Genomic DNA, 84,724 nt, shown 5'->3' on the forward strand with positions numbered 1-84,724 from the left:
TTAAAGGATTCTTTTGTAATAAAAATACTTTGCAGTATTTCTGAAATTTCTTTTTCATCCATTTGTTTAGAAAATTCTCTTTCTAAATCATAACAAACCTTATGACTAATCCCGAAAGTAAATAGTTCCAAATTGGAATTTTCGACTTTAAAATTATTGATTGCTTTTGCCAATAATGAAATTTCATCAATATCAAGTAAATTTTCTAAATAAAAAGCTTTTTTATGTATTCTATTTTCAATAAAATCCTTCTGATTATTAATAATATATCCTACATTTTGGTTAGCAGTACGTAACGCCCTATAAAATAACCCTTTATGTTTAAAATGAAATTCAATTTGCGTTTTTAAATTATCTTTATGAACAGCTTTTTTTGTAGTTCTTATTAATCCAGATGGGCTTAAAAAATAAAATGCTAGAACAATTATTAAAATTACTATTAGTGGTGAAGCTAAACTTATCCAAGTTTTCAACTCTTTGAATGTTGGTAAATTAATATTAAATATGTAACTAACTATCGGTATTTCATAAAATAATTGTAATATACATAATACTATTAATACGTTAAAAATATTAATAGGTAAGAACTTAATTAAATAAAATTTATAGTATTCTACATTTCCATTTATAAAGTATGTAGTTTCTTCATTTGTGTAATTCTTTACCTCTTTAGAGGGGAAACCTTGAATAAATTTATTAAGTATATTTAATAAAAAAAGTTCTATTTTTATAGTTTTAATGAGATTTTTTAATTGTCTATTATTTAAGTAGTTCAATTGTTTTCGATTTAAAAATTCTTTTAATTTATTTTGTACCTTTAGCATAACAAAACTAATTTTTTTCAAAATAAGCAACATTATACCAACTGTTGCTAAATACATAATAATTCCATTTACAAGTATCATATTCTATCTCACTCGCTTCTTAAAGTGTTTAAATTAATTAGTAAAACCTATTTATTACATATATTATACTTTATTTTTAATGTTGCTCTAAATTTTTTTTAGACCTAAACTTTATTCAAAAAGAACTTAAGAATAAATGTTTACTTTCCGTGACTTTTTTTAAAAAACCAACCTCAAAAAACCCCTATAAACGTTGATATATCAAGACAGCATGAACGCATACATTCATCATAAGCGTTCATGCTTTTACCCTCTTTCATATGTATTCGCAAAGAGGTTTTGTGTGAATGTACAAAGACATGCTTTTCGCCTGATTTCGTGGATTTTCGGGGGGTGTGACTTTTTTATGATTGCACAATTTGAACAATCAAAGCTTTCATTATGTTTCATCGCTTCTAGTATGTATTCATATAAAGTAATATTTAATTACTAAATATACCAATAATACAAAAGGAAAAAGCCCAGGCTCAAAATTATTGAATACCTGGGTTTATCACAAAATTATTTACTTTTGGACTTACTTATATTTCTTACATAATCCATTATGAGAAATACAACCATAGTAATAATACCGTACATTATCGTCTCTTTACTATCAAAATAGTAGTCCTCTTTATTATAAATAAACTTAGAAATGTTTATAATTATCGCACCGACTATAAAATAAATTAGAAAGTTCCTGATTAATTTCATATTTTATTTTTCCTTATTCACAATTAGAACTTCCTGGGAATAGTTTGTTCATTTTAGTAGAACAGCTTACTGAGATAACACTAAGATTTATTACTAAACCTGGAAGTGTTGCACCTGCAACTTTTTTAGGAAACTCTTTTAAAATTAATTTTGCAGCTTGTTTGAAATTAGATGCTCTAATTGCATCAACAATAATCGTTAATGATGTAGCAATACCAAAATAACTCGATAAACCTTCTTTAATACATTCATTTTCTGCTGCTCTAAATTCCATTGTTTCTCTTTTACCATGCCATTCACAAGCTACTGCAAATAGTGTAATTTGTGGTTCAGAAATTATATTAACGTCTTCAGAAGAAATTAGTAGGTTTTCTACTTCTAATCCCTCAATGATCGCCTCTTTCATAGAATTACCTTTTAATTCTGTCTCTATTATTTCTCTATCATAACCTACAATAACTTCTTTATTATTTTTTAAAACTGCTTTGTCAAAAATCAATTCAAGTGCTTCTGCTAAATCATTTTCTAATTTTCGTTCTTGATTCATACTTTCAACAGTACTAATTGCATACGAACTAGAGACCCCTGAAAAAAGTAACGTCATTGTGATCATTAAAATAGTTATTAATTTATATTTTCTCATGAAATAAACTCCTATTGTAATCTATTTAGTAATAGTTGTTGAATTACTATAGTAAATATCCCTCGAGGTAATTTTATCCTAACATTCTTAACTTTTCTAAATCAATACTCAATCAACGCCATTTTTTTGGCGTTTATTATGTATATTTTGGCGTAATTTATAAATAAAAAACAAATCACGCCAAATCACGTCACTTATCCTTCCTTATTATTGGCGTACAAGGCATTACTTGTACATCTAAAGTAATATTTACTGTGAATTTTCTTCAAAAACCCTTGAAAACAATTTAAAGTTAGTTAGGTGAAACCATTCACATAATTGTCAAAATGAACAACTGTAAGTAGAAAGGACTCAAGCCGTTCAAACGTTTCTGCTAACGGTATGCTTATAATATTTACATAAGCCATGCTTTTGCACCAAAATGCTTCAATCGGTCCGTATCAATACATTGACCGACACGCGACATGCTTTGTATCAAACTGGCTTTGTTTTCGCTTCGCTTAATTTACTTGGAGGTTCACTATATATGAATGCCTGCTCGCCAAGCTGTGATGATTTTATTGCCGACTTTATGCTGAAAAAAGAGGGAATGATTAGTCAATGCCTCTTTTGAACGACACTATAAAAGGACACGTCCATAGACGCATCCTTTAGCTTGTAAAATTAGTTCTATTGAAAATTAAAAATCCATGTCATCGACCCAGTATTATTGTTAATATCTGTGTAATCAAATGTTATCTGAGCTTCTCCTGTACCAATCTTCTGCACATTTAAAAAAACATGTCCAGAAGGATTTGGACCCGTAATCGTTGCAGTGGCAATATTGTCATCATTACTTCTCGGATTACTGAAAATGACAGTTGAATTGTTTTCCCCTGTTATGGCAACCGTCAAATTCACATTAGTTGACATGGAATAAGGTCCACCAAATGTCCCACCATCAACATATGGTGGTGAAATATTAACTCTTGGTGTATCTGGAATTGTTACCGTTACGGGTGCTGACTTGTAAGCTACTACTCTAGTGTTATTATCTACTATTTTATAGTTTACCGTTACATCACCAGCTGTAACACCTCTTATAGCCCCTGTACTTTGCTGAATTGTTGCAGCTCCTGTACCATTTGTTACAGTCCAGATGATGGATTGTCCGACTCCTGGAGGCGTAAAATTAGTTGCTGCTGAGCCCCAGCCAATAACTGAATAAGGTGCTGGCACCATGGGTATTGCTGCTACTGTTGCTTGTGGATGAACTGTCACAGTTGTCGTACCTTTTTCAATTACTACGCCATTAGCATCCATTCCTACATACGTAATAACTGAGCTACCTGCACTTATAGCTGTTACTTGGCCAGTTGTAGCATTCACTGTCGCTACACTTGTTGGTTCAGCTACAAAACTTTTGTTTGTTGCTGTTGCAGATAAGCCTGCTCCTACTGAAGCTGTTATTACTTCATCCATTTGCAGTACTTGCGAATATGTTGGGCTTTTTGCTGTTGCCTCATCATATACAGTGAGACTCACAGAATTCATTTTACCATTACTACTTGTATACGAAATGGTTGTGATACCTGGTGTGTGAGCAGTAATTTCACCTGTACCTGAATGAACTGTTGCAACACCTGTATTGCTTGATGACCACGTTATTGTGCCTGATTCGGTTGTTTCTGCTGTTCTACTAGTAGTTTCTCCCAGTTGTAAAACAGATGATGACGTTCCTACGCCAGTAATCGCTGCACCATTGCTATGGGTCACTGAGAAAGTAATTGAAGCCGTTTTTAGTCCATCTACCGTTGTTGCTGTTATGGTCACAGTACCTATACCAGTCGCTATTACTTTCCCCTGCCCGTTAACAGTTGCAACGTTCAGATCTGAGGAAGTCCATCTCACAAGTTTATTTGTCGCATTTGCGGGTACAACAGTTACTGTTAGTGTCTTTGTTTCACCAATTTTAAGATTTTCTATCACCTCATTCAATGTAATCCCGACTACAGGAATTACACTTGGTGTTGGTGATGGAACTGAGTCTGAGTCTGAGTTTGGTTCTGGCTTTGGTACTGGTTTTGGTTCTGGTTTTGGTTCTGGCTTTGGTTCTGGCTTTGGCTCTGGTTTTGGTTCTGGCTTTGGTTCTGGTTCTGGTGTTACTTTATCAATCTGCTTTAAAAATCGAGAAGCAACAAGGGCAACTTGTTGTCTTTCAGCTATTCCTTGTGGATTGAAACGATTTAATGTATCGCCTGTCATTAGGTTTGATGCTACTGCAAAACCTACCGCATCCCTTGCCCAAGCAGAAATTTTATGCTGGTCAGCAAAAGTAAGTTGTTCGCCAAGGCCATTAGTTTCACCACCTAATGCTCTAGCAAATAGAGTGGCCATTTCTTGACGTGTTAAACCTGAGCCAACGCCGAACTTCCCATCACCTATCCCATTTATTAATCCAGCTTTAACTGCTGCTTCGATAGCTGGATAAGCATAATGAGTTGTTGGAATATCTGTAAATGTTGGAGTACTTGGAGAGTTAGTTAGATTCAAATTCAGTGCTTTCGCTAAAATTATAGCAAAATCTTGTCTTGTAATTGCTGATGTTGGTCTAAATTCACCATCTGGATAACCATTTATAATGCCTTTTTCAACTAACTCGTTGATAGCATTTTTTGCATAGGAATTCTCAATATCAGAGAAATCAACTGCAGCAAAGGTGACTGTATTTATTGAAAGAAATGAAACGACAAAGCTTAATAAGAATACTATGCTAATAATAATATTTTTCAAAATAACACTCCTTAGTTTAGTTTGGAATAAGTATCTTTCATCTTCACTTATTAATTTTTATAGCCATTTAATGTCGTTTCTATTAACAAACGTTAATAGTACTGTTAATTGTTTAATTATTAACAGCTTAGAATTATTCTTTGCTTGTACAGCGACTTCTCACTTTACTTAGAGCTCTATTTCACATCACAAATTACTTGTTAAATTGTATCCCTCCTATCAACAAACTCATCTAGTTTTAATAGGGTCTTCCACAATAAATATTCTTTACCTATTACTTTTTTTCCTTCTGTAATTCAAACCATCCGTTCAATATATATTGATATTGCAAATTTTTCATATTCAATATATGCTTCTTCGGCAGTGGTAGTTATGATAGTTTATATCCAACTGACTTAATACTGTGTTCTTGATAGTATTTCACCACGTTTTTTCAATGCTTACTGGTGCCATCATCTGTTCTGATTAAACCTGAAATTCAATTACTAAAAAAAGTAAATATACTAAATCTTTTCAAGTTCAGTACGATAACAACTATGGAACTAAAAATGTGATTAGGAAGGTGATAATTTATCATGATGACGACCAATTTCTCTACTATGCAATATTTAATGTCACGAAAGTCCTCGTCAAAGTATTATGGGTTGACACGACAAATGAGCAAGGAAGTTAAAGCTACATCGAAAGAGGAACAAGAAAAAATAAATAATGTAAATAAAATTCTTGAAGAAAGTAAAACTTCTAAACTATCTAGCAAACAAATTGAAACGTTAAAAAGCGCAGTAAAGCAAGGGTTATTAGGATCTAGTTCTAATCATTTAAGCCCATTAGGTATGTATAACTATAAAAAATCAATCTCAAGTTCGAATTCAAACTTACATTCAACTTTGAGAGCTTATCGAAATTCTATCTAGTTTTTAAACACCCTTTAACCTATTAGAGGGTGTTTTGTCTTGTAAGTCAGGTTTCATATCATGGTATTCAATTAACCAAAGTGAACATATGTATGCTTTTAAATCCTTATCCCCTTTTAAACGTCCACTATATAAAAAGGATCACTTTCCTATCAGTGACCCTTTCAACCATTATTTAAAATTCTGTGGTTTTACCACTTTAAATGAAGCAACTTCCCCGCAGCTTTTACAAAAAGTCATTTGGAGTGGTGACCCTACCGCCATAATTGCGCCAATAGGTCGTATATTGCCTTGGCTTGTAGTACCACCCACCTGTCCAGTCGTAAATTTATCTCGACCACAAGCCTTGCAAACTAATTTTTCATTCTCCATCACATCACCTCATTTTATGTAATTTATGTAAATTATAACATATGAATATCTGGTATAAGCGATGAGCGGGTCTGACCCATCAAATCTATAAAATATCTAGGAAAATAATGAAGAAAATATTCTTATTATTTATTTTGTTATTGCTGGCAGGGTGTAATGAAACAGTTAAAACGGAGGAAAAAACATTTGCATTTCCTGATGAAATCCTAAAAATAATAATGATGGGACAAGGGGCAAATCGTGAGGTAAAGACGAACATTTGAACATGACATCGACAGAAAAAAATGCCATGCAAATTTTAACTGAATCCCATCCAGATGAAGGGCCATTATATACTTTGGAAGTGATTTATGAAAGTGTCTGGAAGGACTTGATTGATGTATGGTATTACGAAAATTAACAGTGGTTGCTTCCTTTAAATCAAGACAAAGCTCTGAACGGACACATAGATTGAAAATATAGATACCCCCATTAGGAACCAACCATAAACTGTTCGCTGTTTTTGAAATTCTTGAATACCTAAAGTGAACATGAAAAAGCCTAAGAACAATATCATGAGGTAATTCAATTGGAAATCTCGTGTGATTAGTCCGTAAGCTGCTAAAGATATGCCTGTGATGGAAAAAATAATTTTTAAACAATTTAACATAAATTCCCACCCCCTTTTTAGTAACTACAATATAAATTATTTCGTGCAGTGTCAATATACTTAGCTACTTCTTTTCATTTTCTGTATACATCTACCTATACTTTCCTATATAGTAATATAAAAGGAGGTTTTATGGAAATATGTCGTTATTATTGGCATTTTTAGGTTTTTTAGGTTTTATTGTAGGTCTCGTATTAATAGTGATTGGACTTATTAAAAAGAAAAAAATGAAGGGCGGACTTGTATTAGGTATCTCAGTTGTTATATTTATTGTTGGATTCATATTAACGCCTATTGATGGAACAGAATCAGGTAAACAAGCTGCCACCCATGAAAAAGTGGAAACTGTGACAAAACCTAAAGAAGAAACCCCAGAAGAGAAAGCTGCTCGTGAAGCAAAGGAAGCTGAAGAAAAAGCATTGGCTGAACAAAAGGCAAAAGAAGAAGCTGAAGTTCGAGCAAAAGCTGAAGCTGAAAGAATCGCTAAACTAGAAGCTCTAAAAATAAATGGCTCTGGTGATACAGCTACGAAGAAATTCAAATTAGAGAAGGGTTTCGTTATTGTAGATGCAACTCATCAGGGGTCTAGCAATTTTGCTGTTAAACTATTAGACGCTAATGCTAACATGATCAAATTAGTTGTTAATGAGATTGGTAACTACACTGGTAAGAAAATTTATGCTGTACCCACTGGTGAATATCAGTATGAAGTAACAGCAAGTGGTCCATGGACGATTAATATGTCCCAAGAGATTCCTGCTGAGGTTGCACCTGAAGGCAAAGTTACAGGTACAGGTGATAGCGTAGTATTTATGAATATTTCAAAAGGTGCTAAAACCGTTGCTTTCACGCATGACGGCTCTAGGAATTTTGTAGTGAAAGCTAATGACAGCGTTTTATTAGCTAATGAAATTGGTACTTACAGTGGCTCAAAAGTTCAAAAAGTAGAGGATACTTCAATTTACTACTTTGATATAACGGCTGATGGGAATTGGTCTATGACATTTGAATAAATATCTGTTTAAGTAAGTTTATCGCCAATACAGAAAGGAAGCGTCGTAAATGAAACAGTGGCGACATAGTAAGAGTTTTGTTATCTCTTGGTATGCTTTACTTTTAATTTGGATTATCATGCCAATTTATTTGTCGATTCCAAGTATCATCACTATTTTATTCATCATGTTTTCAGCATTTGGAGCTTGTGTGAATCACATTAAATATATCAAAAGAAGTAAAAGGCCATATGTCAAAATTATTGATTTAAACAAATAAAATTCTCTATAAAAAAAGGCATATGCTCATCCACAGATCGGACATATGCCTTTATTTCTTAAACTCTTAACGATCCACGGAAGCCTCTTGCTGCGTAGTAGGATTCTGCGCCATTGTGATACATAAAGACCATGTCATAGCGACGGTCGCAGAAGATGGCACCGCCTAGTTTGCGAATGTTGTCAGGTGTTTGTACCCAGCTGGATGTTTTTAAATCGAACTTGCCAAGCTCCTGTAGTTGGCGATATTGCTCCTCTGTTAACAGCTCAATGCCCATTTCCTTGGCAACATCCATAGCCGTATTTTCAGGCTTGTGATTTTTTCTAGATTCCCATGCTTCACGGTCATAACATAAACTTCTGCGACCTTTAGGACTTTCCGCAGAACAATCATAAAAAATGAACTCGTCCGTGTTTGCATCATAGCCTACTACATCTGGTTCACCGCCTGTTGCCTCCATTTCGTGGAGCGACCATAGTTTCTCCCTATTAGCCTCTAGCCTAGCTTGGACATTTGCCCAATCAAGCCCTTCATGGCGAGATGTATTTTTCTCGAAGCGAACTTGCAAAGTATTGATTAGTTCCTCGGTTTGCTCTTGTGACAATTCTTTCGTTGACATTGTTGTCTTCCCCCTCACTTATTTAAATGACAAGCCTTCTTCTTTCAATGATGATCTCATAATCGGTAAGGAGGCTGGTCCAACACCATGTAATTTTAAGATATCCTTTTCCGTATACATAGATAGTTTTTCCAACGTATCAATACCTGCGTGTACGAATGCATTTCTTGCAGGTGAACTCAATTTGGAAAGGAAGCCACTGCTAGGTTTATTTTCCTGATCACAGGTAGGGCAGCTTGAACAATCTGTGCTTTTGTAAAATGGATGTCCTTTTTCACAAACTTTTAACCTTTTTTCTGCCAATATCATCCCTCCAAACCTTATGCTTTTGTTCATTTTACCATATTTCAATCTAGGGTATTGCTAACGAAACCTAGAATGCCTCTATTTGTTGATCTGTTAAGTTTTGTGCACCGAGGTATTGAACTTTCGGTACCCCATCCATATATTTCACCACAGCATATCTTTGTATCCCTGGTTTTAGCCAAATACGTGCTTCCTTAGGCCAACTTGCAATATCCTTCGCAAACATTTCCTCTGGTATAATATTTGTATCCTTTGAGAGTGAGTATTCAGTATGATTAAATTCATTATCTAAGATGGTCACATAGAATAAATCGTCTCTGACTTTATAGACATCTTGAAAATGGCGGTCAATAGCATCGAAATAAAAACCAGTTGGATAGATATAAAACTTCCCTGCTTCATAAGACATAATGGACTGGCTCTCTCTGGAAGGGAAATTCATCTTCTCAATATCTAAGTCAACGCCAAATGTTTCTTTGTATTTTGCTTGGACGGAGGCCCCATCAAAAACCATTTCACTCATGTCTGAATACTCATGGTCAAGATTGGCCTTTTGAATAACATCTAACACTAAAGATTGGACGACTTTTTTGTCTTGATGATGGATGCGTCTCTTTGTATTAAATTCCTCTAAGGCACTGACGATTTCTTCCCTTTTCTTCTTTTCTAGCAAAGCTTCTTGCCCAACAATACTATTTACGCTCGGTGCGAGGGCAGCAAGGACTGTGCCAACATTGCTAGCTGGGCTAGTATAATCGAAACCATATTTTTTCTCGGAAAAATTACTAATCAATATGGAACGTTCCTCACCTAAATATGGGGCAAAAGCTGTGTCATATGTGGCTTGATCTGTTACTTCACCATTTAAAAAATAATCGATACCCACTACATTGTTATTATCCATTGTATAGCCAGTAATAACTAACTCCATTGCTGAGTTAGTTGGCTCCTTGGCATAAATCCAGATCTTGTCAACCGTAGTACCTTGACTTGTTTGATTGGAGAACATTTTGATGAACGTTCGACCATCCTGACCTTTGACTAAAGACACATTCATATCACAGGCTGAGCAGACCAATTGATCAACTTCACTTGAAAAAGATAGAATAGCGCTTTCACCGTTCGTATTTCCCGTCCAAACTTCTTGGATATAATTATCCTTATTTCGATGTGTATATGCAGATAATGGGTAGTCTACTCCCTTCATGAAGGCATAAACCTCCTGAACCCCATCATTATCAAAATCGATTAATTCTGAATATAAAACGCCCTGATTATACTCATTATCAGCAAATGTTTGCATATCGTATGTATAGCCTATTGTCTCAACAGCCTCAGATAATTTCTCATATAATTGACGATCTACCAACTGCTTTTCCTGTGCCAACTTAGATGCCGCTTCTTGTTCGCCGCTAGCCTCGACCCCAGGCTTCTCCTTGGATTGATTTGAACATCCGCACATCAATACCATGAAGAATAATAACAACCAACTTTTTTTCATATTAACATTCAACCTTTCAACACTATGTAATATCTATGTAAATTTTCTACATTTACTACTTTATACCAATATAAGGGTGCTGTAAGTAATAAAGTTTTGATATACTCCTTTGCTAAAAATGATTTAATCCAAACTCTCTATATGGAATTGCTGAACCTTTTGAACATCATGGCTCTTTAGGGGGAAAATCTCACTTAAAATCGTAATGCTTCCCTTTATCAAAATTAAATAGTTCCGCTTTTGTAAAGTGACAATTTTAACCCTTCTAAATAAGAATAACCCCGTTCCAAGTTAGGACGGGGTTAACAGTAATATGCTTTCTTGTTTCATCAATAGCACTTTCTGATATTGATCATTTCCTTCTAATTTTCTGCGTTTTAGCAAATACATAACCTGATAATCCAAATGACGCACTAATAACATAGAAAGGTCTCGTAATTCCGTTATTTATATTTATTTAAAATTTCTGCGGGAATATGACAATAATCATTTGGACATCTGGTTAATCTATCTTGATGTTCCTCTGCACTTCTGACATAGTTTGTAAGGGGCAACACTTCAACCATTATAAGCTCGTAATCATTTCGCTCTCTAAGAAATGCCTTCGCCTCTTTTAAATGCTCAGGATTTTCACTATATACGCCTGTTCTATATTTTTCGCCAACATCCTGTCCTTGTCTATTCAAACTGTAAGGATCAATGATTTCGAATAAATAGCCCATTAAATCTCGAATGGTTACAACTGTTGGATCAAACCCTGTTTTTACACATTCAGCGTATCCATCATAATCGCCCTCAAGCGTACGACTTGTTCCATTCGCTCTTCCTGCTTCTGTAAACGTAACTCCTGGTAGCGTTTTTATAAAAGCTTGTACGCCCCATAAACATCCACCAGCCAAATATATTACTTCCATCATGCCCCTCCTTTTTTGTCTAAATACAGATCAATTTTATTATGAACCTATTCATAAAGGAAGGCACTCATCACATTCTTTACTAATGGCTAAAAATTATTAAATCTTAGATAAACGTAATGAATCGAGTATACCAAAATGAATTTTTAACAATTTGCCAGTAGAAGTATCAGTATAAAAGATGTAACTACTTTTTAACATGTATTACTTTGTAGCCAATATATAAGATGAAAAACCAAACTGGTGCCACATATAGGGCAACACGCATATCTGGAATAAACGCCATTAACACAATCACCATTAATAAAAATACAATAGCAATATACGTAGAAAGTGGGTAAAGCGGAATTTTGAATTTCAGTTTGGCTACTTCCTCTTTCGTTTTTGACTTCCTAAATTTCAATTGTGCTAATAAAATAATCATCCAGCTTGTAATAACTGCAACCGTCGCAACTGCAGAAATATAGATAAACACTTTTTCAGGTACTACATAGTTTAAGACAACCGCGATTAATAACACAGCTGACGAAAATAATATCCCTCGACTCGGACTACCGTTTTTGCTTACTGTTTTAAAATATTCTGGACCATTTTTTTGTACCGATAAGTTGTGTAGCATACGTCCTGAACCATATAAGCCACTATTAAAGGCAGACATTGCAGCTGTAATGACGACAAAGTTAATAATGTGAGCCGCAGCAGGGATGCCAACGTAATCGAAAATTTGAACGAACGGGCTACCTTCTGAGCCAACTTCGTTCCAAGGATAAATAACCATCATAACGCCTAGCGCCCCAATGTAGAAAATTAAAATACGCCAAACGATGTTGTTTATCGCTGATGGAATGGACTTGCTAGGATTTTTTGCTTCTCCTGCAGAAATACCCACTAATTCAACCCCACCGAATGAGAACATAACTAATACGAGTGACATTAAAATACCATGGAAACCATTTGGCATGAAGCCACCATGTGCCCATAAATTATCAAAGCCAATTGCTTCACCGTGGTTGCCGACACCGAAGAAAATAATAGCTAATCCTAGTACGATCATCCCGATAATTGCCACAACTTTAATCATCGCAAACCAGAATTCGAATTCTCCATATGCTTTTACATTTGCTAAGTTTACAAGCGTCATCATAACAAGTACGACAAGGGCAGTTACCCATTGTGGAATATCTGGAAACCAGTAGTTAATATATACACCGACTACTGTTAATTCTGCCATGCCCACGACAATCCACATGAACCAATATGTCCAACCAGATAAGAACCCAGCAAAGCGCCCTAAATATTTATTCGCGTACATACTGAATGAGCCTGATACAGGTTCTGCTACTGCCATTTCGCCTAATGCACGCATAATGGTGAAAATAACTAACCCGCCAATTAAATAAGCTAGTAAAATAGATGGTCCCGCCATTTGAATGGTTGAACTAGAGCCATAAAATAAACCGACTCCAATGGACCCGCCTAGTGCAATTAATTGCATGTGACGAGTACTTAATTCCCGCTTTAGTTGTGAATCTTGATGATTATCTTTCATAATGCTTACTCCTCATACGTTTAAATTTTCAAATACTTGCTCAAAAAAGGAATAAAAAAAACGCCCTTTTGGATTAACCAAAAGGACGATTCAACTCGTGTTACCACCTTTAATTTATAAGCAATTCACATTACTTACCTTAAGAAGTACGGTCATTTGACGATACTCTCGCACATGATTACGGGTGCTTACCGGCGTAGCCTACTTAGAATAATCCTTTCGGTACACAGCTCCAAGATGAATTCTCAATCGTTTTACATGCACCTCTCATCGACCGGTAACTTTCTGTTCGTAAAAATAATTGATACTACTTCTTTTCATAGCCTTTGTTCTATACAAATATTTTTGAATTGTTTTTCATTTTACAGAAAAAAAATAGTTTGTCAATATAATTTTTAAAAATTCTTCATAAACCGCATAAATTACATATGACAATTCTATAGGCGGTTTAGTCCAGCTAATTTTTCTTGGTGCTATAACTCTGTGTTATTCTTTCCCACTAAACTCCCATATATTTAAACCCTCAGAAGCTTCTGGTGCTTCAAAAAATTTAGTAACTTCAATAAACGTCGCTTCCGTGTCAAAAGCTGCTCTTTCGGGTTGTTCGTTACGCCTTTGCGCAATTTGACGCAAGCATTGCTGGTTATTTAAATTAAGGTAGATTAGTTGATGGTTTGCATTGACCTCTGACGCTATATCCAAAAACCACTTTCGCTGTTTTTGAGTGTTACCTGGAAAATCCATTACTACATGTGTACCAACACTCAAAATGTTTTGGACATGCTTTTTCACCATCGGCTTGAGCTGTGCTGATAATTTTAGATAGTCCTCAAATGATGTGATCTGATTGGGATAAAGAGAGGAAAGCCATTCATCCTCAGATAAAAGTACCGCATTTTTTTCTTTTGCCAATTGTTTTGATTTTGTTGATTTTCCTGCTCCCATTTTTCCACAGAAAAAGTATAGAGTCCCCACTTGTTTCATGTTTTTCTTCCCCCGAGCTTTTTTTATTGGTTTTAGTTGTTACCCTACCTTGTAAAACTATAATTTTTGGAACAACAAAAACGGATTCTACAAGCAAAATCCGTTCTTCGTCATTTCTTATAGTAACTCTAACACAATATTTGAGAATACATTAGCTGATATGTTATTGCTAAGATCCTATTCCAAGTGTTTTGGCGTCATCAAAAGCGTTCCATCGTTAAATCAGTATTTACTGAAACAGCAGCTTTATTACCTTTGGCAGCTGAAATCATTAAAGTGGAAGGTTTAGATCTTTCGGTTTCCCCTGCAATATATACATTTTTTTGAGTTGTTCTACCAACACCATCTGTTATGACTTTTCCATCTTCGTCAATATCACAGCCAAGCTTCTCAGCAAACTGATTGGGGCGATAATAAGAGGGGGCCACAAATCCACCCGACCTTATAATGGTGGCTCCTGATTCAAACTCTATTTTTTGCAAGTACCCATCATTACCTATGAGATCTTTTACCTTTTCTGATATTATTTTGATATTGTGTTTTTGTAACTCCATTTCACCTTCTTTAGATAAGTGAGCTCCATTCGTTAAGACAACCAAATCCTGTGACCAATTATAAATCAACTTAGTCAAATGCAGTACATGCTCTTCTTTTTCTGCCATCACCACTAATGGCTTATCCTTTTGCTCCCAGCCATCACAATACGGACAACTAAATAGACTTTTTCCATAAAACTTTCTTATACTTGGTATAGTAAATATTTCTTGTACACCGGTGGCGAGGATGATTTTTTCTGAAACAAATTCCTGACTCGTAGATGTTTTGACAGTAAATCGCTCATTACCTATATCCTTTATAATTTCAGTAACTGTCGCATTAAGATAGGAGACGGACGGGTAATTCACCAACTCTTTTAAAGCTATTTCTTTAAATGCTTGTGGTTTTATCCCATCACGCGTAATAAATCCATGTGACGCCTGTGTCACTCTATTCCTATTTGTCCCATCATCCATTAATGCAATATTTCTCCTAGCTCTTCCTAAAGTTAAGCCAGCACTTAACCCAGAAGGACCTCCGCCTATTATGATACAATCAAGAACAGTCATTTTTACCTCCGTATTGATTTGCTTTCTTTTGAATTGTAATTTGCATTCGAGAACTACATTATTTCCTACATCATGGATTTCCATTCTTTACACACTAATAACGCGCAGTTTTTGTTTATTTCGTATTAAAAAAGACGCATTCCTTTTTAAAGAAATGCGCACAATTGTGGAAGATTTTTTTAAGATAAATTTGATAATAGTTGTTCAATAGCTTCTGAGTCTTTCGGGTATGTATGAATAAATTTTGAAATTTCATTGGTATTCTTCCAAGCAATTTCTTCATCTGGATCTTGGTATTATCCCCACCTGTTATTTCACATAAAAAATATTGTGTTGTTAGTTTATGTTTTGATAATACGAGAGCTGTTCCTTATTGCAAAATCTCGCCCGAATCTTGAACAATTTAAAACCGTTGATTTCTGTTTCAGACGTACGCATTCTGGAGGGGTTGTGTCGCTCCTCCCATAGTCGCTGTTTTCCACTCCAATCAACTTTGAATCTGCTTCTTCATTTTATTGGATATTCATATTCTTTTAGTTGTCTGCAAGACTTCTTTAACATGGGCAATACTGCCCCAAAACTTTGATAATTTTTTCTTGCTTCAGTCAATGTTAAGCCATGGTTTTGGTCACTTGCCTCAACATTACTTTGAATAAACAAATCTATCTCCCAAAAACATACGGGGCAAATATAAGCAAGGGCATCGCCATTGTTCGGAATTGTAATAAACTCGCAACAAGGGCATGGTGAATTTCCAACTACTATATCAGATTCAATGTCATGTTCGCAGTTAGTTGTATCATCGTAGTTTATGTTTGGCACGTATTGATTTGTCTTATTTTCTTCGTTTTTCATTTGTGAGAAACCTCCTGGTAAAGTCCTTCAAATTCTCTTTACCTAAGTTCTGGAACAACAATCTTTCTCTTTTCATTTTGATAAAATACTATGAGTTTAAAATTGTAATCTCCTTATTACTGAGCATTCAGTTAGCCATCAACGAAGGTCAAAATTAGCATGTCTCCATAGACAATGAAAGATGATTAAGTCCCTTCATGGGAGTTTAGTTTCGTTATTTGCGAGTTAAAGGTGTTTCTGGTCTATTTGAGCAATATTTGCAAGTAGGGTCACTACATTTTGATTCAGTCCAACTATTACAATTAGGACAAAAATAAGAATCAAAATCATCGTAATATACTAAATTATATTTGCATTTAGAACATTTATCTTGTTTAATTTCACCATAAAATTCAAAATCATCTATCATCACTTTGCCGTAGCCTTCGGTTATTTTCATAAACAACCTCCTTGAAACTATTTAATCGATAATTGTGTAATTAATAACCATTATAACATATATTATCCATACATTTTTTAAGTATATTACATTTATTTCAACAATCTACTTCGTTATGTGAATAAATAAATATGCAAAAATTTTTGAATTATTGATAAAATTAAACCATTAATCTATTGGAGGACATAATGAACACGAAACAATTAAATGAGCAATTTTATGCGAAGAGAGAACTTGTTGGTACTGTCGATCATTGCCTATGTGAGGATTGTATTTTTTATGCGGAGCAAATTATGAAAAATAATACGCTTGTCGAGTTTTTACATACTAAAGGCCTTGATCCACGAAAAGCTAATGAAGTTTGGTGTTACATGGAGAAAGATGGATATAAACATTACACAATTGATTTTTTTGAAGTGTATGCAGATAAAGAAGAAACGCATACTTTTGGCAACGCAAAAATCACATTTTTTGTCAACATCTACGCTGAAAAAGAGCAGCTTCCATATGTATGCACAATAGATGCTGTTTTTAAAATGTAGTGTAACTTTAAAAATCTCCAAAGCATCGTTTTCGAACCTTTCGTTAAAGAATGTAATTCAGCAATCTGGCCCTGTTTGTTGGACGCAAGTTAAACAAAGCTCTTCAAACTAAACTACCATTGGTCTTCAAGTTAAGACTTTGTTAGTTGAAGCGTATTCAAGACATGACATTATTTTATTAATTTTTCCCCTATTAAAACTTCATAGAGATTTTTCTGAATCTTGCTTTGTTAATTTCACATATTTATCACTATCCGTAACAATTTCTAAATTTTCACCATTTTGGCTAACTCAAAGCGAATAAGAGGCTATTTTGTTTTCGCTACTGTTCTTAAATGGAAATTGAAATTGGTAGTCAGCATAGCGTACCATTTCTATTTTTTTATTTATCCAATTAGCATTTTTTTCACTATATCAATCGCTTTTTCCACTTGTTTTTTTGATTGACTTCTTTAAAGTCTTCAAAAATATTTTCTTCACCAGTCATTACATAATCGCTAGTAACGATTTAAACCTTCTATAAAGGCCTCTAATTCCTCAGCTATTCGCTCATAGTCAATACTATGAATATAGTGAGATGAATCTAACTCTATCAATTTACCTTTATCAATCCTATTAATAAAGTCATTTTGAATTCCATTCCACTTTTGATTGTCAAAACCAGTCCCCTCACCATTCGATGAAAACAAAAGTATAGGCATGTTCGGGATTCCAGCTTTTTTGACTTTTTGCGCATTTACTTTTATATAATCTATTTCATTAACCATATCTTTAGTCAATGTTCTTCGATAAAAAATTACTTTATTCAACTCCTTCTCTTCATCTGTTAAATTCCCATATTTTATTGCATCACTTTCCGATAGATTTGGAATCCATCTGATCAAACCAGTCTTAGCAGTAAAAGCACCTAATCGAACGAGGAACATATTGATAGATAATTCTTCATATACAGCAGGAACAGCCATATCTAATCCAATAATAGCTTTTATTTCATCAGGGTAATCTTGCGCCCATTTCAAGGCTTCAATGCCAGACATCGAATGTGGGAGTAAAATATATGGACCTTCAATTTCTGATTTAAAAAGTGCCTCTTTTGTTTCAGCTAGAATTGTATCAATATCTCGGTCAATATCTGTGACTTCGCTAAATCCATAACCTGCCTTTTCAACAACAACAATTTTATATTTATCGCTTAACAAAGTATAAAGTGATTTAAAATCTAATGCAGGTGAGCTCGTACCACCACCAGACATAAAAACAAGGGTATCTTCTCCTTTTCCTTCTGTATAAACGTGCATTTGATGACCATTAACTTCTACAAGTTGCCCAGTTGGAACAAATCGTACCTCTTCTTTTGATAATTGTATTTTATGATTAATAAAGCTCAAAGTAAGAATCAACACAAATAATGAAATAATTGTAAATATTATTAACATAATGCGTTTAAATCCTCTTTTCATATCTCTCACCTATATCCTGCATTTTATACACAATCAAGTTTCGGTCATTTTACACACGTAATATTTCATAACTGCCTGAATGCTTAAAATGAAACTAATCAAAGTCGATAATAAAAGCTCCATTGCTTCATGCTGATTCCATATCAGCCCATATCGCATGAACAAATAAAAGCAGCTTGCCAATGCATGGCAGGTAAATAGACTTCCCCAGATCACTGCCTTTGACCTTTTATAAGCATTACTACCCCTTAAATATTTCATATAGTAGAAACAAACAGCACCTATTCCTATAATGAACATTGAGGTCTGAACAAAAGATGTTGTCACAATCATCGGTTCTTCGTGCGGCATATCCACATAGAGAAGGTTTCCAAGGTGAATTATGTTAAAGCTCAATAGACAAATTACCACATATAAAAACAATAGCCATTCGGCAGTTATCATGAACCATTTCATTATTGTCTCTACCATCCTCGTCTAATAACCTTGTATTTTCTTTATTTGCTAAATATCTACAAAAGGGACAATAATGATCTCTCGCTATGAAGATCGCACGGTACATTTCGGACCAAGGAATGGTATCTTCACAGCTATCACATTCTACATAAAGATCAGGTAATAAACCCTTATCTAACAAAACATCCCACTGTGTGTTGGTTAATCAGGTCCATTTTTTATACTATCTATAATGATTGCCAATACTCCCCATCATAAATTCGATTTGACTTCACTAATTCTGTTAAATAAGCCATACATTCGGTTGGTTCACTTATGATTTTTTGCTTTAACTTTTCCCTTAACATGTAACGCCCGCTTTCTTTTCTAACTTTACTTGCAAACCTAAAACACCACTCTCTAATTATGTAAAAAAATAAAAATTAAGTAAATGAAAAACCTTCTTCTATAAAAATAATTTACAAGTATGTTTTCATCATTTTTTAGAACCATAGGGTAAATACCATTTCTCCTTTCTGCAAGCATACATATTATAGGTTGTAGAAAGGAGGGATTTTCAGTGGGATACAACGGAAACGTAGGTAACATGAACAACAGCTGCTATTACGGCGGCGACTCTGGCGGTGGCGGCTATTACGGTTCAACATTCGTATTAATCGTCGTTCTATTCATTCTTTTAATTATTGTTGGCGCTTCTTTCTTATACTAATCATCCCAATTAGCACCTAACCCTTTTGCAGACTTTAGGAGTCTGTAAGGTCAAGGGTCACTTTACCAGCCTAGTGACCCTTTTCCTTTTCAGATAATCGTGCGATAATCAAATTTGAAATGGTAAATTTGAGGTGAATTTTACATGTTGCGAGTAATTAAAGCATTGCTAGGCATCGCATTGATTATGGTTGGCCCTATGTTGATTGTCATTACGGTTGACGATACTGTATTTCTCAAAAATATATTATTAAGAATCATTGGTGGTCTGTGCGTTTTACTGGGCGTTCATTTATTACATAGACAGCTTCATCCGAATTCATACACAAGTAAACCCACGAGCTCCAATTAAAGAGCACTTGGGTTTACTTAAATATTTAGAAAAATATTATTCCTTGGCAAAATATTTTGGGTCTATTTGAAGAAGAATTGTATTCATCTCATAAAAATTTCCTGATTTAAATTTTTCCTCATGAGTAAACCCTTGTTGTTGTTGAATAAATGCTAACCATTCCTTTTCTAACTCACTACTACTCTTTCCGTAAACTTCCTCTAATTTTTGCGCTAGTTCTTTCTCGTTATATATATGTTCAAACTTTTCGAGTCCGTAAGTATCAATTAAATATGTAACAAATGATGCCGCATGCGTGTAGCTCATCTCCATCATGACTCGATTCTGTTCTTCACTTGAAAGTGCTGGGCGAAAATAGACATCATCTTGATTTGGATCAATTAACTTACTAATAGGAATTAACTTATCTGAATCCAAATAATGCTTCATGTATTTTTCAAAGTATAATTTATTTTTTCCATATTGATCCTCCATATAACTCGCAAAACCCTCTTGTGTAAAATAGCCATGGTCTGATTCGAAATTGTTGCCATAGCCAAGTAAAGAATGGGTCATTTCATGGACTAGTGGATAGATATCTTCTTGAACACCAGTTAGTTCGATTTTCGATGCAAACCCCCAGGATAGACCGTCTTCCTTAAACCATACGTTGATATGCTCAGATGGCGTGTAGGAAGTATGTATAGAATTCTTTATGTGGTCGTATGCTGTCACAATTTCATCCTTTATAGCCTCTACTTTTTCTTGTGGAACACCAATCTCATTCTTAATTTCAAAGGTTATTTTGCCATCCTTTGTGACCACAATATTTTCATCGTTTTTCTCTTCCTGTATTTGTTCTTTAGGTTGAACGGTTTCTGCTGTACAGGCTGTTAATAGCAACGTACAAAGAAGGATTGCGCCTCTCCATTTAGCCATAATTACCTCCTAAAAAAGTATTTTCCAGTTTATACGAAACTTAAAATCCAAAAGTTTCATTTTTAAAAGAAAAATAAGGAAAATTAGACAAAATTATTTATAATGTTAGTAGACATGGCAAAAAGGAGGTCGCAATGAACAAAAGTACATGTATTCATTACAATCCACGCTATGGCTGGGATTTAAATAGTGATGCAAATTTAGAAATGCGGTTATTTGCCAAAGCACAGCGTAGACAAGTAACTATTCTCAGCTATGGATGTGATTTAGATCATCACACCATTAAAAAAATTGCTCGGCACTACCTCACTAGGAAAAAATCTGACGAAACCGAAGAAACATTAGAAATAAGATACGATACATATGATGCTAATTCAAGTAAACACGAAGAGAGTCAATACTATTGGAAAACCTATTTCATTAGTGAAAGAACATTAGCTGCTTTCCTACAAGCGCTACGTCGATTATCTGGTACACATATTCACTGTGAATTTAATGTGCGGGGACATTTTGAAGTAAAAATAAATGGTGTGGAATTTTCTACACGTGTATTAAAAGCCCTTGATTATCCATCTATGTATAAGGAAGATTTAATCGGACGCTATCTTTTATTTATTGATACAGAATCACCTGACAATGAAATAATACGTCATAAAATACACTTGCTCCCTAAAGAGCTGCAAAGTCTCTCTCTTCCCTTAGACAGTTCACAGCTCCAATGGCAACTATTAGTAAAGGACTGGATAACAGCTATTCTTCGCTACGATGTGTAAATTTTAGCATATGCAAGATGATGGTCTATAAAACCAAGTAATCTTATCATATAAATAGAAGTAGTGTTAAGCGAATTCGTTTAACATGGCACCTCCCGATTTGTTACTAAGGGGCACTTCCATCTGTGCCCCTTCTATTTTTTGCCTATTGCACACTTCATCGCCATCCCATACATATAATACTTTCGTTATGATGGGACGTAGATTTATGTTTGAGGTTATTTTAAATTTTTTATCGAATACCTATGTTGGTCAACCGACTTTACATACAAGAAAAATTGATCAACATATAGCAAGGCTCCGTCAAAATGATTGGTTCCACACCATTTATTATGATGAACCGTATCGCAGCTTATTTTTTTCCAATCGTCATGTCAGAAAATATCTTCAATTATTTGTATAACCTATACTCGAACACCTTTACTTCGATCATACATACTTCATTCCATAAAGGTAACAATACAATGCATTAGGGAAAGATCACTAAGAGGTGTAGAAGAAAATGAAAAAGATGTTACTCGTACTCCCCCTTATATTTGTTACTTCTTTTCAAACGATATCCGCTGAACCAACACAGGATTCTAACGAGCTGAGATTGCAGGATATGCTCATGCTTTTGCTTACTCCTTATATTGAAGAAGATTTGACCAATTATTATTCAAAGATTAGAAAGGATGTTTCCCCACATATTACGCCTTGGAAAATTGAAGTAATTGGTACAAAAAGAAATCATTTCCGAGGCTTTCAAATGCAAATTACATTTGAAATTGAACCTACGGATGGCGGACAATGGATTCCTATTGGAAAGGATCGAATGACCTATGAAATTTCTTCAGGACCTGATGTTAAATTGATTCATCACACGCATCTCAAAACGTATAAATATCCGCCTGAATAATACCTTCCCATTAAAATCATATGCTGTCCCTTTATTGAATAATTTTTGTCATCTGAAGTAGATTTAATCATAAAAACACCCCGTCAAAGCTAGATTTACTTTGATGGGGTATTTTATCGTTATATGGTTATACTGAACTTCGCTGTTCGTGGACTATCTATTTATTTTTATCTCTTATTTCTTCTAGTATTTCTATTATGCGATTGTTTTGCCTTTCAATCGATTTTAACTTTCTCTCTATTATGCTTGAAGAGAAAAACACAATTAGTACAATAGCTATTCCAATTAGTAAACCCATTTTAATTCCCCCGCTGTTTATTTATGTAATTTCACTTTATACTACATACGTTTCAAAAGTATGAAAGTTACATAACGCCATTAGTTGAAAAAAAGATGGCTCACTATGGATGCCATCTTGAAGTAAAGTGTGTTGATAAACATCGACGAATTAACGAATTCGAGCCTTGCGGAAGCCGTCGAATATACTGATTGCCGCAGATACAACAAATATAATAATTATGCCGCCAATTAGCCATATTTCAAATTGCTCAGTAGATGTGGTAAATAAATTACTCATGTACGCGATACTTTCTTGGTTCATTAAATTCGGATTACTTACTATCACAATGAATACAACGGTTGCGAAAAGCTCCACAATTGTATTAAAGATTGCCACCTTTTTCGTCCATTGCCCTTTCAGTAGTTTGTAGAGAGCTAACCCAATTTCGAGAGCAATGACAACGATCACAAACGGCCAATAACGAAGTAAAACATCCTGATTTAAAGCTGGCATTACGAATTCAAGACCCTCTCCACCATCTTCATATATACCTAAAAGATGATTTGCATAGAAATATAGAGTTGCCCAAATGGCCGTCCACATTAAATAGCCAAATACTTCAAGCTTGGTAATTGCTTTTTTCTTAGGAATATAAATGACGGTTTTCAGATCTTCGGGAGTCCATTTTTTTAGACTTGCTGATAATGGATGCTGTTCTTTTCCTTTATCAGTACGTTCCAAAATGACGAATACGACCGTTAGCCAGAAAAAGACATGTATGCCTACTTCGATGATTCTCCATATTCCTTCACCCATCAGATTGAGGACAGCATTCATAACCGCTTCTTCCCCGCCAAAACTAATAAAATATTCAGCAATCATTGAGATTACTGCAATGACAGCGGCAATTGGTATAATCATTTTTAGTAACGAAAGGTATACATCAAAATAGCGAGGGCCGATTAAATGCATTGGTTGATCACGATAACCGCTCGCTAACGCCGCTGGATTCCCTAACTTTTCCAGCACTTCCTTTACATCATGCTCATTGTAATCATCAGGTAACATATCCCCAATGGTTGATCGTAACTCAAGTGCGATATCCTCACGATTTTTTTCAGGGAGCCTCCGCGTGACTTCTTGAATATAAATTTCAGTCAGATTCATCTTTATCCTCATCTCCTTTTAGTAGCTCATAAAGTTCTTTTGAATTATTAATCCATTCTCGTTTCAATTGCAAAAAGACGTCTAATCCAAATTCACTTAAGACATAATACTTGCGGGGTCTACTCTCAGAGGTTTCCCAGCTACTTGTCACTAACTCTTGTTTTTCTAAACGGCGAAGCAATGGATATAATGTACTTTGATCAATGTTAATGCCCGAATCTTCCAATAATTGAACAAGTGAATATCCATACTGCGGTGTTCGTAATTGACTTAAAACGGCTAATGTCAGTGTTCCTCTCCTAAGTTCTGTCATTAATGAATTCAGTAACGTACTCATTCACTCACCTCAATTCCACTTACTATATGATATACACTGTATAACTTATACTATGTATCGTACACTATTGTTGTTACAACAACAAGCAATTTTATTTTCCTTTATAGAAAATTAGCTGTTTTCAGGAGTCTTAGTCCCTTTTTCAGCTGCTTGGTTTCTAACAGTTAAATCAGAAAGGCAAAATTTATAGCAACAACCTTCTGTTAATTAAAGGTCCAATCACTGTATTATCGTCAAATTTCCAATACATAACATTTCAGACATTAGTCTGAAGACAATCATTGATGTTAGACGTTATATTGTATTTATACTTTTTAACGATAAAAGTATGAGGAAAAATCCTAGACAACCATTACGTATAGAAAAAAAATTACTACTAAAACGTTCAAGTATCTTAATTTATAAAACTATACGTAATGTGTTTGTTAGATTTGTACTTGAAAAATTACCAACAGGTAGAACATCTTGTACAACGTAGCGTACAGTGATGTTTTTTTATGCGTTTTTGCTATGAGCAAAAACTGTATGTTCAGACCGATTAACTATTTATTAATAAGGAAATACAAATGTGTCGAGGTGACTTCTATGAAAGAGAAAATGCATTTTACAATTTTAAGTAACGATTCAACTGACGGAGATGGAGGTTACGGAGTAGGTACCCTTGATCTAAATAATGTAACGTCAATTATTATAGATTGTGAAAAAGAGCACGTGTTTATAGATTTAGAAGCCTTACACGGACGAAGTAAAATTGAAAAAAAAGTTCGTTTTTCACCTGATCTAGCTCATGCTAGTAGCGATTATTATCGTTATTGGATAGTTTGGGTAGCGATTCAGGTTAATCAAAATGGCCCCTATTATGCGGGATGTACCGCAAGTGAAGTACGGGTATCAAAAGAAGAACGTCGTATTAAGCTTGGCTATAAATCTTTGCCAGAGCAGGTAAATTTTTTAGATAAGGCACTGAAAGGGAAATTTCTCTTGCAGCATATGGATAGTCATTCAAAAAAGCTACTTTTTCAGTTTTTATCTGAATTTAATGAAGCGTATTGGAAACACTCACCCGAAGAATTAAAACACCAGTTGTCTGTATAGGAGGATTTATAATGGCATTTGTAATTACAGAATTATGCAGAGATGAAAAAGCGGCTGTCTGTTTGGATGTCTGTCCAGTAAATTGCATTGTTATGACAGATACCCAATATGTAATTGATCCAGATCTTTGCATTGATTGTGGAGCTTGTGAATTAGTTTGTCCAGTAGAAGCGATTTATTTTGAGGATGATTTGCCTTCTGAATATCAGTCAGCAACCCTTCTAGCACGAAATCATTTTCGAAATTAGCATTGTCTTTATCCATATAGATTGAATAGAAGCGAGAACAAGTCGATTTCCTATACAATAAGAAATCGACTTTTTCGTATGGCTTATTTGATAATGACGAATTTAGCCTAACTGGCGTTTAAATGGTTTAATGGCGAAAAAATATGCGATGACCATGATGCCGATGCACCACATAAGAGCGGGCCAGATATCATTACTAACAGAGCCTTCATATAAGAGGGCGCGAATTGCATTGACGATTGAGGTAACGGGCTGGTTCTCAGCAAACGCACGGATAATTTTAGGCATGGTTTCCGTGGGAACAAAGGCCGAACTGATAAAGGGTAGGAAAATCAGCGGGTACGAATAGGCTGTTGCCCCCTCCATAGACCCTGCTGCTAATCCAGGAATGACTGCCAACCATGTCAGTGCTAGCGTAAACAGCCCTAGTATGCCAGCTACCGCAAACCAATCCAAGAGATCTGTACTAGAACGGAAACCCATCAAGAACGCAACAAGGATAACGACTACAACAGTAAGCGCGTTGGAAATAAGCGAGGCCAACACGTGAGCCCACAATACAGACGAGCGCTTGATGGGCATGGTGATAAAACGTGCCATCAGCCCACTCTTTCTATCTGTAAACAGCCGTGCGGAAGTGTAAGCGCAGCCCGATGCAATGGCCATCAATAAGATTCCTGGCAATAAATAATTGACGTAGTTGGCTGTACCTGTCTCTATTGCACCACCAAATACGTAGACAAATAGTAGCATCATCATAATTGGCGTAATCGCCACCGTAATTATTGTATCTGGGCTGCGCATAATGTTACGCATTAAACGCCCTAGCAATACCCATGTTTTACTCTTCATTTAAATCCTCCTTTTTGCCAATGATGGAGAGGAAAATGTCCTCAAGTGTTGGCTGCTTCTCAATGTACTCTACTTTCGCAGGTGGGAACATCTCTTTAAGTTCTAGAAGGGTGCCTGTCGTTATAATTTTTCCTTCATGTAGGATGGCAATACGATCCGCCAGTTGTTCGGCTTCCTCCAGGTACTGGGTCGTTAGCAAGATGGTCGTGCCACCATCCGCAAGCTCCTTGACTGTTTCCCAGACTTCCATTCGTGCTTCAGGATCAAGCCCTGTCGTTGGTTCGTCTAGAAATATAACTGCTGGCGTCCCAATCATGCTCATGGCAATGTCAAGTCGGCGCCGCATCCCGCCAGAAAAATTGTCTGCCCGACGATTGCCCGCATCTGTCAGGCTGAATCTTGCGAGTAGATTGTCTGCGGTTTGAGCGGGATTGGAAACCCCTCGCAATTTGGCAATCATGATTAGGTTTTCCCGCCCTGTTAGCATACCGTCTAAAGTGGCGAACTGCCCTGTTAGGCTGATGCTCTGACGAACATGATCTGGTTGGTGCTGGACATCAAAACCGCAAATCCCTACTTTGCCACCATCAGATTTCATCAATGTGGAGAGAATATTGATTATCGTCGTTTTCCCTGCTCCATTTGAGCCTAACAATGCGAAAATTTCGCCACGCCGCACCTCAAAATCCACGCCCTTTAAAACTTCCTTTTCTTTAAAAGATTTTTTTAACCCTTTTACAGAAATCGTATCTTTGCGCATCCTTTTTCCTCCCTTTTTAAAAATATCTTTGCAGAGTTAGATTACCCTTCCTTAACTACTTAGTCTGACTGATAATCTGTATAACTTAGTACCGTTTGAAATTAAAACTGAATAGCGAAGGCAACAATGAACAAGTAGCTATTCAGTCGGTATTACTGACCCATTTATTTTTTTCCTAATCGATTCAAAATGCTTTGGTTTAAATCTTCACGATACTTGGCGATATAGGTTTTTGCGTTTGCCACTAGCTCATCAGCAAAAGACGCTACATCTTCGCCAGTGATTTCCAGCACTTTCCTGCCTTTTGCTGCCCCAGCCTCGAACAACTCGATCAATTCATATTGCATATGCAGCATATCCATCCCATTACCCACTGTGAAATTCCACATGTAGTTTTGAATTTTTTTAAACACAAATTGGTAATCCTCTGGTAGTTGTTCGACCCGTGCCATCATCATCTTGTACTCTTTTTTATCACCCATCATTTTTTTGAACAATTCGATCACGTTATTTTCCTCCTTTGTATTATCAAGCTAAAGATCAGACGCATTATCATATGAAACTAAAAAGACTTTAGAGCATTGATTTTTGACGAGATAAAATCCCACTTTTCCCAAAATAATTTTAGTTCGTCACGTCCAGCCTCATTAAGTGAGTAAAACTTGCGGGGCGGTCCCATATCCGATGGTTTCTTTTGAATATTCACCAGTTTTTTTTTCTCTAAACGCACGAGGATGGTGTAGACCGTCCCTTCCACGACCTCAGTGAACCCTAAATCGTTCAGACGTCGGGTAATTTCGTATCCATAGGTTTCATGACGGCTAATGATTTCCAGTACGCAGCCTTCCAGGGACCCCTTCAGCATCTCCGTTAAATTTTCCATATGCAGAACCACCTCTATTTGCTTTACTATTCTGTACAACTTAGTACTTAGGTAAAATTTTTTCGCTTTCGAGAAGCTATTAAGTATTACTTATTACAACTACATAGTAACACCGAGTAGTTAGGGTGTCAATTACTTTCTTATAAATTTTTTGATGCCACTATTCAAGAAAGAAAAAAGAGCTGCCTACGCAACTCCATGTTCCTTCATTAAGTTTTCACATTCTTATGAAGCGACTGTACTTATCCATCTCAGGTGAGCCATTTATTTACGTTCAATATCCTATCCCATGTGAGTGTAGATTTAAGGAATTTGACTGTCTTAACCTTTTTAACTATTTACCTTCTCATAGGCAAAGATGGTGTGAAATCTAGGACACCATCTTCTGTTTTTCATGCTACTTAACAATTGTTAAAATATCCTTTGGCTCATAAAAAACGTAATCTGCCTCCTCAAAGCCAATGGTGGATTTGGCTCCCCAATGGGCAAGGGCAAATTTGGTGCCTGCCTGCTTTGCGCATTGGAAATCATAGATAGAATCACCAATATAGATGGCCTCTTCTGGTGCTACCTGTAATGCGTCCAGACATTTTAACAGCGGCTCTGGGTGTGGTTTATGCTTTTCCGTATCACTGGCACTTACAATATGCTGGAAATACTCGCTTAACCCAAACGGCTCAAATTCATCCACTACCTCTTGCGCTGTTTTAGAAGTGACAATACCTAATTGTAGTGGCTTTGTTGCAAGGTGCTGAATAACTTCCTCTAGACTTTCGAAAACAGCCACTTCATGTGAAAAATCCAGCACAGCCGCAGACCATTTCTGATGCACAGCCTCTACGTCATCCACGTTAAGCCTCTGCAATGCATCTTTTCCTGGGATGCCTAAAGCAAATCGTAATGCCTCAAAGGGATAGTCCTGTTTTGTTTCTTCTCGTAAGGTTCTTTGCAAAGACTGTAAAATCGCTTGCTCCGTATCCAAAATCGTTCCATCTACATCAAATATAATCGCTCTTAACATGTATAACCCTCCTAGTTAAAGCACGTTATTTATATATGTGCATAATTGCTGATACAATTCCTCTTCATAATCCTTCTGGCCTCTTATAAATTTCTCCTTTAAATTATAAAAACATATTTCAAGATATTCCTGATTATGATGCTGTTGAAAGGGTCTCCTATCCTTTACTGGGCCCAAACCCTTAAAGTAGTTATTCTTTTTTTCATAGGTTCGAATTTGATAACCCCGCTTCTTCATTTCATCCATGACTTTTTCTGTATACAAATACAAATCTTCTTTTGGGTATTCGTATATATAATTAATCAGTATATGCTGATCCTCTTTCGCAAATATGCTATTTAGCTCTCTCCACTGCGACAGTAGTTGTCCTTTTGGTAGATACGCAATTAAATCTATATGCCATAACCTCATGTGCCTTCTCCTTTCTATTAATCAACCATTAATGTAAAATATTACTTACTATGATACTAAACTGACGGAGGGATAGTATGAAAATAAAAACTGCAACGCTCGATGAAATTCCACAAATTGAGCGTTTATACCAAGAGCTTTTTTTAGAGATGTCGATTCTTCAACCTAAATATATCAAACCTGCCAAACAAGATGCCAACTTTATCAGGTTTACGATCATTGAGGATGATTCAGATATTTTAATCGCAACATTCGAGAACGAAGTAGTAGGCTTTTTACTTATTAAAGAAACGACGACCCCACCCTATACTTGCTTGGTTGAACACAAATATGCTTTTATTGTGGATGTGATTGTCGGCAAGCATTACCAAAACAAAGGAATTGGGTCTGCTTTATTAGATGAAGCGAAAAAATGGGCAGCCTATCGTCACTTGGACTATCTGGAGTTAAATGTATTGACTGAAAATAAAGGCGCTAAATCCTTATATGAAAAACACGGGTTCAAGGATACGAACCAAACGATGCGCTTAGAATTTTAAGTATGTGATGGGAAAGAAGGGATTTCAATGGAAGAAATGAAAACCGTACACAAGAAAGCCAACCTCATAGTGCCTGTCTTTATTGGCATGGGGTTAGGTGCGTTTATCGGTTTACTTGCCTATGTAAAAGACTGGCTATAAAAAAAAGAGACAAAGCCCCTCAAACTGCTTTGTCTCTTTTTCAACACTATATTAGTTTACTTTCTTTCAGTAAATCATAAATGATTGTATCCTTTGTTTTATGAATACCCAATTTACCGATTTGCTTTAAGATAAATGGTGCATCAATATCTGTTAGTTTTTTACCATCCAGCAAACGAGCCGTTGATGCTAATAATGTGCGAACATCAAAGGCAGACGCAAACACCTCTGGCACACCTCGGTCAATCGTTAATAGTTGATAGACTGCCTCCATCGCCGTTCTTACGGAATATTCAGTAGTAAAGACTGTATCTTTTGCTGTTTCGCTGAAGTTGCCAATAAAGGCTAAATTAGCTGATCCTTCTGGCACAACAAGTGGACGATCACCTATTGCTCTTGGCATGAAATAAGAAGTGATGTAAGGCATATAGCATGGAATCGTATTGCAAGAATTTTGTGCAATGTCTGGAATTTCATCCACTGGTACACCCATATGGTATAACCACTCTTGTGCAATCTCAATGCCTGTACATTCCGTAATACTTTTTTTAATAAAATCACCTGGCTTGTTTGATAGTAAGCCATAAATCCAAACAACTAATTGGTCCTTTGGTTGATTTTTAAAGTGAGGTTGTCGGTTCAATGTATAGCTTAGCATCCAATTAGAATCGGTAGCTGTGACAATCCCTCCTGTTACGACCTTACCAGCATATGGGTCCCTTTTACTGATTTTTTCAATATATGGAGCCACACGATCATCTAATGTTGTAAGGGTAGCTGAAACAAACCAGCTTTCCTCTGGCAGATTATCGCAGAACTTTTCTGGTCGACCAAACTCTTCACCTTGGGCAGCGATATTTTTCCACAGGGACCAGCTGCCACCTAAATCTTTATTGATAGGGGCTGGCGTATTATTATCCCCGTATGTTGTACTTTCTGTAATACTACCATTTGTCACAAACACTAACTCATTTTCTGTTAGTTCAATATTCTTTTTCACACCATCTTTTCGTAACACCAATGTATGAGCTACTTTTTTGTCTCCTACCTTATCAACTAAAACATTTTCTACAACCGTATTATATTGGAAATCAACATCATGACTTTCTAAGTATTTAATCATTGGCAGCACGAGCGATTCATACTGATTATACTTTGTAAATTTTAAGGCCGATAAATCTGGTAATCCGCCAATATGATGAATGAAACGCATAATATAACGACGCATCTCCATCGCAGAATGCCATTTTTCAAACGCAAACATTGTGGACCAATAGAGCCAAAAATTCGATTCAAAAAATTCATCTGAGAAAACATCTGTGATTTTTTTGTCCTCTAATTTTTCCTCAGGCGTAAAGAATAATTTAATCATTTCTTCTGAGGATTTGTCTGATAAAGTGAACTTGCCATCATCCTCAAGTCTTTGGCCTCTATCCTTCATTAATCGACATTTTGAATAATTAGGATCCTCTTTATTAAGCCAGTAAAATTCATCTAAAACCGAAGCATTTTCTACTTCTAACGAAGGAATGGAACGGAATAAATCCCATAAGCATTCAAAATGATCTTCCATTTCTCGTCCACCGCGAATAATAAACCCTCTCGTCGGATTAAGTATGCCATCTAGACTTCCTCCTGAAATATCTAACTCTTCAAGAATATGAATGTTCTCACCTTTCATTTGGCCATCACGAATTAAAAAACATGCTGCTGACAGTGAGGCTAGTCCCGAGCCAATCAGATAAGCAGACTTTTTATCGACTCCCTCAGGTTTTTTAGGACGTGCGAAAGCTTCATAGTTACCATTGCTGTAATACATATTACCGCCTCCTAATTTATTATTCTAATATAGAATAACACAGGGTATCGACAAAATGGTAAAATGAGCTAATAATTAACAAAAAATTCAAATCCGCTAATTGTGTGTTAATTTATCTTCCCTTCTCATTGGACAAAGCAAGTGCTTGTATTTTTATAAAAGAGAATCCATACAGTAAATAATCGTAATAACCCCCTTAACGCCTGCCTTAAAAAGGAAAAACCAATTTAATAAGTTACTATTAGCTTTGCATAATTATTATCTCAATAAATCTTTTTTAACCTTCATTCCCTTTTTGATGTTTAGCCAATTTCTCGTTACCTCGTTTAAAATTCCCCGTAATTTTAGCTAACAATAGCTGGACTTCCTTTATCTGCCCCTCCACCTGCTTAATTTTTGCTAGTAGAAGCTCAGCCTCTTTCTCCTTGACGATTTTAATTTGCTTGCCTTCATAATAAATAACGACAGTCCCCTTGTTTGTCGTTTGATATGAGAATGGTTCCTTGTTTAGTCTATTACGTTTATCGATTTCACTCACAGCTTCATCCCCGATTTCTTAATAATTAGATTCAATAATAAATGAATCTTAGCTTACAACTTTTTCTAATATGTTATTATTAACATATATTATATAAATATGGTATTTTCAGTAACACTTCCAGCATAGTGATAAGGAGAGAGGTATTCATATGGAATGGTTGAATGTTCAAACACTAATTTGGTTGTTTCCTATTTTATTTATTATTCATGATTTTGAAGAAATTATTATGGTAGAGAAATGGTTACATCATAATCGTCATAAGCTGTATGAAAGATTACCCCAAAAAATAGCCGATAAAGTGGTGAAACAATTTTCAATGAGCACCGCACAATTTGCTGTTGCTGTCTTATTTATCTTCTTGTTTGTCAGTCTCTCTACCATTCTGGCTAACTACTATTTTCTAAACGGGGCTGCTTTTACTATTTATTTTTTCACAGCTGTTACACTTGTTTTCTTTATCCATGCTTTTACCCATATTGGACAATCGCTCTTATTTCGTTCTGTTACTCCAGGAGCTATAACATCAGCCATCATCATTATTCCCTATAGCATTATTTTATTTAAATCTTTGTTTACTAGTGGCATCCTTACTTGGCATATCGTTTTGATAAGCTTGCCTTTTGGCATATTATTTTTCCCCATTGTCTTTACTGCGCATTGGATAGGAAAAAAAGTGATATAGATACATATTCATGAAAAGATAGAAAGGAGGCAGGAGAATGGCAAAAACTCCGATTTATTTAAAATTAATGATTGGTATTGGGATGCTTATTATCCTAGCTTCGTTGTACTTTTTAAAAGACCAGCCTTATTATTTATGGGTTAGGTGGACAGGTAATATTTTATTGATCGTAGGCATTGTATGGATGCCGTTCACTAAAGAAACCAATAAAAAACATGTAAATTCTTAGCAGGAGTAAATCTTCTGCTTTTTTTGCGGTAAATTTACCTACGATTATAATAAAGTGATAAAATCAGATAAAAAAAGAAGGTCTTTGTATGTTAGAAAAACTAAATGTATTTCTCCAAAAATACATTGCGATCCTGACACCATTAAGTTTAATTGTAGGTGTATTCTTAGAAAGTATTGGACATCATTTATTATTCCTTGTCTCCTGGCTATTTGCCTTCATGACATTCTCAGGAAGCTTACATATGAAATTTAAAGATGTAAAAATATTCATGAAGCATCCAGTTCTCATTTTATTCTCCATCCTTTTTCTTCATCTCTTGATGCCTTTATGGGCTTATTTCTTATCCACTGTTTTGTTCGATGACCATTTGTTGACTGTTGGTTTTGTCTTAGCAGTTGCACTTCCAACAGGCGTAACGAGTGTTATTTGGATCAATATTTGCAAAGGGAACTTACCGTTAGGCTTATCAATTATTTTAATTGATACGCTCCTTTCTCCCATCATCCTCCCCTTCATCCTTTATATCGTTTCGGGTGAAAAAATTGAGTTGGATGTGGCATCCCTGATTCTGAATTTACTATGGATGATTGTCTTACCCACGATTTTAGGTATCTTAGTGAATGAACTTTCGAAAGGAGCCATCCCCCAAAAAATCGGTAAGAAACTTGCTCCTTTTTCAAAGCTATGTTTATTTGCGGTCATACTGATTAATAGCAGTGCCATTGCTCCCTATTTAAAGAATATCAACATGCATCTCTTCTTCTTGGTGCTTTTAGTGTTCTTCCTTGCAGTATCAGGCTATCTATTTGCTTACCTCATAGGGCGATATCTGTTAAAAGACGGTCCACAAATGGCAACCTTTGTTTTTACGGGTGGCATGAGAAATATTGCAGTCGGTGTCATCGTGGCCACAACGTACTTTCCAGATAAAGTCGCCATGCCTGTTGTGTTCGGTATGCTGTTTCAACAGGTGCTAGCCTCCGTTTTTAGTAAGATGGTGAATCCTTTGCTTAAACCAGATAAGAGCACAGTATAGACGGTGTTCTTATTTTAGGTTTGCACTTATACTACAATAGAAGAAGCTTTTATTTATATTTGAAGGGTGTGCTAATATGTCATACAATTTCCAACTTATATCACCAAAAATATCCCCGAATCTTGACAAAGCAAATTTTCAGGATATTTTTGATGAGGAGGAACCCTATTTAACAAATTGCAAGATTACGGATACGGTCATTGCTCACGAGGATATTGAACGATTAATCGTCTCTAATGTTATCTTTAAAAATGTCACATTCATCGATTGTACCTTTCAAAAAATTGATTTAACGGACGTCATTTTTGAAAACTGTGATTTATCTAACACTAACTTAAGTGAAGGCATCATTCATAGAGTGGCCTTCAAAAACTGTAAATTATTAGGGTTGAATTTAACTGAAGCAAACCTCGGCAATGTTTCATTTGAAAATTGTCTTGCAAACTTATGCAATTTCCCCGAAGTGCGCTTTAAACAAGTGCTATTTGATAGCACCTCCCTGAAAGGTGCGAATTTTTATGATTGTTTACTTAATAAGGTGGCGTTTCAGGAAAGTGATCTAAATGATGTGGATTTCTCCCAAACTTCCTTAAAAGGAATAGACATCAGTACATGTAAATTTAAAAGACTTCAAGTAACTCCAGAAAGTTTAAATGGGTGTGAAGTCTCTACTGAACAAGCCATAGGTTTTGCTTCATTATTAGGATTGAAGGTTAAATACTAGTTTAAGGGCTTAAAAGTTCAAGAAAAAAATAAAGCGCTTATCCTTATGCTCGGATAGCGCTCAATTTTTACAATTTGTTAATCTGCTATTTTATCGTCTTTTAGTATTTTATCCGCTCTTTACAGGCTATCCTCCTAATTTATTTGCGGGGCTAACCCTCACTTTGAGCGTTCTATCCGCTACTTTTTCAGTTTTATCCTCCACTTTTAGAATTCTATCCTGCTATTTGAGGGCTATCCTTCACTTTGAGCGTTCTATCCGCTACTCTTTCAGTTTTATCCTCCACTTTTAGAATTCTATCCTGCTATTTGAGGGTTATCCCTCACTTTGAGCATTCTATCCGCTACTTTTTTAGTTTTATCCGACACTTTTAGAATTCTATCCTGCTATTTGAGGGCTATCCCTCACTTTGAGCATTCTATCCGCTACTTTTTCAGTTTTATCCTCCACTTTTAGAATCTATCCTGCTATTTGAGGGCTATCCTCCACTTTAAATGCAAGGCGTCCGATAATTTATGCTATCGGACGCCTTGTTTGTTCGTTATTAAATTAATATTATTATTCGACGGACAGCCTGTTATATAGCATTTCTATATGTTCTATTCCATCTTCTAAATAAACATCTGATGTCTTTTCAAATCCGAAGCCCTCATAGAATTTTAGCAAATATGCCTGCGCAGAAATGCGGATTGCGTCTTCTCCAATATCATCTAGAATATAATCAATTGCTCTTTTAACCATTTCCAGAGACAATCCCTTTTTCCTGTAGGTTTGCTTTGTTAACACTCTTCCGATTGCTGCTTCTTGATATGCTATTCCTTTGGGTAGAATTCTTAAATACCCAACTACCTCTCCTTGGTCTTCACCAAATAAATGATAAGCATTTTCGTCTTTTGAATCTAGATCCTGATAGACACATTCTTGCTCTACAACAAAAACTTCCGCACGAACCTTCAGTATCTCATATAGTTCTTTTACTGTTAGTTCATCAAATTTTTTTATCTTCCAATCCACTTTTATAGCCTCCTATACTATTCAATTTCATAAAGTATAGCAAAAGTAGAATAAAAGTGGATCAGCCCCCTTAAAAGATTAAACTACATATCTATCTAGAAATTTACTTGCTTCACTATTAAACTTCCATAGGATTCCGAATTCTAACTGATATGTTCTCCATCTCTTCTATGAGCAGTTTTCGTTTGGCTAATATCACCATATCATCCATCTCAGACCGTTAAATCATTTTCTAATTTTATATTCGTCACTTCTTGTAGAAGCCGCTGGAGGACAGCCGCAAAAATGGCGATAACTAGTGAAACAAAAATGATGAGGAGTCCCACTATTCCAAAAGGAGGATCCATTTTGTTTGTTATAAAATGAAAAAGTGGTGAAGCTAATAGGTGCAAGCCACTGATTATTATCGCACACCACTTTATGTACTTTAATGCTTTTACAGATAATTCCGAGAAAGCTGTATTCGCTTCAATGTACCGTAAAAGATTAAAAGCCTGATAGAGAGCAATGTAAAAAGGTACAGCCGATCCATACATCACAATGAAAATGAGATAATTCATTGGGTAAAAATTCGGATACAAACTTGATGCGAAATGAGCCATAGGAGGTACAAAAAATATACATAGGGCAAGAATGGCCATCCCAGCCAGAAGAATTATTACCTTTAAAAAAGATGTTAAACCTGGTTTAACATTCATTGAAAGCACCTCACTTATTTAATGACACTATAAATTTAACACGAAATTTATTGATTAACAATAAATAATAATTGTTTATAATTATATTATTATTGTTATTTATATATTTAACATTCATTGAAATATTCACAAGAGCCTTACTACATTAGATTGTAGTAAGGTTATTTAAAAAGCATTTGACTTTCCCCTGCACAGGAAACTGTATACTTGCATTAAGTTATTAGATTGGAGGTGATATTTTGTTTAAAATCAGTGAATTTTCTAGGCTAAGCAAAGTATCCTTAAAAACATTGCGCTATTATGATCAGATTGGCATATTAAAGCCGAGAAAGGTGGACCATGATACTTGCTACCGATACTATTCAGCAGACCAGCTACTAGAGCTCAATAGGATCTTTCTCTATAAGGAATTGGGGTTTACCTTGCCACAAATTATACGTTTGCTCCACGAAGATATTTCGTTAAAAGATATACAAGGGATGTTTAAGCTGAAAAAAAGTGAGATTCAACATATTATCCAGACGGAACAGGCCAAGCTTGCACGAATTGAAGAACGTATGCAACTTTTAGAACGAGAGGGTCAGGTGGAATCAGATCAAGAAATCCGCATCAAGGCAGTGGATGCTCAGCAATTCCTTTCTTTGAAAGCACGCGGGAGAGAAGAAGATATTCCAGATCTGTTTCGTACATTTAATCAATTACTCACAAAGGAAATGCGCCAATTAGCTCAAAGTCCTCAGGTTGTTTTATGGAAAGAAATAGAGGAGAAAGAAGACGAGTTTGAATTTGAAGTCGGCTATTTTTTAACCAAGGAGCTTTCATCATTCCCTGACACTTTTCAACTACGGACTCTTCCTCCTGAGCCAATGATGGCCACAATGACCTTTCGTTCAGATTCTAACTTTGCTTGTACAGCCTGTGTTGATTTAGCTAACTGGATTGTAGAAAATAACTATCAAGTCAAGGAAAACGAACCAGGTAGAGAAATCTATTTACCATTATCTACAACCCAAAACGTCCAATTAATGGAGATACAAATACCTATTATAAATAGCTGAAGGAAGCGTGAATTGAGTTGAAAAATAAGCTGATTATTTATATTTAAAAAATAACAGGTAAAAGCCCCATTGGATATACCTGTGGCAGCTTCCTCATCAATTCAATAGAGTGAGCAAAAGTTTCGGCTCTCTGCTATTCCTTCCTTATATCTAGCGTAAACGCATGAAATCCGCCTTTATTATGCAGCCTAGCATACTCCGTTATGGCATCAAAATCAGGCTTTAAAGCATACAGAGCATCCTTCGTCTATTATTGTAGGGTTCCATCCCAAAGACCTGCGTAGCAGTTTTTGAAGAGGCTTGATAAACGTGCATAATCATCAAATGTTTTTCCTAGCTTAGGTTGATCGTTTAAACAATAAAAATCATTTAATATTCCTTTCTATAACGAAAAGGACTCGCACTTTTACTGACACAAAAGTACGAATCCTTTTTGATGAAAGCTAAATACCAGCCTCTATTTTGTATTGATTAAGATTGTTGCGTGAGCACGCCATCTTCCATACGATATACATGGTCACAGAACTGTAGCATTCGTTCATCATGGGTTACCATTATGGCAGCTTTGTTACGTTCTTTTGCTTCTTTGGCAAGAAGCTTTACGACTTCAAGTGCCCGTTTAGAGTCAAGGCTAGCAGTTGGTTCATCGGCTAAAATCACTTTTGAGTTATTCATGAATGCGCGCGCAATCGCAACACGTTGACGCTCACCACCTGATAATTCATTCGGCATTTTTTTAAATTTATCACTTAAGCCAAGCTCTGTAAGTAGTTGCTTTGCAAACTCTTTATCATCTTTTGTCACTTTACCACCCATTTTTTTCACCAGTAGTAATTGATCAAGTACATTTAAGTAAGGTACTAAGTTAGATGTTTGTAAAATGAAACCAAGCTCTTTTAAACGGAAACTTGCTAATTGTTTTGCTGAAAGATGAACAATATTCATGCCGTTAATTTCTACAGTCCCCTCTGACATCTGTAATAGAGCGCCTGCAATTGAAAGTAGTGTACTTTTACCCGAACCTGATGGACCGATAATGGCTACATAGCTCCCCAGCTTCTACTTCAAGTGTTGCTTGCTTTAATGCTTGGACAGTGCTAGCGCCTTCTTTATAGCTTTTAGAAACATTTTGTAATGATAATAGCGCCATTTATTCCACTCTCCCTAATGCTGTTAATGGATCGATTTTAACGATTTGACGTACAGAAACAATTGAACTTAATAATGCAATAATTAATAAAACAATCGCATAGGTAATGATTAAGGTCGGTTCTAAGTCAAATGGCATACCCTCTGGTAAAATTTTAGCCGTTAAGTATGTGAAGACGATACCAATAACGATACCTAATACTGATAGAATCGCTACTTGTGCAACAATTGCTTTACCGATGAAACCATTGCTAGCGCCAATTGCTTTCATGACACCAAATTGTTGTGTCTTTTGCATTGTTATGACGTAGAAGAATACAGCAATAATGAATGCAGAGATAACGATACAAAAAGCAAGCATCATCATAATAGTGCCGTTTTCTTCTTTATAACCAGGCATACCATTGATTGCTGTTTTCTTTGTAACCGTTTCAACATCTTTTACGGCTTTATCGATAGTAGATGGATCTTCTAAGTTAGGAGCCTTTAGGAAGAAAGCTTGTACAGCCTTGTCCGTATCATTATCAGAGCCAGGAGCTGCATATTGATAATCACGCCAGTTTTCCAGTACTGTGAAAATAGCAGGTAAGTGATTATAGGTTTCTCCTTTCACATAACCTACCACTTCTAATTTCATGTCAGAGTTTGCTACTAGTAAAATATCACCAATCTTGTAGCCTGCTTCTTTTAACGTATCGTTAATAACAACACCTTTTTTGTTGTCGTATGATAATTTTTCACCCTCAATTACCTCTGGCATAAAAAATGCGTCTGGCTCAACGCCTAAAAATGCGACATCTTCCTTCGAATCGGCATCTTTTGACTTTGTTTTGCCGACTGCTATTGTAGAAGCGCCAAACGCAGCGACTTTATCTACATTTTTTTGTTTTTCTAAATCATCTTGCAGATTTTCTGACAGGATCGATTTTGCGAATGTAGCCCCTGCTGTTTCTTCATAGACAACGTATTCTGCGTCGATATTTTTCAGTGTAGCGGCACTCAAAGTCGCTAAACCGTTGCCAAGTCCCGATAAAATGAACACGAGCCATGCGATTAAAATGATAATTGTGGTCATCATTACATAGCGGAACTTCGCATATTTTAATTCTTTTAGTGCTAAAAACATGATGTAGCCTCCATATTAGAAATAGATTTCATATGAACAAAGATTAAATCCTGCTAAATATGAATTCTTTTTCATTATACACAAAAGTTACACATGTGTAACTAAAATAAGTGACATACTTGTTACTTATTTTGAAATACCATGTAAAATAAGCAGTTTGATCTCCTTTAAAAAGCTTTCTATAGGCATATTGAGATGGTTTGGCATGTCAATCAATTGAAAAATGAAGCTAAGCAAAATAAAGTTGTTACGATCTTCTGCAATTATCCCCTCTTCCTTACCCTGCTTAATTACTTGTTGTAGTGGTATGTAAAGTCCACCATGCATGTTATTTAATACTTCCTTTTTTTGCTTCACAACTAGCGATACGTCATTAATTTGTGAGGCGAATCCTAAAATTTGATGTAGGTCGCGCATATCAAACATACGAACAAGTAAGTCCTCAAGCTGTTGTTCAAATGATTGCGAAAAATTAACATTTGAAAGGTTCTCGATGCTTTTTTCCATTTGCCAAACCATAAATTGAATAATAAGTTCTTCTTTATTTGGATATTGTTTATAAATTGCGGCCCTTGATACGCCAATACTTTGTGCAAGCAAGCTCATTGTAAATCCTTGATATCCAACAGATAGCAAAAGCTGATGCGTATGATGCCAAAGGTCTTGTTCAGAAAATTTTTTATCTCGTCCCATATGATACCTCCAATATTCTACAATGCTAACATTGAGACAAAAAAAAAGCGAGTAACCTTTAAACATGCATGATGTTTGAGTAAATTGCGTTTTTGTTAGAGGTAATAACCATTCTATAGAAGGTGACGACTATTTCATTTTCCAATCCCAAAATTCTCCTTAGGTACTTATAACGTAAGAAAGATAAAGGAAAATTCCATTTAAAATCATCTATGGTAAAAATAGAAATATACTGGTATATTATAGGTTATATTCTATTTACTTCATGAAGGATGGTGCGTTGATGGATAAAACACTGGAAGATTTACAAAAGGAAATGATCGTTGAAGTAAAAAAGGGATTTCCCATTTTACTTTCTGGTGCGGTTGTCTTTTTACTTTTTACTCTAATGCCCTTAGTTTTGCCAATCGAAGCAGTTCGTTTAAGTTGGATATTTGGCTTAGGTGCCATTTTCCCTATCGGTTTAGGTATTAGTAAAATTCTTGGGATTAATTTAAACGCTACTGGCAATCCTTTAGGGACGTTAGGAGGAATCGTTGCCGCTCCTCAAGCTTTTTACATACCTGTATTTATCATTGTGTATATGAACATACCTGAATATCTTCCCTTTACAATTGGTTTACTTGCAGGCTCTCATTTTCTGCCATACATATGGATTTATAAAAGTAAGGCTTATTTATTTGTGACTCTAGGCGTCTGCTTTTCTGCTCTGATTTTAGGTGGCTTCTTTGTCGATCAAGCCTTCACACTTGTACCTTTAGCCATTTCTATTGTGTATGGAATGGGCGTTCTTTTAATTCTAAGAGAACTTAAAGTCAATCCGATTTAATCACCTTCCTCTAGGTGATTTTTTTAATATTCCAGACCTCTTTTAATCTGAGAAAAAAGGATTCATTTCCTATCCCGTGCTTGTTCCTATACAATAAACCTATTAATAAATGAAAGGATGTATAGATGTGCTATTTCCATATCGTAATGATCTTAGGAAAACGTTAATACCTTACCTAAGCACACTTGATGAGACGTTTTGGTTTAAGACATCTGAGTTTTATCCAAATAATGTAGCATGGATTATTTCTCATTTATCAAGTAGCGAAGACTATTGGGTGAATGAAATTGGACTTAAAAATCCTTGTATATTAAACCTTCACGATGATTGTTCGCCTAAGGAAATACTAGATAGCTATATTCAAATTAGAAATTATACGGATGACATTCTACATACATTAGACGAATCGCAGCTCAATGAAATAGTCGAGGTGCCGAAGTTTTCCGATGGTTGGACGCCACCTTCCGTCCCTACACTTAACTGGTTGTTTCATCATGTTTACTCACATGAAGCTTACCATGTTGGGCAAATCTCTGTTATCGCGCATCTTAGTGGATTGCCAAAGCCTTTATTTTAATAAAAGGCAACGCAATGAAAGGAACAGCTTTTTAAATGGAGGAACAGTAATTTGAAAAAATTTCGTGGGAAAAGGCGTTATTTCCGTAACTTATGGCGACAAACAACCACAGAGCTATCTATTGTAGACTTTGACGAAGAAGGTTGGTTTAATTTGTGGCACACTCACCTTGATTTTTACGGGTACGGCAATGATGGTTTAAAGATAAGAAGAGAGCACATCAAAGCACATATAGCCCTATATAACCGCTTATCAGAAAGGCTCTCGACATTCGGAAAACCTTATCAAATATGGATGGAGTTTGTAGAGGAGGATGCTGGTTTGGATTCAGTTAATATCCATACACCTAATCCGGCTGAGGATAATTTCCCACTAACAATAGCAAATGTAGATTGGAATTGCCCTGTCCCCAAATTCCTTAAGGATTTAATCAACTTGAATGAGTGGAATGTAGGGCACTATAAGCAGGTATCCACTAACAGCTATTTCATCCAGTCTAATTATAATGAAATAAACTTGTAAGGTCGGAAACCATTTGTGGGTTTCCGACCATTTCCTTTAATCCAGATATTCTTGAGCTAGTTGCTGATTTTTATAGATGGCCATACCCGTTTTCAATTTTCTAAAGCCCATTTTTGCATAAAACGGTTCATTCCCTGTTGTGGCGATTAACTGAATGCAGGATACCTCCCTTAACTGTGCGATCATATCCTCCAGAAGTAAACGAGCAATCCCTGTGCCTTGATAGGCTTGATGCACAACCACATCGTAAATGGCGGCATTGAATACGCCATCTGACAAAGCTCTAGCAAAGCCCACTATTTTTCCATCAACCACGGCGAAAACTTGATGTGTGCTTGCATCGAAAACTTGTTTGATAATCTGTTCATCATGTTTCATCCACCCTACAGATTGATAGACCTCCTTTATGGTTGGCAAATCCTTCTCTTCCATCTCGTATTGAAGTATTACCATTTACATCCCCCTCTTTTTGCTTTCATGAAATCTCCCTATGAAAACGATGTGTATTCTATTATACTAATAAAAAATGACTTGAGGATGGTGGGATTATTATGATGTTTGCTCCATTATTTGAACAGGACGTACCAGCACTTCTTCTTCCTTAACGGTAGAAGCGCTTTTTCTCCGTTAAGGGCATAGGTATCTATGAAAACGGAGGAAAAAAACATGAGAAATCTAATAATCGGTGCCATCTGTTTATCGCTTGCTGCGAGTATTTGGGGTGCCATGTATGTAGTTGTTAAAGTAGTGGTGGAGGTTGTGCCACCATTAGAGCTTGTTTGGATGCGCTATTTGATCGCGGTGATTGCACTCGGGATCATTGGGATCATGATGAGGCAATCCTGGAAAATAGCTAAAAAAGATTGGCTGATCATTTTTCTTGTTGGCCTTATTGGGAACACGATTTCAATTGTGACACAGGAAATGGGCACAATGCTATCCACCGCGCAGATGGGGGCAATTATTACTGCTACAACCCCTGCTTTTATGGTTGTCTTCGCCCGTTTGATTTTAAAAGAAAGCATTACGCTGAAAAAATGCTTCTCTATCATTCTTGCCACGATTGGTGTCGGGATCGTTGTAGGCAATGGTCAAATCGATGTGGCACAGCAATTAGGTGGACTCTATTTACTGCTTGCTGCCTTAACGTGGGCATTGATGTCGGTATTCGTCAAAAAGGTACCAAGCCATTACTCACAAATTGTTGTCACAACCTATACATCTATGATTGCCGTGATGTTATTGACCCCTTTTGTCCTTCCAAGGCTAAAGAATTTAGATCTGGCAAGTGTTTTACAACCGACCATTTCAGGGGGCTTGCTTTACTTAGGCATTATCTCAACAGCTGGTGGTTTTTTATTGTGGAATAAAGGGCTTCAACTAATGAATGCGTCTAGTGGCGGCTTATTTTTCTTTTTTCAACCAATTGTTGGCACATTTTTAGGCTGGCTCTTATTGGGAGAGACGATTGGGCTTTCCTTTTGGATAGGCTCCCTATTAATTTTTAGTGGCGTTTTTATTGTCATTCGAGACGAATAAATCGAAGTGCGTTTCTATGTTAGATAGAGACGCACTTTTTATGTTGGCTCAGCTTATGGTCATTGAACGTCTTGTTGACACATATATTGCAAATGCCTAAAGGAGTTGATATTCTGAACATCTTTTTAGATAACTTAAAGGATTTTACTTTATTAATTTTTTTACTTGCTAGTATGATCTATTGTCGACAGCTAAAATTAACGAGGTGGCAACGAAAATTATCGATTGGTGAATGGAGCATGTACATCCTGCTCTCTATTGCCCTTCCCCTTTATGCAGTGCTTTATCTTGCTTTTCTTTTAGGAGCATAGGAAAATAAGACATCATAGGCTATTTTTGGAGGGATTTCATGTTTCAAACAATCGATCATTTTTTACAGTCTTGGGCATTTGAAGCCGCTGCTACGCAAAAATTACTTAATCACCTTACAGATGAATCGCTACATCAGGCAATCACTCCCGAAAACTGGACTTTAGGACGGGTTGCTTGGCACACGGTTACTGCAATTCGAATTATTACCTCGAATTCGAATTTAGCGTTTGAAGCCCCAGCAAAGGATTTTCCAGTTCCTACTTCTGCTCAGTTCATTGCAGATGGCTATCACCAAGCGAGTGAAGCCTTTGTGGAAGCGATACAATCGCAATGGACTGACAAGACAATGACTGAAACGATTGAATTTATTGGTCAACAAATGCCCAATGGTTCCCTGTTATTATTTTTACTACAGCATCAAAGTCATCATCGCGGTCAAATGACGGTTCTGATGCGTCAGGCTGGTTTAACTGTTCCAGGTATTTATGGTCCAGCGAAAGAGGAATGGGCTCAGTTTGGGTTGGAAGCTCCTCAAATGTAGCTAAGCTTGTGCCAAATAATAAAGAGGTTGTCTATTTTAAGACAACCTCTTTTATTTATTAACTATAAAGATGCTAGCCAGTTATTAGTATCAGCGATGGTTGGGTTAGCGAGGTAATGTCCGCCTTCAATTTGCAATGTTTGGCCCGTCATAAATTTTGATTCATCAGAGGCTAAAAATACAACTGCATGACCAATATCATCCGCTTCTCCATGATATGGTAGCGCATTAAATTTCGCATAAATGGCCAGCATTTCTTCTGGCATATTGTTTTTCGCGGCAGGTGTTAATATAAGACCTGGTGCAACCGCATTACAACGGATATGATCCTTCCCAAATTGTGTGGCAATGTTTCTCGTCATATTCACCACACCTGCTTTTGTTGCCCCATAGGCTGTACGTATTTGGTCACTGGCGAATGCAGCCATAGAAGCCGTATTAATAATTGAGCCCCCGCCCGCTTTTTGCATATGTGGAATGGCAAAACGACTTCCTAGTAATATGGATTTTAAATTCACATTGACTAAGCGGTCCCACTCATCTAAATCAATATTTAATATATCTAAATCTTTCTTCAGGTTAGTTAGACCAACATTATTAAAGAGCACCGTTAATGAGCCGTATCGTTCTACAGTGAAGTTCACGGCCGCTTCAATGGAGGAAGCATCCCCTGCATCAAGGAAAACGGCTGCTGCCTCATACCCATTATTGACTAAAGTTGCTGCTGCTTCTTTAGCACCCTCTACATTAAAATCAGCAATGACTACTTTTGCGCCCTCTTTTGCTAACAAGCTAGCTGCTGATAAACCAATACCAGAAGCTCCACCTGTCACTAATGCCACTTTATTTTTTACTCGATTCATCTTCAATTCCTCCTTCAAATTACACGAAAAAGAGCAAATCAGCTCTCCTGACGTAAAATAGTTTAACATTAAACTATTTATTTTTAAACTAATATCCTTCGTATATTTACATCCTGAATCGAAATACTTATATATAAAGTGCTATTTAAATAAGGACGTGCAAGCAATGCTAAAGAAAATTACTTTTTCACTATGTATTTTTTTAATTAACCAAACCATTGAACATGCAAGTGCGCATCCTCTGCCGCCCACTTTTGAGGAAAAATTTGATGAAGCAGGCTATCAATCAGTAGAAGCGGCTGTGAAGGAATTTGAACAGCATTATAGTAAGGTCAAACTCCCAACTGTTTTACCCCCGTTTTCCATCACACATAAGTTTGGTCGATTTTACAAAGATCCTCTATATGGCATGAATGATTCACTTAACATTCTCTATGTTCATAACGAAATGAAACAGCATATTTTTAAAATTGATATTCGACCTATTCAACCAAAAGTGAGCTTTTCAGGAAAAGCGTATACACTGCAAGATGGTAGTCAGGGAATTTATTTTGAGCACCTGCTTTTTAACTTCTTTGTCTTTGAGGAACGCAATTTACAATATCTTCTTGGCATTTATAAAGATAGCACGAATCAGGAAACACCCAATCTATTCGTTCAAATAGCCAATTCGATAAAGTCAAATGAAGTCGCAACATTTATATATTTTCCTTCATCTATACAATGAATAAGTTGTTATGCTATAATACTTTAGAAAACCTCAAGGGGTATCAACCAATTCTGAGCTACAGTGATGCATATCGCTGTAGTTTTTTCTATGCTATAATTTCCTTAAACTTACATTACGAGGTGAGAATATGGAAACAAATACATATAGTTGTAAAGCCTGTGGCAGTCAATCTTTTTCTGAAGGGAAATTAGATGGTTATGCTGCTTTAAGACCCGTGAATACCATCTTTTCCTCAGGTTCACCCCTTATTTTCACTGTCTGTACCCAATGTGGAGAAATTGCCTCTATTAAAGCCACAAAACCTGAAAAGTTTAAGTAAAAAAAAGAGAGCATCATTTCAATAATGAAATTTGCTCTCTTGCTTTATGTTTCTTTATTATTCTTCTTTCTCCATTGATACGGCTTTTTGGACCAATTCCACATCCAAACAAAGAAATAGATGATGACCATTGTGATGACCATCATCGTCACATTTTCTCCCCATGCAATCGGTTCATGCTTCCTCCATTGATTCATTGTTCTAACAATGAAGTACAAAAAAGGATAAATAAAATAACCTACTTGATCCCGTCGCATCCAAACACGCCTCCTTATAGAAAAGATGAGTTTCCCTACTCACCAACCATTGTCGCAAGCTTCATCATCGTTTTCCAATTGCGAGCTGTAGCGGGCACCTCTAGCTTAGGCAGTTGTTGACTAAGCTTGGCATTGCGAATGCTATCGTGAAATAACAGATAGACATCTCTCCCCTTGATAATGCAGCGCTCTTTTTCACTTACATATTGTAATAACTTAGCTCCGTTCTCTTCAGTTGGAACTGTTGAAAGTAGTGCAACATGGAGACTTTCCCCTGTAGCTGTAGCACTTGCATCTGCTAAGTCTTGTTCTGAGAAAGGACAATTGTTCACAATAGAGCGGAATTCTTCAGCTGTACGGATAATTACTGTACTCGTGATAGTGAAGGTACTTTGGATGGTCTCTTGAATTTGCTGTTGCAAAAATTCTTCTGATTCACTCGATTCAAACAGGATATTGCCACTTTGAATATATGTCCGAATGTTTTGGAGCCCCAGTGGTTGCAGCGCGTCTCTCAATTCGGCCATTTTTAATTTATTGTGCCCACCTACATTAATACCTCTTAAAAGTGCTACGTATTTAGTCATTCGCTTCCACCTTTCCTGTTATCTATAGTATAGCAAGAGTTAGGGAATAATAGGAAAAAACTGCACCCTTTGACGGAAGGTGCAGCTTGATTGATTATATTAAACGGTAGATGTCGTCTATTAAACGATCCACATTTTCTTTGGTCGTAGCCCAGCTTGTGCAAAAGCGCACAACCGTATGGGTATCATCGTATGCTTCCCAAATAGAGAAGGAATATTTTTCTTCTAACGTTGGAAGTAGATGGTTTGGTAAAATTGGAAATTGCTGATTTGTTTTTGAATCATAGCGCATTGCGAAGCCTTTATCGAGAAATGCCTGTCGTATAAGCATTGCCATATCTACCGCATGATGCGAAATATCCATATAGAGCGTATCTTCAAATAGCGTTTCGAACTGAATGCCTAATAATCGACCTTTGGCAAGTAGCCCTCCTCTTTGCTTAATCATGTAGCGGAAATCCTTTTGGTACGCAGGATTCACGATGATGACTGCTTCTCCAAACAATGCACCCATTTTAGTACCACCAATATAAAATACATCACAAAGCTGAGCCATGTCAGCGAGAGATAAATCACTGTCTTGTGCCACTAGACCATAGCCTAAACGAGCACCATCTATAAACAGTGGTAAGTCACAGTCTCGGCAAACTTCACGTAAGGCTGTTAATTCTGCCTTACTATAAGTCGTGCCATTTTCTGTAGGGTGTGATATGTACACTAAGCCTGGCTGCACCATATGCTCATGAGTGCTATCCAGCCAGTGCGCATCATAGCAGGCTTTCACCTGTGCCGCAGTTAGTTTGCCATCATCGCTAGGTAATGTCAGTACCTTATGACCCGTTGCCTCAATAGCTCCTGTTTCATGCACCGCAATATGCCCTGTACTCGCAGCAATGACACCCTGATGAGGACGCAAAATAGATGCTATCACGGTTGTATTCGTTTGTGTACCACCAACTAAAAAGTGAATGTCTGCCTGCTCCGCTGCAATCGCTTTTTTTATATAGGCTCTTGCTTTTTCGGAATGCTCATCCATACCATACCCTGGAGATTGTTCTTCATTTGTAGCCACTAACCGCTGCAAAATTTGTGGATGGGCACCTTCTGCATAATCATTTTCGAATCGAATCATATCAACTACTACCTCCAAATTCTCTCTATCTATTCCTCTATCTTACGCCTGTTGCTTCATTTTCGCTATATCTTAAAGAACAGTTCACAACTTCTCTAGTAACAATAGTTACTAGTGGTGAGGTGATGAAATTTTACATATGTACTTCGGAAGAGATCGGTGCAAAACAGACCTCCTCCGCTTTTTATCACGTTATAAAAAATTTGCTCTTAGTTCGATTACTTTGAATTCTCGTAAGCCGATTTACTAGCAATATCTCCATAATTTCGAATGGGCCACCTTCATTCCCCGCCGGAGCCACAGGATGAGTCACTCGTAGCAGCACTAGAATCAGCACACTGTTGGCTGTCCTGGGAGGAAAGATATGCATCATTTGTTGAAAATTCGTTAGTGGAATGGATATGGTGATTGTGCTCATTTGATTTGCTGTGATTTTTATTTGCATTACTGACGATGCCTATGACAACGACAACTCCAACAAATACGATAAATAAAATCATTTATTCCAGCTCCTTTCATTCATTCTATAAATTGTAACATTAAATCAATGCTCGGTAGTACAGTTCTATGTAAAAGTGGCAATAGATAAAATAACACCACAATCGGAAATGATTGTGGTGTTTACGTTATGATTGCGATTTGCGTGTGGCAGATTTTTTTGAACGATTTCCTTCGCTCGAATTTTTCTTTTGCTCTTGTGTTAAAGCATTTTCTTCGCGCACATCTAAATCATCTGGACTTAAATCTGTCGCTAATTCCGCCAACTCTGACTGACGTTTATATTGCTTGCCCTTTGTCAAAATGATCACCTCCAAGTAGTATTACATTGCCCTATTTGGTTTGATCTATTCCCGCGACGGTATGAAATGATTATTTCTAGCTAAACTAATTGCACCATCTGCTGGTTCAAAAGATGGTGATAAGCTTGTAAATCTTGCTCATATAAACGCTGATAGGTCGCTAGGCTATGCTGTTTGATATAGTCAAAGTCCTTTTCAGGAACTAAGTGATGTGTATGGTTAAGCATCCATGCATTTTCCCAAGCCGTTTGCTCAAATTGAATATTCATTTCATGTTCTTCAATCAGCATGGCTAGTAGTTGTTCCTGACGATATATTTCTTTTAAGGCATGTTGCTTTTTCATCGTAAAGATTTCAATTGTACGTGGAAGTGACGCCTGTAATGCTTGTCGATCCACTGCATGACCTAGCTCATGAAGGGTCATTGTTTTGACATAAATTTCAAGAGAAGTTGGAAGCATTAGTTCATTTCTTGCCTCTACTAATCGTTTCGCATCAAATCCTACAGAATCCCCAATAAAGTTATAGCTCATATTAATACCTGAATCATCTTGTTTTATCTTGACCGTCATGTTCACAGCCTGCACGACGGATTGAATTACCTGAAATAGTTCTTTATCTATAAGTTGTGTCATTCTCTCTATCCTCATTTCCTCTAAAAACAAATAGAAGCGGATTAAATATATACTACAATTAGGAGAAATTCAACAAATTTATCCTGTGGATTGAGAGGAACTTAACAACAAAAAAGGCGCCTGTAGTTTAAAACTACAAACGCCCTGTGTGTGAAGGGTTTCAAGCTATTTAAAAGTGATTAGTTATTATTGTTATTTCGACGATTTTGATTGCTGTTGGAGTTGTTACTACGCTGTTTATTGCGTGCTTCTCCACCTTTACGTCCTATTTCTTCATAAAAATCGTCGTCGTGCTTTTCAGAGGTAGCTTCTCCGCCTTTGCGGCCAATTTCTTCATAAAATTCTTCGCCGTGGTTTTCAGCCGTAGCTTCTCCACCTTTGCGACCAATTTCTTGATAAAATTCATGTCCATGATTTTTAGACGTAGCCTCTCCGCCTTTACGTCCAATTTCTTCATAAAAATCACGGTCATGATTTCTGGAGGTAGCTTCTCCGCCTTTACGTCCCGCTTCTTCGACAGTCATGTTTTCATTGTTGTTTCTGTTGCGATTGTTTTGCTTGTTAGCCATTTCTATTCCTCCTAAATATTTTTTTGAGCTTTTTACTAGCTCGCTATTTATATTCCCAGTCAAAACACATCTAAACATATTTTTTTAAAAAATTGATTTTCTTATTGTAATAGAACACTGTTAGGAGCTGATTGTTAACAAGCCCATCAATCATATACATGTACCCTTTCCAATATAATACTAATCTATAGTATGTCATCGAGGATGAAAGAAGGGTGATGGAAAAATGACGACGCTCACAAAGCCATCTATTGGTTTAACACAATTTACAGACTTCACAATGAAGGGAAGTGCAGCAAAGACAAAGTTTGTGAAGGATATAAAATATCAGGGAGAGTACCATCCAATAAAAGATTATTGGAAAGCCTTGCGTGATGGATTAAAAAAATACCATGAACATCGTTTTAATGATACCTATTTACTCGACATCGTGGATAATGCTCTTCCTGCACGCCAGAAAAATTACCAAGAAGCCGTCAAAGCCTATATAAAATTCTTAAAGAATAAAAATGTACAGTGGTTTGAACCAGGTAAGGCGAATTGGTATTGTGACGATTTAATTGTGCGTTCCAATCCTGAGCTCGGTTTAATTATTGACGATGTGCCCTATTTAATTAAGCTGTATTTTAAAGGAAAAAATGAGCGCATCGATAAACATAAATGTCGATCTGCCCTCACTCTTCTAAAAGACTCCCACTATGCGATTGAACATCCCGACTCTGTTAAACATGCCATTTTAAACGTGCAAAAAGGTCGCTTGATTACAGATGATGATTCAACAAACTATCATCAAATTGCCCTCGAATCGGATGCAGCTCAATTTATGTTTATTTGGAATAGGCTCTAGCTAATTGGAAATAGGTACTTCCTTCAATATAAAATGACTGACAAAAATATATTCAGATATGATATTTTATATTCTAATATGATATGCTTTTAATCCATTACAAAAAGACATTCTTTATAAGATAATAAAAATAATCTAGAAAACAGAAAAAAAGGAAGTGCTATTATGAATGCTGAATTGGTGATGCAGGAGCTAGAGGCTCTTGGCAAGGAACGGACGAAAAAAATGTATATGTCAAATGGCGCCCATGAGCCGTTATTTGGTGTGGCAACAGGTGCCATGAAGCCTATTGCGAAGAAAATTAAAATCGATCAGGCTCTAGCAGAAGAGCTTTATGCTACTGGCAACTATGATGCGATGTACTTTGCTGGCATCATAGCAGATCCAAAAGCCATGACTGTGGAAGATTTTAATCGATGGATGGAGGCAGCTTATTTTTATATGCTGTCGGATTATGTAGTAGCGGTTACTTTAGCAGAGGCACCGATTGCTCAGGAGGTGGCGGATGCGTGGATTGCCAGTGGTGAGGAACTGAAAATGTCTGCGGGCTGGAGCTGCTATTGCTGGCTATTAGGGAATCGCAAGGATAGCGAATTTTCCGAGAGCAAGCTGGCTAACATGCTGGAAGTCGTGAAAAATTCCATCCACGACGTACCCGAACGTACAAAATCGGCCATGAATAATTTTTTATATACAGTGGCTATTTCCTATGTGCCGCTCCACGAACAAGCAGTAGCAACCGCACAGGCGATTGGTCCTGTAGAAATGAAGCGAGACAACAAGAAAAGCACACAGCTAAATGCTTATGAAACAATTCAAAAGGAAATAGAGCGAGGCAGAATTGGCTTTAAACGTAAATATGTAAGATGTTAATCATCCCACTTAAAAGGCATCTATCCTATAAGGATGGATGTCTTTAAAACGAAAAAAATCAATGAATAGTAATATATTTTTATTGAAAAACGATAAATTTTATTTTAAAATCAATATATCATTACCAGTGAGGTGTTTTGTATGAAACATAAAAAGGGGTCAACCATTTTCCTAAAGAGTGTGATTATGCTGCTAGGTATCCCTGTATTAGCTTTAGGACTATTTTGGCTACCTGGGATAGCCAGTAGAGATGCAGCGGCACATCCCGAATCCTCCTATTTGTCTTATCTTTTTTTACTCTATGTGTATGCACTATGCATTCCCTATTACACGGCGTTGTATCAGGCCTATCGCCTCTTAACGAACATCGCCCAGCATAAAACGTTCTCCAAATCATCTGTACGGGCTTTGAGAACGATCAAAAATTGTGCTCTCACTATTGTAGCCGGCCTTGCGCTAGGTATTGCATCAATTATGATAATGTTTACTGGCAAGGAAGATATTACAGGAATTATTACGCTGACACTTATCAGCATCTTTGTAACCAGTACGATTGCAACCTTTGCAGCCGTTCTGCATCGACTGCTCCAAAAAGCCATTGATCTCCAAAACGAAAATCAATTAACCGTATAACAAAATGAACACTACCAATCTTGACTGGTAGTGCCTTTTAATGGGTTAAAACTAATTTCCTATAAAAACATATCAAAATTCTCTTTTCAATAGTATAATAATTACATATTTTGAGAATTGGAGGATTTATATGAAGAAATTGGTTTTGTTGATGGCGATGCTTACATTATTTTTCACCACAGCCTCTATTGCGAGCGCACATCCAGGGCGTTTAGATAGCAATGGCGGTCACAACTGTTCTGACAAATCAAAGGCTAAAGGTCTTTGTTCTGGCTATCATTATCATAATGGCAATGGTGGCAATGATGCAGGGTCTTCTTCAGGCGGTCAAAGTTATTCTGCGCCAACACCTAAAGCAACTGTAGCACCTGTATTAACGAAGGTTGCTGTCTATTTAAATGACGTGAAGCAAAATTATACGCCTAGCGCTTATATGAAAAATGGCACAACCTTAGTGCCAATGAAGGCAATCTTTGAATCTCTTGGGGCAACGGTTAGCTATGATAATGCAACAAAAAAAGTAACGGCAACAAAGGACAGTAAAAAAATTGTGATTGGTGTGGGGAATAAAACGGCTTATGTTGATACAAATGGTTCTGCATCAACAATCACACTCAGCCATCCTGCTGAAATATATCAAGGTACAACAATGGTGCCTTTACGCTTTGTCAGTCAAGCACTTGGCGCAAATGTAACATTTGATGAGGCAGCACTTGTTGTTTATATCTCAACTAAATAATGGACAAGTCTTAAGCAGTATGCTCCTACAAGGTGCTGCTTTTTTTATTGTTTCTTAAAGTTAAAATCATACTTCTTGTTGATTTTACCAGCAATCGTTTCTAGAAATAAAGCCACTGTCATATTCTCGACTTCATTTGTATACCATGCTAGCTTTGCACCATAGTTCTTTTTATTATAATTCACTTCTAATGGCCAGAAATTTTTTGTTTTATACGTATAATCAAATTTTACATAGAGTTGCTTACCATCGGGACATTCCATCACCACTTGGTATAATGGATTTTTTCTTTCTTGTTCAAATTTTACTTTTCTTATTTTGGTTAACATCAAAACCCCTCCTCTCTTCTACTACATTCGACAAAATTTTAAAAAAACCTTTATTCAATGAAAAAGGATAAAGCTCGTGATGACATAGGAGCTTTATCCTGCACAATTAGTTGGCTATAAATTTGTCGTAATAGCGTTTCAGCATGGTCGCCATTTGCTCTCTTGTTAAGGCGCCTGCTGGATTCATGTTCTTACTTCCATCGCCTCGGATAATGCCTTCGCTAATAGCCCACTCCCAAGCCTCTTTATGGGCTGCCCCCACTTCTCTGCTTGTTTGTAAACTAGCTTTTTCAGCTAGTAAGCTTTTCAACGTCTCTATTTCTTGTTTTAGCTCATTATATTGTGACACTGTTAATCCCTCCTCAAGCCCATTTTTAATATCTTGCTGGAATTGTGCTTCTGTAATCCCCATACTTTTTAAATAGTCAAAAGGATCTTTGTGCGTAGTGCCTCCTAGATTTTCCGCAATCCATCGATGTGACTTAATGCCGTTGCCGCTACCATCTAAAACAGTGGGAATCCCTGCCTCTATCGCAAGCTTACGTAACAGCCAAATATAAGCCGCATAGTCCTTTTTAAATTGTTCCTTATCAGCAGTCCGTGCCAATTCCACCTGGGCATAGCTATACGGATTTCCCTTTGGTCCACAGCCATATTGCACGCGATTGACTGGGGCTACTTGTACGATTCTTCCACCACCGCCTACCCAGTGAGAAACAAAGGCATTGGCTTTATTTCGATTCATATAGGCAATTTCGTTTTCCAATGCATTTGGACCTGTATTGCTGCCATTACCTGATTCATGCGCCACAACGTATTTGACTGCCGTTAGCGCTTGATTCGGTAGCCCTGACATCATCTGTTTTTCAATAACATAACTCATGTTGCACCGTCCTTTCCTATTATTTTTAGCGACTGACGCTATGTTATTCTTTTCTTCTTTTTGGGTTTTTTAGGGTAAACAACAGATAATTAGAGGTTCCTTTTGAGGCTTATTAGCTTCTTTTCGCGCTTAAGGCTACTGCGATCGTTTCACCTCTCTTTCCTCGAAGCTATGAAGTGTGAATGTCACAAGGACATCCACTTACTATTAGTAAATGCGCGCACAAAAGTGTTTTCTAGTTAGTTGTGCTCTTTTACTATTTTTTCATTATGATTTTATAACCTCTTTTCTCGCTTCCAAGCATTGACAAAGTATTGTTTTCTGTAGTATTTTAGTTCTTCTAAAATATTGAAAGCGAGGAAAGAAAGTGTGCAGGCAGTAGAGATTATTCGTCAATTACCAAGCTTACACGGCTTTACACAGCTAGTGAAAATTAACAAAGGCTATTCACCTGATAGCAAGTATCTGGTAACAGTTGGTGAAACGCGCTATTTGGTGCGCTTGTCAGATCTAGCACATCATGACAAACGTGCAGTAGAGTTTTCCTTGCTCCAAGAGTTAGCAAAGCAGGGTGTAAGAACACATAAAGCCGTTGACTATACCTTGTTTCAGGAAGCCAATATATCCGCAATGGTCGTTAGCTTTTTAGAAGAAACACCAGCAGATGAAATTATTCAGGAACTTTCTGACTCTGAGCAATTCCACCTTGGGCTTGCGGCGGGGAAAGAATTAAGAAAAATACATCAAGTGAGCCCTCCGCAAATAATTCATTGGGAGACAACACAGCTCAAAAAGTTTTCTACCTATTTGAAGGCATACCAACAAGATGCCTATCAACTTCCACAAGAGGCTAAACTATTGCGCTTTATTGAAACGCACTTACCACTGTTAAAGCAACGCCCCATCACCCTGCTTCATGATGATTTTCATCTCGGTCACATTATTTGTAAAGGACATACTTACAATGGGGTGATAGATTTTAATGGCTATGAGGTGGGCGATCCTTATCATGACTTTTATAATCTTGCCTTGTTTAGTAGACGACAAAGTATCCCCTATTGTATTGGGCAGATTGATGGCTATTTTTCATCTTCACCAGACGATATGTTTTGGCGGTTATATGCCCTCTATGCAGCCATGACGGTCTTTTCAACCATTGTTTGGACTCGTCACTATGACCCACGCTCCTTTGACGATGCGTTGGAAAGAATTCACATGATTTTACAGGATCATGATAACTTTTCATCGATTAAGCCTTTATGGTATGCGGAGAATTTATTCACTCCGTAAGAGGGCTAAAATTTTTTGTCGTTCTGCTGCAAAATCAATTGTTGGCTGAAATTCTTGTTCCTGATCACCACGCTGCTGAAACCACTGCGGAATGATTTCCCGTCGTCTAGCTTTAGAATGTGATGACACTTGCTGCTTGTGGGCTTGAAAACGCTGCTGGTCGATAGCAATATCTGCAAGACTCTTTATGTTCTGATGGCACCAATTTTGTAAGATGCTCTCTACATACCGCCAGCGTAAAACATTATGCTCCACCGCTAGCTTCATCGCATAGATGACCATGTCCTCTGAAAAAATAGTGAGCCAGTGACGAATTTTACTAGCAATATAGGCTGTTTGTTTGCCAAAGCCTTGTTGCACATAAAAGTGGTAGGCAGTGTTAGTAGACTCCTTATCATCTTTATCTTTTAGTAATTGATTATTTAGTAAATTATTATTTAGTAGTGTGGGCTTTTCCGTTGATGGTACGACCGTTGACGAATTTCCCGTTGACGGTATAGCAGCACGTTTTGATGCTTCATAGACGAAAAATTCTACCCTACCGAACTTGCCGTCTTTTCCTCGTTCCTGTACTTTTTGAAGATAGCCCGCCTCTATGAGTTCGTCCAAAATTTTGGCAGTCGCTTCCCGCCCACATTTACTACGTATTGCTAAATCTGCAAGACTAAATGACCAATCATCTGGCAAAGACAGCATATAGGCAAGCAGACCCTTTGCTTTCCAGCTTAATTGCTCATCATTTAAAAATGCTTTATCCAAAACCACATAATTCTCCTTTTTGGCTACTCGATAAATCATGACGATCCCTCTTTCCTTCTAATGTCCTTTCTAACTATATAAAGAAAATTTTTTAAAATGGGACATAAAAAAAGAACATACCATGAAGCATGCTCTTTTAAGCAGGTGAAAAAATTTTTTTAGCGAATTCCTATAAAAACAAGCGAAAGGTGGTAGAAAGAATGAATTTTGTAACGTCCCCTCTAACCAAGAAGGTGAATAATGTTTTTATTCATGTCCGAGATTTACGTCATTCAGCAGAATGGTATAGCCAACTTCTTGGTCTGCCCTTTTGTGAAGAGAAGGTAGTTTCGCCTGTCTACAATTTACCCATTTCCTCTGAGACGGGAATTACCTTAGACGATCACACATTTGATCCTGGCTTTCAATTACAGCCGTCCAAGCATGTGTTGTTTAATTTCTACACAAACAATATTGACGATGCCTATCAGTCTATGAAAGACAAGGGCATTCCGATTGTTCGGCCTATAGAACGTTTTGATGACTTTGCTTACTTCAACATTCAAGATTTAGATGGAAATATAATCATGATCTGTAATGGGTAATGCAAACAGCAGAAGCAAACAATTGCTTCTGCTGTTTGTTATTCATAAAGCTCTTTATAGACAATGACTTTTAAAGCTGCAATCTCTTCATCGGATAATTTGCCTTCCACCATTTGTAGAGCTTCTTCCTGCGTCATCGAGCCGTCCTGCAATTTTACACGCATGTCGTTCAAATCGGTAATGCCCACTTTTTGAATTAAGACTTTCGTTGCCTCTTCTTTTGTCGTAAACGGCAATGTACTGCTATCGACCGTTTTCGCCTCTTCCATATAGGCTTTTAATTGTGGGTCATTTTCAATGGTATTTTTGATTTCTTCCTTTTGTCCGCTATTTTCTAATTCTGTCGACAAGGTATCTACAATTTTTTCAGAGGCAAATTTTGTGCCGAAATGTAGTACACCATACCCCACTACACCAACAAATATAGCAATTACCACTAGAAATTTAATCAATCTCAACTACGCTCACTCCTTTATACACGTTCATCATACTATATGGAGCGGTTGTTGAAAAACAATTCTCCCTAGAAATTATGTAAAAAAACCCCATCTTTGTAGATGAGGCTTATTTAACGTATTTCAAATACTTCCGCACAAATTCAACAATGTAGAGAACTTCCTCTTCCGTCATCGTTAGCAGCTTGCAAACACGTTGTAGTCTAGCTGGTAATGCTAATTGCTGACGTACCTGATGAATATACATATATTTGCATTTTCGCGGATTTACTTTGTCTCGTATTTGCTTATATCGTAGGTATGCATAGCGGGCAAAGGCGTTGAGCATCTCCCGCTCCTGCTCATCACGCTCCCTCTTTTTAGCAGCCTCATCAATGATGTCCGTGTCAAATATCTGTGTACCATCTGTTAATTGCATAGTACCACCTCTCTATTGCAAATGTACTCCTCTCTATTAAATGCAACAAAAAAAGCCACACCTAGGGTAGATGTGACACTTTTTATGATTTTTATATGTAATGATTGGTGGATAGAATTCTAAATGTGACGGATACAATGTCTAATCTGACGGATACCATGCTCATTTTGATGGATAGAATCGCTTAGAATGGATTGCTCATTTCAAATCGGTGGATTGAATTCTAAATGTGACGGATACAATGTCTAATCTGGCGGATACAATGCTTATTTTGATGGATAGAAATGCTTAGATTGGATTGCTCATGCGATTCGGTGGATAGAATGCTAAATGTGACGGATATACTGTCTAATTTGGCGGATACAATGCTTATTTTGATGGATAGAAATCCTTAGATTGGATTGCTCATGCAAATCGGTGGATAGAATGCTAAATGTGACGGATACAATGGCTAATCTGACGGATACCATGCTCATTTTGATGGATAGAAATGCTTAGAATGGATTGCTCATGCAATTCGGTGGATAGAATGCTAAATGTGAGGGATATAATGTCTAATCTGGCGGATACAGTGCTTATTTTGATGGATAGAAATGCTTAGATTGGATTGCTCATGCAATTCGGTGGATAGAATTCTAAATGTGAGGGATATACTGTCTAATTTGACGGATACAATGCTCATTTTGATCGATAGAATCGCTTAGATTGAATTGCTCATTCAAATCGGTGGATAGAATGCTAAATGTGCTGAATACCAAGCTTATTCTTAATTGATGGCTGCAATTAGCTTCATAGATAATACACAAAGATTGCTACGATAATGTTTGGTATTGCTAATAGTAACGCATTATTCATGAGAAGATTGCGTTCGTTTCTGTCTTCATTGGTTTCTGTTGCGAAATTGGCGCGCATTCTATCTCCGCTTGCGATGGCTCCTGACAATAACATGGCAGAAACGATGAAAATTCCACCGAGTAGCCCTGAAAGCAAATGGGCTTTCTCTGTACCCCATATGAGAATGGAGCATATAACACCTAGAATGGACAAGATGGTGCCAATGCCTATATACTTCATTTTCAGCCCCCCTTCGTTTATTATACGGCTAACCGCTCTTTTTCGTTTCAATAAATCCCTATTTACCTATACAAAATTTTTCCTTTTCCAGTAAAATAACTATAAGGAGGGAGGCTATGCAAATGAAAGACAAAATAAGAGCATTAACGAAAATGACCTTAGATGATTTAGTACATAATAGATATGAGAAACTTCAACAGGAGAAGATATTAACAGAGGATACTGCTATATTTCTGCAGGAGGTTTTCGCCTTGCAAGGTACCTTAACATGGCCGCTGGATGAAACTTCCTTAGCTATTGATGTGTATGAAATGAACGACCAAAGTTGTTTTACAACAGAAATTCGCTATTTATGGTTTGATGATGAAGAAAGTGCTGTGGTTCTTTTTTGCAAGGCCTATACAAATGCAGATCAAACGGAGATCACTGCTTTCATGATTGATACGGTAGATGTCTAGTATAGTATCCGCGCCAAACGTTCATAGTAAGTATGGTGTGAAACTCACGCCGAATCATACGACGGAGGGATCAATTTATGAATGGAATTCGTGAAGGTTTAATCCCCACTATACTCGGGTCAGCTGTTACGGCGGCAGGCTATGCAATGAAGCAAAAACATGGCTCTAACAAAATGGTGGCCAATACGATTTTTGGCTTTGGCTTAGCACACATTGTGTTAGGTGCAATTGACCTGGTAGAGCATCGTCGTTAACGAGAGAAGGGCACGCAATGTGCTCTTCTTTTTTTGTATTTTTTTCTATTAAATGCTAACATTGTCATAAAAGCTTAAGGAGTACAGTGATGGCGACAATAGAAGATTTTATAGCACTTGATATACGAATCGGCACGGTATTAGAGGCTGAGGAACTGCCAAAGGCTCGGGTTCCTGCGATTAAAATGAAAATTGATTTTGGTGAAGAATTGGGCATTAAACAGTCTTCCGCACAAATTACGAAGCGTTATACACCCGAAGTCATTATTGGGAAGCAAGTAGTGGCCATTGTTAATTTCCCGCCACGTCGCGTTGCGGGTTTTAAGTCAGAGGTATTAGTCATTGGTGGTGTACCTGTGGAGGGAGATGTAATCCTGTTAACGCCCGATCAGCAGCTGCCCAATGGAACGAAAATACAGTAAAAGCCTCTCGCATTATGCAAGAGGCTTCTTTTTCTGAAGTGGTATCCAGATTTCACTTGTAAAGGTTGGTGAGGAAAAATCCGTGCTTGTATGGCGCACGATTTCTGGACCAGCAACCTGTTCATAGCCAGATGATGGGAACCACTCCGCATAAATGCGCCCCCATGTTTCCTGCAGTGTTTGTGGGAATGGTCCAACCGCTTCAAAGACAGCCCACGTACAAGCGGGTACATCCAACTGTGAAAAATGGTGAGACGTTTCGGTTGTGGCTACGCCGATATAATGATCAAGCTCGCCCTTTTCCTCCATTCTGCCCTCAGAAAAGTTTGTGGAGGCTTGGATGATTCCTGTTGGTTCTAGATTCGACAGCTTTTTTAGTTGCCCAATATCCTCCATTGTTAATGCACGTGCCATTTCAGTTATCGCTTGATTTTCTCCTTGAAAGACGATAGGTACTCTTTTCATAAGACCCACGATGTGAAACGCTTCTTTTTGTTCGAGTCGGTAATTCATTTCACAACCTCCTTGTATGGTAAGTTGGAAGGTCATTCGTGGAAACGCTTTTAGGTGCTGACCATTTTGCCTCGCCTCCGATGGTGTGATGCCATGCATTTGCTGAAAGGCTCTTGTAAATGCATCTGCAGAGCGATAGCCATAACGAATCGCGATATCGAGAATTCTCATAGATGAATCTGATAGTTCCAGTGCGGCAAGCGTCAGACGCCTACGACGAATATACTCTGATAGCGAGATGCCTGCTAGAAAGGAAAACATACGTTTAAAATGGTATTCCGAGCAATAAGCTAATCTCGCAGCTTCTTGCACATCAATTTCCTCTGTTAGATTGGCCTCGATATACGTAATCGCCTTATTCAACCTTGTTAAAGAATCCACTTCTATCACCTTCCTTATCTTTACTTTAGCAGGAATAGTAGCCCTTCATCCGACAATTGGTGCCCCATTTAGTCGCCTTCCAAAAAATAATCTATCGAGCAGGCAGATAACTAGCTTTTGAAGCTACTTTCACATACATATAATAGTGTAAAGCTAATTTTAGCCTTACACCTCCTGACTTGATACTTAGGGTCACTGCTCGCACAGTGGCCCTATGAAAATAAAAGATCATTGTGTCGGATCATAATTTCCGTTACAATATTTGTAAAAATAGTCTATTGAGCTGGAGGCAGCAACATGGATCGTCTTTTCAGTGGTACAAGTATTTAAAATACATACTCATTCCTATAATTATTTTAAAATACTTTCATGATGGGGATGTACCGAATGCGCATCCTCTAATCATTTTTGAATATGCTCTCCTATTTGGGGTGAGCTTTTTACTCATTATTCTACAGGATTTTTTCGCCATTCGTAAAAAAACAAAATTCCTACTACGTCTCATCATACTGATTATTTTACTGTTTTTGGCTATAACTGCCATTGTCTATCAAGCGATAATGTCTATTATTTTTTCAATCCTACTACTAGGCGTGTTCTGTACGGTACTTTATTTACATAGAAATGATGAAGGAGAACAATAAATGGTGAATAGTAAGCGATTACTTTTAATCATCGGTTGGGTCAATGTGGTAGTAGCCCTTCTCCTATTCCAAGCTTTTTGTGGGCTCATGGCTATCTGTATGGGGATTGTACTTAAAAAAGATTATCAAGCACCATGTAAAAATGACCAAGAACCTTGATTCTTGGTCATTTTACAATTAGCGATAACTATTATGTGTGGGTTCAAATAATGCTTCGTCGGCGTTTCGTACAAGTGAGAAATGATCCACATTATAATGGCCATGTAGGATGTCGTTATGGTGTGCAACCGTATCTTCTGGTGATAAGTAGTCGGAACCATTTGTTGAATGGCCATCTCCCACTAAAGTGACATCAAAGCCCTGTATAGTTGCTGCTCTAACTGCTGTATCCACGCAATGCTCGGTTTTGCAGCCCATCATCACCAAATGCTCTACCTCATTGGCCTGTAAGTAATCGAGTAATCCCGTCCTATAAAAAGCGTTTGTAGCCAGTTTATCAAAATAAACAGCGGTAGTAGGTACTTGGATCGCTTGATGTACTTGAAAGCCTTCCCCTTCTCCACCCGCTACATCCTGATCACGTACAAAGATAATATATGCCTCTGCCTCAATAGCTTTTTGAATAACGGCATTGATTGTTTTAAGCAATTCATCCTTGCGATAGACGGCTTGTTCATCCTGATTTCCCTCGATTAATTCTTGCTGTGCATCAATGACCACTAGTGCTTGCTTCAAAAGCATCTCTCCCTTATCGTTTGCTAACAATATTTTACCATTAATAGTTAATTTCTGATATGCATTATTTTATAACTTTTGAAACCGTCATACCATCCCCAATGGGTAAAAGAATCGAATCCAGCTGCGGATGATTAGCCACTGTGACATTGAACTTTTTCATGATGGCTGTATAGCGCTTGGGTGTCGCCATAGGGTCTGCTACACTGCCTCCTGCTAGGACATTATCTGTCACAATGAATGCACCAGGGCTTGCTAGCTGTATGCAATAGGCTAAATAATTTTCATAGTTATCCTTATCAGCATCAATGAAGAAAAAATCAAAACACTGTCCCGTTGCCACAAGCTTTTCAAGGCTATCCAATGCAGGACCTGTCATATACGTTACCTGCTCGGCAAAGCCTGCCTTGGCAAGATTTTTAGCGGCTAGCTGTGCATATTTATCCTCTAACTCTAGGGATGTCAGTTTGCCTTTCCCTTCCATTCCTCTCGCCAGACAAATACCACTATAGCCGCCAAGAGCACCAATTTCTAAAATAGCCTTTGACCTAGTAATCGATACAAGCATCGTCAACAGCTTTCCTGATGATCGAGAGACAGAAATAGCAGGCATACCATTTTCGGCAATAGAGGACAGGACATCCTCTAATAGGGCATCGTCCTGATAAAATACCTCATCTATATAGTTATTCATTTGTTTCATGTGCGTTATCTTCCTCTTGTAGACTGTCGTTGGTTTCATTTTCTTGAATATCAAACAACTGGCAAAATTCTTGGATAACTAGATCGATGGCTTTTAATTCACCGACTAAAATTTGCTGAATGGATTGAAATTCTGGCTGTTCTAATTGCTGTTTAATGGTAGCTCGCTTCACATGCAGCATCTCTAAAAATGAAATCGCTTTGCCGCGTCGGAACGTTTTTGCTCCTCGCTGTGGCGCGCCTTCCATGCCTCTGTGGCGTCCACCACGGTGATGTCCCTCTCTCATATGCTCTCTAAATCCAGATCCTCTCATTTCTAAAACACTCCTTTTGTATACATTTGTATACATTAATTTAAACTGATTGTATACAAATGTATACAAATTGTCAATTAAACATAATGCTTTCATGCTTCAACATATGTTAGACAATAGGGTAAACGTATCGAAATGGAGGTTAGATGAGTGAAAAGGGTTATAAAATATGTGTTGGGCATCGGTACATTATTGATACTGTCAGGCATATTTTTGATTGGGGCACAATCTCACTATAATCAGAAGGAAATTAAAATTGCCAGTAAGCTATGTCTTGAAAATGGCGGACAGCCTACTATCATCCGCGATTATTTGGCTTTGAATTACTCCTTTTCATGTCAGAAGAACTGAGGTAGTACATATATGGATAGTGAACTGAGTTGCTAGAAAATCGAGTAAATTTCATCTATCTTTCAGGCAAATGGCTAGCTAACAAGATTACTTTTACATACAAATAGTAGGGTAAAGCAAATCTAGCCTTTCCACAGCTCTCCTGTTTTGAGGTCACTTTTCTTGGAAGGTGGCCTTTTTTGGCATGAAAAAAGACGTCATGTCGACGTCTTTAATGTTTGATCGATATCCTCAATCAACCTATCCACTTGTTCCTTTGTTATCTTGATGACATATAATTCTGTCGTTTCGATTCCATCAAGGCTTGTTAGGTGTTTAGGATATTGATAGTTATTTGATATCTCCTTGTCCATACAATCACCTCTTCAATAGATATATTCGACATAAAGTATAGCAAACCTTCTATAAAAAGGAAAATAACAGTATATTTTTTCACTAAAATAGCTATCATTTAGACGATTTAGGATAAAGAAAGGTTAAAGGGATAAGTCCATTTAGACTATCCTTATGTAAAAGTGCTTATTGCTTACCAAATTTCGCAATTTTTTTGAGGTAGAAAGAGCCGATGGACACAATAATAGCTCCATAGACTTTCAGCATCACATTTCTAACAGGCGCCTCCTCTATGGTTGTACTGAGAAAGGCACATCCAACCACAATGATTACCATCCCGAAGATGGCATGAATATATTTCACTATATTTCCCCTTTTCTAGTAGGCAAGTCCGACGCGTGTTTTCAAAAATTCCTCACTGAAGATTTGTTGGTAGGCAAAATCTGCTGTATCCGCTACTGAAATTTCGCTACCTCCCTCTGGCAAGAAGTTACGTTCAACGCGGTAGTTTCCTGTCCAGGCCCCATCAGGTAAATAGGTAGGACAAACAATTGTCCAATCCATTGCAGATTGCTGTAGCTGTTCGAATACACGTTGGTGCTCCTGTGCAGCAAAGGTCGATTTTCGTTTCGATTCCGTTGATTGGTAACGAAGAAGAGTCGGCGTTACACGACTTTGTAGAATCCCTGCTGTTCCAATCGTAATGATTCTTGTCACCTGTTGCTTTGTCATCGCTTCAAGAATCAATGGTAAGCTAGCCGATAATGTAGTGCCTCCATCTGTATTTAATGCACTCACCACCACATCCACATGATGCATTGCCTGCTCGATATCCTGCTTGTTTAAAACATCCCCTTTCATTACACACAGCTGTTGATGATGGTGCGGTAATTTATCGGGATTTCGGACTAATAGGGTGACCTCATGCTGATCCTTTATTGCTAGTTCTACCAAATGGCTGCCGACACGTCCACTCGCGCCTAATATTAATATTTTCATTTCTCTCACCTCTTTATCATTATATTACAATTCCCTTTATATGTAAAAAGGCACAGATCACAGTGCCTCCCCTCTACTATTCACGCTCTAGTAATTGAACATCAACCATAAATAGATGCATATTATTCTTTTCAGCTAGCTCATCGATAATCGATTGAATTTCACTTTCTGTACTTACATCAATTTCTTCCCCATCGTGTAATTGAATAGTGATGACTTGATGCGCTGGAGAGTCTATTAGATAACCAACTGTACTATCAGGCGAGTAACCTGCCGACCGTATCGCCAGTAACACTTGTTTTGTAAAATTCGTAGCTTGTAATTTTTCGCCAAGCTCCTCAGCATAGGAAGTTGCTCTTTCGGTGCTCGGAGCTATAGCTAAAGGCTCCCTTTGTACCATCCACAATGACATCACAACCAGTAAGCACATGAATAAAAAGAAGATTTGCAGGACACTTTTCATACATTCGCTCCATTTCTCCATGAAATTTACAGGCGGAAGTCTAGCAATCTTTTTCCCTGAAATTGTTATTATTCTCACAGCTATGTATGGCTATTTCTCTCTTTAATTATTAAAAAATAATTTTCTTTTTGTACAAAGGGCAAATTACCAAGAAGTTTTGTTTGTGGCTTCATAGATTAGAAATGTAAAGGTTAGCGCTACCATTACTAAAAAACTAACAAAAAGGGAGATTAAAAGATGCAGGATAGTAGATATAGTCAATATATGAATTGGAATCATAAAAAAGAAAAGTGCTGTGAACAATATGTAAAATGCTATTGTCATTTAGAAAAAAAATGTGAACACAAACAAGAAGGATGCAAATGCAAACACAAGCATGAGCATTGCAAATGGGAACAGAAGCATCAGCGATGTAAGTGTCATGAAAAGGATGACCATTGTAAATGGGAACATAAGGAGGATTCTTGCTCTTGCAAAAAAGAGGAGGAAGAGTACTACTACGAGAAGGATTATTCCAAAGATCACAAGTGTAAAGGCTGTATTTGTCATCTATTAAGATGCTTATCTCCTGGCACTTTGGTTGATGTTATTTTAGCAGGTGGCGGTAGCTTTGCAGGAATTTTATTCATCAGCTTAGATCCTAAAACTTGCTGTGCTACATTCTTAGAGGTAGATGCTGCAGCAGCAACACCACTTATCATTGATTGCCAGCAAATTATTGCCATTAGAAACGCGTAACTGTTCCATTATCCTACTTGACACCAATTCATATACCATAATCCTACCACTATAAGGGCACATTTAATCTTCTGCCAGGTTCGTGAAACCATACCTGGCAGAATTCATATTTTTCAGCTATTCATTGACAATGACTTTGACAATGGGCTCTAATTTCCCTCTATTTACATCGCCAAGATAATCAACATCTACTACGACAGCTCGTGGCTCAAAACGTTGGATACATTCTATGAGGCGTTTTGTGTTTATTTTCTTCATACGCTGGAAGGGTTTACGAATATCAGACCTTGTCACATATTCGCGGAGCGGACAAGGAATCGTAAACGTCGATAAAATAAATGCTACATTTTGTAATATACCTTCCACGCCTGTAGCATTACCATTAACATTACTTAAAGCCGTTACTTGATGTGTCATTCTATCAACCTTTCTTCTACGTTCATACAATTGGTACTTTGGAAAAAGAGCACTTTGTTATTTATGCTTGCTCATTAAAAATTATGAACGCTTTGTTTTTATGTACCCAATGTTATTTTTATTCAAACAACATCTTAGTTGATAGGCTGACCTACAAGCTTAGCGCATGATGGCGTAGTAAATAACATACAGCCAGCTAAAACAGCCATGGATGATTGCCCAAATGATGGAGTGATGCACACTCCAGGAGATCGTAATCGCTAAAACCGAACCAAAGCCAATGCCATTTTTGACCACCGTTTTATGCTCCACTTTTTTCACCTTCCTAGTGCTTTTTAACTCTCCTTCTTGCCATCGCAATCGGTTTCCCTCCTATCGTTTTCTATGTTTATGCAGGAACGAACAAGGGCAATCTGAAAGAAAGGATGTGATGTTATGACAATTTTCATGCTGACTGCCACGATTGGCATCCCCAGCCTTATGGCATATCTTCAGCACAAATGGGCTAGCTTTCGCCTTCTTTTCAACATACTAGGTGTCCTTGCTGCGATTCTGTTTAGCACGATTGCCGCTACAGCTATAACGAACATTATTCTTGAGGATGTAGTCTTTATGACAACGATCCATGCTGTGTTCTTAAACCCTGTCTTTCTAATTACAGGGGCGTACCTTGGCTTATATCTGATTTACCGGTTCATCATGATGACAATTCATGAAAGAGACAAGCCGCCTTCCCTTTAGTAGAAATCACAATAGACGTGCCAAGTCTGGATTGTTGGATTGTAGAAAAAATAAAAATTACCATGATCCACAATATTCAAACGCGCTTTTGCATCGGAGGCAATTTGGAGGACAAATGGCGCATCGTCACCGAAATCAACGCCACTTTGACAAAAGCTTGGATAGCCACCAATTTTATGGAGTGGATAGAGGTCTTCAACAATATCCTCAAAATAGTCGAGCTGCTCTTCATGCTCCAACGTCAAAATCTCTTCCTCCAATTGAGCAGAAATACCGCCCCCATCCCATGTTGGATAGTCATTTGTAATATGTTGCGGTAGGAGTGGAAACGCGCGAATTTGTTCATGCTGCCATTCGCGCTTTACTAAGCCTTCCAAAGTGGTGTACGTTCTAATATCAAAATAAGAACCAAGATCATCCTCCATCAGATGATCTAATAGACGTTCATCGACAAAGACTGTGACTAATTGAAAAGGCTGTAATGCTTTCGGTACATAGGGTAGACCTTTTAGAAAAAACGTAGCGAGCGGCTGATAGCCAGATGGTGGCTGCTCTTCTGGTAAGGACCAGCCCACATAGCCAATCCAGCTTTCCAATAAATCATGTGTAGGTCGAATACCACCCGTTTGAAAAATCGTGGCCTGCGTGGCTAGTTGAGCCCGAATTTGTTCAATTGCCATCCGCTAGCTCCTTTTGTCGACAGCAGCAATCTGTTGTATGGTCGTTTACCATGCCCACTGCCTGCATAAAAGAATAACAAATTGTACTACCGATAAATTTAAAGCCATCTTTCTTCAATTGCTTGCTCATACGATCACTAATTTCTGTCGTCACAGGCACCTCTTTGATGGATGCCCACTCATTCATAACTGGTTTGTGATCTACAAAGCCCCAAATATAATCTGAGAATGAGCCATGCTTTTCCTGTATTTGGAGATATGCTTTAGCATTTGTCACCACGCTAGCTATTTTTAATTTATTGCGTACAATCCGTGTGTCTTGCTGCAATTCCTCTAGCTTGTCTGCTGTATAATGGATAATTTTTTCCACATCGAATTGATCAAATGCCTCACGATAGCCTTCACGCTTTTGGAGAATCGTCCACCAGCTCAAGCCAGCCTGTGCCCCCTCCAAGCAAAGCATCTCGAATAAATGCTGGTCATCATAGACCGGTACACCCCACTCCTTGTCATGGTATTCCACATACAAAGGCTCATCTAGCTTGACCCAATCACATCTTTTCATTTTTATACCCTCCATTTTATGTATCCTTTACTTAATAGCTGTAATGCAAAGCCATCCTTTACTTGATTTTTCGGTGACATACACGGTTTGAAAACCGATACGTTCTAATAATTGCTTCGTTGCCTCAGGTGTTTGATAGGCTTTCATATGATAGTTCATTTTGTAGAGCTCTGCTATAATAATAAATTTCCCACCGTTTTTCAGAACCCGCCATACTTCCTCTACATCCTGCTCCAAGGATGGCCAAAAATAGTGCGTTTGAAAGGCTGTAATCGCATCAAAAAACTGATCATCGTATGGAATGCTTGAAACGCTTGCCTCTTTCACAATGACGCTACCCCTGGCAACATTTGCTTTATTCAATTTGATTGATTCCTTCACTGCCTGTGTGGAAAAATCTATCCCATATATTATACCATTTGGATTCAATTTGGATAAAATTTGGAGCGTTTTCCCACCACCACAACCTATGTCTAACACACGATCACCGTCATTGATAGCTCCTTGCCTGATGAACCATGCATTCATACCACGATGGGCAAAATTCATAATTTGTAGCATCGTTGAGCCAATCCATCCATTTGGCTTTTTCGCTTGTTCAATTAACGTTTGTAAGAGTGACATGATTGGATTCCCCCCCTCAAGTAAGATTGTTAAAATAGAATTAGAGCTTTAAAATAAAAACGCTTACTAGTTTGTACGTACTTCAAAACAATTTGTTTCATTTTTTACAAAGGAGGAAGATTTTATGATTCAACAAGCAAACCAGAAGGACGCTCATGCTGCGGCCTCATTAGCCTTACTGCTTTGGCCCAATCATACACTAGAGGAATTTACCGAAGAGATGACACTGCTGCTAAAGGAAGAAAACGCAGCTATTTTCCTTGCCTATGACGATGACGAAGCAGTTGGATTTGCCCAATGCCAGTTAAGAACAGACTATGTAGAAGGGACTGACTCGAGTCCAGTCGGCTATTTAGAAGGCCTTTTTGTGAGAGAGGAATATCGCCAGCAGGGCTATGCAAGACTGCTTGTGGAGAAATGTGAGCAATGGGCAAAGCATAGGGGCTGTCTAGAGTTTGCCAGTGACTGTGAATGGGACAATGACGAAAGCCTAAGGGTTCATCTTCAGCTCGGTTTTACAGAAGCTAATCGCATCATTTGCTTCACGAAAAAATTATAAAAATGGCTGACAAAAAAATCACAGGCGTTGCAAACATAGCACCTGTGATTTTTCGACATTTTTTTAGTTTAGATATGTATTGTTGGAAATATTTCGTTCGCGCTCATCTATGATTAAATGGATCATTAATGCGAGTTGTTGTTCGATTCGCATATTATTTAGATGTAAGATATCAGCAATCACATTCTTGTGCTTCTCTGCTAATTCCATCTCCTCTAGCATTAACATAATTTCCTCTTTTGTCAGCCCAAACATACTCATATCACCCCAATACTCTCTCTATTTATTATTGTAAAATCATTACTCCCATTTCATAATTGACGAAAATTTATCTTATTGCATGAACCATTTTTACTAATTATAGGTTTAAACATAGAAAATAATCAATCTATTATCCACATTTATTTAATATTTATTTTACATTAAGTAAAAACTTTTATTATGTAGGTTATAACTTATACAAAGATTGTATAAGTTTTCCTGTGGAATATTTCAAAATATTGCAGTAATTGCAACAAGACATCTATACCATTATAAAAATATTCTTGCATTTTGTCGAATTATAGATTTTTTTTGCACAAATTAAAATTAATTAACAGCCCAAACGTATTTCTTTACCCATTTTTCACATATATGAAATATCAATACACGAATCCATAAAAAAAGTAATTTCAAAATTGAAACTACTTGTCTTATTTGTATAATCGGCTTTTATATTATTTTTTTAATATCATATTTCACTATTTCTAATTTCATGTCCTCAATTTGAGAAACCTTTGATGCTGTATCCTTCTGCCATGTCGCTGTCTGCACATGTCCTTGTACAAATAATTGGCTGTTTTCCTGTACCACCGCTGGAGCCTTTACTGCGGCTATATCAGTATGACGCATTTCCAATAATGATTTATTGGACAGCGCTAAGAATGGTCTAGCCGCCTTATCCACCCTACAATTTTCAATACGCCCCATTGATTGATCTGACCAAATCATGGCATAAGAGCTTTCTTGACCATCTTTAAAATAGCTATTAGCTATCTCAAAAATTGCATCAATGCAAGTAATTCCGTTTCCTTCCATTTGTTCAAACGTGCAATATTGTGTAAATAATCGGGCATTGTTGATATAGATATGGTGGCTTTGCAGCTCTCGAATCGTTGTATGATGCATCATGATTTTGGCATGTTCATTACCATAAACACCACCTGATTGCCCAAATTGAATAATCGATTGCTGTAGCTTTAATCCACTAGCATCAACAATAATATGAAATTGCTGATGGTTTTGAATTTTACATTGGTTCATCGAAACATTTGCCTCATCCACAATGGTAAGCCCGACAGCCATGCCATTACGAACATGACATGTATGCAATTCCACCTTGCTATTTTCTATCAACACCTGTGCCTTGACATGCCGAGAAACTTGACAATCATAGAACTTGGCTTCGGTTTTTTCTCCAAGATACACCCCATGACTTTGACCATCTGAAAAAATAGAATCAGAAACCATTAGTTCACTGCGATGAACCACCATATTCGTATCAAGATGCTCTTTTATTTCACAGCCATCCATCCTGAAAGTCGTGCTATCAAACAATTGAATGCCTACCCCTTGCCCTTGGTGCACTAAACAATTGGTCATCGTCATCTCACTCGACGCAGCAATTACTTGTGCCTTGTCATGCCCATGAATTTCACAGTCCTCCATTGTCATCTTGACATGGCGAATCGCAAAAATACCATGCTTCTTCCCTTCCAACAGCATACAATTCGTCAAGGTCAGCTCACAGTTTTGAGCGATAATCTGTGCCTTCCTATGATGCTCAAATGTCGTGTCGACTAGAATAACACTGGAGCCATTCGCCACACGCAAACCAAAATGATTCAGTGGCGTAGCAAGCACTGCACAATTTTTCATCAGCAAACTACCATAGCTCACCATCATCTGCGTTCGAATCAATTGCTCCTCAATGACACAATTCTCTAGCTGTAAATCACCTTTCACATATAGCCCCTGCCCTTGCCGGAACCGTAAATTACGCATCGCGACAGGAGTTTGATAGCGAATAAATACACCACCCTTGATGGTCACATTGCCAACCCCATACAACGTCAGCCGCTTGGCAATATCCAAGCTTTCCTCATAAATCCCATCCCGAATTTCAATCATATCCCCAGGCGCCGCCTCTTCAATCGCCTGCCCGATACTTTGATAACGATGCATTATGCTCCTCTTCACTACAAGTACAGCCATTTACACACTCCTAACCAAAAAATGTTCGTACCCTATTTATATACCGAACATGCTTGTGCTTATTCAATTTTGTGTAAAATTGCTGGAATATGCAGGTGTTTATTTGGAATGTTTGACGGTTTAATGAAAGTGGGATGGTTTTAGGCAATAAAAATGAACAGCGGTTAAGGGTGTGCTGTTCGTTTTTTTGGTTGGTATCGGGGTTTTAGATTTTAATGAACTGCCTTTTTTAAGCATAATCTCTATGCAGAGAAGGACTTACCTTATTAATGAGAGAGGAAAATGGTTGTTGATGGAATTTCAATTCACACTCTCTATGCAGAGAGTGACATCAACTTTGTAATTGACATCGACATCTGAATAAAATTTCAATCCACACTCTCTATGCAGAGAGTGACGAGAGAGCAACTGATTAAAGCTATGCAGCGTAATATTTCAATCCACACTCTTTATGCAGAGAGTGACTCTGTACCACCCAACGTTTTTATGCTTACAAAAATTTCAATCCACACTCTCTATGCAGAGAGTGACGTAATTTTCCAACTCTTGGCGTTGAAAGGGCAACATTTCAATCCATACTCTCTATGCAGAGAGTGACGTTGTGGTTTCCGAGTAAAGGAGGGGTGTTCAATATTTCAATCCACACTCTCTATGCAGATAGTGACCGATCGTGAAATGTTTACTCTAAACGCTTGAGCATTTCAATCCACACTCTCTATGCAGATAGTGACAATTCACACCATCAAGTACAAGTGTGTCGTATTCAATTTCAATCCTCACTCTCTATGCAGAGAGTGACAGTTTTCTTCTTACCAACTTTATGACCTGACATAATTTCAATCCTCACTCTCTATGCAGAGAGTGACTTAAGCGTTGCGTGATCTCTATGACACGGAAAAATTTCAATCCTCACTCTCTATGCAGAGAGTGACAACAACCAACTGGTATTGTACCTTCTCTAAAAGCAATTTCAATCCTCACTCTCTATGCAGAGAGTGACTACAATAGGTCATTCTGTCTGTTTACTTTTCTGATTTCAATCCTCACTCTCTATGCAGAGAGTGACATACCTAATACAGTAGAAACAGAAGTTATTTCAATTTCAATCCTCACTCTCTATGCAGAGAGTGACTTTGTTAGAAGTGTAATTACAAGTCACATTATAATTTCAATCCTCACTCTCTATGCAGAGAGTGACTGCAAAATTATACTAATAGAGATCATTTTCAATATAATTTTACCAATTAATTTATTTTTATCTTTACTTTTTACCCAATTAACTAAATTTCCCCAATGAAATCTTGGCAATAATCGGTGCGAATCTTGTAGAGATTTTATGTGTGCTTTGCATCCGCACTGAATATTGTTTATAAAATTATCGTATCTTCTACATTGAATGTTTCTTTAGCACCGACGTGGATGACTTTGGAATTATAGTTGTTGCCTAGCTGATAAAACCTCAAGCTATCCTCTTTTTCATCAATACTATCTTGAAGAGCAAGTTGAAGTTGTTTAAATTGCGTAGCATCGACAACACATTCAAAAACGGAATTTTGGACACGTAGTCCATAATTTTCACAGATTTTTGCTACTTTTCGTAGTCGCTTTTGACCAGCAGCCGTTTTCGTGACGACATCGTATGTGACTAAAACTAGCATATCAAAACCTCACTTCCATAAAAAGGGTGGATATTCTTCTAAATCACCTCGTAGATATCGAGCAAGTAAGATTGCTTGAGCATGTGGTACAAGACCCCAATTTACTTTTTCATTTAGGTAGGGATGTGTTAAACTTTCTTGCTTTCGTTCTTGCCAAGCTTTAATGAATTTTTTGCGACCTTCATCGGTTAACAAGACAGCACCATTTTCTTTTTGCACAAAATCAATCGGCTGTATAATTTTCTTATTGATAAGTTTGAGTACAAAGCGATCTGCCATAACACCCCGTAATTCCTCCATCACATCAAGGGCAAGAGAAGCACGACCTGGACGATCACGATGTAAATACCCTACATATGCATCTAGGCCTACCGTTTCTAAAGCTGCAGCTACATCTGAAGCAAGTAATGTATAGGCTAGTGATAATAATGCATTAACATGGTCTGTTGGAGGACGTCGGTTCCGATTTTTAAAGACAAATGTCTCTTTTTGTTGTAATATCATTTGATCAAAAAGCTTAAAGTAAGCTGTCGCGGCTTGTCCTTCCAGTCCACGTAATCTCTCTAAATCTTCTGTCCGCAACACGTCCTTCATCGTAGCAGTTAAATCTGTAGAAACCTGTTTAAAAACAGGAACATCTAATCGAAGTGAATAATCACGCGCCATACGCTCTAATATCCATTTTTGGTTAGATATTTTAGCAAAAATAAAATTACGGGCAATTTTAGCACTTTCCATTTCACTTTCTGACAACCGATATTGTGTTTTACGTAGGATAACATTCCCTTTGCTTTCTCCAACGATTCGAGCTAAAAATTTTCCAGACCCCGATAAAAAAGTTAAATTAATATTCCTTTCTGCACACGCATGCATTAGTTTTGGACTTGCACCCGCGTATCCAAATGTACAGATGGCTTCAAAATTGTGTAAAGGAAATCTTCCTAGCTGCTGTTCTTCATGTGTGATGACTACATTTTCTCCTTTTAAAGATAAATAAATATCAGGAGTCGTAATAAATAACGTATTTAATAATTTTCTCATTATAAATACCTCTCCATATAACGACGCACTGTCGTTGATGTCATTAGCTCTGGTAGACATAGATTCTGAAGAGAACAATTCATACAATGTTTACCCGTTTTAACTTTTGGTGTATATTTTCTTTCGAAATAGCGGTGCATGTCTTGAAACTTCGTGATAACTTCTTCTTTCATCTCATTCGTAATTTCGACTTTTACACGACGTTTTATTTCATTATAAAATAAATAGGCATATGGAATCTCACAAACTAACATTTCTTCTAAACAAATAACTTGTGCTACAAGTTGAACAATATCTTCCTGTCCTTTTTTTGGTTTACCACGTTTATATTCAATGGGGATAGGCAAATAGAACCCTTCCTCACCTTGGATAGGGACTCCATCTTGATGTTCGTGAAATTCCACCACATCACATATGCCATTTGCTTTTAAAGAATGCGAGCGAATAGGCATCGCTCGCACAATTAATTTATTTCCACGCTTCTCACGTAAAAAAGGCTGATCTGCTTTCTCATGGACATGTTGCCCCTCAATAGTTAAAACATTTTCTGCCCACTGTTGTTCAATATGAATTAACGCCCATTGTCTTTGACAAAATTGAAAATGCTGAATACCAGATAGCATTAAATAGTCAACATCATTATTTTCCATCCAGCTCATAAACTGCTAACCCTTCCAACGGTTCTATCGCAATTGTTAAATCATTTAATGAGTGCCCTTCTACATGCAATGAGCGATGTACTTTAGCAGAAGAATATTGGCCAAGCATGGAGTTATGCTCCCACCAAATCACCTTATGTACTTCCAATGAACCCTCTGGTCTTGCAGAAGATGCATCATTTTCAAATAAAGAAATCAATGCTTCTTTTAGTTTTTCGGCGTCTTCATTTGTAAAACCAGTTTTTTCAGCTAATTGTGTATTGATGCTACCAAAGAATTTATAAATTCCAAAATCAACTCTGTGCTTCATCCCCATTGTATCAGAACCCTTTTTATCGCCGGTTACGGAGTTAACACTTTTTGTAATCTGTATACTTGTAATATCAATTGGTGCAAGACTTATTGCTGGATGGATGGAGACAGGTCCACGTACGCCAACAGAGAGCGAATCACCTTTAAAAGCAAAAACTTGTCCAAATGCCCTTACGTCAAACCATGTTTGACTTGCAATCGTAGCATACACATCTGCATTTCCTTTTTTGTCTGCCTTAATTTTTTTCAACTCTGGAATGGCATCTACACGATCATTTAAACTTTTAAAACCATCGTTATTACGATCGTCAGATTGGACAAATATAGCCTCTCCCATATCTTGGAGCCGATTGCGCAATTTCCGCTTAATACAGACATCTGATACTTCACCGTAGCCATCATAATTTTGTCGTGGTCGATTCCCGTTAAGGGGATCTCCGTTAGGATTAGCATTTTGTACTGAAAACACTACTGCAAAATCAATTTTATGATCTAATGTTGTCATGAATTATTCCTCCTCATTCTTCTCTTTCTTCGAATATAATGCCTGTCGTTGACTATAGTAACCAAGTAAATATTTACCAGTAAGTGGTGTATCAGTGAAGTCTTGAATCTCCATTTGAGCACCAATTTCATCAATAAGCTTTGTATAAAAAATGCCCTTTTCTCTTAGTTTCATTTGATAGGGTTGTAGGTTACGCTGAATTGTAGCCCACGTTCTTGCAGGATGTCGAGAGAATGCGTTCATATATCGTAAGGCATTTGTTGGTCGATTTTCTTCCTTACCTAATGCATTACGCTCTAATACATCTGCAACTGCAAGTAAGCGACCAAATAAATAATCACGATTCGAATTTGTCGTATCAAGTGCCACTGTGTAAACCTCCTTATCTTTGTCATAGTAATGTTTTTTCACAACAGAACAGGCGACACCAAGTGCTTGCTCCCATTCCCATGATTGATCATAAAACTGCGGATTTGAAGCTCGTACTACGGCACTCCGCACAATATCCATCGGAATTTTTCGCCCATCGAGCACACATGGCAACATCCGCTCCATAACTCCTTTAACAACCTTATCACTTGGTCTTGGTCCATATGCAGCATGTGCAATCGTATAAAAAGAAGGTGCTCCGAAGTATCGTACCCACTCATTATTCTTTTTCCTTGTATGTTGCCAACTACAATTCTCATGCCATTTTAATAGCCTAGTAAAATAGTCTTTGATATCTAAATCTCGATAATATAGGACTGCTAAACGTCCAGGCGTTGCTGCATCTAGCGTTAAAATATATACTTTTTCATCCTCATATTCGTGGATATTCAGGTTCTTTTTTATACCACTAATGATTTGACTATGTTGATCTGCCAGTATTTTTTTAGAATCTTCACTTTGGATAAGCATTGTATCACGTTGCTCTAACAAAAAATTTAGGCCTTGAAAAACGTCACTCGATAAATCATTCGAGACCTCTGGCATATCTGGATTTTTTGATCCCCAAACAAGGAAGATACGACCGTCCACTTGCTTACCTTGTCGTTCAATCAACCATTTTAAGGCATTATGTGCTTTTTGCGAGACTTCATAGCTAATATTAGCCGCTTCAAAGCTATCCTTAAATCGTCCACGATAAGTAAAACCTGTGCTATCATTTGCGGAAATTAACTTAGCTTTATCGCCTGAATTTCGCAATTTGTTAGGATGGCGAACAGTAAAAGGCTTGTATTCACCTGTTACATAGCATAGGTCGTTATCTTGTAATTTCGTTTGATAGAAATGGCTGTATGCATCGTGGATTTCCTTATTTCTCCAAACTGGAACTATGACTTTCTCAGGCACATGTATATTGAAACGAACAAAGGCACTTTCTTGAGCCCCTGCTAACATTTGAAATATCGGTGGTTTATCTCCATCTTGCTTCGTATCCCATTTTGAACGCAATAACCCAGATTCTGTGATATGTAGTATTGAGCGTTCCACAAGATCTTGAATAAGTGTCCCCTTTTTTACATATTCATAAATGGCTTGTACATGCGGATGACTATAAGGGGAGGTACACCATTCACCAAGCTGCTCTAAATAGAATAAATAGGCATCACGCTTATCCTCTTCTTGAGTGTAAGTGACATAATCACCTGCAACATACATCAACTTATCTTGCAACATATGCGATACATAGTTTTTCCCCGAACGACTACCAGAACTCTCCGTAAACGGTAGGATTGTATTAATTTTTTCAATGACCTGAGCATCGTATAATGTACCATCTAAGGTAATTACCATTTCAATATGTGCGGTTTGCGTTGTATGGGAAATGGGTAGTAACGTGTATTCAATTTCTTTCTTGTCTTTTGTTTCTTTTGTAAAAACTTCTCCTGCTTGTGCTTCATGTTCCTCATATGTTTTATACAAAGCACGTAAATAACTCATTTATTCACCTCCAGTTCCGCGTATTCATCATCCACCGCTGTCATTGATTCACCTAATTTAAATGATTTTGCTTGCATTTCTTTGATTGGACGAACAAGTGAACATTCTTCTGGGCGAATGAAAGTAATATAGCCCTTTATCATTCGAGGTTGCCAAAGTCTTGTTTCTAGCAAATTACGTCCTGTTTCATCAGGATAATTTAAACCATGCACCATCGTACCAAAATGTACTTCATCATAGTCATCATAATACCCTTCCCCAGTTCCATAATCACATGGCTCGACATATGCCTGACATTCCCTTGCCCCTAAAAAAACATCACGGCGCCCCCCTTTTTCAACACAACGCTTGGCTATATTGTGATGTTTATTTTCGTTGAAATCCTGTTGTAAATCTGAACGATTAGTATTGAACTCAAAATGCGCCCTCACTTGGTAACGAACATCACGCAAATAGCTGTAATTCGCCAGTGTATTACCTCCTGCCATATCAATAGGGCGTACACCCTTTGATTCCATACCTATCGCATTCATGACACGGATTTCATCAATATACCAGATAATGGATGGCTTCCAATAAATAGATTCGACGATTCCCTTTAGCGCTTGGTAGCTAGGAATTTGTGTCGTCATTTTCTCACCACCAAGCTTCATGAGTGGATCTGTAAACAATGCGTAAGCACCATACACCTCAAACTCTATTTGATTACGTATTTTTGTCATGTTATCACCTCCTTAAAATCATTGTAAAATATTAGGTAAATCACCTCTTCAATCTGGAGCTTGGATTGAAAAATATATTATATGATTTATGTTTGAATGCAGCTCACTACTTGAAAAACAATAGCTGCTTTTCACTTTCTACACAATAAAATCCGTTAGCTGTGCTTCTCCCTGTGTACTAATGCCATACTGTTCATCATAAGCGGCATCCTTTGCTGCATAAATCGTTAATGAACCAAAATGTACAACAATCAACTGATTATTTTGTTTTAGAGCTTCAAACTCATGCTTAAAAACATTCACACTGTACTGCTGGGCTTTCTTCAAAAATAATGAATAATCTGTAATGGGCTCACGACTCGTAAGCTGGGTTATAAGTTCTTCCCCCTCCCCATACGGTACAAGTATCCCTTGTGTCTTTGCATCAATCACCTCGAAATGTGAAAAAGCGGTTCTAAAGCTTGCCAGTATTGCTAATGGATTTTGTCTACCTTGACCCTTCAAATAATCTTTATTCCAGTCTGTATCTACACGAAATAAAAGATCGTAAATGGTGGTTTGCAATACTGGGATTGGATAATTTAACTTAGATTCAAACAATTGATAGAAGTTTTTAAAATAATTTGTCATGGACGCAGTCGACAATAGATATCCCCCAAATAATGTAGGATCATGTTGTAAATCTTTCATGATGTAGTTGGCACACTCCCCACCCTTTTTAATAGTCGGTAGTTTGCTTAATGACTCTTCTGCATGATTAATCACATAGACATCTCGTAACGCCACTTCTCCATGACGATTACAGCGTCCTGCAGCCTGCGCAATGGAATCCAACCCAGACAATGAACGTATCACACAATCAAAACTAATATCGACCCCAGCTTCAATCAATTGGGTACTTATACATACGAATTTTTCCTGTTTTCGTAGTTTTTCTCGCATCTCCTTTAATTTTTGCTTTCGATGTGCAGGACACATACCTGTGCTCAAATGTACAATCTCAATATCACCATTATGGAACTCCTCAAATAAATCTTTTACTGCCCTTTTTGTATTTAAAATCACTAGTATATTATTAGCTGTTTTGAGCCTTTCCTGAATAAAGCCATACAACGCTTCTGTACTCCACCCTTTATCTTTCAACAAGGGCTTAAGAGTCGTACGTTGAAAAGCTTCTACAATTGATGGCAGATTCTCCATTAACTCTCCATCTATCTTTATGTTATGGCGTACATATTGGAGCGCTGGCTGGGTGGCTGTACAAAGTATAGATGTAGTTTGACAGGTGTTTTTCAGAAAATTTAAGGCCTCATTAAATAAGGACACACAATGAATTGGCACAGCTTGTATCTCATCAAATATTAATATACTGTTCGCTAAGTTATGTAATCTTCTAATGCTGCGAGATCTTCCACTATAAAAGGTTTCTAAAAATTGCACCATTGTTGTAAAAATAATAGGAATATCCCAATCATTTTTAGCAGCATTTAATTTTCTTGCAGTTTGATATTCTTCAAAAGACAAATCTTCACGAGGTTCGGATTCTTCAATGACATTACTATGATGTTCTAAGACAAAATCTTCTGCTTGTAATACATCCCGTATCTCTTGTGCATTTTGTTCGATAATTGTTGTAAATGGCACAATAAAGATAATACGTTTTTTTTGGTGAAGCTGTGCGTGTCTTAATGCAAAGCGAAGACTTGCTAATGTTTTTCCACCACCTGTTGGCATCGAGAGTGTATAAATACCTGTTGAAAGGGTTGCTTTCTCTAAACAAGTTCTTGACATTTGTTCACGGAGACGAGTAATCGCATTGGGTAAAGCGCTGCGTTGTTTTTTAGCAAGTTCATTATTTAGACGCTGTTCGAATGTTGACCAAAGATCTTGTGAATAATAATGTAATTTTTCCCCACTTTTTTCAAAATCACACGAATTCCGCCGATCCGCATCAATCAATGCACTAAATACATACATCGTGAGATAACTAGTTAATTTTTGCATAATACTAGTCGCCTCGCTCGCAGTTTTCACATTTTTCAATCTATTTTCAAAATAAATTCGTAACTCAGTGATCGCTTTTTGAACATACCTCTGCATATAATCCAAGTCATACATGTACTGTAAAAATCGTTGCTTCACTTGCAAAAATGAAATATCTTTATCAGCTGTCCATCTCTTCACAAAAGGCGATTGCCCCTCTACGTCTACCATATCTAATAATTGCCCATGATGTGTGAAAATGGCATTGGCCACAGACTCTGTTAAAATAAATGTAATGGGATCCCCTTGATGAAAATGTTCCAGTAAAAATTTGCCCCCTGCCGTAGAATGGTCCACACTTCCCCGTTTTGGTGGATTTTCAGGATTAGCAGCCGCTTCACGAATATATTCCTGAAATGCGTGGCTAAATTTCCCCATATCATGTAACATTCCTGCAAGGCCAGTGACATGGGGAAGGCCGATTTTCTGTCCAATATCCTCTGCCAAAGCTTGAACCTCTTTTAAATGATCCACTAACCGTTGCTCTGCTCCATCGCTCGCTCGAATATGCGCAATAAAATCTACAGAAGACATCTATTCCCTTCTTCCTTATATACATAATTGTAATATTTAAACAATTATACCAAACCTTTGACCATATGTCTAAGGACCTACACAAAAGAATTTATCGTTTTTCTCCCATTCAAAAAGAGGCGGTGATTATCTAAATCTTCCGCCTCTTGATACCATATTCAATTCACACTCTCAGTGACAATAACAACAGCTTTGCTCACCTGACAAATGATTTATTTCAATCCACCATTCAGAGAGTGACAAAACTATATATTATGAGTAGAGGGCAGCTATACATTTCAATCCACACTCTCCATACAGAGAGTGACTGATAAAAGTGGAGCTCGGTTAGGTACAACAAAATTTCAATCCACACTCTCCATACAGAGAGTGACCGTTAATAAATCCGAAGGCATATCTTCGTTCAAATTTCAATCCACACTCTCCATACAGAGAGTGACAATGGATACAGATGCAATTCGCTAATTCAAAAGAATTTCAATCCACACTCTCCATACAGAGAGTGACGAAACAACAGTTGATGTAACAACAGATATAATTAAATTTCAATCCACACTCTCCATACAGAGAGTGACTTTACCAGAGGCCGTGCCCCATGAGCCGAAAAATTTCAATCCACACTCTCCATACAGAGAGTGACGTACATCATGTAACTCCTGAAGATAAAGCTAATTGATTTCAATCCACCCTCTCCATACAGAGAGTGACTTGAGGGAAGTTATCGAATTGGTATATTGGGCTAATTTCAATCCACACTCTCCATACAGAGAGTGACTATAAAAGTATTTTTGTCGTTCATAAAATCATTATTTCAATCCACACTCTCCATACAGAGAGTGACGATTATGAAAAGTATTTGAAAGCAGTTGAGAAAATTTCAATCCACACTCTCCATACAGAGAGTGACGAATATCGAGAGAATTTAATTAATGTTGGTATGAATATTTCAATCCACACTCTCCATACAGAGAGTGACATTATATAAACAATATTCAAGTAAGGATGGTGCATTTCAATCCACACTCTCCATACAGAGAGTGACACAACTACGACAAAAAAGATTGTGAATGGTATTATTTCAATCCACACTCTCCATACAGAGAGTGACAACAACCAAAGCAGGTAAAGTAACCGTTGTTCCTATTTCAATCCACACTCTCCATACAGAGAGTGACATGGCTTCATTATAGATACTGTATTAGTCGGAGGATTTCAATCCACACTCTCCATACAGAGAGTGACGGAAACAGATCCACCAGGGGAAACAGATCCAACGATTTCAATCCACACTCTCCATACAGAGAGTGACAAACGTGGCAGCAGTCGCACCGCCTGTACGTATTGCATTTCAATCCACACTCTCCATACAGAGAGTGACAAGGAGAATAGGATGATAGGTGTGGTGTTTGGGATTTCAATCCACACTCTCCATACAGAGAGTGACGGGTGTGGGTGCTGAAGGGTTATTAGGTATTGTAATTTCAATCCACACTCTCCATACAGAGAGTGACCTGTATGCATTAGCACACCCCCTATTTTATATAAATTTCAATCCACACTCTCCATACAGAGAGTGACAATTTCTAATACCTCACCTTTATGGTCGTCAAGTATTTCAATCCACACTCTCCATACAGAGAGTGACGGTAACGATGATAAGTTATTTACTGATATTGTAATTTCAATCCACACTCTCCATACAGAGAGTGACGAAAATGATTGGCAAAGACAGTCTAGTTTTAATATTTCAATCCACACTCTCCATACAGAGAGTGACATTGAGATGGATTTATATAAGTGTAGCGTAAAGATTTCAATCCACACTCTCCATACAGAGAGTGACAAAGACACCAATAGTCAGTAGGCATGACATTCCTATTTCAATCCACACTCTCCATACAGAGAGTGACGTCGAATCAAAAACTAAACAAAATGAGAAAGGAATTTCAATCCACACTCTCCATACAGAGAGTGAC

Annotated in this window: 108 protein-coding genes, 1 pseudogene, 2 CRISPR repeat arrays and 1 other annotated feature; of the genes and pseudogenes, 39 read left to right on the forward strand and 70 right to left on the reverse strand. The window is 37.2% G+C overall.

Annotation, left to right across the window (positions count from 1 at the left end; genetic code table 11):
• The 3 genes from VK91_RS14440 to VK91_RS22285 form a co-directional block, all read right to left on the reverse strand.
• The coding region (locus VK91_RS14440) for a hypothetical protein (protein ID WP_048393767.1) at nucleotides 1-905 on the reverse strand (905 nt) is incomplete at its 3' end.
• A gap of 706 nt (nucleotides 906-1,611) precedes the next feature.
• Nucleotides 1,612-2,241 (reverse strand): hypothetical protein, encoded by a 630-nt coding sequence (locus VK91_RS14450; RefSeq protein ID WP_048393769.1) that lies wholly within the window; start codon nucleotides 2,239-2,241, stop codon nucleotides 1,612-1,614.
• A 669-nt stretch (nucleotides 2,242-2,910) separates the two neighbouring features.
• Nucleotides 2,911-5,013 (reverse strand): Ig domain-containing protein, encoded by a 2,103-nt coding sequence (locus VK91_RS22285; RefSeq protein WP_053075719.1) that lies wholly within the window; start codon nucleotides 5,011-5,013, stop codon nucleotides 2,911-2,913.
• Nucleotides 5,014-5,669: 656 nt separating this feature from the next.
• On the opposite strand from VK91_RS22285, the gene VK91_RS14460 reads away from it, so the two are divergent.
• Nucleotides 5,670-5,927: a hypothetical protein gene (locus VK91_RS14460; protein WP_231595671.1), complete on the forward strand. Its 258-nt coding sequence runs from the start codon at nucleotides 5,670-5,672 to the stop codon at nucleotides 5,925-5,927.
• A 171-nt stretch (nucleotides 5,928-6,098) separates the two neighbouring features.
• Here VK91_RS14460 and VK91_RS14465 read toward each other — a convergent pair whose 3' ends face one another.
• A complete protein-coding gene (locus tag VK91_RS14465; protein ID WP_048393773.1) occupies nucleotides 6,099-6,299 on the reverse strand; it encodes a hypothetical protein in 201 nt (66 codons plus the stop codon).
• 265 nt (nucleotides 6,300-6,564) lie between these two features.
• Between VK91_RS14465 and VK91_RS23235 the strand changes: the two genes are divergently transcribed.
• Nucleotides 6,565-6,699, forward strand: a complete 135-nt coding sequence (locus VK91_RS23235) for a hypothetical protein (RefSeq protein WP_255349867.1) — start codon at nucleotides 6,565-6,567, stop codon at nucleotides 6,697-6,699.
• Between the two features lie 15 nt (nucleotides 6,700-6,714).
• Here the strand turns inward: VK91_RS23235 and VK91_RS14470 are convergent, their stop codons facing one another.
• Nucleotides 6,715-6,948, reverse strand: coding sequence for a DUF3953 domain-containing protein (locus VK91_RS14470; protein WP_048393774.1), 234 nt, complete (start codon nucleotides 6,946-6,948; stop codon nucleotides 6,715-6,717).
• Between the two features lie 140 nt (nucleotides 6,949-7,088).
• On the opposite strand from VK91_RS14470, the gene VK91_RS14475 reads away from it, so the two are divergent.
• Together VK91_RS14475 and VK91_RS14480 are read left to right on the forward strand one after the other, a co-directional pair.
• On the forward strand, nucleotides 7,089-7,961 hold the full coding sequence (locus tag VK91_RS14475) for a hypothetical protein (RefSeq protein WP_053075720.1): 873 nt from the start codon (nucleotides 7,089-7,091) through the stop codon (nucleotides 7,959-7,961).
• A 49-nt stretch (nucleotides 7,962-8,010) separates the two neighbouring features.
• Nucleotides 8,011-8,220, forward strand: coding sequence for a hypothetical protein (locus VK91_RS14480; protein ID WP_048393776.1), 210 nt, complete (start codon nucleotides 8,011-8,013; stop codon nucleotides 8,218-8,220).
• A gap of 58 nt (nucleotides 8,221-8,278) precedes the next feature.
• Here VK91_RS14480 and VK91_RS14485 read toward each other — a convergent pair whose 3' ends face one another.
• The 9 genes from VK91_RS14485 to VK91_RS14525 all read right to left on the reverse strand — a co-directional run bounded on the left by VK91_RS14485 (nucleotide 8,279) and on the right by VK91_RS14525 (nucleotide 16,493).
• Nucleotides 8,279-8,839 (reverse strand): DUF4256 domain-containing protein, encoded by a 561-nt coding sequence (locus tag VK91_RS14485; RefSeq protein ID WP_048393777.1) that lies wholly within the window; start codon nucleotides 8,837-8,839, stop codon nucleotides 8,279-8,281.
• A gap of 18 nt (nucleotides 8,840-8,857) precedes the next feature.
• On the reverse strand, nucleotides 8,858-9,145 hold the full coding sequence (locus tag VK91_RS14490) for an RNA polymerase alpha subunit C-terminal domain-containing protein (RefSeq protein WP_048393911.1): 288 nt from the start codon (nucleotides 9,143-9,145) through the stop codon (nucleotides 8,858-8,860).
• A 67-nt stretch (nucleotides 9,146-9,212) separates the two neighbouring features.
• On the reverse strand, nucleotides 9,213-10,646 hold the full coding sequence (locus VK91_RS14495; RefSeq protein ID WP_048393778.1) for a hypothetical protein: 1,434 nt from the start codon (nucleotides 10,644-10,646) through the stop codon (nucleotides 9,213-9,215).
• Between the two features lie 443 nt (nucleotides 10,647-11,089).
• Nucleotides 11,090-11,560, reverse strand: coding sequence for a peptide-methionine (S)-S-oxide reductase (locus VK91_RS14500; protein WP_048393779.1), 471 nt, complete (start codon nucleotides 11,558-11,560; stop codon nucleotides 11,090-11,092).
• Nucleotides 11,561-11,747: 187 nt separating this feature from the next.
• Nucleotides 11,748-13,109: an amino acid permease gene (locus VK91_RS14505; RefSeq protein ID WP_048393780.1), complete on the reverse strand. Its 1,362-nt coding sequence runs from the start codon at nucleotides 13,107-13,109 to the stop codon at nucleotides 11,748-11,750.
• Nucleotides 13,110-13,187: 78 nt separating this feature from the next.
• Nucleotides 13,188-13,439, reverse strand: a binding site (T-box leader).
• 156 nt (nucleotides 13,440-13,595) lie between these two features.
• A complete protein-coding gene (locus tag VK91_RS14510; RefSeq protein WP_048393781.1) occupies nucleotides 13,596-14,093 on the reverse strand; it encodes an ATP-binding protein in 498 nt (165 codons plus the stop codon).
• Nucleotides 14,094-14,293: 200 nt separating this feature from the next.
• The gene (locus VK91_RS14515) at nucleotides 14,294-15,199 is read right to left on the reverse strand and encodes an NAD(P)/FAD-dependent oxidoreductase (protein WP_048393913.1); all 906 of its coding nucleotides are present in this window, start codon (nucleotides 15,197-15,199) and stop codon (nucleotides 14,294-14,296) included.
• A 507-nt stretch (nucleotides 15,200-15,706) separates the two neighbouring features.
• Nucleotides 15,707-16,054 (reverse strand): CPCC family cysteine-rich protein, encoded by a 348-nt coding sequence (locus VK91_RS14520; protein ID WP_053075721.1) that lies wholly within the window; start codon nucleotides 16,052-16,054, stop codon nucleotides 15,707-15,709.
• Between the two features lie 214 nt (nucleotides 16,055-16,268).
• The gene (locus tag VK91_RS14525; protein WP_048393782.1) at nucleotides 16,269-16,493 is read right to left on the reverse strand and encodes a hypothetical protein; all 225 of its coding nucleotides are present in this window, start codon (nucleotides 16,491-16,493) and stop codon (nucleotides 16,269-16,271) included.
• 188 nt (nucleotides 16,494-16,681) lie between these two features.
• On the opposite strand from VK91_RS14525, the gene VK91_RS14530 reads away from it, so the two are divergent.
• The gene (locus VK91_RS14530; protein ID WP_048393784.1) at nucleotides 16,682-17,035 is read left to right on the forward strand and encodes a hypothetical protein; all 354 of its coding nucleotides are present in this window, start codon (nucleotides 16,682-16,684) and stop codon (nucleotides 17,033-17,035) included.
• A 497-nt stretch (nucleotides 17,036-17,532) separates the two neighbouring features.
• On the opposite strand, the gene VK91_RS14535 is transcribed toward VK91_RS14530, so the two are convergent.
• Together VK91_RS14535 and VK91_RS23080 are read right to left on the reverse strand one after the other, a co-directional pair.
• The gene (locus VK91_RS14535; protein ID WP_231595677.1) at nucleotides 17,533-18,495 is read right to left on the reverse strand and encodes an alpha/beta hydrolase; all 963 of its coding nucleotides are present in this window, start codon (nucleotides 18,493-18,495) and stop codon (nucleotides 17,533-17,535) included.
• A 385-nt stretch (nucleotides 18,496-18,880) separates the two neighbouring features.
• Entirely contained in the window at nucleotides 18,881-19,132 is a 252-nt protein-coding gene (locus tag VK91_RS23080; protein ID WP_231595673.1) for a hypothetical protein, read from the reverse strand.
• A gap of 405 nt (nucleotides 19,133-19,537) precedes the next feature.
• Here VK91_RS23080 and VK91_RS22515 point away from each other — a divergent pair, with 405 nt between their 5' ends.
• Both VK91_RS22515 and VK91_RS14550 read left to right on the forward strand, forming a co-directional pair.
• Nucleotides 19,538-19,660 carry a YjcZ family sporulation protein gene (locus tag VK91_RS22515; RefSeq protein WP_081010967.1) on the forward strand — a complete coding sequence of 41 codons (123 nt, stop codon included), beginning with the start codon at nucleotides 19,538-19,540 and terminating at the stop codon, nucleotides 19,658-19,660.
• A 144-nt stretch (nucleotides 19,661-19,804) separates the two neighbouring features.
• The gene (locus tag VK91_RS14550; RefSeq protein ID WP_048393786.1) at nucleotides 19,805-20,011 is read left to right on the forward strand and encodes a hypothetical protein; all 207 of its coding nucleotides are present in this window, start codon (nucleotides 19,805-19,807) and stop codon (nucleotides 20,009-20,011) included.
• Between the two features lie 36 nt (nucleotides 20,012-20,047).
• Here the strand turns inward: VK91_RS14550 and VK91_RS14555 are convergent, their stop codons facing one another.
• On the reverse strand, nucleotides 20,048-20,929 hold the full coding sequence (locus VK91_RS14555) for a hypothetical protein (RefSeq protein WP_048393787.1): 882 nt from the start codon (nucleotides 20,927-20,929) through the stop codon (nucleotides 20,048-20,050).
• A 134-nt stretch (nucleotides 20,930-21,063) separates the two neighbouring features.
• Here VK91_RS14555 and VK91_RS14560 point away from each other — a divergent pair, with 134 nt between their 5' ends.
• From VK91_RS14560 to VK91_RS14570, 3 genes are all read left to right on the forward strand, one after another.
• Nucleotides 21,064-21,702 carry a hypothetical protein gene (locus VK91_RS14560; RefSeq protein WP_048393788.1) on the forward strand — a complete coding sequence of 213 codons (639 nt, stop codon included), beginning with the start codon at nucleotides 21,064-21,066 and terminating at the stop codon, nucleotides 21,700-21,702.
• 208 nt (nucleotides 21,703-21,910) lie between these two features.
• On the forward strand, nucleotides 21,911-22,105 hold the full coding sequence (locus tag VK91_RS14565; RefSeq protein WP_053075722.1) for a hypothetical protein: 195 nt from the start codon (nucleotides 21,911-21,913) through the stop codon (nucleotides 22,103-22,105).
• Between the two features lie 99 nt (nucleotides 22,106-22,204).
• Nucleotides 22,205-22,600 carry a DUF3888 domain-containing protein gene (locus VK91_RS14570; protein WP_048393789.1) on the forward strand — a complete coding sequence of 132 codons (396 nt, stop codon included), beginning with the start codon at nucleotides 22,205-22,207 and terminating at the stop codon, nucleotides 22,598-22,600.
• A gap of 157 nt (nucleotides 22,601-22,757) precedes the next feature.
• Here the strand turns inward: VK91_RS14570 and VK91_RS22920 are convergent, their stop codons facing one another.
• From VK91_RS22920 to VK91_RS14580, 3 genes are all read right to left on the reverse strand, one after another.
• Nucleotides 22,758-22,898: a hypothetical protein gene (locus VK91_RS22920; protein WP_197078728.1), complete on the reverse strand. Its 141-nt coding sequence runs from the start codon at nucleotides 22,896-22,898 to the stop codon at nucleotides 22,758-22,760.
• 150 nt (nucleotides 22,899-23,048) lie between these two features.
• Entirely contained in the window at nucleotides 23,049-24,047 is a 999-nt protein-coding gene (locus tag VK91_RS14575; RefSeq protein ID WP_048393790.1) for a hypothetical protein, read from the reverse strand.
• Nucleotides 24,034-24,384, reverse strand: a complete 351-nt coding sequence (locus VK91_RS14580) for a PadR family transcriptional regulator (RefSeq protein WP_048393791.1) — start codon at nucleotides 24,382-24,384, stop codon at nucleotides 24,034-24,036. The genes VK91_RS14575 and VK91_RS14580 overlap by 14 nt, the downstream gene beginning before the upstream one ends.
• A 585-nt stretch (nucleotides 24,385-24,969) precedes the next feature.
• On the opposite strand from VK91_RS14580, the gene VK91_RS14585 reads away from it, so the two are divergent.
• Both VK91_RS14585 and VK91_RS14590 read left to right on the forward strand, forming a co-directional pair.
• Nucleotides 24,970-25,479: a YwhD family protein gene (locus VK91_RS14585; RefSeq protein WP_004228535.1), complete on the forward strand. Its 510-nt coding sequence runs from the start codon at nucleotides 24,970-24,972 to the stop codon at nucleotides 25,477-25,479.
• Between the two features lie 11 nt (nucleotides 25,480-25,490).
• Nucleotides 25,491-25,727, forward strand: a complete 237-nt coding sequence (locus VK91_RS14590) for a DUF362 domain-containing protein (RefSeq protein ID WP_004228537.1) — start codon at nucleotides 25,491-25,493, stop codon at nucleotides 25,725-25,727.
• Between the two features lie 102 nt (nucleotides 25,728-25,829).
• On the opposite strand, the gene VK91_RS14595 is transcribed toward VK91_RS14590, so the two are convergent.
• From VK91_RS14595 to VK91_RS14620, 6 genes are all read right to left on the reverse strand, one after another.
• Complete coding sequence (locus tag VK91_RS14595) at nucleotides 25,830-26,579, reverse strand: ABC transporter permease (protein ID WP_048393792.1); 750 nt, start codon at nucleotides 26,577-26,579, stop codon at nucleotides 25,830-25,832.
• A complete protein-coding gene (locus VK91_RS14600; protein ID WP_048393793.1) occupies nucleotides 26,569-27,339 on the reverse strand; it encodes an ABC transporter ATP-binding protein in 771 nt (256 codons plus the stop codon). The genes VK91_RS14595 and VK91_RS14600 overlap by 11 nt, the downstream gene beginning before the upstream one ends.
• 164 nt (nucleotides 27,340-27,503) lie before the next feature.
• The gene (locus VK91_RS14605; RefSeq protein ID WP_048393795.1) at nucleotides 27,504-27,845 is read right to left on the reverse strand and encodes a DUF1048 domain-containing protein; all 342 of its coding nucleotides are present in this window, start codon (nucleotides 27,843-27,845) and stop codon (nucleotides 27,504-27,506) included.
• 56 nt (nucleotides 27,846-27,901) lie between these two features.
• Nucleotides 27,902-28,222 (reverse strand): PadR family transcriptional regulator, encoded by a 321-nt coding sequence (locus VK91_RS14610; protein WP_048393796.1) that lies wholly within the window; start codon nucleotides 28,220-28,222, stop codon nucleotides 27,902-27,904.
• A 397-nt stretch (nucleotides 28,223-28,619) separates the two neighbouring features.
• On the reverse strand, nucleotides 28,620-29,243 hold the full coding sequence (locus VK91_RS14615; RefSeq protein ID WP_048393797.1) for an HAD family hydrolase: 624 nt from the start codon (nucleotides 29,241-29,243) through the stop codon (nucleotides 28,620-28,622).
• Nucleotides 29,244-29,258: 15 nt separating this feature from the next.
• Nucleotides 29,259-29,654, reverse strand: a complete 396-nt coding sequence (locus VK91_RS14620; RefSeq protein WP_048393800.1) for a pyrimidine dimer DNA glycosylase/endonuclease V — start codon at nucleotides 29,652-29,654, stop codon at nucleotides 29,259-29,261.
• A 77-nt stretch (nucleotides 29,655-29,731) separates the two neighbouring features.
• Here VK91_RS14620 and VK91_RS14625 point away from each other — a divergent pair, with 77 nt between their 5' ends.
• A complete protein-coding gene (locus VK91_RS14625) occupies nucleotides 29,732-30,193 on the forward strand; it encodes a GNAT family N-acetyltransferase (protein WP_048393801.1) in 462 nt (153 codons plus the stop codon).
• Between the two features lie 187 nt (nucleotides 30,194-30,380).
• Here VK91_RS14625 and VK91_RS14630 read toward each other — a convergent pair whose 3' ends face one another.
• Together VK91_RS14630 and VK91_RS14635 are read right to left on the reverse strand one after the other, a co-directional pair.
• Nucleotides 30,381-32,153: an oleate hydratase gene (locus tag VK91_RS14630; protein WP_048393803.1), complete on the reverse strand. Its 1,773-nt coding sequence runs from the start codon at nucleotides 32,151-32,153 to the stop codon at nucleotides 30,381-30,383.
• Nucleotides 32,154-32,430: 277 nt separating this feature from the next.
• On the reverse strand, nucleotides 32,431-32,691 hold the full coding sequence (locus VK91_RS14635; protein WP_048393805.1) for a hypothetical protein: 261 nt from the start codon (nucleotides 32,689-32,691) through the stop codon (nucleotides 32,431-32,433).
• A 151-nt stretch (nucleotides 32,692-32,842) separates the two neighbouring features.
• Here VK91_RS14635 and VK91_RS14640 point away from each other — a divergent pair, with 151 nt between their 5' ends.
• From VK91_RS14640 to VK91_RS14655, 4 genes are all read left to right on the forward strand, one after another.
• Complete coding sequence (locus VK91_RS14640; RefSeq protein ID WP_048393806.1) at nucleotides 32,843-33,376, forward strand: HXXEE domain-containing protein; 534 nt, start codon at nucleotides 32,843-32,845, stop codon at nucleotides 33,374-33,376.
• A 37-nt stretch (nucleotides 33,377-33,413) separates the two neighbouring features.
• A complete protein-coding gene (locus tag VK91_RS14645; protein WP_048393808.1) occupies nucleotides 33,414-33,605 on the forward strand; it encodes a hypothetical protein in 192 nt (63 codons plus the stop codon).
• Nucleotides 33,606-33,693: 88 nt separating this feature from the next.
• Nucleotides 33,694-34,644: a bile acid:sodium symporter family protein gene (locus VK91_RS14650; RefSeq protein WP_048393810.1), complete on the forward strand. Its 951-nt coding sequence runs from the start codon at nucleotides 33,694-33,696 to the stop codon at nucleotides 34,642-34,644.
• Between the two features lie 76 nt (nucleotides 34,645-34,720).
• On the forward strand, nucleotides 34,721-35,368 hold the full coding sequence (locus tag VK91_RS14655) for a pentapeptide repeat-containing protein (RefSeq protein WP_048393812.1): 648 nt from the start codon (nucleotides 34,721-34,723) through the stop codon (nucleotides 35,366-35,368).
• Between the two features lie 558 nt (nucleotides 35,369-35,926).
• Here the strand turns inward: VK91_RS14655 and VK91_RS14660 are convergent.
• Both VK91_RS14660 and VK91_RS14665 read right to left on the reverse strand, forming a co-directional pair.
• The gene (locus tag VK91_RS14660; protein ID WP_048393814.1) at nucleotides 35,927-36,382 is read right to left on the reverse strand and encodes a GNAT family N-acetyltransferase; all 456 of its coding nucleotides are present in this window, start codon (nucleotides 36,380-36,382) and stop codon (nucleotides 35,927-35,929) included.
• 212 nt (nucleotides 36,383-36,594) lie between these two features.
• A complete protein-coding gene (locus tag VK91_RS14665) occupies nucleotides 36,595-37,080 on the reverse strand; it encodes a DUF2975 domain-containing protein (protein WP_048393816.1) in 486 nt (161 codons plus the stop codon).
• Between the two features lie 239 nt (nucleotides 37,081-37,319).
• Between VK91_RS14665 and VK91_RS14670 the strand changes: the two genes are divergently transcribed.
• A complete protein-coding gene (locus tag VK91_RS14670; protein WP_048393818.1) occupies nucleotides 37,320-38,138 on the forward strand; it encodes a MerR family transcriptional regulator in 819 nt (272 codons plus the stop codon).
• 471 nt (nucleotides 38,139-38,609) lie between these two features.
• On the opposite strand, the pseudogene VK91_RS14675 reads toward VK91_RS14670, so the two are convergent.
• The 3 genes and pseudogenes from VK91_RS14675 to VK91_RS14685 form a co-directional block, all read right to left on the reverse strand.
• A pseudogene (locus VK91_RS14675) lies at nucleotides 38,610-39,288 on the reverse strand (ABC transporter ATP-binding protein).
• Nucleotides 39,289-40,413, reverse strand: coding sequence for an ABC transporter permease (locus VK91_RS14680; protein ID WP_048393820.1), 1,125 nt, complete (start codon nucleotides 40,411-40,413; stop codon nucleotides 39,289-39,291).
• Nucleotides 40,414-40,539: 126 nt separating this feature from the next.
• Nucleotides 40,540-41,106, reverse strand: coding sequence for a TetR/AcrR family transcriptional regulator (locus tag VK91_RS14685; protein WP_048393822.1), 567 nt, complete (start codon nucleotides 41,104-41,106; stop codon nucleotides 40,540-40,542).
• 283 nt (nucleotides 41,107-41,389) lie between these two features.
• Here VK91_RS14685 and VK91_RS14690 point away from each other — a divergent pair, with 283 nt between their 5' ends.
• The 3 genes from VK91_RS14690 (at nucleotide 41,390) to VK91_RS14700 (ending at nucleotide 43,034) form a co-directional block, all read left to right on the forward strand.
• A complete protein-coding gene (locus VK91_RS14690; RefSeq protein ID WP_048393824.1) occupies nucleotides 41,390-41,935 on the forward strand; it encodes a hypothetical protein in 546 nt (181 codons plus the stop codon).
• Between the two features lie 127 nt (nucleotides 41,936-42,062).
• Nucleotides 42,063-42,512 carry a DinB family protein gene (locus VK91_RS14695; protein WP_082148155.1) on the forward strand — a complete coding sequence of 150 codons (450 nt, stop codon included), beginning with the start codon at nucleotides 42,063-42,065 and terminating at the stop codon, nucleotides 42,510-42,512.
• A gap of 51 nt (nucleotides 42,513-42,563) precedes the next feature.
• Nucleotides 42,564-43,034, forward strand: a complete 471-nt coding sequence (locus VK91_RS14700) for a hypothetical protein (RefSeq protein WP_048393827.1) — start codon at nucleotides 42,564-42,566, stop codon at nucleotides 43,032-43,034.
• A 36-nt stretch (nucleotides 43,035-43,070) separates the two neighbouring features.
• On the opposite strand, the gene VK91_RS14705 is transcribed toward VK91_RS14700, so the two are convergent.
• Nucleotides 43,071-43,487, reverse strand: a complete 417-nt coding sequence (locus VK91_RS14705) for a GNAT family N-acetyltransferase (protein WP_048393829.1) — start codon at nucleotides 43,485-43,487, stop codon at nucleotides 43,071-43,073.
• 213 nt (nucleotides 43,488-43,700) lie between these two features.
• Between VK91_RS14705 and VK91_RS14710 the strand changes: the two genes are divergently transcribed.
• Complete coding sequence (locus VK91_RS14710; RefSeq protein ID WP_048393830.1) at nucleotides 43,701-44,573, forward strand: DMT family transporter; 873 nt, start codon at nucleotides 43,701-43,703, stop codon at nucleotides 44,571-44,573.
• 349 nt (nucleotides 44,574-44,922) lie between these two features.
• Entirely contained in the window at nucleotides 44,923-45,426 is a 504-nt protein-coding gene (locus VK91_RS14715) for a DinB family protein (RefSeq protein ID WP_048393832.1), read from the forward strand.
• A 62-nt stretch (nucleotides 45,427-45,488) separates the two neighbouring features.
• On the opposite strand, the gene VK91_RS14720 is transcribed toward VK91_RS14715, so the two are convergent.
• Complete coding sequence (locus tag VK91_RS14720) at nucleotides 45,489-46,289, reverse strand: SDR family NAD(P)-dependent oxidoreductase (RefSeq protein WP_048393834.1); 801 nt, start codon at nucleotides 46,287-46,289, stop codon at nucleotides 45,489-45,491.
• Between the two features lie 166 nt (nucleotides 46,290-46,455).
• On the opposite strand from VK91_RS14720, the gene VK91_RS14725 reads away from it, so the two are divergent.
• Entirely contained in the window at nucleotides 46,456-47,016 is a 561-nt protein-coding gene (locus tag VK91_RS14725; RefSeq protein ID WP_053075723.1) for a hypothetical protein, read from the forward strand.
• Nucleotides 47,017-47,146: 130 nt separating this feature from the next.
• The gene (locus VK91_RS14730; protein WP_048393836.1) at nucleotides 47,147-47,338 is read left to right on the forward strand and encodes a hypothetical protein; all 192 of its coding nucleotides are present in this window, start codon (nucleotides 47,147-47,149) and stop codon (nucleotides 47,336-47,338) included.
• A 44-nt stretch (nucleotides 47,339-47,382) separates the two neighbouring features.
• Here VK91_RS14730 and VK91_RS14735 read toward each other — a convergent pair whose 3' ends face one another.
• From VK91_RS14735 to VK91_RS14760, 7 genes are all read right to left on the reverse strand, one after another.
• Nucleotides 47,383-47,595: a hypothetical protein gene (locus tag VK91_RS14735; RefSeq protein WP_048393837.1), complete on the reverse strand. Its 213-nt coding sequence runs from the start codon at nucleotides 47,593-47,595 to the stop codon at nucleotides 47,383-47,385.
• A 35-nt stretch (nucleotides 47,596-47,630) separates the two neighbouring features.
• Nucleotides 47,631-48,182: a DUF1697 domain-containing protein gene (locus VK91_RS14740; protein WP_048393839.1), complete on the reverse strand. Its 552-nt coding sequence runs from the start codon at nucleotides 48,180-48,182 to the stop codon at nucleotides 47,631-47,633.
• A gap of 94 nt (nucleotides 48,183-48,276) precedes the next feature.
• The gene (locus VK91_RS14745) at nucleotides 48,277-49,314 is read right to left on the reverse strand and encodes a low specificity L-threonine aldolase (RefSeq protein WP_048393840.1); all 1,038 of its coding nucleotides are present in this window, start codon (nucleotides 49,312-49,314) and stop codon (nucleotides 48,277-48,279) included.
• A gap of 281 nt (nucleotides 49,315-49,595) precedes the next feature.
• The gene (locus tag VK91_RS22525; RefSeq protein WP_082148156.1) at nucleotides 49,596-49,814 is read right to left on the reverse strand and encodes a hypothetical protein; all 219 of its coding nucleotides are present in this window, start codon (nucleotides 49,812-49,814) and stop codon (nucleotides 49,596-49,598) included.
• 126 nt (nucleotides 49,815-49,940) lie between these two features.
• A complete protein-coding gene (locus tag VK91_RS22925) occupies nucleotides 49,941-50,123 on the reverse strand; it encodes a hypothetical protein (protein ID WP_227744851.1) in 183 nt (60 codons plus the stop codon).
• Between the two features lie 71 nt (nucleotides 50,124-50,194).
• Nucleotides 50,195-50,749 carry a hypothetical protein gene (locus VK91_RS14755; protein WP_048393842.1) on the reverse strand — a complete coding sequence of 185 codons (555 nt, stop codon included), beginning with the start codon at nucleotides 50,747-50,749 and terminating at the stop codon, nucleotides 50,195-50,197.
• 179 nt (nucleotides 50,750-50,928) lie between these two features.
• Nucleotides 50,929-51,318 carry a KGG domain-containing protein gene (locus VK91_RS14760; RefSeq protein WP_048393844.1) on the reverse strand — a complete coding sequence of 130 codons (390 nt, stop codon included), beginning with the start codon at nucleotides 51,316-51,318 and terminating at the stop codon, nucleotides 50,929-50,931.
• 226 nt (nucleotides 51,319-51,544) lie between these two features.
• Between VK91_RS14760 and VK91_RS14765 the strand changes: the two genes are divergently transcribed.
• The 4 genes from VK91_RS14765 (at nucleotide 51,545) to VK91_RS14780 (ending at nucleotide 54,410) form a co-directional block, all read left to right on the forward strand.
• Nucleotides 51,545-52,165: a hypothetical protein gene (locus VK91_RS14765; protein WP_048393846.1), complete on the forward strand. Its 621-nt coding sequence runs from the start codon at nucleotides 51,545-51,547 to the stop codon at nucleotides 52,163-52,165.
• Nucleotides 52,166-52,330: 165 nt separating this feature from the next.
• Entirely contained in the window at nucleotides 52,331-53,038 is a 708-nt protein-coding gene (locus VK91_RS14770) for a DNA alkylation repair protein (protein ID WP_048393848.1), read from the forward strand.
• 141 nt (nucleotides 53,039-53,179) lie between these two features.
• The gene (locus tag VK91_RS14775) at nucleotides 53,180-53,671 is read left to right on the forward strand and encodes a DUF2975 domain-containing protein (protein WP_048393850.1); all 492 of its coding nucleotides are present in this window, start codon (nucleotides 53,180-53,182) and stop codon (nucleotides 53,669-53,671) included.
• A gap of 130 nt (nucleotides 53,672-53,801) precedes the next feature.
• Nucleotides 53,802-54,410 (forward strand): copper amine oxidase N-terminal domain-containing protein, encoded by a 609-nt coding sequence (locus VK91_RS14780; protein ID WP_048393853.1) that lies wholly within the window; start codon nucleotides 53,802-53,804, stop codon nucleotides 54,408-54,410.
• A 44-nt stretch (nucleotides 54,411-54,454) separates the two neighbouring features.
• Here VK91_RS14780 and VK91_RS14785 read toward each other — a convergent pair whose 3' ends face one another.
• Entirely contained in the window at nucleotides 54,455-54,739 is a 285-nt protein-coding gene (locus VK91_RS14785; RefSeq protein WP_048393855.1) for a hypothetical protein, read from the reverse strand.
• A 106-nt stretch (nucleotides 54,740-54,845) separates the two neighbouring features.
• Entirely contained in the window at nucleotides 54,846-55,622 is a 777-nt protein-coding gene (locus VK91_RS14790; protein WP_048393857.1) for an N-acetylmuramoyl-L-alanine amidase, read from the reverse strand.
• Between the two features lie 369 nt (nucleotides 55,623-55,991).
• On the opposite strand from VK91_RS14790, the gene VK91_RS14795 reads away from it, so the two are divergent.
• Entirely contained in the window at nucleotides 55,992-56,912 is a 921-nt protein-coding gene (locus VK91_RS14795; protein ID WP_048393858.1) for a phosphotransferase family protein, read from the forward strand.
• Here the strand turns inward: VK91_RS14795 and VK91_RS14800 are convergent.
• Nucleotides 56,898-57,710, reverse strand: coding sequence for a DnaD domain protein (locus VK91_RS14800; protein ID WP_048393860.1), 813 nt, complete (start codon nucleotides 57,708-57,710; stop codon nucleotides 56,898-56,900). The genes VK91_RS14795 and VK91_RS14800 overlap by 15 nt on opposite strands.
• 161 nt (nucleotides 57,711-57,871) lie before the next feature.
• On the opposite strand from VK91_RS14800, the gene VK91_RS14805 reads away from it, so the two are divergent.
• Nucleotides 57,872-58,255: a VOC family protein gene (locus VK91_RS14805; RefSeq protein WP_048393862.1), complete on the forward strand. Its 384-nt coding sequence runs from the start codon at nucleotides 57,872-57,874 to the stop codon at nucleotides 58,253-58,255.
• 38 nt (nucleotides 58,256-58,293) lie between these two features.
• Here VK91_RS14805 and VK91_RS14810 read toward each other — a convergent pair whose 3' ends face one another.
• The 3 genes from VK91_RS14810 to VK91_RS14820 all read right to left on the reverse strand — a co-directional run bounded on the left by VK91_RS14810 (nucleotide 58,294) and on the right by VK91_RS14820 (nucleotide 60,202).
• On the reverse strand, nucleotides 58,294-58,713 hold the full coding sequence (locus VK91_RS14810; RefSeq protein ID WP_048393864.1) for a hypothetical protein: 420 nt from the start codon (nucleotides 58,711-58,713) through the stop codon (nucleotides 58,294-58,296).
• Nucleotides 58,714-58,819: 106 nt separating this feature from the next.
• Nucleotides 58,820-59,128: a hypothetical protein gene (locus VK91_RS14815; RefSeq protein ID WP_004228634.1), complete on the reverse strand. Its 309-nt coding sequence runs from the start codon at nucleotides 59,126-59,128 to the stop codon at nucleotides 58,820-58,822.
• A 789-nt stretch (nucleotides 59,129-59,917) separates the two neighbouring features.
• A complete protein-coding gene (locus VK91_RS14820) occupies nucleotides 59,918-60,202 on the reverse strand; it encodes a DUF5316 domain-containing protein (RefSeq protein ID WP_048393866.1) in 285 nt (94 codons plus the stop codon).
• A 116-nt stretch (nucleotides 60,203-60,318) separates the two neighbouring features.
• Between VK91_RS14820 and VK91_RS14825 the strand changes: the two genes are divergently transcribed.
• The 3 genes from VK91_RS14825 (at nucleotide 60,319) to csaA (ending at nucleotide 61,336) form a co-directional block, all read left to right on the forward strand.
• Nucleotides 60,319-60,660, forward strand: a complete 342-nt coding sequence (locus VK91_RS14825; RefSeq protein WP_048393867.1) for a hypothetical protein — start codon at nucleotides 60,319-60,321, stop codon at nucleotides 60,658-60,660.
• A gap of 77 nt (nucleotides 60,661-60,737) precedes the next feature.
• Nucleotides 60,738-60,914, forward strand: a complete 177-nt coding sequence (locus VK91_RS14830) for a hypothetical protein (protein ID WP_004228639.1) — start codon at nucleotides 60,738-60,740, stop codon at nucleotides 60,912-60,914.
• Nucleotides 60,915-61,003: 89 nt separating this feature from the next.
• Entirely contained in the window at nucleotides 61,004-61,336 is a 333-nt protein-coding gene (gene csaA / locus VK91_RS14835; RefSeq protein ID WP_004228641.1) for a chaperone CsaA, read from the forward strand.
• Between the two features lie 12 nt (nucleotides 61,337-61,348).
• On the opposite strand, the gene VK91_RS14840 is transcribed toward csaA, so the two are convergent.
• Nucleotides 61,349-62,230, reverse strand: coding sequence for an AraC family transcriptional regulator (locus tag VK91_RS14840; protein ID WP_048393870.1), 882 nt, complete (start codon nucleotides 62,228-62,230; stop codon nucleotides 61,349-61,351).
• Nucleotides 62,231-62,874: 644 nt separating this feature from the next.
• Between VK91_RS14840 and VK91_RS22930 the strand changes: the two genes are divergently transcribed.
• Nucleotides 62,875-63,033, forward strand: coding sequence for a hypothetical protein (locus VK91_RS22930; protein WP_197078729.1), 159 nt, complete (start codon nucleotides 62,875-62,877; stop codon nucleotides 63,031-63,033).
• Between the two features lie 18 nt (nucleotides 63,034-63,051).
• On the opposite strand, the gene VK91_RS14850 is transcribed toward VK91_RS22930, so the two are convergent.
• The 3 genes from VK91_RS14850 to VK91_RS14860 all read right to left on the reverse strand — a co-directional run bounded on the left by VK91_RS14850 (nucleotide 63,052) and on the right by VK91_RS14860 (nucleotide 64,625).
• Nucleotides 63,052-63,609, reverse strand: coding sequence for an isochorismatase family protein (locus tag VK91_RS14850; protein WP_048393872.1), 558 nt, complete (start codon nucleotides 63,607-63,609; stop codon nucleotides 63,052-63,054).
• Nucleotides 63,610-63,673: 64 nt separating this feature from the next.
• Complete coding sequence (locus tag VK91_RS14855) at nucleotides 63,674-64,312, reverse strand: O-methyltransferase (protein WP_048393874.1); 639 nt, start codon at nucleotides 64,310-64,312, stop codon at nucleotides 63,674-63,676.
• Nucleotides 64,296-64,625 (reverse strand): hypothetical protein, encoded by a 330-nt coding sequence (locus VK91_RS14860; protein ID WP_048393875.1) that lies wholly within the window; start codon nucleotides 64,623-64,625, stop codon nucleotides 64,296-64,298. Before VK91_RS14860 ends, VK91_RS14855 begins: the two co-directional genes overlap by 17 nt.
• 150 nt (nucleotides 64,626-64,775) lie before the next feature.
• Here VK91_RS14860 and VK91_RS14865 point away from each other — a divergent pair, with 150 nt between their 5' ends.
• Nucleotides 64,776-64,976: a hypothetical protein gene (locus tag VK91_RS14865; protein WP_016993987.1), complete on the forward strand. Its 201-nt coding sequence runs from the start codon at nucleotides 64,776-64,778 to the stop codon at nucleotides 64,974-64,976.
• 197 nt (nucleotides 64,977-65,173) lie between these two features.
• Here VK91_RS14865 and VK91_RS22935 read toward each other — a convergent pair whose 3' ends face one another.
• The 4 genes from VK91_RS22935 to VK91_RS14875 form a co-directional block, all read right to left on the reverse strand.
• The gene (locus tag VK91_RS22935; protein ID WP_016993988.1) at nucleotides 65,174-65,329 is read right to left on the reverse strand and encodes a hypothetical protein; all 156 of its coding nucleotides are present in this window, start codon (nucleotides 65,327-65,329) and stop codon (nucleotides 65,174-65,176) included.
• Between the two features lie 166 nt (nucleotides 65,330-65,495).
• The gene (locus VK91_RS22940) at nucleotides 65,496-65,672 is read right to left on the reverse strand and encodes a hypothetical protein (protein ID WP_175400806.1); all 177 of its coding nucleotides are present in this window, start codon (nucleotides 65,670-65,672) and stop codon (nucleotides 65,496-65,498) included.
• Between the two features lie 15 nt (nucleotides 65,673-65,687).
• A complete protein-coding gene (locus tag VK91_RS14870; RefSeq protein ID WP_048393876.1) occupies nucleotides 65,688-66,308 on the reverse strand; it encodes an NAD(P)-dependent oxidoreductase in 621 nt (206 codons plus the stop codon).
• A gap of 76 nt (nucleotides 66,309-66,384) precedes the next feature.
• Nucleotides 66,385-66,771, reverse strand: coding sequence for a hypothetical protein (locus tag VK91_RS14875; RefSeq protein ID WP_048393877.1), 387 nt, complete (start codon nucleotides 66,769-66,771; stop codon nucleotides 66,385-66,387).
• Between the two features lie 237 nt (nucleotides 66,772-67,008).
• Between VK91_RS14875 and VK91_RS14880 the strand changes: the two genes are divergently transcribed.
• A complete protein-coding gene (locus VK91_RS14880; protein WP_048393879.1) occupies nucleotides 67,009-67,509 on the forward strand; it encodes a hypothetical protein in 501 nt (166 codons plus the stop codon).
• 117 nt (nucleotides 67,510-67,626) lie between these two features.
• Here the strand turns inward: VK91_RS14880 and VK91_RS14885 are convergent, their stop codons facing one another.
• Nucleotides 67,627-67,926, reverse strand: a complete 300-nt coding sequence (locus VK91_RS14885; RefSeq protein ID WP_048393880.1) for a hypothetical protein — start codon at nucleotides 67,924-67,926, stop codon at nucleotides 67,627-67,629.
• A 159-nt stretch (nucleotides 67,927-68,085) separates the two neighbouring features.
• On the reverse strand, nucleotides 68,086-68,286 hold the full coding sequence (locus tag VK91_RS14890) for a hypothetical protein (protein ID WP_048393883.1): 201 nt from the start codon (nucleotides 68,284-68,286) through the stop codon (nucleotides 68,086-68,088).
• 75 nt (nucleotides 68,287-68,361) lie between these two features.
• On the opposite strand from VK91_RS14890, the gene VK91_RS14895 reads away from it, so the two are divergent.
• A complete protein-coding gene (locus tag VK91_RS14895) occupies nucleotides 68,362-68,667 on the forward strand; it encodes a hypothetical protein (RefSeq protein ID WP_048393885.1) in 306 nt (101 codons plus the stop codon).
• Here the strand turns inward: VK91_RS14895 and VK91_RS14900 are convergent.
• The 3 genes from VK91_RS14900 to VK91_RS14910 are packed head-to-tail and all read right to left on the reverse strand — an operon-like array spanning nucleotide 68,664 to nucleotide 70,536.
• A complete protein-coding gene (locus VK91_RS14900; protein WP_048393887.1) occupies nucleotides 68,664-69,347 on the reverse strand; it encodes a DUF1963 domain-containing protein in 684 nt (227 codons plus the stop codon). The two genes, VK91_RS14895 and VK91_RS14900, sit on opposite strands and share 4 nt — an antisense overlap.
• The gene (locus VK91_RS14905; protein ID WP_048393888.1) at nucleotides 69,337-69,912 is read right to left on the reverse strand and encodes a DNA-3-methyladenine glycosylase I; all 576 of its coding nucleotides are present in this window, start codon (nucleotides 69,910-69,912) and stop codon (nucleotides 69,337-69,339) included. The genes VK91_RS14900 and VK91_RS14905 overlap by 11 nt, the downstream gene beginning before the upstream one ends.
• A 27-nt stretch (nucleotides 69,913-69,939) precedes the next feature.
• Nucleotides 69,940-70,536, reverse strand: coding sequence for a class I SAM-dependent methyltransferase (locus VK91_RS14910; RefSeq protein WP_048393890.1), 597 nt, complete (start codon nucleotides 70,534-70,536; stop codon nucleotides 69,940-69,942).
• 124 nt (nucleotides 70,537-70,660) lie between these two features.
• Here VK91_RS14910 and aac(6') point away from each other — a divergent pair, with 124 nt between their 5' ends.
• Nucleotides 70,661-71,095 carry an aminoglycoside 6'-N-acetyltransferase gene (gene aac(6'), locus VK91_RS14915; protein WP_048393892.1) on the forward strand — a complete coding sequence of 145 codons (435 nt, stop codon included), beginning with the start codon at nucleotides 70,661-70,663 and terminating at the stop codon, nucleotides 71,093-71,095.
• Between the two features lie 63 nt (nucleotides 71,096-71,158).
• Here aac(6') and VK91_RS14920 read toward each other — a convergent pair whose 3' ends face one another.
• The 9 genes from VK91_RS14920 to VK91_RS14960 all read right to left on the reverse strand — a co-directional run bounded on the left by VK91_RS14920 (nucleotide 71,159) and on the right by VK91_RS14960 (nucleotide 82,748).
• Nucleotides 71,159-71,350, reverse strand: coding sequence for a hypothetical protein (locus VK91_RS14920; RefSeq protein ID WP_048393895.1), 192 nt, complete (start codon nucleotides 71,348-71,350; stop codon nucleotides 71,159-71,161).
• 456 nt (nucleotides 71,351-71,806) lie between these two features.
• Nucleotides 71,807-73,318: a right-handed parallel beta-helix repeat-containing protein gene (locus VK91_RS14925; protein ID WP_231595675.1), complete on the reverse strand. Its 1,512-nt coding sequence runs from the start codon at nucleotides 73,316-73,318 to the stop codon at nucleotides 71,807-71,809.
• Between the two features lie 267 nt (nucleotides 73,319-73,585).
• Nucleotides 73,586-74,546: a CRISPR direct-repeat array (repeat unit 21 nt; unit sequence ACTCTCTATGCAGAGAGTGAC).
• 169 nt (nucleotides 74,547-74,715) lie between these two features.
• The gene (cas2, locus tag VK91_RS14930; RefSeq protein WP_048393898.1) at nucleotides 74,716-75,006 is read right to left on the reverse strand and encodes a CRISPR-associated endonuclease Cas2; all 291 of its coding nucleotides are present in this window, start codon (nucleotides 75,004-75,006) and stop codon (nucleotides 74,716-74,718) included.
• A 9-nt stretch (nucleotides 75,007-75,015) separates the two neighbouring features.
• A complete protein-coding gene (cas1c, locus tag VK91_RS14935) occupies nucleotides 75,016-76,047 on the reverse strand; it encodes a type I-C CRISPR-associated endonuclease Cas1c (RefSeq protein WP_048393900.1) in 1,032 nt (343 codons plus the stop codon).
• The gene (gene cas4, locus VK91_RS14940; RefSeq protein WP_048393924.1) at nucleotides 76,047-76,697 is read right to left on the reverse strand and encodes a CRISPR-associated protein Cas4; all 651 of its coding nucleotides are present in this window, start codon (nucleotides 76,695-76,697) and stop codon (nucleotides 76,047-76,049) included. Before cas4 ends, cas1c begins: the two co-directional genes overlap by 1 nt.
• Nucleotides 76,687-77,523, reverse strand: coding sequence for a type I-C CRISPR-associated protein Cas7/Csd2 (gene cas7c, locus VK91_RS14945; RefSeq protein ID WP_048393902.1), 837 nt, complete (start codon nucleotides 77,521-77,523; stop codon nucleotides 76,687-76,689). Before cas7c ends, cas4 begins: the two co-directional genes overlap by 11 nt.
• Before the next feature lie 3 nt (nucleotides 77,524-77,526).
• The gene (cas8c, locus tag VK91_RS14950) at nucleotides 77,527-79,449 is read right to left on the reverse strand and encodes a type I-C CRISPR-associated protein Cas8c/Csd1 (protein ID WP_048393904.1); all 1,923 of its coding nucleotides are present in this window, start codon (nucleotides 79,447-79,449) and stop codon (nucleotides 77,527-77,529) included.
• Nucleotides 79,446-80,162: a type I-C CRISPR-associated protein Cas5c gene (gene cas5c, locus VK91_RS14955; RefSeq protein WP_048393926.1), complete on the reverse strand. Its 717-nt coding sequence runs from the start codon at nucleotides 80,160-80,162 to the stop codon at nucleotides 79,446-79,448. Before cas5c ends, cas8c begins: the two co-directional genes overlap by 4 nt.
• A gap of 147 nt (nucleotides 80,163-80,309) precedes the next feature.
• Entirely contained in the window at nucleotides 80,310-82,748 is a 2,439-nt protein-coding gene (locus VK91_RS14960) for a CRISPR-associated helicase/endonuclease Cas3 (RefSeq protein WP_048393906.1), read from the reverse strand.
• A gap of 214 nt (nucleotides 82,749-82,962) precedes the next feature.
• Nucleotides 82,963-84,723: a CRISPR direct-repeat array (repeat unit 32 nt; unit sequence ATTTCAATCCACACTCTCCATACAGAGAGTGA).
• The last annotated feature ends 1 nt before the right edge of the window (nucleotide 84,724 follow it).

Origin of the sequence: Lysinibacillus sp. LK3, assembly GCF_001043675.1 — a bacterium.
GTDB classification, from domain to species: Bacteria; Bacillota; Bacilli; order Bacillales_A; family Planococcaceae; genus Lysinibacillus; species Lysinibacillus capsici.

Excerpts from the sequence above, each read along its gene's own strand:
- VK91_RS14595 (WP_048393792.1), bottom strand. The coding sequence starts at position 26,579 with ATGAAGAGTAAAACATGGGTATTGCTAGGGCGTTTAATGCGTAACATT.
- VK91_RS14690 (WP_048393824.1), top strand. The coding sequence starts at position 41,390 with ATGGATAAAACACTGGAAGATTTACAAAAGGAAATGATCGTTGAAGTA.
- VK91_RS14830 (WP_004228639.1), top strand. The coding sequence starts at position 60,738 with ATGAATGGAATTCGTGAAGGTTTAATCCCCACTATACTCGGGTCAGCT.
- cas4 (WP_048393924.1), bottom strand. The coding sequence starts at position 76,697 with ATGGAAAATAATGATGTTGACTATTTAATGCTATCTGGTATTCAGCAT.
- VK91_RS14625 (WP_048393801.1), top strand. The coding sequence starts at position 29,732 with ATGAAAATAAAAACTGCAACGCTCGATGAAATTCCACAAATTGAGCGT.
- cas2 (WP_048393898.1), bottom strand. The coding sequence starts at position 75,006 with ATGCTAGTTTTAGTCACATACGATGTCGTCACGAAAACGGCTGCTGGT.
- VK91_RS14815 (WP_004228634.1), bottom strand. The coding sequence starts at position 59,128 with ATGCAATTAACAGATGGTACACAGATATTTGACACGGACATCATTGAT.
- VK91_RS14790 (WP_048393857.1), bottom strand. The coding sequence starts at position 55,622 with ATGAGTTATGTTATTGAAAAACAGATGATGTCAGGGCTACCGAATCAA.
- VK91_RS14630 (WP_048393803.1), bottom strand. The coding sequence starts at position 32,153 with ATGTATTACAGCAATGGTAACTATGAAGCTTTCGCACGTCCTAAAAAA.
- VK91_RS22920 (WP_197078728.1), bottom strand. The coding sequence starts at position 22,898 with ATGGGTTTACTAATTGGAATAGCTATTGTACTAATTGTGTTTTTCTCT.
- VK91_RS14520 (WP_053075721.1), bottom strand. The coding sequence starts at position 16,054 with ATGAAAAACGAAGAAAATAAGACAAATCAATACGTGCCAAACATAAAC.
- VK91_RS14560 (WP_048393788.1), top strand. The coding sequence starts at position 21,064 with ATGAACAAAAGTACATGTATTCATTACAATCCACGCTATGGCTGGGAT.
- VK91_RS14765 (WP_048393846.1), top strand. The coding sequence starts at position 51,545 with ATGACGACGCTCACAAAGCCATCTATTGGTTTAACACAATTTACAGAC.
- VK91_RS14960 (WP_048393906.1), bottom strand. The coding sequence starts at position 82,748 with ATGTCTTCTGTAGATTTTATTGCGCATATTCGAGCGAGCGATGGAGCA.
- VK91_RS14905 (WP_048393888.1), bottom strand. The coding sequence starts at position 69,912 with ATGAAAAGATGTGATTGGGTCAAGCTAGATGAGCCTTTGTATGTGGAA.
- VK91_RS14460 (WP_231595671.1), top strand. The coding sequence starts at position 5,670 with ATGAGCAAGGAAGTTAAAGCTACATCGAAAGAGGAACAAGAAAAAATA.
- VK91_RS14880 (WP_048393879.1), top strand. The coding sequence starts at position 67,009 with ATGCAGGATAGTAGATATAGTCAATATATGAATTGGAATCATAAAAAA.
- VK91_RS14640 (WP_048393806.1), top strand. The coding sequence starts at position 32,843 with ATGGAATGGTTGAATGTTCAAACACTAATTTGGTTGTTTCCTATTTTA.
- VK91_RS14825 (WP_048393867.1), top strand. The coding sequence starts at position 60,319 with ATGCAAATGAAAGACAAAATAAGAGCATTAACGAAAATGACCTTAGAT.
- VK91_RS14610 (WP_048393796.1), bottom strand. The coding sequence starts at position 28,222 with ATGGAAAATTTAACGGAGATGCTGAAGGGGTCCCTGGAAGGCTGCGTA.
- VK91_RS14650 (WP_048393810.1), top strand. The coding sequence starts at position 33,694 with ATGTTAGAAAAACTAAATGTATTTCTCCAAAAATACATTGCGATCCTG.
- VK91_RS14620 (WP_048393800.1), bottom strand. The coding sequence starts at position 29,654 with ATGAGGTTATGGCATATAGATTTAATTGCGTATCTACCAAAAGGACAA.
- VK91_RS14785 (WP_048393855.1), bottom strand. The coding sequence starts at position 54,739 with ATGTTAACCAAAATAAGAAAAGTAAAATTTGAACAAGAAAGAAAAAAT.
- csaA (WP_004228641.1), top strand. The coding sequence starts at position 61,004 with ATGGCGACAATAGAAGATTTTATAGCACTTGATATACGAATCGGCACG.
- VK91_RS14860 (WP_048393875.1), bottom strand. The coding sequence starts at position 64,625 with ATGAGAGGATCTGGATTTAGAGAGCATATGAGAGAGGGACATCACCGT.
- VK91_RS14450 (WP_048393769.1), bottom strand. The coding sequence starts at position 2,241 with ATGAGAAAATATAAATTAATAACTATTTTAATGATCACAATGACGTTA.
- VK91_RS14920 (WP_048393895.1), bottom strand. The coding sequence starts at position 71,350 with ATGTTTGGGCTGACAAAAGAGGAAATTATGTTAATGCTAGAGGAGATG.
- VK91_RS14580 (WP_048393791.1), bottom strand. The coding sequence starts at position 24,384 with ATGAGTACGTTACTGAATTCATTAATGACAGAACTTAGGAGAGGAACA.
- VK91_RS14875 (WP_048393877.1), bottom strand. The coding sequence starts at position 66,771 with ATGAAAAGTGTCCTGCAAATCTTCTTTTTATTCATGTGCTTACTGGTT.
- VK91_RS14820 (WP_048393866.1), bottom strand. The coding sequence starts at position 60,202 with ATGAAGTATATAGGCATTGGCACCATCTTGTCCATTCTAGGTGTTATA.
- VK91_RS14770 (WP_048393848.1), top strand. The coding sequence starts at position 52,331 with ATGAATGCTGAATTGGTGATGCAGGAGCTAGAGGCTCTTGGCAAGGAA.
- VK91_RS14465 (WP_048393773.1), bottom strand. The coding sequence starts at position 6,299 with ATGGAGAATGAAAAATTAGTTTGCAAGGCTTGTGGTCGAGATAAATTT.
- VK91_RS14720 (WP_048393834.1), bottom strand. The coding sequence starts at position 46,289 with ATGAATCGAGTAAAAAATAAAGTGGCATTAGTGACAGGTGGAGCTTCT.
- VK91_RS14805 (WP_048393862.1), top strand. The coding sequence starts at position 57,872 with ATGAATTTTGTAACGTCCCCTCTAACCAAGAAGGTGAATAATGTTTTT.
- VK91_RS14725 (WP_053075723.1), top strand. The coding sequence starts at position 46,456 with ATGCTAAAGAAAATTACTTTTTCACTATGTATTTTTTTAATTAACCAA.
- VK91_RS14500 (WP_048393779.1), bottom strand. The coding sequence starts at position 11,560 with ATGGAAGTAATATATTTGGCTGGTGGATGTTTATGGGGCGTACAAGCT.
- VK91_RS23235 (WP_255349867.1), top strand. The coding sequence starts at position 6,565 with ATGACATCGACAGAAAAAAATGCCATGCAAATTTTAACTGAATCCCAT.
- VK91_RS14510 (WP_048393781.1), bottom strand. The coding sequence starts at position 14,093 with ATGAAACAAGTGGGGACTCTATACTTTTTCTGTGGAAAAATGGGAGCA.
- VK91_RS14590 (WP_004228537.1), top strand. The coding sequence starts at position 25,491 with ATGGCATTTGTAATTACAGAATTATGCAGAGATGAAAAAGCGGCTGTC.
- VK91_RS14615 (WP_048393797.1), bottom strand. The coding sequence starts at position 29,243 with ATGTTAAGAGCGATTATATTTGATGTAGATGGAACGATTTTGGATACG.
- VK91_RS14730 (WP_048393836.1), top strand. The coding sequence starts at position 47,147 with ATGGAAACAAATACATATAGTTGTAAAGCCTGTGGCAGTCAATCTTTT.
- VK91_RS14585 (WP_004228535.1), top strand. The coding sequence starts at position 24,970 with ATGAAAGAGAAAATGCATTTTACAATTTTAAGTAACGATTCAACTGAC.
- VK91_RS14655 (WP_048393812.1), top strand. The coding sequence starts at position 34,721 with ATGTCATACAATTTCCAACTTATATCACCAAAAATATCCCCGAATCTT.
- VK91_RS14780 (WP_048393853.1), top strand. The coding sequence starts at position 53,802 with ATGAAGAAATTGGTTTTGTTGATGGCGATGCTTACATTATTTTTCACC.
- VK91_RS14705 (WP_048393829.1), bottom strand. The coding sequence starts at position 43,487 with ATGGTAATACTTCAATACGAGATGGAAGAGAAGGATTTGCCAACCATA.
- VK91_RS14470 (WP_048393774.1), bottom strand. The coding sequence starts at position 6,948 with ATGTTAAATTGTTTAAAAATTATTTTTTCCATCACAGGCATATCTTTA.
- VK91_RS14485 (WP_048393777.1), bottom strand. The coding sequence starts at position 8,839 with ATGTCAACGAAAGAATTGTCACAAGAGCAAACCGAGGAACTAATCAAT.
- VK91_RS14550 (WP_048393786.1), top strand. The coding sequence starts at position 19,805 with ATGTTGCGAGTAATTAAAGCATTGCTAGGCATCGCATTGATTATGGTT.
- VK91_RS14895 (WP_048393885.1), top strand. The coding sequence starts at position 68,362 with ATGACAATTTTCATGCTGACTGCCACGATTGGCATCCCCAGCCTTATG.
- VK91_RS14475 (WP_053075720.1), top strand. The coding sequence starts at position 7,089 with ATGTCGTTATTATTGGCATTTTTAGGTTTTTTAGGTTTTATTGTAGGT.
- VK91_RS14535 (WP_231595677.1), bottom strand. The coding sequence starts at position 18,495 with ATGAAAAGAGGATTTAAACGCATTATGTTAATAATATTTACAATTATT.
- VK91_RS14505 (WP_048393780.1), bottom strand. The coding sequence starts at position 13,109 with ATGAAAGATAATCATCAAGATTCACAACTAAAGCGGGAATTAAGTACT.
- VK91_RS14570 (WP_048393789.1), top strand. The coding sequence starts at position 22,205 with ATGAAAAAGATGTTACTCGTACTCCCCCTTATATTTGTTACTTCTTTT.
- cas1c (WP_048393900.1), bottom strand. The coding sequence starts at position 76,047 with ATGAGAAAATTATTAAATACGTTATTTATTACGACTCCTGATATTTAT.
- VK91_RS14855 (WP_048393874.1), bottom strand. The coding sequence starts at position 64,312 with ATGAAACAAATGAATAACTATATAGATGAGGTATTTTATCAGGACGAT.
- VK91_RS14555 (WP_048393787.1), bottom strand. The coding sequence starts at position 20,929 with ATGGCTAAATGGAGAGGCGCAATCCTTCTTTGTACGTTGCTATTAACA.
- VK91_RS14515 (WP_048393913.1), bottom strand. The coding sequence starts at position 15,199 with ATGACTGTTCTTGATTGTATCATAATAGGCGGAGGTCCTTCTGGGTTA.
- VK91_RS14495 (WP_048393778.1), bottom strand. The coding sequence starts at position 10,646 with ATGAAAAAAAGTTGGTTGTTATTATTCTTCATGGTATTGATGTGCGGA.
- VK91_RS14710 (WP_048393830.1), top strand. The coding sequence starts at position 43,701 with ATGAGAAATCTAATAATCGGTGCCATCTGTTTATCGCTTGCTGCGAGT.
- VK91_RS14480 (WP_048393776.1), top strand. The coding sequence starts at position 8,011 with ATGAAACAGTGGCGACATAGTAAGAGTTTTGTTATCTCTTGGTATGCT.
- VK91_RS14525 (WP_048393782.1), bottom strand. The coding sequence starts at position 16,493 with ATGAAAATAACCGAAGGCTACGGCAAAGTGATGATAGATGATTTTGAA.
- VK91_RS14760 (WP_048393844.1), bottom strand. The coding sequence starts at position 51,318 with ATGGCTAACAAGCAAAACAATCGCAACAGAAACAACAATGAAAACATG.
- VK91_RS14600 (WP_048393793.1), bottom strand. The coding sequence starts at position 27,339 with ATGCGCAAAGATACGATTTCTGTAAAAGGGTTAAAAAAATCTTTTAAA.
- VK91_RS14735 (WP_048393837.1), bottom strand. The coding sequence starts at position 47,595 with ATGCGACGGGATCAAGTAGGTTATTTTATTTATCCTTTTTTGTACTTC.
- VK91_RS22930 (WP_197078729.1), top strand. The coding sequence starts at position 62,875 with ATGGTGAATAGTAAGCGATTACTTTTAATCATCGGTTGGGTCAATGTG.
- VK91_RS14575 (WP_048393790.1), bottom strand. The coding sequence starts at position 24,047 with ATGAATCTGACTGAAATTTATATTCAAGAAGTCACGCGGAGGCTCCCT.
- VK91_RS14715 (WP_048393832.1), top strand. The coding sequence starts at position 44,923 with ATGTTTCAAACAATCGATCATTTTTTACAGTCTTGGGCATTTGAAGCC.
- VK91_RS14885 (WP_048393880.1), bottom strand. The coding sequence starts at position 67,926 with ATGACACATCAAGTAACGGCTTTAAGTAATGTTAATGGTAATGCTACA.
- VK91_RS14775 (WP_048393850.1), top strand. The coding sequence starts at position 53,180 with ATGAAACATAAAAAGGGGTCAACCATTTTCCTAAAGAGTGTGATTATG.
- VK91_RS14755 (WP_048393842.1), bottom strand. The coding sequence starts at position 50,749 with ATGACACAACTTATAGATAAAGAACTATTTCAGGTAATTCAATCCGTC.
- VK91_RS14685 (WP_048393822.1), bottom strand. The coding sequence starts at position 41,106 with ATGGGACGAGATAAAAAATTTTCTGAACAAGACCTTTGGCATCATACG.
- VK91_RS22935 (WP_016993988.1), bottom strand. The coding sequence starts at position 65,329 with ATGGACAAGGAGATATCAAATAACTATCAATATCCTAAACACCTAACA.
- VK91_RS14870 (WP_048393876.1), bottom strand. The coding sequence starts at position 66,308 with ATGAAAATATTAATATTAGGCGCGAGTGGACGTGTCGGCAGCCATTTG.
- VK91_RS14565 (WP_053075722.1), top strand. The coding sequence starts at position 21,911 with ATGTTTGAGGTTATTTTAAATTTTTTATCGAATACCTATGTTGGTCAA.
- VK91_RS14745 (WP_048393840.1), bottom strand. The coding sequence starts at position 49,314 with ATGATTCGATTCGAAAATGATTATGCAGAAGGTGCCCATCCACAAATT.
- VK91_RS22525 (WP_082148156.1), bottom strand. The coding sequence starts at position 49,814 with ATGATTTTATTTATCGTATTTGTTGGAGTTGTCGTTGTCATAGGCATC.
- VK91_RS22515 (WP_081010967.1), top strand. The coding sequence starts at position 19,538 with ATGAACAACAGCTGCTATTACGGCGGCGACTCTGGCGGTGGCGGCTAT.
- VK91_RS14925 (WP_231595675.1), bottom strand. The coding sequence starts at position 73,318 with ATGCATCGTTATCAAAGTATCGGGCAGGCGATTGAAGAGGCGGCGCCT.
- VK91_RS14900 (WP_048393887.1), bottom strand. The coding sequence starts at position 69,347 with ATGGCAATTGAACAAATTCGGGCTCAACTAGCCACGCAGGCCACGATT.
- VK91_RS14740 (WP_048393839.1), bottom strand. The coding sequence starts at position 48,182 with ATGACTAAATACGTAGCACTTTTAAGAGGTATTAATGTAGGTGGGCAC.
- cas7c (WP_048393902.1), bottom strand. The coding sequence starts at position 77,523 with ATGACAACATTAGATCATAAAATTGATTTTGCAGTAGTGTTTTCAGTA.
- VK91_RS14800 (WP_048393860.1), bottom strand. The coding sequence starts at position 57,710 with ATGATTTATCGAGTAGCCAAAAAGGAGAATTATGTGGTTTTGGATAAA.
- cas8c (WP_048393904.1), bottom strand. The coding sequence starts at position 79,449 with ATGAGTTATTTACGTGCTTTGTATAAAACATATGAGGAACATGAAGCA.
- VK91_RS14910 (WP_048393890.1), bottom strand. The coding sequence starts at position 70,536 with ATGTCACTCTTACAAACGTTAATTGAACAAGCGAAAAAGCCAAATGGA.
- VK91_RS14680 (WP_048393820.1), bottom strand. The coding sequence starts at position 40,413 with ATGTTTTTAGCACTAAAAGAATTAAAATATGCGAAGTTCCGCTATGTA.
- VK91_RS14645 (WP_048393808.1), top strand. The coding sequence starts at position 33,414 with ATGGCAAAAACTCCGATTTATTTAAAATTAATGATTGGTATTGGGATG.
- VK91_RS14665 (WP_048393816.1), bottom strand. The coding sequence starts at position 37,080 with ATGAATGTTAAACCAGGTTTAACATCTTTTTTAAAGGTAATAATTCTT.
- VK91_RS14530 (WP_048393784.1), top strand. The coding sequence starts at position 16,682 with ATGAACACGAAACAATTAAATGAGCAATTTTATGCGAAGAGAGAACTT.